Genomic DNA, 90,817 nt, shown 5'->3' on the forward strand with positions numbered 1-90,817 from the left:
GATAAAATGCGCACGCCAAATACGCACCAGGCCGCAACGTGAAAACGACGAAGCGACCCGGCCCGAACCGGGAAGTGGTGTTTCAGAGGATTGGCTGCCCCGGGACCGTCCGCGCTGATGCGTGTCCGGTGCTCCCTGCCAGGCAGCTCGAAGAACACTAGACCTCTGGGGTGCCCGAGTCAAGTGGCGCAAGCCGATTTCCGGCATCCTCCTCGACCGGCAGCTGGAAGGCCAGGACGGCGACGTCGTCGTCGTGCTCGGAGGTCACGCCCATCGCCCGCAGCAGCCGGGCGCAGATCACCTCGGGGGCACCGATCGCACCGGCCAGGGTGCGGGCCAGGAGGTCGAGTCCCTGGTCGATGTCCTCGTCGCGGCGCTCGACCAGTCCGTCGGTGTAGAGGACGCCGGTCGTGCCGGGGAGCAGCCGCAGGATGTGGGAGAGGTGCAGGCCGCCGCCGGTGCCGAGCGGCGGTCCGTTCTGTTCCTCGCTGCGCAGGATGGTGCCGTCCGGGCAGCGCAGCAGGATGGGGAGGTGTCCGGCGGAGGCGTACGAGAGGGTGCGGCGCCGCGGGTCCCAGACGGCGTAGGTGCAGGTGGCGATCTGGTTGGCGTCGATCTCCATGGCGAGGCCGTCGAGCAGGCGCATCACCTCGTGCGGGGGCAGGTCGAGGCGGGCGTAGGCGCGGACGGCGGTGCGCAGCTGGCCCATGACGGCGGCGGCGCGCAGGCCTCGGCCCATGACGTCGCCGATGACGAGGGCCGTGCGCCCGCCGTCGATGGCGATGACGTCGTACCAGTCGCCGCCGACGGCGGCCTCGGCCCCGCCCGGCTGGTAGGTGGCGGCGACCCGCAGACCGGCCGGCTGGTCGAGCTTCTGGGGGAGCAGGCTGCGCTGGAGGGTGACGGCGGCCTCGCGCTGGCGGCGTTCGGCTTCGCGCAGGCGGGCGGCGGCGAGGACCTGGTCGGTGACCTCGGCGGCGAAGATCAGCACGCCGGCGGGTGGCCCCTCGGCGGGGGCGTCGCCGTTCTCCCCGGTGCCGAGCGGGACGCAGGAGACGTTGTAGTAGCGGTTGCCGGTGAGGCCGAGGATGCAGCGGGCCTTGACGCTGCGCGGGCGGCCGCCGCGGATGACCTGGTCCATCAGGGGCAGGACGCCCATGGTGGCGAGTTCGGGGAGCGCCTCGGCCGCCGGCAGGCCGGTGTGGCGTTCGCCGAAGAGCTCGCGGTAGGCGCGGTTGGCGTAGCCGAGCTGGTGGAGCGGTCCGTACGTGACGGCGACCGGGGCGGGGATGCGGTTGAGGACCTCGCGCAGGTTCTGCGGTCTGTGCGGGTCGAGGAGTTCGGCGGTGGCGGCGGGGCTGGTCGGGTCGCGGGGGCTGGGCACGACGACGCCGTCGGGGCAGGGCGCACCGTCCTCGGTGCCGGTCCCGTGGGGTGGGACGGCACGCCAGGGGACTCCGGTGAGCCGGGCGCTCCAGCGCATGAGGTTCAAACGACGGCCGCTTCCTCGTTTACCAGGCATATCATCACTTTTTGTGTGCGCAACAGCACACGGGGTAATGACCAGTCGGGCTGATCCTGTCAGGCGGAGGCCCGGTTCCGGAAGTCGCGCGCCCGGCGTGGCCGTCCGATCCGTCGCCCGGTTCGCCCACCGGTCCGTCGGCCGGTCGGCCGTCGGCCCGGGCCGGCGGGCGCGGTCACCGGGGAGCGTCCGGTCCGGCGTCGGACGGCCGTCCGGCCCTCGGGTCGAACCCTCTCTCGAAGGCCGAACGCGGGTGCTCCATCGCGCCCAGCGAGACCACTTCGCGGGAGAACACCCCGCCGAGCATCCAGTCCACCAGCACCCGCACCCGGCGCTCGGTGCTCGGCAGCCGCCGCAGGTGCCGGGCCCGGTGCAGCCACCACGCGCGGCGGCCGGTGAGCCGGCCGCCGCGCCGGGTGTGCGCGACCGCCCGGCGCGGGCCGAGCGAGGTCGAGCAGGCGGCGGGGCCGGGCCGGTAGTCGGCCAGGCCCGGGGCGTGCGGCCCGCCGTCCAGGGCCACCACGACGTTGCGGGCGAGCAGTTCGGCCTGGGCGAAGGCGTGCTGGGCGTTGGGCGCGCAGGGGGCGCCGTCCGCGTTCGGGTCCGGAACGGCGGCGCAGTCGCCGGCCGCCCAGACGCCGGGCAGGGCACGCCCGTCCGGTCCGACGGCCTGCAGGGTGGCCAGACATCGCACCCGACCGAGGGTGTCCAGCGGCAGGTCGGTCTCGCGCAGCAGCGGGGAGGGCCGGACGCCCGCCGTCCAGACCAGGGTGCGGGCGCCGAAGCGGCTGCCGTCGGAGAGCGCCACGACCCGGTCGGCGGCGGACTCCAGGGTGGTGCCCAGCCGGATGTCGACACCGCGTTCGCGCAGTTCGCCGAGGGTGTGGGCGGCGAGTTCGGGCGACTCCTCGGCGAGGATCCGGCCGGTCGCCTCGACCAGGACCCAGTGCAGGTCCTCGGCGCGGACGTTGTGGTAGCCGCGCACGGCGGCGCGGGCCATGTCCTCCAGTTCGGCGAGCGCGCCGACGCCCGCGTAGCCGGCGCCGACGAAGACGAAGGTGAGCGCGGACTGGCGCAGTGCCGGGTCGCGGGTGGCGGAGGCGAGGTCGAGCTGCTCCAGGACGTGGTTGCGCAGGCCCACCGCCTCGCCGACGGTGGAGAAGCCGAGGCCGTGCTCGGCGAGGCCGGGCACGGGTGCCGTACGGGAGACCGAGCCGGGGGCCACCACGAGGACGTCGTAGGGCAGTTCGACCGGGGCGGGGGGTTCGCCGGGGGCGGCGGCGTCGGCGAGGGCGAGCCGGGCGGCGTGTTCGATCCGGGTGATCCGGGCGGTGAGCACCCGGCAGTCCGGCAGGACCCGGCGCAGCGGGACGACCACGTGTCTCGGGTCGATCGAACCGGCCGCCACCTCGGCCAGCAGCGGGTGGTAGGTGAAGTAGGCCTGGGGCTCGACGACGGTGATCTCCACCTCGCCGCGCCTCAGCCGGTCCCGCAGGGCGCGCTGGAGGTGGAGTGCGGCGGCCGTTCCGGCGCAGCCGCCGCCGGCGATCAGGATCCTGATGGTGCACCTCCTGCCGAAGCGACGTTTCCTCCCGGCCGCCCCGCGGCCGGGGGTGTCCCCCACTCACGCCCCCTATGAAGGACCGGCGGAGGTGGTCTTGTCCACAGTCCGTACGGGGCTGGTTGCGACCCGAGTGACCCGCGTGGCCAGTTGTGCCTACTGGGCGACTTTCTGACGCACTTTCGGCCTCGGAGAGTGGTGAACTATGGTCGGATTGTGTACCGGGGCGGCCGTCGCCATGACAATCGACGACGACGCACCGTGGAGCGGCCACTACGGCCAGTTCCAGCGTTGGCGTGAGAACCCGACTGGGGGACGGTCATCCGGGGAAGGGTAGTTCCCGGACAGGGCCCCGGACGGTGCCGACGCGCCGAGCCGGACGTGGACCCGGCACGGCGGCACGAACCGTGGTCACCGGAACCGGACGGGCGGCACGAGCAATGGGTCATCGGGTCATTTCTGACGGGCCGAGCTGCACCGGGGGGTGCAGGGGCGGGCGACGACAGGGTCCGGATTCGGACGCCTGCGGGGGAGAGTTGGGATGATGGATCAGGAGCAGGTGTTGGGTCGGGCGGGTGCACCGCAGGCCGGAGCGGGCACGGTCCCCGAGCAGCGCGGCCCGGTGGACCTGCCACCGCAGGGCGGGCTGCCACAGGTCGGAACGGTTCATGCCGCGGTCCCGTACCGGGTCGAGCCCGCACCGGTCGCGCCGGCGCCCGGGGCCCGGCTGCGGGTGGACGCCCGGCGGAATCTGGAGAGCGTGCTGCGGGCGGCCCGCGAGGTGTTCGGCGAGTTCGGCTACGGCGCGCCGATGGAGGAGGTCGCGCGCCGGGCCGGGGTCGGGGTCGGCACCGTCTACCGGCGCTTCCCGAGCAAGGAGGTGCTGGTCCAGCGGATCGCCGCCGAGGAGGTGGCGTGGCTGACCGCGCAGGCGCGGGAGTCGCTGTACGGCGGTGACGGCGCCTGGGAGTCGCTGGCCGGCTACCTGGCCCGCGCGGTGAGCAGCGGCGCCGGGCGGCTGCTGCCGCCGGAGGCGTTCCGGTACGCGGAGGAGCTGGGCCGGGTGCCCGAGCAGCGCGCGCCCGAACCGCCCGCGGCGGTCCGCTTCGACCTGCGCGGCGAGGAGGCCCGCTCGGGCGGGGTGGTCGAGCCGTCGGCGGCCGACGCCGATCCGCGGCTGCTGCTGCAGCTGCTGGCCGCCCTGGTGGCGCGGGCCGGTGCGGCGGGCGAACTGCGTCCGGGCGTCACGGTCTCGGACGTGGTGCTTGTGCTGACCGCCTCGGTGCCGGTGCACGCGGCCCGTCCGTCGGTCTCCGTACCGGCGGCCGGCGGTTTCTCGCCGATTTCGCCGCAGCCGGACGGCCAGGCGGTCTCCGGGCCCTCGGACCGGCTGCTGCAGATCCTGCTGGACGGCCTGCGGGCGCGCTGACGTCCGTCGGCCGCCCGGTCCGCCACGCCCGGCGGGCACGGGAGTTGGAGGGAGGACCGGCGCGCGGCCCGAGTGCGCGCGCCGGGTGTGGGAGTCGCACACCCCACCGCCGCACGCTGGGCGAACACCTTCGCGACGGCCCCTCGGAGGGGTGGAAGGCGGCCGGTCCGGCTACCGCCGTTCCCTGCGCTATGCCATCCTTTGCCCGTGGTTGGAGCCAATGTCCCGATGCGCGCCGTTCGCGCGCCATCGGCGCCGTACGCCGGGGAACCGTGCGCCTACGCACTCCCGCGCGCCCTGCCACACTACGGGGGCTGTCGTGGAATCTGGGGTCCGTTGTGAGCGCCGAGGAACAGAACGACTACGGGTACGGCCTCGACTTCGGAGGCTTCTCCGGTGAGGCCTCCGAGGGGTCCGCCGCAGGCCCCCGCAGTCTCGGCAGCACCGGCGGGACGGCCCAAGTGCCGGGCGCCGCAGCGGATTCGGCCGCCGGGCAGGTCCCCGACCAGGCCGGGATGCCCAGCCGCGAGACGCTCTCCGCCTCCGCCGCCGCACTGCCCCCGGGCCGGGTGCCCGGGCAGGCCCCGGCGGGCCGGGGCGGCGTCGCCCCCGAGGCGTTCGTCGGCGACCCGTTCCCCGGTGACGGCCGGACCGCCCGGCCGACCGTCCCCGCCCCCGCCGACCCGGTGGACGGCGAGCGCCCCGCCTCCGACGCCGAGTTGACCGCCCGGGTACGGGCCGGCGACGACACCGCGTACGAGGAGATCTACCGCCGGCACGCCGACTCGGTGCGCCGCTACGCGCGCACCTGCTGCCGGGACAGCTTCACCGCCGAGGACCTCGCGGGCGAGGTGTTCGCCCGCACCCTGCAGGCGCTGCGGGCGGGCAAGGGCCCCGAGTTCGCCGTCCGCGCGTACCTGCTCACCGCCGTGCGCAACGTCGCCGCCGCCTGGCACCGCAGCGAGCGGCGCGAGCAACTCGTGGACGACTTCGCCGTGTTCGCGCAGACCTCGGCCGCCGTCGTCGACTTCGACCTCGCCGACCCGGGCGCCGACGCCTGGGCGATGGCGATGGCCGACCAGCGGATGGTCATGCAGGCCTACGCCGAACTCCCCGAGGACGACCGGGTGGTGCTCTGGCACACCGAGGTCGAGCGGGAGTCCCCGAAGACCGTCGCGGTGATGCTCGGCAAGACCGCCAACGCCACCGCCGTCCAGGCCCACCGGGCCCGCGACCGGCTCGCCGCCGGGTTCCTCCAGGCGCACGTCTCGGGCAGCCAGGACAGCTCGTGCGAGGCGTACGCCAACCGGCTCGGGGCGTACGCGCGCGGCTCGCTGCGCAAGCGGGCCTCGGCGGAGGTCGGCCGGCACCTCCAGGAGTGCGACCGCTGCACGGCCGCCTGCCTGGAACTGACCGAGATCAACACCGGGCTGCGCGCCCTGCTGCCCGGCGGTGTGCTCGTCTGGATCGGCGTCGGCGGGTTCGGCGCCGCCGCGGCCGCCGTGGGCGGTGCCGCCGCCGTCGGCGGTGCGGCAGCGGCCGGGACGGCCGCCGCGACCGCCGGGTCCTCGGGGGCCGCGGCCGGTGCGGCCGCCGCCGGCTCGACCGGTGCAGGCTCCGGCGGGGCCGGCGCCGCCGCGGCCGGCGAGGGCCTGGGCACCGCGGCCAAGGCCGGGATCGCCGCCGCCATCGCGGTGGCCGCGGCCGCCGTCGCCGCGTACGCGCTCACCGGCTCGCCCGAGCCGAAGCCCCCGGCGGCCGCTCCCCCGGCCCCCAGCGCCCCGGCCGCGGCCTCCCCGACCCGGCCGGTGGCCCCGCCCGCCGCGGCACCGGCATCGGCCCCGACGCCGGCCGCCGCCGCTCCGGCCCCCGAGACGCCCGTGGCGACCCCCGACGCCAAGCCGGCCGCCAGGCCCACGCCGACTCCGCCGCCCGCCACCACCCGGGCGCCGGAGCCCGTCACGCCGGCGCCCAGCAGTCCGAAGGTGCCGAAGCCGACCTTCACTCCCCCGGTGGTGACCGTGCCGACCCTGCCGCCGGTGCCCACGCCCGACGTGCCGGTCGTCCCGACGCCGACCCTGCCGCCGGTGCCGACCCCGACCGTCCCCACGCCCTCGCCGCCCGTGCTCAGCGACTTCTGGGGCAACTCGCTGCCCGTGCTCAAGCCCGGCAACAACCGGGTGCCGCCGCCCGGGCCGAGCATCCGGCAGAAGGGCAGCGACAAGTTCCGGCAGCGCGACGGCGGCTGGATCGGCGGCGACTACCACCCGCACGCGATCACCGTGCACGCCCCGGCGACCACCCTGATCGACCTCAACCGCAGCTGCACGTCCTTCGACGCGGTGGCCGGGGTGGACGACGCCACGGTCTCGCCGGGCGGGGTCGTCTTCTCCGTCCAGGGCGGCGACGGCACCACCCTGTGGCGCTCCCGCCCGCTGGCCGCCGGCGACGGCGCGGTGCCGGTGCACGTGCCGCTGGCCGGGCAGAAGTCGGTCAAGCTGGTGGTCACACCGGTGAACGGGATCTGGTCGGCGCTGAACGTCGCGGACTGGGCCCAGGCCCGCTTCCGGTGCTCGTGACCGGCGCGCGCCCCGGGCGGTCGTGACGGAGGCCCGCTCCAGGAGTCCTGGAGCGGGCCTCGTCCGTGGTGCCGCGGGGCCTGCCGGGTGCGCGGCGGACCGTCGGATGGCGCGGTCGGATCGCGCGGTCAGATGGCGCAGGAGCCGTCCGCGCAGGCCTCCCCGGCCGGGGCGACCTGCACCGGGGCGGGGCGGTGCTCGCCGATCTCGGCGGCGACCTGCTCCAGCACCTTGCCGAAGGTCGCGGCGTCCTGGCCGCCCTGGACGGCCCACCTGCCCTCGAAGACGAAGGTCGGCACGGCGGTGATGCCGAGTTCCCGGCCCTCGGCCAGCTGGGCGTCGACCTCGGCGGTGCCCTCGTCGCCCGCCAGGTAGGCGGTCACCCGGTCCCGGTCCAGCCCGGCCGAGACGGCGACGTCGGTCAGCGCGACGCGGTCGCCGACGTCGACGCCGTCGGTGAAGTGCGCCTTCAGCAGGGCCTCCTTCAGCCGCCCCTGGACGGCCGGGCCGTACTCGGCCTCGGCGAGGTGCAGCAGGCGGTGGCCCAGGAAGGTGTTGGCGTGCAGCGCGGCGTCGAAGTCGTACGTGATGCCCTCGGCGAGGCCCAGCTCGGCCACCCGCGCGTCCATCGCCACCGACTGCGGGCCGTAGCGCTCGGCCAGCCAGGCGCGGTGCGGGCTCGCGGTCTCGGGGGCGTCCGGGACCAGCTGGTACGGACGGTAGACGACCTCGACCTGGTCCTTGCCCGGGAAGTCCGCCAGGGCCTCCTCGAAGCGGCGCTTGCCGATGTAGCACCAGGGACAAGCGATGTCGCTCCAGATCTCGACCTTCATGCGGGGCTCCAGGGGCGTGGGGTTCAGACGGTACGAGATAGGTGAACGATGAACCATCTCGGTACATTCCCGGCACTCCGGCCGGCACCCCGAGGGCGGCCGCCCCGCCGGTCAGGTCGCGGGCGGCGCCGGGACCACCAGCACCGGGCAGGCCGCGTGGTGCACCACCGCCGAACTCACCGAGCCCATCAGCAGCCGGGCGAAGCCGCCGTTGCCCCGGGTGCCGATCACCAGCGTGTGCTGCCGGGTCGCCGCCTCCAGCAGCACCTCGATCACGTTGCCCAGCACCACGTGCAGCGACAGCTCCCCCGCGTACGGCGCGGGGCGCTGGCGCTGCACGGCGGCCACCGAGCGGCGCAGCCCGTCCGCCATGCTCTCCACCAGCGTCTCCACGCTCTCCTGCACCAGCTCCGCCATCCCCGGGGGGTAGCCGGCCGGCGCCGGGTTGACCACGGCGAGCACGTACAGCGGCAGTCCGAACAGCTCGGCCTCCGTCATCGCCCGGTCCAGCGCCCAGAGCGACCCGTCCGACCCGTCGCACGCCGCCAGCACCCCCGGCGTCCGCCCCGCCGGCGGACGCCCGAGCACCGACAGCACGACCGGCACCTCCCGCCCCGCGCTGCCACCGGCCACCGCACACCCTCCTCACCCCGGATCCACACCCCCGCCATCATCACCGCCCCGGGGACCCGGGCCCGGCAACCGCGCCGCAGGGCGGGGCGGGGGAGGGAGAGCCGACGGCCAGGAGGTGAGGGGGCAGGCGGGGCAGGCCAGCGGCCGGGTGGGCCGCTGGCCTGCAAGCCGGGGGCCGGCCGGGCCGGGTGAGCCCGGCGGGGCCGAGGGCCGCGCGGGCCCGGGGGATGGGCCAGCGGGGCGGGGAGGGGGCCCAGGGGGCGGCGGTCAGGCGGTCAGGGGGCGAGGGCGGGCTGGCGGGGGCCGGGCAGGCCGGTCCAGCAGGCGCCGTGACGGCGGGCGCGGATGCGGCGGAGCCAGAGTTCGGTGGAGACGAGGTCGGCGAGGCCGGCCAGGGCGGCGGCGGAGAGCGGGGTGACGGGGTCGGCGGCGCGGGCGAGGTCGGCGCGGACGGCGGCGAGGTCGATGAGGCCGGCTTCGGCGAGCAGCGGGGCGTCGAAGAGTTCGGCGAGGCCGTCGGCGGCGAGGCGCAGTCCGGCGCGGGCGGGGGCGGTGCGGTCGGGGCGGGGGCCGCGGCCCCAGTCGGGGGGCAGGTCGGTGCGGCCGGCGCCGGTGAGGACGGCGTGCAGGAGGGCGTGCCGGGCACCGGGCTGGAGGCGGACGTCGTCGGGCAGCAGCCGGGCGGCGCGCACCACCTGGTTGTCGAGGAAGGGTGCGTGCAGCCGCTGTCCGGGCTGTTCGGCGGCGTGCACGAGCGTGCGGAAGGAGCGCGCCTGCCGGTAGAGAGCGTGCCGGGCCCGGTGCGCGCCGGGGTGTTCCTCCGGCGCCGATTTGCGCGCCGCCAGGCGGAGCCGCAGCGCGACCGAGGAGAGCGCCTCGTCGGAGAGCCAGCGGGCGGCCGGGCCGGGCACGCACCAGGCGAGGTCGACGGCGGAGCGGGCCCCCGCCGTGCCGGCGTCGTCCGGGACGTGGCGGGCGGTCAGTCTGGCGGCCGCCTCGTCCAGCGCCTCGGCGTAGCGGACCCGGGAGAGCCGGTGGGCGGCCCGGACCACGGTGAGCGGGGTGCGCAGCGCGCCGGTGAGGACGCCCGCGGCCGCCCGGTCGGCGCCGGCCAGTGCGGCGACGGGGGACAGCAGTTCGCGCGGCCGGCCGGCCCGGATGAGGTCGGCGAGCCGAGCCGGGTGCCCGTCCAGCACCTGGCGGGCGCCGTAGCCGGTGAGGTGGTCGGTGCCGCCCGCGTCGAAGCGCGCCTCGGCCCGGGCGGCGGCGACGAGTTCGGGTCCGGGCTCGTCGGTGAGCCGGCCGGTCTGCGGGTCGGCGCCCGGCCCGGCGTACGGAAGGGTGTCCGGGGCCGGGTCGAGCACGGTGTGCCGCAGCCGCGGGGTGTCGGGGGCGAGCGCGAGGCCGGCCGGGGGCCCGGTCTCGCCGAGCGTGACGGCGGCCAGCCGTTCGGGGGCGGCGGGTTCCCGGACGGCGGCGGCACGGGCCCAGGAGCCCTTGACCGCGCCGCTCCTGGCCCCGGCGGTGGCCGCCCGGGCCGCCGCGGTGGCCGTGGGCACCGGCGGCAGCGGGACGGCGGCGGCGAGCAGCGCGACGGTCGCGGAGGCCGTCCCGTACGAGAGGTCGACGCCGAGCCGGGGCCGCCCGGCCGGGTCGAGCGCCGGGCCGGTGGTGCGGACCCGGGAGCGGACGGACTCCAGCAGGGCGCGGGTGAGTTCGCGGACGGCGGGCGCCTCGCCCCGCGGCTGCTCGGCGCCGCCCGGGTCGTCGTAGCCGGACAGGTACGGGCGGCCGCCGCGGATGCCGAGCACGTGGCCGGGCGGCACCCGTTGGACGCCCAGGTACGGGGTGCCGGTGCCGAGCGCCTCGGGGGACTCGGGGCAGGCGAGCCGGGCGGCGAGGTGGCCGGTGTCCAGCGGGGCGCCGACCAGGTCGGCGAGCGGCAGGGCGGCGGTGGCGTACGCGGTGCCGCCGGCCCACGGGGTGTGGAAGACGGGTTGGGCGCCTGCGAGGTCGGTGAGCAGCAGGGTGGAGCGGGTGCCGGAGCGCAGTACGACGGTGTAGCTGCCGGGCCAGGCGGTCAGGTGGCGGACGGCGCCGCCGCGGGCGGCGGCGAGGCCGGCGGCGAGTTCGGCGTCGGTGGCGCCGCAGTGGCCGAGGACGGCGAGCCGGGAGGTGGCGGGGGTGTCCTCGACCTGGTCGGGGGCGGTGGGGCCGGTGCTGACCACGGCGGGGGCGCCGGGGCGGAGGGTGACCAGGCGGATCTCCCCGGGGCGCCAGTCGCCCACGGCCCAGAGCGGGTCGGGCCCGGTCCACAGGGGGCGCGCGGCGATCGGCTCGACCCTGCCGAGTGCCTCGTGCGCCGGGGTGCCCGCGCTCGGTACGCCCGTGCACCAGCCCGTCAGCCACCGCATCGCGCCTCCACCGGACGAGGACCTGCATCCGTGGGCGCGTCCGCCGCCCGCCGGGCCGCCGGGTGGTCTGCCGTGGCGGCCCGTACGCGTCCCGGCGTGCCCCCGCAGCTCGACGCGCCGTCAGGAGACATCGTGCCACCGCGGGACGTCGCCGTGGCCGGTGTTCCGGGTTCCGCTTCCGTTCGGACCGGCCGTTCGACGGCCGGGTACGGGCGTCCGGGCCGGCACGGGTGCGCCCACGGGCCGGGAGGCCGGGCCCGGGGTCGCTCCGACGCCCGATCGCTCTGGCGGGCAAGTTCCGTACGCCTGAAGGGAGTTCGATCACCCCGCCACTCCGGCGGGGTGGGCGGGCCGGGCCGCCCCCTCCCCGGCCCGGACCACCGGCAAACGCCTTGACATGGGCATCGCGAGATGGCCGAAAGGCGTCGCCCAGCCCGGGAGGGCATCCGCATGCCCTCCCGGACTTCACCGCCGCCCGCGGGGATTGAGGCGGCGGCATCCCCCGGCCTGCCGGGTCCTCGACGGCAGGCCGACCCACGACCACCAGCGAATCGCCGACCAGCCGGTCGGGCCAGGGGGCACGGCCGGGCGCACGTGAACACGGGACCGGAGCACGACGCTCCGGCGCGCGGTGCGGTCGGCCGGATCCGAGCGGTCCGGACCAACTCCGGTGCGGCACCGCCGAGTGCGCGATCCCGCCATCCGGAATGCGACCTCTTAACCGTCGGAACGCGTCCGACTACGCTAGGTACAGCAGCTACGGCCCGGTGCCGCCCGGGCCCCGCGCACAAGGCCGCAGGAGGTGCCGCCGCCACCATGACCGTCAGCCCACGTGGACCGAACGAACGGCTCGGCACGCTCCTGACCCTCGCCCAGATCAGCAACGCCGGACTGGCCCGCCGGGTCAACGACCTCGGTGCCCAGCGCGGGCTGACCCTGCGGTACGACAAGACCTCGGTGGCCCGCTGGGTCAGCAAGGGCATGGTGCCGCAGGGGCCCGTCCCGCACCTGATCGCCACCGCGATCGGCGGCAAGCTCGGCCGACCCGTCCCGCTGGAGGAGATCGGCCTGGGCGACACCGACCCGGCGCCCGAACTCGGCCTGGCCTTCCCGCGCGAGGTCGCCGACGCGGTCCGCTCGGCGACCGACCTGTGGCGGGTCGACCTCGACCTGCGCCGGGGCCCCGGCGGCGGCCGCTGGAGCGACAGCCTGGCGGGAACCTTCTCGGTCGCCGCCTACGCGACCCCGGTCTCCCGCTGGCTGATCACCCCCGCGGACGGCTCGGTGGCCCGCGAGGTGCCCCGCTCGCCCACCGACACCTCCTCCTACCGGGTCGGCCACTCGGACGCCGCCAAGCTCCGCGAGGCCGCCCAGGAGGCCCGCCGCTGGGACTCCAAGTACGGCGGCGGGGACTGGCGTTCGTCGATGGTGCCGGAGTGCCTGCGGGTGGAGGCGGCGCCGCTGCTGCTCGCCTCGTACAGCGACGCGGTCGGCCGGGCGCTGTTCGGCGCGACCGCCGAACTGACCAGGCTGGCCGGCTGGATGGCCTTCGACACCGGGCAGCACGAGGCCGCCCAGCGCTACTACATCCAGGCGCTGCGGCTCGCCCGGGCCGCCGCCGACGTGCCGCTCGGCGGCTACGTCCTGGCCTCGATGAGCCTCCAGGCGGGCTACCGGGGCTTCGCCGAGGAGGCGGTCGACCTCGCCCAGGCCGCGCTGGAGCGCAACCGGGGCCTGGCCACCGCCCGCACCATGAGCTTCTTCCACCTCGTGGAGGCCCGGGCCCAGGCCAAGGCCCGCAACGCCGCGGCGTGTGCGACGGCGCTCGGCGCGGCGGAGAGCGCACTCGAACGGGCGCGCGCCGGGGATCCCGATCCGGCGTGGATGGACTTCTACGCCTACGACCGGCTGGCCGCCGACGCCGCCGAGTGCTTCCGCGACCTCGGAGTGCCCTCCAAGGTCCGGCAGTTCACCCGCGAGGCGCTGGCCACCCCCACCGAGGGCTTCGTCCGCTCGCACGGCCTGCGGCTGGTGGTCTCGGCGATGGCCGAGGCGGAGGCGGGCGACCTGGACGCCGCGGTCGCCGCCGGCGAGCGCGCCGTCGAGGTGGCCGGCCGGATCTCCTCGCAGCGCAGCCGGGAGTACGTGGTGGAGATGCTGCGGCGGCTGGAGCCCTTCCAGGGTGAACGCCGGGTACGGGAGTTGACCGAGCGGGCCCGGGCGGTGATCGTCGCTCCGGCATGAGCGGTGGGTCCGCCGGAGTTGACGGTAAATGAGGTGCACGCGCGAGAGCGGCCTGGCTAAGGTCTCTCTCGTCCAGGTGCGCAGGCAGAGGTTACTTCCACTGTTAATGGGCGTGTCACGGGTTCGAGTCCCGTCACCGGCTCTTCGGGCCGGTGTAGCTCAGTCGGTAGAGCAGCTTCGTCACCTCAGCCGCCTTCGATCTCTGGACACCCATACCTGAATAGTTCTTCCGCACCTCCCGGTGCGACGGCAGCGGTTACTTCTGGTAGACGCCGGTTCTCCGGCGTAGCGGTTCGAGCCCGCGAAACACCGCCGCCATCCTGATCTCGGGAGGCAGTGCGCTTCGGAGTGCCCGGTGCGCAGGCGGGGGTTACTTCGGATCTTGCGGTTCCGGGTTCGAATCCCGGGCGGCCGTGCGCGAGCGCGGCCGGTAGCTCAATCCGGTAGAGCACAAGGCATACACCTCCGCCGACGTCGGCCGTCCCACGGTCGGCACGATCTCGGGCACGCCGTACCGCAGCATGCCTCCCTTCCCACTGACACCACCAAGCCGAGGGGGGCTGTCGCATGTCCAGGTTCAACTTCCGCGGGGCCAAGGCGAGTCCGAGTTCGCCGGTGGCCACCACCGGGCAGCTCACCCGCAACCACAACGGCGGCGTCGGCCACGTCCGGGACGCCAGGTCCGAGCTGTTCCTGCTCGCGATCGCCAACATGGTCGGCCAGGACACCTTCCACGAGCGCGGCGGCGCGCGCGACGACCGCTACACCGCGCTGGTGCGCGAACTCGCCGTCGCCGAGCCGGAGTGGACCCTCGGACTGCTGCGCTGGCTGCGCCACGGCGCCCAGATGCGCACCGCCGCCCTGGTCGGCGCCGCCGAGTTCACCCGCGCCCGGCTGGACGCCGGCGCCCACGGCCACTCCCGGCAGGCCGTCGCGGCGGTGCTGCGGCGCGCCGACGAGCCCGGCGAGCTGCTCGCCTACTGGACCTCGCGCTACGGCCGGGCGCTGCCCAAGCCGCTCAAGCGCGGCGTCGCGGACGCCGTCCAGCGCCTGTACGACGCCCGTTCGCTGCTGAAGTACGACACCGCGGGCAAGGGCTACCGGTTCGGCGACGTGATCGAGCTGACCCACCCCTCGCCGGCCCCGGACCGGCCCTGGCAGGGCGCGCTGTTCGCGTACGCGCTGGACCGCCGGCACCGGCCGGAGGAGGCCGTCCCGCCGGCCGCGGACCGGATGCTGACCGCCAACCGCGAGCTGCTGGCGCTGCCCGCCGAGGAGCGCCGGGCGGCGGTGACCGCCGAGGGCGGCGCCGAGCGGCTGGCCGCCGCCGGGCTGACCTGGGAGGCGCTGGCGGGCTGGCTGCGGGGGCCGCTGGACGCGGCCGTCTGGGAGGCGGTCATCCCGTCGATGGGCCCGATGGCGCTGGTGCGGAACCTGCGCAACTTCGACCGGGCCGGCGTCTCGGACACCGTCGCGGCCGAGGTCGCCCGGCGGATCTCCGACAGGGGCGAGGTACGGCGCTCGCGCCAGTTCCCGTTCCGCTACCTGGCCGCGTACCGCAACGCGCCCTCGCTGCGCTGGGGGCACGCGCTGGAGACGGCGCTCGGCCACTCGCTGGCCAACGTGCCGGAACTCCCCGGTCGGACGCTGGTCCTGGTGGACCGCTCCGGTTCGATGTTCGACCGCTCCGGCGGGCCGACCGAGCTCAACCGGGCGGACTCGGCGGCGATCTTCGGCACGGCGCTGAAGGTCCGGGCCGCGGAGGCGGACCTGGTCGAGTTCGGCACCACCAGCCGGGTGGTCGAGGTCGGCCGGGGTGAGGTGGTGCTACGGGTGCTGGAACGTTTCTCCAACCTCGGCGGCACCAACACCGCCGACGCCGTCCGCGCCCACTACCGCGGCCACGACCGGGTGGTGATCGTCACCGACGAGCAGACCGGCCCGGGCCACCGGGGCGGCGATCCCCTCGCCGCGGTCCCGGCCCACGTGCCCGTCTACACCTGGAACCTGGCCGGGTACGCCCCGGGCCACGGCCCCGGTGGCGGCGCCCACCGGCACACCTTCGGCGGCCTGAGCGACGCGGCCTTCCGGCTGATCCCCCTCCTGGAGTCCGGGGCGAACGCCCACTGGCCCTGGGAGGGGTAGCGGAGCCCGCGTCGGCCGGGCGAGGAAGGGGGAGGAGCCATCACGGGGGTGTGGCTCCTCCCCCTTCCGTTCCCCTGTTCCGCCGGCGGCCGGCGGGCGGACCGGGCGGCGGGCGGGCCGGCGGGACGGGCGGCGATCGGGCGGATGAGCCCGGTCACAGCCCCGGCCGGCGGGCCCGGACAGCCCCGTAGACTCGGTTGATTGTGACTGCCACCGCCCCGATCCCCCAGCCCTCGCCGTCCGCCCGGCTGTCCGCCGCGCCGGCCGCCTACCCCGCGCCGATGTACCCGCACAAGGCCACCGAGGCCCAGCACCGCGAGCGTCGCATCCGCAGCTTCCAGCCGCGCCGGGGCCGGATGACCAACGCCCAGGCGAGCGCCCTGGACCGGAGCTGGGAGACCTACGGCATCCCCATCGACGGCACCCCGCTGGACCTGCCGGAGCTGTTCGGCGGACTGCCGGTGACGCTGGAGATCGGCTTCGGCATGGGCGAGACCACCGCCGCGATGGCCGCCGCCGACCCGGCCATGGGCATCCTCGCCGCCGACGTGCACACCCCCGGCCACGGCAACCTGCTCGGCCTGCTGGAGCGCGACGGCTCCCGGAACGTCCGGACGGCCGCCGGCGACGCGGTGATCCTGCTGCGCGACATGCTCCCGGACGCCTCGCTGGCCGGTCTGCGGGTCTACTTCGCCGACCCGTGGCCCAAGCCGAAGCACCACAAGCGCCGGCTGGTCCAGCCCGCCTTCCTCGACCTGGTGCTGCCCCGGCTCGCCCCCGGCGCCCTGGTGCACTGCGCCACCGACTGGGAGCCGTACGCGGAGCAGATGCTGGACGTGCTGTCCGCCTCGCCGGAGCTGGAGAACCTGCACCCCGAGGGTGACGGGACCGGCTGGCTGGAGCCCGCGGACCACCCGGACGGCAGCATCCCCGGCTACGCCCCGAGGCCGGACTGGCGCCCGGTCACCAAGTTCGAACGGGCCGGGATCGCCAAGGGCCACGTCGTCCACGACCTGCTGTTCCGCCGCCGCTGACCCACCGGCGGCGTTCGAACCGGCGGCCGCGCGGCGGCCGTACGGGCGTGCCCGGGACGGACGGTTCGTCCCGAGTCCTCCCGACCGGCCGCCGCCGTGGCCTACCCTGTGCCGCATGGGCAGCCCGTCCGGCGGCGGGTTCCGGACGAACGGTCGGACGACGGTCCGGGCCGCCGCCGACGCACCGGAGACGGTCCCGAGCACCGGCGGCACCCGGACCATCCCGGGGCCCCGGAGGCACCGGGCCCGGCGCCCGCTGCCCCGGCCGGGTACCGCCCCCGCCGGGCCGGCCCCGGCCGCAGCCCCCGGCGCCCGCCCCGGCCGCAGCCGCTCGGTGGCGATCTCCCCGGGCACCACGACCGCCGTGCTGACCCTGATCGGCTGCGGGGTGCTGATCCTGCACCTGGTCCAGCGTCAGACCGGCACGGCCGGGCTGCTGGTCGGCCTGGGCTTGGCGGTGGTGCCGCTGCCGTTCGTGCTCGGCGGCCTGGCCTGGCTCAACCTCACCGCCCGGGTGCCGCTGCGGCACACCGTGTTCTGCCTCGGCTGGGGCGCCTGCGCGGCCACCACCGTCGCCATCCTGGCCAACAACTGGACGGCGAGCTACCTGACCCGGCACCGGGGCCCGTTCGGGGAACTGCTCGGCGCCGGGATCGCCACCCCGGTGATCGAGGAGACCGCCAAGGCCACCGCCCTGCTGGTGCTCCTGCTCCCGTTCGGCCGGCGGCTGCGCTGCCACGGCCGCCGCACCGGGCGCCCCTGCGCGCCGCTGCTGCGCCGGTCGCCCGTGCCCCGGAGCCCCCGCCCGTACCCGCGCCGCCCGGTCGGGCCGCCCGCCCGTGGCCGGCCCCGGCTGCGCCCGCACCTGCGACCGCTGCCCTACCTGCGCCCGGCCCCGCCGCCGCACCAGCGCTCCCGGCCGCGCACCCTGGCCGCCGGGGTGGTGCTCGGCGGGACGGCCGCCTGCGGCTTCGCGTTCACCGAGAACGCCCTCTACCTGGGCCGGGCCTTCACCAGCGACCAGCGGCAGCGGCTGGACAGCATCGGCCTCGGCGACCCGCCCAGCCTGCGCGACTTCGACAGCACCGTGCAGACCTTCGTGCTGCGCGCCCTGCTCTCCCCCTTCGCCCACCCGCTGTTCACCGCGCTCACCGGGATCGGCCTGGCCGTCGCCCTCACCACCGGCCGCCGCTGGCTGGCCCGACTGGCGCTGCCGGCCGGCCTGCTGCTGGCGATGGCCCTGCACGGCACCTGGAACGCCGCCGCCGACCTCGGCACGGACGGCTTCCTGGTGGTGTACGCGGCGCTGATGGTGCCCTGCTTCGCCGCGCTGGTCTGCTTCGCGGCCTGGGCGAGATGCCGGTCCGCCCGGCACGCGGCGCCCGGCCGAGCGCGGGTCGCCAGGGTGCCCTGAGGAACCGATTTCCCATCCCGGCGACTTCCACGTATCGTTGTGTTCACCGACGCGGGGTGGAGCAGCTCGGTAGCTCGCTGGGCTCATAACCCAGAGGTCGCAGGTTCAAATCCTGTCCCCGCTACTCAGTAGCGGAAAGGCCCGGAGGACATCGTCCTCCGGGCCTTTCGCATGTCCGGGTACGGGCAGAACACGGTCCTGCCACGAAGCCGTAACGGTGGCCGGTCCCGCGATCACCTGTCAGGGGCCTGAACCATACTGAGGAAAAATTCATCCGATTTGGGGTCCTGTTCGGGCACCCCGGACAGGAAGCACCACATGATGTCGAAGCGACTGCTCAGCACCGCCGCACTCTGCCTCGTCCTGGCGGCCGGTACCGCCGCGTGCGGCAGCACCAAGAGCGACGGGACGGGCGGCGACGCCAAGGCGGGCGCCGCCACGCAGAAGCTCGACACCGACAAGCTCAGCGCCCAGGACATCTCGAAGCAGGCCAAGGACGCCCTGGCCTCCGCGACCTCGCTCAAGATGGCCGGCACCATCGGCACCGACGAGGGCGCCATGGAACTCAACCTGTCGCTGGACAACAAGAGCCAGTGCACCGGCACCATGGCGATGCCGGGCATGGGCAAGTTCGAGATCATCAGCGACGGCAAGACCTCGTACGTCAAGCCGGACGCCACCTTCTGGACCACCATGGGCGGCCCGAACGGCGCCAAGGCCGCCGAGCTGTTCAAGGGCCGTTACCTGACCGGCTTCGAGAACGACCCGTCGATGGGCTCCCTCACCAGCGTCTGCAATCTGGCCGACTTCAGCAAGAAGATCACCGAGGACAAGAGCGGCAGCGACAAGATCGAGAAGGGCTCCGCCGGCACCGTCAACGGCGTGAAGACCTTCAGCCTGAAGGTCACCGACGCCGAGGGCGAGGTCACGACCCTCGACGTCGCCACCGAGGGCAAGCCCTACCCGGTGCGGTTCGTGCACTCCGGCGCCAAGGACGGCAACGGCAAGATCGACTTCAGCGAGTTCGACAAGCCGCTGACCATCCAGGCCCCGTCGGCCGACAACACGATCGACTTCACCAAGTTCCAGGACCAGCTCAAGACCGCCTGAGCGGCGGACGCGGGCACCGCGAGAATAATCCGTTGCCTCCGCCCCGGTGCGCTGCCTAGGCTGGCAGCACACTGAAGGGAGGTGATCCTGAGTTGAGTTACATCAGGATGCGTGAGGTGGCTGCTCGCTAGAGCCGCCCCTGCCTGCGCGGGGTGAGGCTTCAGGCCTCCGGCAGGCGAAATCCACAGCAGTCACCCGGCCCGCGGGCTCACCGGTACATCCCCGGTGCCTCGGCGCCTGGCCAGTGCACGGGCCGGCGTCGCAGGAGCAGCCCGCGGGCCGTCTGCGTTCCCGGGGAGCTTCCGGCACGGTCCGGAGGCTCCCCGTGGCGTTTCCGGGACGGTCCGCGGCGCTAGAGTCTGCGCGGGTTCCGGAGCGGAGCGGCGCGGACACAGGGGGTGGGCGATGGCGAGGGCACGGCGGCCGGGCGGCGGGGTCGCGCTGCGGACGGTGCAGTGGGGTGCCGCCGGCGTGTTGGCCGGGACGGGGCTGCTCGGGCTGGTGCTGTTCGCGCTCGGCCGGGAGCACGCCTGGCAGGCGCTCGGCGGCGGGCTGGTGGTGGTCGGCGCCTCGGTGGTGCTGGGCGGCGGACTGGGCTTCCTGTTCGGGGTGCCCCGGGTCCGCGGTGCTGCCGGCGCCGGTGAGCCGCCCGGCTCGTACGCGCCGAACACCAATCTGGAGCAGGTCTCGGACTGGCTGACCAAGGTGCTGCTGGGCGTCGGGCTGACCCAGCTCGGCTCGCTCGGCGAGCGGCTGCACGACCTCGGTGCGGCGCTGGCGCCCGCGCTCGGCGGGGGCGAGGGGGTGGCGCCGTTCGCGGCGGCGCTGGTGCTGTACTTCCTGGTCTCCGGCTTCCTGGCCGGCTGGCTGGTGACCCGGCTGGCGCTGCCGCAGGCGCTGACCGAGACCGACCAGGCGCTGGACCTCTTCCTCGCCGGGCAGGACCACGACCGGCACGGCGACAAGGTGGGCGCGGACGACCTGCGGGTCCGCGCGATGCAGCAGCTCGGACTGCTGGGCGGCAGCGCGGAGCGCCCGGCCGCCCTGGCCGGGCAGCTGCCGCCCTCCTCCGGATCGCCGGCCGGGCCGGAGGGCGTGGTCGCCGAGGTCCGTTCGACCGCGCGGCGTTCGGCGCTGACCGCCGACCAGGTGCGGGACCTCTTCGCGGACGGCTCCGAGGGCCGGCGGATCCAGGCCCTCGCGCTGATGCAGGGCGATCCGGCGCTGGCGGACCTGCCGAGCGTGCTGGACGCGGTCGAGCACCCGCGCTCGGGCTTCGAGCAGTACCACGCGCTGCTGGCCGCCCGGGGGCTGCTCTCCCGGCTGCCCGCCGCCGAAGCGCAGCGGGTGCGGGACGCGGTGGCGACGCAGCTGGCCGACCCGCGGGGGATCCCGTACGGGTCGGACCGCAGCTGGCTGGCGGAGAAGATCCTGTCCCGGATCCAGGTGCCGGTCCTCGTGCCGGCGCGGACCGGGCCGCCCGCCCCGCAGCCCTTCCCGGCGGTGCCGGCCCAGCCGGGACCGCCGTCGGCCGGCGGGAACTCCTAGACGGTGAAGCGCAGTTCGGGCTGCTCCCAGGGCGTCCTGGGCTGCGGGGGCCGGGTGCCGGTGCGTACGGCGCCGACCCGCAGGTAGAAGCGCTCGGCGGGCGGGTGGGACACGACCTTGACCGAGGCGATCCCGGCCGCCCGCGCGCGGTCGAGCATGTCGGCGATCAACCGCCGCCCGACGCCCAGCCCTTGCGTCTCGTCGGCGACGAACATCAGGTCCAGCTCGGCCGGTTCGCGGATCAGGCCGTAGAAGCCGAGCAGGCGGTCGTCGGCGGCGTCCACGGCCATCCGGACCAGGTGCCGGGCGATGTAGTCGGGGGTCACCCGGTAGCCGTCGATCATCGCGAAGTACGCACCGCGGTAGGCGCCGGAGGCCTGGACGAGCGCGGTGAGCCGGTCGGCGTCGGTCTCGTCGGCGTGCCGGATCGTGGTCTCGGTCATGCGGGCGAGTATAGGGGCACTCAGCCGGAGTGACCATTACATTCCCGGGTGCCGGTCCGCCCGTCGGCGGGGGTCGGCGGGAGGCGCCCGGCGGGAGGGGTCAGCGGCCGAGCAGGCCCAGGGCGGCGGCCCGGTTGACGTTGGTCAGGCCGCGGACCAGCTGGGTGGTGAGGAAGACCAGCAGCAGCCCGACGCCCGAGAGCGCGGCGATCTGCCAGGGCGACTGGATCTCGTACAGGTGCCGGATGCCGTCGCTGTCACGGAAGTCGAACACCCGGTACCCCTTCCAGGAGGTGTAGGTCGGGAAGACCCAGTGGTACAGCGGGTAGAGCGCCAGGGCCCAGCCGAGCACCAGGAACACCAGCGTCGTCGCGAAGCTGAACACCGCCCAGGGGAACATCACCACCTGGTACAGCACGGCCTTCCAGCCGGCCCCGTCCCCCAGCCGCGCGGTGATCGCTCCCCAGCCGCCGGGGCGGACCTGGCGCACCGGCTCCGGGCCGGGGACGTCCAGGGCCAGCATGCCGCGCACCCGGGCCCGCTCCAGCCGGCCGAAGCCGCGGGCGAGGCTGGTCAGGGCGCCCAGCACGGGCAGGCCGAGGACGGTGACGAAGGTGCCGAGGCCGAGGCAGAACATGGTGACCGAGACGGCGAACCCGGCGATCGCCACCGGCAGGCCGCTGAGCGCGTAGCCGACCTCGCGGTAGTAGTACGCCGAGAACGGCGCCCGCCACAGGGCCGGCCGCCGCTCGGTCCGGCGGGCCCCGGCGGGGCGCCGGTCGTCACCGTGACCGCCCAGGACGTCCCACTCCCGGTCCTCCGTGCTGCGGCTGCTGCTCATGATCCCGGCCCCCGGCCCCTCGTGCTGTCGGTCGTTCGTCCCGCTGACGGTGTCCAGTCTGGTGGACGCGGTGGTCGGACGGGATCCGGGGGCCTGGCGGATCCGGGGTGGGGTTAACCCCCCTGCGTCCGGACGGCCGGGCCGGGCCACTCGTCGGCGAGCAGCGAGTAGAGGTACGAGTCGGTCCAGGCGCCGTCCTTGAACCCGTCGTGCCGCAGCCTCCCCTCCCGCCGGAAGCCCAGCCGGGTGAGCACCCGGACGGAGGCCTCGTTGGCCACCGAGACCCGCGCGGCCACCCGGTGCAGGTCCAGGGCCCCGAAGGCGAGGTCGCAGAGCAGGCCGACGGTCTCGCCCGCGTAGCCGCGGCCCCAGGCCCCGCGGGCCAGCACGCATCCGAGCTGGGCGGCGCGGTAGCCGTCGAGGGTGAGCGAGGCCTGCCCGATCGGCGTCGCGTCCGCCGGCTCCCCGGCGTCGGCGAGCCTGGTGACGGCGAGCCGGTAGGTGTCCCGTTCCGCGGCCATCGCCTCCTCCAGGTAGAGCTCGACCTGGTCGGCGCACTCCTCCCGGTCGCTCGGCCCGAAGGGCAGGTGGCGGGTGACCTCCGGGTCGCCGAACAGCGCGTGCAGCGCGTCCACGTCGCGCTCGGTGTGGTGGTACTCGCGGACGGCCAGTCGCGGGCCGGCGAGTCGTACGGGGACCATGGCTGCCGACCCTATCCCCGCCCGGCGGCTACCGTTCGGACTATGAACGACGAAGACCTGCGGCTCGCCCCGCGCACCAAGGCCGCCGACCTGCTCGCCTGGGCGGCCGAGCAGGGCCGCGCGCCGGTGGCCGAGGGGCCGCTGCGCGCGGTGCTGGCGCTGCTGGAGCTGGGCGAGGGCAGGATGCACGACGGCTGGCCCGAACTGACCTCCGACGCGGTGGAGCACCTGCTGTACGAGCGGCTCCACCTGTACGTCCAGCCCGCGCCCGAGGAGGACCCGCTGGCCTACGGGGACGCCGTCCGGCTGCTGATCGACCACCAGCGGGCGGCCCGGCGGCTGAACGCCAAGCGCCAGGAGCGGCTGCACGCGGAGGCCGAGTGGCAGGGCGAGGTCGCGGCCGGGCTGCTGCGCCGCGCCGACCTGGTGACCTGGCCCCGGCTGTACGCGCTGCTGCTGCACGCGCACGGGGTGGACGTCACGGACGGAGCGGCGGTGCGGGACTGGCTGGCCGGCTTCGCGGAGCTGTCGGAGGAGGAGCGGCTGGCCGCGTACGAGGCGCTGGTGCCGGCCGGCTGGCTGGACGAGCCGGACGAGCAGGGCTGGGGCCCGGGCCGGGTGCTGGCGGTCGGCATGGCCACGGACGGCGCGCGGCTGCTGCTGGAGCAGGGCCTGATGCGGCGCAGCTACCGCAACCTGGCCGAGCTGACCTCGCTGGGGCGGCCGATGCCGGACGAACTGGCCGGGGACTTCGGGCGGTTCGAGGAGGCGGCGGCCGACGCGGCGCTCGACCTGTTCGGCGGGTGGACGGTGCCGGGGCTGCCGCGGCTGCTGGTGACGGAGTTCCCGGAGCTGGCGCCGGAGCCGGGCCAGGAGGAGATCGAGGCGTACCTGGCGCAGCTGCCCGCCGAGGAGTGAGCCGGCGCGCGAAGGCCCCGGCCCCGGTGCTGCCGTTCCGGGGCCGGGGCCTTCGCGGGTGCGTCAGAGGGTGAGGCCGCGCTGCTCGAGCCAGGGCTCGGGGTCGACCGGGGCGCCGCCGCCGGGGCGGACCTCCATGTGCAGGTGCGGGCCGGTGACGTTGCCGGTCGCGCCGACCTTGCCGATCTGCTGGCCGGAGACGACCTGGCCGGAGCCCTTGGTGATCGAGGAGAGGTGGCAGTACCAGATCTCGGTGCCGTCGGGCAGGGTCTCGACGATCCGGTAGCCGTACGAGCCGGCCCAGCCGGCCGAGGTGATGGTGCCCTGGCCGAGCGCGTAGACCGGGGTGCCGGTGTCGGCGGCGAAGTCCAGGCCGGTGTGCAGGTGGGCCCAGTAGCGGGCGCTCTGGCCGTAGTGGGCGGAGAGCCGGTACTCCTTCACCGGGAGGGTGAGGGCGGCGGCCTTGGCCCGCTCGGCCTCCTCGGCGGCGCGCTTGGCCTCGGCCTCCTTGGCGGCGGCCTTGGCCTCCGCCTCCTGCGCGGCCTGGAGCCGGGCGGTCTCCTCGGCGGCGGTGCGCTGGCTGTCGGCCTGGTGCTGGATGCGGGCGGCGAGCGCGAGGCCGGGGTCGGCGGAGAGGGCGACCGGGGTCTCGTCCGGGGCCTCGACGGCGGGGGCGGCGGCCGGGGTCGCCGAGGCGAAGCCGGTGGCGCCCAGGGTGGCCGCGACGGCGGTGACGCCGAGCAGCGGGGAGGCTCCACGGGTCTGACGCGGCATCCGGTGGCGGTTGGTCTCGGCCTCCGGGCCGAAGGCCTCGGGGCCGTCCGTGCCGGGGTGGTCGAGAAGCTGGGTGCCGGCTGCGGGGCCGGGGTGTGCCGGGGTGTGCGTCGACGCCACGGAGGCGCGCTCCTTTCCTTCCTTCGCGCCTACCGGGTTAGCTGACGGGTTCGGAGCAGGAAGGTCTCCTACGGCCGGGCCGGGGCCCCGCCGATTCACCCCAGGGAACGTGGTTCCCCGGCTCCCTGACCTGCCCGGGGGCCGGTCGGTGGGATTAGGCGACGGCGCACGGTGCCGTCTGGGTACGGCGTTGACAACCGCGCTGCGTTATCAAACGTTAATCCTAGGAGGCTCTGATTCCAAGCCATCCGTTCCGAGCAGCTTACGTCCAGGTGATCGGACGTCAACGAACGGCCCCTCATGCACGGCCCCATCTGAGTACGCCTACTCATGTGCGGCCCGACCGGGCGGCCGCATCCTGACGCCATGAGCGCACCGATGCAGAGCCGCACCACGGCCGCCTACTACATCCAGGCCGTCCTCTCCTTCGCCGTCTCGGGCACCGCCCTCGCGGCCGGGATCGCCTACCTGCCGGTCGGCGGGTGGACCCGGGCCTTCCTGGGGATCGGCCTCCTCTACACCGTCACCTCCGCGTTCACGCTGGCGAAGGTGATCCGGGACCGCCAGGAGTCCAGCGAGATGGTCACCCGGGTGGAACAGGCCCGGCTGGAGAAGCTGCTCAGCGAGCACGACCCGTTCAAGGTGGAGGGCATCTGACCACCCCCTTCCCCGGCTCGGCCGTCGACCGCTTGACGGCTAAGGCTATTAGCCTTAGCTTTATGGCTATCGGCGGCACCGCCGATGCCCCGCACCGGCGGCCCGAGGAGGACCACCATGAACGGCAGCACCACCCCGAGCACCCAGTACCTGACCGTTCCCGGCGGCCGGATCGCCTTCGACGACACCCGGCAGGGCGGCGGCACCCCCGTCGTCCTGCTGCCGGGCATGCTCGACAGCAGGACGACCTACCGGCACCTGCGCCCGCTGCTCGTCGCCGCCGGCCACCGGGTCGTCACCATGGACCTGCGGGGCTTCGGCGAGTCCTCCATCGCCTGGGACGACTACGGCCCGGCCGCCCTCGCCGGCGACGTCCTCGCCCTGCTCGACCACCTCGGCATCGAGCGCGCCGTCCTCGCCGGGAACTCCTACACCGGGGCGACCGTCGTCAGGGCCGCCGGGGACGCGCCCGAGCGGGTCGCCGGGATCGTCCTGCTCGACGCCTTCGTCGAGAGCCCGCCGCCGGGCCTCCTGATGCGCGGCGTCATGGGCCTGATGAGCGCGGCCCTCGTCCACTGGCCGGCCTTCTGGGGCTTCTACCTGCGCAAGATGGCCTTCCCCGGCGCCAAGCCCGCCGACTTCGACGCGTACGTGGACGGGCTGGTCGCCGCGCTGCGCACCCCGGGCCGGAAGGCCGCCACCCGCGGGTACGTCCACGGCGACTCGGCGCCCGCCGGCTGGACGGCCGCGGTGCGCTGCCCGGCGCTGGTGGTCATGGGCAGCAAGGACCCCGACTTCCCGAAGCCGGAGCTCGTCGCCGACCGGCAGGCCGCCGCCCTGGGCGCGCGGAAGGTGATGATCGAGGGGTCCGGGCACTACCCGATGGCCGACAACCCGGCGGCCACCGCGGACGCCCTGCTGCCGTTCCTCGCCGAGCTCGGCTGAGCCCGCCCGCCCCCGACCCGACGCCACCCGTACGGAGAGCCCGAACCCATGCCCCGTGTAGGACTGACCCCCGGCCAGGTCGTCGACCACGCCCTCGCCCTCATCGACGAGCAGGGCGCCGAGGCCCTCACGCTGGCCTCGGTCGCCGCCCGGGCCGGGGTCGCCACCCCCTCGCTGTACAAGCACGTCAGCGGCGGCCTGGCCGAACTGCGGCGGATGATCGCCGTCCGGGTCACCGGCGACCTGGCCGACCGGCTGGCCGAGGCGGCCGTCGGGCGCAGCGGGGACAACGCCGTCGCCGCCGTCCTGCGCGCCTACCACGCGTACGCCACCGAGCACCCGCACCGCTACCAGGCCCTCCCCCAGGCGCCGCAGCCCGACGACGACCTGACCCGGGCGGCCGCCCGGCTGGTCGGCGTGATCATCGCCGTGCTGCGGGAGTACGGCCTCGACGGCGCCGAGGCGATCCACGCCGCCCGCACCGTCCGCTCCCTCGCCCACGGCTTCGCCTCCCTCTCCACCGCCGGCGCCTTCCAGCTCGCCGAGGACCTCACCACCACCCACGACCGCCTCATCAGCACCCTCACCACCGGCCTGCGCGGCTGGCCCGTCTGAGGCCCGCTCCTCCTGCCAGTCGCCAGGGGACGCGGTACCGCCCCTGCACCGGGCGGCGCCACTTCCGCAACACCCTGCACACAGGCCCCACACATCGCAGGGCGCGATCCGGCCGACCGGCTCGATTCCGAGGGCGGCCTCCGGGGCCGGTCAGGCCGATGGGAGGCCCCGTCAGGCGGTGGGATCGGGGTCGAACGACTGGCGATTGACGCCGAATTGACTCGATATTGACGAGATCCGGTCACTTGGCGAGATCCGTTCACACCTTCGTAGGATCATCACCCTAGAATTCGCCGCGTGACGATGACTCAGTGGTCCGTAACGGCAACCGGCGTGCTCGCCGTCCTCGCCCTCGTGGCCGCCGCGCGGTACCGCGCCGTATCCGTCACCCAGCGCCGCCGCGCCGACCGGCTGCACGGGGAACTCCTCGCCCTCCAGGACCAGCTGGCCGTCGAACTCTCCCGCCGCGGCGCCGAACTCGCCGCCGTCCAGCAGGAGCAGGAGCACACCGCCTCCACCCAGCGGGCCTTCCTCAGCGTCGCCCGCCGGATCCTGGTGATGGCCCACGACCAGCAGGCGCTGCTGGACGAGATGGAGCGCACCCACGACGACCCCGCGCTGCTGGAGGGCCTGCTCAAGGCCGACCACGCGGCCGCCCAACAGGCCCGGCTGGCCCAGACCCTGGCCGTGCTGTGCGGCGCGCGGGCCGGCCGGCACTGGCCGGAACCCGTCTCCCTGGAGGACGTCGTCCGCGGCGCCCAGTCCCGCATCCTGCCGTTCCAGCGGGTGGTGGTGCGCAGCCGGACCGAGACCGCGGTGGTCGGCGCCGCCGCCGAGGCGCTGATCCACGCGATCGCCGAGCTGCTGGACAACGCCACCCGCTACTCCCCGCCCAGCACCCAGGTGTTCGTCACCCTGATGCCGGTGCACAACGGCGCCGTCATCGAGATCGACGACGGCGGCGTCGGCATGCCGGAACAGGCCGTCGCCAAGGCCGCCGCCGCACTGGCCGGCGGCAGCACCCTGGAGGTCTCCCGGCTGGGCGAGGTGCCGCAGCTGGGCCTGGCCGCGGTCGGCCGGCTCGCCGAGCAGTACGGCTTCCGGGTCACGCTCAGCTCGGCGCCCTCGCCGTACGGCGGCGTGCGCGTCGTCCTGCTGCTGCCGAACGCGCTGCTCACCGAGCCGCTGCCGCCCACCGTCCCCGGCCTCGGGCCGGACGACCGGGCGTTCACCCCCGGTCCCCGACCGGCCTCTCCCGCCGGTCACCCCATGGTGGAGACCCCGCCCCCCGGCCGGCACGCCGCCACCGGTGACACCCCTCCCCCGCTGCCCCGCCGGAGCCACCGGCGCGGCCGCACGGGCCGCCCCGCCCAGCACGCCGCTCCCCCACCGCCGCCCGCGCCGCCCTACCGCTCGGCCCGGGACGCGCAGGCGTTCATGGCGATGTTCCAGGCCGGGACCGCCAGCGGCCGTTCCGCCGTCCGGGCCCAGGCCCAGTCCGACCGTCCCCAGCCCGCTTCCCCCCGACTTCCCCAGCGCTCCGGAGAGTTCCATGACCACCACCCCTGATCTCGGCTGGCTGCTCGCCGACATCATCGCCGTCCCGCAGGTCCAGCACGCCGTCGTCGTCTCCAACGACGGCCTGGAGATCGGCCGCAGCGCGGGCATCGCGCGCGACGACGCCGAACGGCTCGCCGCCGCCTGCTCCGGACTCCAGTCGCTGGCCCGGGGCGTGGCGACGGGCTTCGGCGGCCCCGGCAGCGCCACCCGCCAGATCATCATCGAGTACGGCGGCGGCTACCTCTTCGTCGTCGCCGCCGGGGCCGGCGCCCACCTGGCCGTGGTGACCAGCGAGGCGGTCGACGCCGGCCTGGTCGCCTACCAGATGCAGGTCCTGGTCGAACGGATCGGCGCCCACCTCACCAGCCCGCCGCGCGTCGACCACGCGGCGGGGGGCCACCGGTGAGCGGCCCGGTCCGGCCGTACGTCATCACCGGCGGGCGCAGCCGCCCCACCCGGACCGAGCTCGCCGTGGAGAGCCTGGTCAGCGCGTTACCGGAGGCGCCGGACCTGCCCGAACACGAACTGCTGAACCGCGAGCACCGGCGCATCCTCGCCCTCTGTCACAGCCTGCTGTCCATCGCCGAGGTGGCGGCCCACCTGGGGCTGCCGCTCGGCGTCGTCAAGGTACTGGTCGGGGACCTGTGGGACCTCGGCGCCGTGCAGGTGCTCCCGCCCGTCCCGCAGGCCGAACGCCTGCCCGCAACCCTTCTGGAAGAGGTGCTCGTTGGCCTCCGCCAACTCCGCTGAAGCCGCCCCCGGGGCCGCCGGGTCCGCCGACGGGCCGCAGTACCTGCCCTCCTCGGTGCAGGGCGCGGTCAAGATCCTGGTCACCGGTCCGTTCGGGGTCGGCAAGACCACCCTGGTCGGCTCGTTGAGCGAGATCACCCCGCTGCGCACCGAGGAGACGATGACCGCCGCCAGCGCCGGCGTCGACGACCTCACCGGGCTCGCCGGGAAGAGCACCACCACCGTGGCGCTGGACTTCGGCCGGATCACGCTCAACTCGCGGCTCGCGCTGTACCTGTTCGGCACGCCCGGGCAGCAGCGGTTCTGGCCGCTCTGGGACGACCTGTCGCGCGGTGCGCTCGGCGCCATCGCCATGGTCGACCTGCGCCGCCCGGACGAGAGCTTCGACGTGCTCGGCCGGCTGGAGGAACAGCGCATCCCGTTCGCGGTCGCCGTCAACACCTTCCCGGACACGCCGAGTTACCCGGAGGAGGAGCTGCGGTCGGCGCTGGACCTGCTGCCGGAGGTGCCGATCCTCTACTGCGACGCGCGCGACCGCCGGCAGTCCTACGACCTGCTGATCGACTTCGTCGACCACCTGCACCGCAGCTCGGTCCTGGAGCTCCAGGGATGACCGCCCCCGAACCGCCCGGGCCCCCCGGGTGCCCCGTCGCCCACGGCGGCGGCCGGCCCGGCGGGCTGCCCGTGGGCGTGCCGCTGACCCCGCTGTACGGCCCGGCCGTCGCGGACGACCCGCACGGCCTGTACGCCCGGCTGCGCGAGCGCTACGGGCCGGTCGCGCCGATCGAGCTGGAGCCCGGGGTCGAGGCCTGGCTCGTCCTCGGCTACCCCGAACTGCTCGAACTCACCCGCAACGAAGCGCTGTTCTCCAAGGACTCGCGTCGCTGGCGGGTGCCCGCCGAGGGCCGGCTGGCCGCCGACTCCCGGCTGCTGCCGATGACCTCCTGGCGGCCCACCCTGCTCAACCTGGACGGCGCCGAGCACCAGCGGCTGCGCTCGGCCGTCTCGGACACCCTGGCCCAGATTGACCACCGCCAGCTGCGCGGGACCACCGAGGCCGCCGCCAACGGGCTGATCGACAGCTGGGGCCCGGACGGCACCGCCGACCTGATCGCCCAGTACGCCCGCATCCTGCCGCTGCTGGTCTTCACCCAGCTGGTCGGGCTGCCGGTGGAGAGCGGGCCCCGGCTGGTCCAGCTGATCAGCCACTTCGTGGACAGCAGCGCGCAGTCGCAGCGCGCCGGTGCGGAGTTCCAGACGCTGCTGGTCGACCTGGTGCGCAGCCGCCGGGCCACCCCGGGCGCGGACCTCACCTCCTGGCTGCTCGCCCACCCGGCCGGGCTGACCGACGAGGAGGCGGTGCACCACCTGGTGGTGCTGCTGGTCGCGGGCAACGAGACCTCGATCAACTGGACCGGGAACACCCTGCGGCTGCTGCTCACCGACCGGCGCTTCCGGGCCACCCTCACCGGCGGGCGGCTGACCGTCTCCGACGCGCTGGAGGAGGTGCTCTGGCGCGACCCGCCGACGCAGAACTTCCCCGGCCGCTGGGCCACCGGCGACACCGTGCTCGGCGGCCAGTACATCAGCGCCGGCGACATGCTCGTCCTCGGCCTCGCCGCGGCCAACGCCGACCCGGCCGCGCAGGGCGTCTCGGCCGCCGCCCAGGGCTCGCTCGGCGGCAACCGGGCGCACCTCGCGTGGGGCGCCGGCCGGCACGTCTGCCCGGCCCAGCACCCGGCCCGGATCATCGTCGAGACCGCCGTCGAGACCCTGCTGCACCGTCTTCCCGATCTCCAACTGGCCGTACCACCGGGAGAGTTGACCTGGCGCCCGTCCCCGTGGTCACGGGCCCTGACCGCCCTGCCGGTGCTCTACAGCGCCTTCACCCCGCCCCGCCCGCCAGCCCCCGAGAGGCCCGCATGGACACCATCGACGCCGGAAACCGCGCCGAGCCCGTCAGACTCGACCCCTTCGGCCGCGACCAGCACGGCGAGAACGCCCGGCTCCGCGCGGCCGGCCCCGCGGTCCTGGTGGAGCTCCCTGGCGGGGTGGTGGTCTGGGCGATAACCCACCACGACACCCTCCAGTCGCTGCTGGCCGACCCCCGGGTCGGCAAGGACGCCCGGCACTGGACGACCTTCCGGGAGGGACGGCTGCCGGAGGGCTGGCCGCTGCTCAACTTCGTGGTCGTCCCCGGCATGGTCACCGCCGACGGCGACGACCACCGGCGGCTGCGCGGGCTGGTCTCGCAGGCCTTCACCCCGCGCCGGATCGCCGACCTGGCGCCCGCGATCGAGGCCCGGACGATCGCGCTGCTGGACGGGGTCGCGAAGCTGGAGGGCGAGTTCGACCTGCGGCGGCACTTCGCCTACCCGCTGCCGATGCAGGTGATCGGCGAACTGCTCGGCCTGGCGCTGGAGCAGCAGGACGAGCTGCACGAGCTGTCCGACACCATGGTCTCCAGCTCGGCCACCCCGGCCGCGGCCCTGGCCGCGCAGCGGGGCCTGAACGCGCTGCTGGCCTCGGTGGTGGCGGCCAAGCGGGCCGAGCCCGGCGACGACCTGACCACCGACCTGATCGCCGCCCACGACGCCGGCCACCACCTCGACCGGCAGCGGCTCAGCGAGGCCGAGCTGGTCGGCACCCTGCTGCTGATGCTGGTCGCCGGGCACGAGACCACGCTCAACCTGATCACCAACGCCGTCCGCGCCCTGCTCGCGCACCCGGACCAGCTGCGGCTCGTCCTGGACGGGGAGCGGCCGTGGTCGGCGGTGGTCGAGGAGACGCTGCGCTACGACTCCCCGGTCGGGCAGTTCCCGCTGCGCTACGCGATCGAGGACATCGAGGTCGGCGACGTGGTGATCCGGCGCGGCGAGGCCATGCTGGCCTCGTACGCGGCGGCCGGGCGGGACTCCGGGCACCACCCGGACGCGGACCGCTTCGACCTCACCCGGCAGCCCGCCAAGCACCTGTCGCTCGGCCACGGGCCGCACTTCTGCCTCGGCTCCGGGCTCGCCCGGCTGGAGGCCGAGACGGCGCTGCGGCACCTGTTCACCCGGTTCCCCGGGCTGGCCCTGGCGGAGGGCCGGACCGACGAGCCGATCGCCTCGTTCGTCAGCAACAGCGTGCGCACCCTGTGGGTGACGGTCTGAGCGATCCGGTGACCTGAGGGCGGTCCGGTCGTTCGGCAGGGCATGAAGAAACTCGCCACCCTGGCCGCCCTCACCATGGCGGGCCTCGCCCTCGCCGTCCCGGCGGCCTCCGCCACCACCCAGACCGCCTCCTCGCCGGACCTCTCCGGCGGGCTCACCGACGGGCTGGAAGTCGCCCCCGCCGACCTCGCCCTGCGGACCGTGGGCAAGCTCCCGGTCGTCGGCAAGGCCGCCGACCAGGTCGAGGCGCTCGGGACCAACCAGATGAGCCACCCGGGGCTCAGCGGGCAGGTCCTGAACTGACCCGCCGGTCCGGCGACCGCCGGGCCGGGTGAGCCTCCCGTGGCCGGCCGGCCGACCCCCGTACGGCCGGCCGGCCACGGCGTCCGGCCGGCGGTACCGAGCCCGCGGGGTTCGATCCGTGGGGTTCGATCCGCAGGGTCCGGTCCGCGGCACTCAGCCCGCGGCGAGCCGGTTGAGCTCCGGGTAGCTCAACCCCTCGGCGAGCGCGGTGAACGTGCCGTGCCCGTACACCTCCTCGGCGGCCCGGCGGACCGCCGCGTACGCCACCTCGGCCAGGCCCGGGCCCAGGCTGATCCGGGCCACGCCGAGCCCCGCCAGCTCGGCGACCGCCGGGGCGCCGGGGCCGGCCAGCACGTTCAGCGGCGCCGGAACGGCCGCGACCAGGGCGGCGATGGTCTCCGGGTCCGACACCCCGGGGACGAACACCCCGTCGGCGCCCGCCGCGACGTACGCCCGCAGCCGCCCCACCGCGTCGTCGAACCGGCCCTCCGGGGCGCCGATCCCGCGCAGGAACACGTCAGTACGGGCGTTGACGAAGAGCGGCACGCCGGCCGCGTCCGCCGCGGCCCGGGCGGCCGCGATCCGCTCGGCGGCCTCCTCCGTCGGTCGGCCCTCGTCCTCCAGGTTCACCCCGACGGCGCCGGTGGCGAGCAGCGCGGCGACCGTCTCGCCGACCCCGGCGGCGGTGTCCGCGTAGCCGGCCTCCAGGTCCGCGGTGACCGGCAGGTCGACCGCGCGGACCACCTGGGCGGTCCGGGCCAGCACCTGCTCGCGGTCGGCGCCGCCGCCGTCCGCGCTGCCGAGCGACCAGGACACGCTCGCGCTGGCCGTCGCGACCGCCCGCGCCCCGGCGGCGGCCACCAGCCGGGCGCTCGGCACGTCCCAGACGTTCGCCAGCACCAGCGGCCCGCCCGGGCGGTGCAGCTCCCGCAGCAGCCGGGCCTTCTCCCGCCGGACGGCGAGGTCGGTGGCGCTCACCTGGCGGCCGGGCTCATGCGGGTGGACACGCCGATCCGGTTCCAGGCGTTGATGGTGGTGATCAGCGCGATCAGCTGGGCCAGCTCGGTCTCGTCGAACCGTGCGGCGGCCTCCGCGTACACGGCGTCCGGCACGTGGCCCTGGGTCAGCAGGGTGACGGACTCGGTGAGGGCCAGGGCGGCGCGCTCGCGGGCGGTGAAGAAGGGGGTCTCGCGCCAGGCCGGCAGGGCGAGCAGCCGGTGGTCCCGCTCACCGTGCCCGCGGGCGTCGGTGGCGTGCATGTCGATGCAGAAGGCGCAGCCGTTGATCATCGAGGCGTGCACCTTGACCAGCTCGGCGAGCACCGGGTCGAGACCCTCCCGGGCGGCCCGGTCCACGGCGACCATCGCCTGGTAGAAGGCGGGGGCGAGCTTGTCCATCCTCAGGCGCTGCTCGGGGGCGGGCACCGGGGCGCCGTCGGTCGCGGTCGTCACGTTCGTCGTCATGGCCGCCAGCCTAGGGGCGCGATGGCCTGCCGCCCTGGTGCGTTCGGCCACCCGTTCCTTGGGCCACTTCCGGCGTGCGAACGCCCGTGCGAGGATCGCTGGCAGGAGATCGCCGACAGGACGAGGTCAGGGGGCAGGCCGTGTGCACGGCGTTCGTCAGCATCGAACCGGGAGCGGCCGTCCCGGTGCTGCTGCTGTCCGTCCGGGACGAGTACCTGGGCCGCGCCTGGCTGCCGCCGGACCACCACTGGCCGGACCGGCCCGAACTGCTCGGCGGACTGGACCTCGCGGCCGGCGGCACCTGGCTGGCCGTCGACCCCGGCCGGCGCACCGCCGCCTGCCTGCTCAACGGCTTCGGCCCGCTCGCCCCCGCCGACACCCGGCTCAGCCGCGGCCGGCTGCCGCTCACCGCCGTCCGGGAGGGCGGGCTCGGCCACCTCGACCTCACCCCGTACGACCCGTTCCACCTCGTCCTGGTCCGGGCCGACGGCGCCCGGGTGTCCAGCTGGGACGGCGGGCGGCTGGAGGAGCGGGAACTGCCGTCCGGCCTGAGCGTGGTGCTCAACGACGGGCTGGAAGGCCTGGCGACAGGGCGGACCGCCTCCGAACGGATCCGCGCGCTGATGGCCGCGCGGGCCGCCCACTTCCGGGCCCGGTTCACCGCCGAGCCCCGGCCCGAGCCGACCGCCGCGGGGCCGGCCGCGGCGGCCTGGGGCGGATGGCTGCCGATCGTCGCCGGGGACGGGCTGGCGCCGGACGCGGACGCCGCGCTGATCCAGCGGCGGGACTTCGGCGACGGGCGGATCTGGGGCTCCTCGTCGATCTCGCTGCTCGCGCTCGGACCGGAGCTGCTGCGCTACGACTTCGCGGCCGCGCCGGTGGCCGCGGACGGGCCGGGGTGGCGCCGGGTGGCCGCGCGCTGAACGACGGCGGCCCGAGGATCTGGCGGCGGCGGAAAAGGACTTGAACCTGACGCTGCGGGAGGCGGCATCGTGGCGCGGGTCGAGCCCGAAGGAGACCCGTCGTGACCCGCCCGGACGCCCCGCCCCGCCCCCGCCGCCTGCTCGCGGTGCTGACCGTCGCCCTGCCGCTGGTGGCCGCCCCGGCCGCGGTGACCGCCGTGGTGCTGCTCTGCGACGCGGCGCACCGGGCCGTCCCGTCCGCCACCGTGCTGGTCGCCGTGGCGGCATCGCTGATCGGGCACCTCGGCCCGGGCGTCCCGCAGCCGTACGGTCGGTGAACCGGCCTACCCGTCGGTCCTGGCCGGCCGCGCCGCCCCGGCCAGGACCCGGGCGAGTTCGGCCGGCCGGGAGAACATCGGCCAGTGCCCGGTGTCCATTTCCACCAGCCGCCAGTGGCCGTCCGCGACCAGCCGGGCGACCACCGGCGGCGGCTCCGGCCAGTCCAGCAGGCACTTCACGTACACCGCCGGGAGCGCGCTCAACGAGCCCTCCAGGACAGCGGGTTCGGTCAGCGAGCGGCCCGGGTGCGGGGTCGCCCCGGTGGCGATCCGGGTGATCTGCTCGACCGTCAGCCCCTGTTCGGCGAACTCGGCCGGCGGCAGCGGCGGCCACCAGCCGTCGTGCGCGGCGAGGTCCGCCCGCAGCGCGGCCGGCTCCGGCATCTGGTCGGCGAACGACTCCCCCGCCACCGGCACGTTGGCGTCCACCAGGACCAGCCCGGCCAGCCGCCCGCCGATCCGTTCGGCGGCCTGGCCCACCGGGATCCCCGAATAGCTGTGCCCGACCAGCACCACGTCGCGCAGGTCCAGCCGCTCCACCTCGGCGACGACGTCCGCCACGTGGGTCTGCTGCCCGGCGGGCGTCCCGCGCCTCTCCGCGAGCCCGGAGAGCGTCACCGGGTACGCTCCGTGCCCGGCCGCGGCCAGCTCCGCCACGACCCCGTCCCATGCCCAGGCACCGAGCCAGGCACCCGCCACCAGTACAAAGTTCGCCATGGGCGGCACGGTAGCGCGTGGCCGCCCGGGCGGCCCGGGAAACAGCGGGAAACAGCACGTGGACGAGACGTGCTGAAGGCACCGAGCGGGCCGGGCCCGCTCACCGGCGGGACGGACGTCGCCACCGGCGGCCCGGCCCGAACGCTCCCCCTGGCCGGCCGGGTCGCCGACCGGCCAGGGGGCCGCGGGACGGTCAGACCGTGAGGCCCAGGGCGGCCAGCCGGGTCGGGTCGGTGAGGATGTCCAGCGCGGTGACACGGCCCCCGTGGATGGTGAACGACATGACCGACAGCGGGCGGCCCCCGGCGAAGGACACCACGCCCGGCGAGCCGTTGACCAGCACCAGCCGTCCGTCGGCGGCGAAGCGGGCGAAGGTGATCGCCTGTGCGGCGACGTCCGCCGCACCGCGGCGCAGCGCGCTCGGCACCAGCGTGCCGCCGTCCGAACGGGCCACCACGTCCGGGTCGAGCACGGTCAGCAGGGCGTCGAAGTCACCGCCCCGGGCGGCGGACAGGAAGGCCTCCACCACCTCGCGCTTGCGGGCGTTGTCGGAGTCCGCGGCCGGGGTGGCGCCCTGGACCCGGCGGCGGGCCCGGCTGGCCAGCTGCCGGGTGGAGGCTGAGGTGCGGCCGAGCACCTCGGCGATCCCGTCGAAGGGCACCTCGAACATGTCGTGCAGCACGAAGGCCACCCGCTCCGCCGGGGAGAGCGTGTCCAGGACCACCATCAGCGCGATCCCGACCGAGTCCGCGACCAGGATCTCGTGCACCGGGTCCAGCGCCGACAGACCGCTGACCACCGGGTCCGGCAGCCGCACCTGGCCGTCCTGCTCGGGCAGCGGCTCCTCCCGGCGGGTGGTGCGCGAGCGCAGCTGGTCCAGGCAGACCCGGCCGACGACGGTGGTGAGCCAGGCCCCGAGGTTGCGCACCCCGCCCACGTCGCTGCGGCTCAGCTTCAGCCAGGCCTCCTGGACGGCGTCCTCGGCCTCGGCGATCGACCCGAGCATCCGGTAGGCCACCGACCGCAGCTGGGGCCGCTCCGCCTCGAAACGCCGGGCCAGTTCGGCCGGTTGGAGCTCGGTCGAACTGGCCGGAGGGATTTGCTCGCTCACCCTGTCACATCCTCGCATCGGGATCCGTCGGTCCGGTGACGGACGCTAGCCGACGAGGAGAACACGATGAGCACCGCCCACACCGCCCGCATGAAGAACCCCGCCACCGTCCTGCCGGACGCCATGAAGGGCATCCAGGCCGTCTACCAGGCCGTGTACCAGGGCGGCGCCGACCCCAAGGTCCTGGAGCTGGTGCACCTGCGGGCCAGTCAGATCAACGGTTGCAGTGCCTGCGTGTTCGCCGGCGTCCAGGGCGCGCGGAAGCACGGCGAGACCGACGAGCGGCTGCACGCGGTGGCCGCCTGGCGCGAGGCGCCGTTCTTCACCGACGAGGAGCGCGCCGCCCTCGCCCTCACCGAGGCCGCCACCCGGATCGCCGACCGCTCGGGCCGGGCCGTCCCGGACGACGTCTGGGACGCCGCCGCCGACCACTTCACCGAGGAACAGCTCTCCGCGATCATCCTGATGATCGGACTGACCAACCTCTTCAACCGCATCAACACCACCATCGAGGAGCCCGCCGGCACCACCTGGTGACCCCCGCCCGAGGGCGAGAATGGGGCCGTGAGCACCTCCTGGACCACCTTCGGCGGCGACCTGCACCTCGACCTCACCGGGCGGCGGGCAGCCGGCGCCGGACTGCGGGCAGCCCTGGAGGACGCGCTGCGCGAGGCCGTCCAGGACGGCCGGCTCGCCCCCGGCACCCGTCTGCCGTCCTCCCGGGCGCTCGGCGAGGACCTCGGCATCGCCCGCAACACCGTGGTCGAGGCGTACGGCCAGCTCACCGCCGAAGGCTGGCTCAGCTCCCGGCAGGGCTCCGGCACCACCGTCGCCCGGCGAGCGGTGCCCGAGCCGGTCCGGACCCGACGGCCCGCCGACCGGCCGGCACCGCGGCGGGAGCCCGCCCGCTACGACCTGATGCCCGGTCGGCCCGACCTCTCGCTCTTCCCCCGCACCGCCTGGCTCGCCGCCGCCCGCCGCGCCCTCGCCACCGCGCCGCACGAGGCCCTCGACTACGGCAGCCCGCTCGGCCGGATCGAACTGCGGCAGGCGCTCACCCACTACCTGGCCCGGGTCCGCGGCGTCCGCACCGATCCCGACCACCTGCTCGTCTGCACCGGCGTCACCCAGGGCCTCGGCCTGCTCTGCGCCGCCCTGCGGGAGCGCGGGGCCCGCGCGCTGGCCGTCGAGGAATACGGGCTGCCGCCGCAGCACGCGGTCGCCCGGGCCGCCGGGCTCACCGTCACCCCGGTGCCGCTGGACTCCGACGGCGCCCTGGTCGACCGGCTCGACGGCCGGGCCGGCGCCGTCCTGCTCACCCCGGCCCACCAGTACCCCACCGGCGCGGCACTGGCCGCCGACCGGCGGGCGGAGGCGGTGCGGTGGGCGCGGGAGCAGGACCGGTACGTCGTCGAGGACGACTACGACGGCGAGTTCCGCTACGACCGGCAGCCGCTGGGCGCGATGCAGGCGCTCGATCCGGAGCGGGTGGTGTACGCCGGGACGGCCGCCAAGAGCCTGGCGCCGGGCCTGCGGCTGGCCTGGCTGGCCCTGCCGGACGCGCTGGTCGAGCCGGTCGCCCGGCTGAAGGCGCTGGCCGACACGATGTCCCCGGTGCTGGACCAGCTGACGCTGGCGGAGCTGATCACCTCCGGCACGTACGACCGGCACGTACGGCGCTGCCGGCTGCACTACCGGCGCCGGCGCGACCACCTGGTGGCGGCGCTCGCCGAACACGCCCCGCGGGTCCGGGTCACCGGCATCGCGGCCGGTCTGCACGCCGTCCTCCAGCTGCCGCCCGGTTCCACCCCCGAAGCCGAACTCCTCGCCCGCGCCCGGCAGGCCGGGCTCGCCCTCGGCGGCCTCGCCTGGAACCGCGCCGCCCCGACCGCCGCCGAAGCCCCGCCCGCCCTGGTGATCGGCTACGGCACCCCGCCGGAGCACGCCTTCCCGGGGGCCGTACGGGCCCTCTGCGAACTGCTGCGCGGGGCTTAGGGCGTGTCTGGCACGCCCTGGGAACAGCGGTCCGCCCGCCTCCTCGGGGGTGGGGGCGGGCGGACGATCGGGGGTGCGGACTACTTGTTGCGGCTGCCGAGGGAGAACAGGAGGATGATGAAGCCCGCGAAGGCGTGGCATCCGACGGTGTAGATCAGCAGGCGGAGGTAGATCCGCTTGTTGGCCCACTTGCCGGCGTCCATGGTCTTCGGGCCCGCGGCGGTGTCGGGGGCGACGGTGGTGGTGGGATCGGCCATGGTGATCTCCTCCGGGGTGTTCTGACGGCAGGTCAGTGGACGGCGGCGGGGCCGCCGCCGAGGCAGAGTTCGCCGCCGGGGCTCTGCAACAGGGTGTGGACGAAGAGCAGTTCGACGCCGCTGTCCGACTCCGCGGCGATGCAGTGCGGGGTCAGCGAGTCGTAGTGGGCGGAGTCGCCCACCCCGAGGTGGTGGACACGGTCGCCGAGGGTGACCCGGAGGGCGCCCCTCAGGACGTACAGCCACTCCTCGCCCGGGTGCACCCGGACCACCGCGTCCTGCACGCCCGGCGGGACGTGCACCCGCAGCGCCTGCATGGCGCGGCCGGGGGCGCCGGCCCGGCGGTAGCCCCAGCCACCGGCCCGGCCGGGCTCGATGGCGCCGCCGCGGACGATCGGGTCCGGCTCGGCCAGGGTCTCGCCGAGCAGCCCGGAGACCGAGGTCCCGTACGCGCGGGCGAGGCCGAGCAGCACGGGCAGCGAGGGCTGCCGGCGGCCGGTCTCCAGCCGGGACAGATAGGCTGGGGAGAGCCCGACCCGCCCGGCGGCCACCTCCAGGGTGAGCCTGCTGCTGAGCCGGTGCTCACGGAGACGGGCGGCGAGGCCGGCGACCTCCTGGTCGTCGGGCTGTTCGCCGCCGGCCGCGGCACCGGTGGAGCTGCTGGTCATGTGTCCAGTGGACACCCGCCGTGCCGTACGGGCAAGGAATTTGCCTCAGAGGCAAGCCCTGGGGGCCCGCTCACGGCCGCGGGATGTTCCGCAGGTTGCTCCGGGCCAGGTCGATCATCCGTCCGACCCCGCCCGAGAGCACCGTCCGGCCCGCCGCCAGCGCGAAGCCCTTCAGCTGCGCGGCGGTGATGTGCGGCGGGATGGACAGCGCGTTGGGGTCGGTGACCACGTCCACCAGGGCCGGGCCCGGCCGCTCCAGCGCCTCCGCCAGCACCTCCCGGACCCGGGCCGGCTCGGTCACCCGCTTGGCCGGGATGCCCATCGCCCGGGCGATCCCGGCGTAGTCCACGTCCCCGTTGTCGATCTCGGACTCCGGGTAGCCGGAGACCAGCATCTCCAGCTTGATCATGCCGAGCGCGCCGTTGTTGAAGACCACCGTCTTCACCGGCAGCCGGTGCCTGACCACCGTGAGCAGCTCGCCGAGCAGCATGCCGATCCCGCCGTCGCCCGCCATCGCGACCACCTGCCGCCCGGGGCAGGCGAGCTGGGCGCCGATCGCGTGCGGGAGGGCGTTGGCCATCGAGCCGTGCAGGAAGGAGCCGATCACCCGGCGGCGGCCGTTGGGCTGGAGGTAGCGGGCGGCCCAGACGTTGTTCATGCCGGTGTCCACGGTGAACACCGCGTCCTCGGCGGCCACCTCGTCCAGCACCGAGGCGACGTACTCGGGGTGGATCGGCAGGTGCTTCTCGATGTCCCGGGTGTACGCGCCGACCACGTCCTCCAGCGCCCGGCAGTGCTTGCGCAGCATGCCGTCCAGGAAGGCGCGGTCGGACTTGGCGTCCAGCAGCGGCAGCACGGCCCGCAGGGTGGCGGCCACGTCGCCGTGGACGGCCAGCTCGAGGGCGGTGCGGCGGCCGAGCCGGGTGGCGTCGTGGTCGACCTGGACGGTGTGCGCCTGCGGCAGGAAGGAGTCGTACGGGAAGTCGGTGCCGAGCAGCAGCACCAGGTCGGCGGAGTGCAGCGCCTCGTGGCAGGCCCCGTAGCCGAGCAGGCCGCTCATGCCGACGTCGTACGGGTTGTCGAACTGGATCCACTCCTTGCCGCGCAGGGAGTGGCCGATCGGCGCGGCAAGGGCCTGCGCGGCCGCCATCACCTCGGCGTGCGCCGCGCGCACCCCGGCACCGCAGAACAGGACCACCTTGCGGGCCGCGTTGAGCAGCCGGGCCAGCTCCTGCACCTGCGACCAGGGCGGCGCGGCGACGGCCTGCTCGGTGAGGAAGTGGCTGGTGCCGGTGGGCGCGGCGGCGGGGAGCGCGGCGACGTCCCCGGGGAAGGCGAGCACCGAGACGCCGTGCGAGCCGAGCGCGTGCTGGACGGCGACCCGCAGCAGCCGGGGCAGCTGGGCGGGGGTGGAGAGCATCTCGCACCAGTTGCTGCAGTCGGTGAACACCCGCTCGGGGTGGGTCTCCTGGAAGAAGCCGGTGCCGATCTGCCCGGACGGGATGTGCGAGGCGAGCGCGAGCACCGGCAGGCCGCTGCGCTGGGCGTCGTAGAGGCCCTGGATGAGGTGGGTGTTGCCGGGGCCGCAGGAGCCGGCGCAGACCGCGAGCCGGCCGGAGAGCTCGGCCTCGGCGGCGGCCGCGAAGGCGCCGGCCTCCTCGTTGCGCACGTGCACCCAGCTGATGCCGTCGGCCCGGCGGATCGCGTCCACGACGGGGTTGAGGCTGTCGCCGACCACGCCGTAGACCCGCTCCACCCCGGCCTGCCGGAGCACCTCCACCATCTGTTCGGCCACGGTCGGCACGGCTGCGCTCCTTCGGTCGCCACGGGACACCTGCACCCTCCGTCGGGGCGGCGCCGGGCGCAGCCGGGGTGGGCCGGACGGGTGGGCGGGGGCGCGGGGCAGGGGGCGGGCGGGTGCGGGCTACTCCGCCGGAAGGTGGTCCTGCTGGCCGAGCTTGCCCGCCGCGAGGCCGGCCTGGGGCTGGCGGCGGGCGGGTTCACGGCCCGGGGGCTGGGAGACCCGCTCCTGGGCGGGCGGGGCGGTGGTCGGCACGGTGACCGGGGCACCGGCCTTGACCTGCACCGCCTCGCCGTCGTGCCACAGGTGGAGGACCTCGCCGCGGCGCAGCGTGTACGTCGTCCGCGCGTGGGCGATGTCGACCTTGAGCAGGTGCCCGCGCACCAGCAGCGAGAAGCTCAGCCGCATCAGCCCGGACGGCAGCCGGGGCCGGAACGAGAGCGTCTCGGTGTGGTCGCGCAGCCCGCCGAAGCCCGCCACCAGGGCGATGCAGGCCCCGGCGAGCGACGCCATGTGCAGGCCGTCACGGGTGTTGCCGCCGAGGTCGTGCAGGTCCATCAGGGCGGCTTCGGCGGTGTAGTCGTAGGCGAGGTCGAGCTGGCCGACCTCGGCGGCGATGACCGCCTGGGTGCATGCGGAGAGCGAGGAGTCCCGGACGGTCAGCCGCTCGTAGTAGGCGAAGTTGCGGGCCTTCTGCTCGTCGGTGAAGGCGTCGCCACGGACCTGCATGGCGAGCACCAGGTCGGCCTGCTTGACCACCTGCTTGCGGTACAGGTCGAAGTACGGGTAGTGCAGCAGCAGCGGGTAGTTCTCCGGCGGGGTGTGCTCGAAGTCCCAGACCTGGTGGTGGGTGAAGTCGTCGGCCTGGGGGTGGATGCCGAGGTCCGCGTCGTACGGGACGTACATCGCGGCGGCGGCGTCGCGCCAGGCGGCGGTCTCCTCGGTGTCCACCCCGAGCAGCGAGGCCTCGTGCGGGTGGCGGACGGCGGCCTCGGCGGCGGCGCGCAGGTTGCTCTGCGCCATCAGGTTGGTGAAGACGTTGTTGTCCGCGATGGCGCTGTACTCGTCGGGGCCGGTGACGCCCTCGATGCGGAACCTCCCGGCCACGTCGTGGTGGCCGAGCGAGCGCCACATCCGGGCGGTCTCGACGAGCAGTTCGAGCCCGTACTCGCGCTCGAAGTCCGCGTCCCCGGTGGCCCGGACGTAGCGGGCGACGGCTGCGGCGATGTCGGCGCCGATGTGGAAGGCCGCGGTGCCGGCCGGCCAGTACCCGGAGCACTCCTCGCCACGGATCGTCCGCCACGGGAACACCGCGCCGGACAGGCCGAGTTGGACCGCCCGCTCGCGGGCCAGCGGCAGGGTGGTGTGCCGCCAGCGCAGGGCCTGGTTGACGGCGTTGGGCAGGCAGTAGGTGAGCACCGGCAGGACGAAGGTCTCGGTGTCCCAGAAGCTGTGCCCGTCGTAGCCGGGCCCGGTCAGCCCCTTGGCGGGGATCGCCCGCTCCTCGCTGCGGGCGCCGGCCTGAAGGACGTGGAAGACGGCGAACCGGACGGCCTGCTGGAGTTCGACGTCGCCCTCGATCTCGATGTCGCTGGTCTCCCAGAACTCCCGGAGGAATTCGGCCTGTTCGGCGACCAGTCCGTCCCAGCCGGTGTACCGGGCGGCGGTCAGCGCGGCCTCCACCTGGTCCCGGACGGCGGGCAGCGAGCGGGTGCCGGACCAGCCGTAGGCCATGAACTTGGTCAGCCGCAGCCGCTGCCCGGCGTGGAGCACGGTGGTGACGCTGATCCGGCAGTGGTCGGCCTCGGACTCGGCGACGGTGTCGGACTCCTCCGGGCCCTCGATGACGTGGTCCATCCCGGCCGCGACCCGGATGCCGCTGTAGCGGGTGCGGTGCACCAGGACGGCCTTGGTGCCGCTGGCATGGTGCGCCTCGGGGTGCAGCGGCGCCTCCAGCACGGCGGCGGCCCGCGGGTCGCCCTCGGGGCCGCCGGGCAGCTGCTCGTTGGCGACCAGCTCGGACTGGAGCACCATCCGCACCGGACCGTCCACCGCCTCGACGCTGTACTCGACGGCGGCGACGGCGCGCTGGGTGAGCGAGACCAGCCGGGAGGAGCGCACCCGGATCGTCCGCCCGGCCGGGGAGGTCCACTCGGCCTCCCGGTGCAGCAGGCCCTCGCGGAAGTCCAACCAGCGCTTGTGGCTGATCAGTTGGCCGTAGCGCAGGTCGAAGGGCTCGTCGTCCACCAGCAGCCGGATGATCTTGCCGTTGGTCACGTTGATGACGCTCTGGCTGGACTCCGGGTAGCCGTAGCCGCCCTCGCCGTACGGCAGCGGGCGCAGCTCGAACACGCCGTTGAGGTAGGTGCCGGGCAGGCCGTGCGGCTCGCCCTCGTCCAGGTTGGCGCGCAGGCCGATGTGGCCGTTGGAGAGCGCGAAGACGGACTCGGCGCGGGCCATCGAGGCCAGGTCCAGGCCCTGTTCGGTGATCTGCCAGGGGTCGATCGCGAAGTTGTCCGCCGGACTCATGCTCCCACCTCGCCGCGCTCGGCAGGGGCATTCGCCCACACGCACCTTCCGATGACGAGCTCGCTGCGCTCACTCATGCGCCCACCTCGCCGCACTCGGCAGGGGCATTCGCCCACACGCACCCTCCGATGACGAGCTCGCTGCGCTCACTCATGCACTTCCCTCCCCAGCAGCTCGGAGAGGTCCTGGACGACCACGGTGGCGCCGTCCCGGCGCAGTTCGGCGGCCTGGCCGGTGCGGTCCACGCCGACCACCGCGCCGAAGCCGCCGGCCCGGCCGGAGGCGACCCCGGCGAGCGCGTCCTCGAAGACCGCGGCGTGGGCGGGTTCGACGCCGAGGGCGCGGGCGGCGTACAGGTAGGTGTCGGGGGCGGGCTTGCCGGGCAGGCCCTCGGCCTTGGCGACGTTGCCGTCCACGATCACCTCGAACAGCTCCTCGATGCCGGCCGCCCGCAGCACGTCACGGCAGTTGGCGCTGGAGGAGACCACGGCGCTGGGCAGCCCGGCCGCCCGCAGCCGGTGCACGTAGTCGACCGATCCCTGGTACGGCTGGACGCCCTGCTCCCGGATCAGCCGCAGCACGGTGTCGTTCTTGGCCCGGCTGATCCCTTGCACGGTACGGGAGTTGGGCGGGTCCTCCGGGGTGCCCTCGGGCAGTTCGACGCCCCGGCTGAGCAGGAAGGCGCGGGTGCCGTCCAGCCGCGGGCGGCCGTCCACGTAGGTGTCGTAGTCGGTGACGGAGTCGAAGGGGACGAACGGGCCGCCGGTGCGGGCGGCTTCGGCGCGCAGGAAGGCGTCGAAGGTGTCCTTCCAGGCCGCGGCGTGCACCTTCGCGGTCTGGGTGAGCACCCCGTCGAGGTCGAAGAGGAAAGCACGGATGTCGTCCGGTAGCCCCAGCATGGGTGCAGTCTTACCCGGGAACGGGGGGAAGCCGCCCATTTCCCGGCGGCGCGTCGCGGGAAGGGCGGCTTCCGGTTACCCGGGCCGGGGCTGGGCCGACCGGCACGGCGATCCGGCCGTTACGGCGAGTCGGGCATCTGCGCCTCGGGCGCCTCGACGACCGCGAAGACCGCTCCCTGCGGGTCCTGGACCACCGCCATCCGGCCGGACTGCATGTCGAAGGCCGGCTGGATCACCGAGCCGCCGGCCTTGACCAGGGCGTCCACCGTGGAATCGGCGCTGTCCACCGAGAAGTAGGTCATCCAGTGCGAGGGCGTGCCGGGCGACAGGTAGTCGGGCATCGCCTGCATGCCGCCCACCGTGCGGTCGCCGACGTTGAGCGAGAAGTAGCCGTCCATGCCCTGGATGGTGGCCGGGCGCAGCCCGAGGGCCGGCTGGTAGAAGCGGCCGGCCGCGCCGGTGTCGGCGGTGTTGAGCTCGTTCCAGACCAGGGCGCCGGGCTCGTTGACCACACCCGCGCCGATGAAGTCCATCGCCTGCCAGACCCCGAACACCGCGCCGGTCGGGTCGGCGGCGACCAGCATCCGGCCGATCGTGCCGACGTCCATCGGGTCGTACAGGACCGTGCCGCCGGCCTCGACGATGGCCGCCCGGGCCGCGTCGGCGTCGTCGGAGGCGAGGTAGGTGGTCCAGGCGACGGGCGGCGCCGGCTGCCCCTCGGGCACCATCTGCGCCATGATCCCGGCGACCGGCCTGTCGTTGAGCGTGCACACGGCGTAGCCGCCGAACTCGGCCGGGCCGACCTCGCCCTGCCAGCCGAACAGGTCGCGGTAGAAGTCGAGCGCGGCCTGCTGGTCGCTCGCCATCAGGTCGACCCAGCACGGGGTGCCGGGCTTGTACGGATCGGTGACTACGGGCATCGCGGGGCCTCCCGGAGGCGGTGGTGGGCGGCTGTGGTGGGCGGGACGGTCGGGCCGTCGGGGCGGTCGCGCCGGGCGGGGGTACGGCCCGGCCGGGACGACGGCGGTACACCGCCACCATCGGCCCGCCGCCGCGATCCCGCCACCGGACGGCGCCCTGGCGGGCGACCGGCCGCCGAATCGTCACGGCGCTCCCACCCGGTGTTCACGGGGCGTCGTGGCGGTGCGCGGTGACGAAGTACGGCTGCACCTTGCCGCTCTGCGCGTAGTCCTTGAGCCGGACCAGCAGTTCGGCCCAGGTGCCGGCCACCGCCGGGACGCCCTCCTCGCTGCCCGGCTGCCAGCCGCCGTGCCGGAACAGCAGCCGGGTGCGCTCGGGGGCGGCGGGCTCGTCGGGACGGGCGGGCTCATCGGGCGTGCCGGCGCGATCCGGCCGGTCCGGCCGGTCGGCCAGCTCCCAGCTGATCCAGGTGCCGGCCCAGTGCGGCGGGAAGGAGCCGGCGTTGGTCCACACCACCCGGTCCCGGTCGGCCCGCTCCACCCGCAGCCGGAACGGCTCGGGGACGTCCGGGAAGTCGAACAGCAGCACGTCGCCGTCACGGTCCACGCCGGTGGTCCACCAGGCGGTCAGCCCGTCGTGCGTGGTGAGCGCGGCGAGCACCACGGCCCGGGGCGCGGCGATGTCGAGCTGGAGGGCGATCTCGGGCATGGGGGTCCGCCTTTCGGTGACCGCGCGGCCCCGCCGGGGGCCACGGGCCCACCATGGCACGACCCCCGGACCCGCGCGCCCCGGAGGGCGCCGGCCCGGGGGTCGTCCCCGCGCTCCCGTGTTCCGGTGGCCGCGGTCAGCCGCCGCTGCCGTACGTGGTGTTGGCGCAGATGTCGTCGTCCGCCGAGCGGGCGTCGTTGGTGACGGTGGTGGGCAGCGGGGCCGGGGGCGCCGGGGTGCCCGGTGCGGTGGTCGGCGCGGCGCCGGCGGGCGCGCCCGTGGTCATCCCCATCGCGGCGGCGAAGTCCTGGCCGGCGATCACCGAGATGCCCCGGGCGCTGCTGGGCTCCAGGCTGGCGCCCGGGAACAGCAGGGCGACCTTCTCGGCGTTCGCCTTCTGCCCGGAGCCGTACTCGATCGTGGTGGTCTTGTACTTGGTGCTCGCCGCCTGGCCCGCCGTGCTGGCGGTGAACTTGGCGCCCTTGAGCTGCTCGGTCGCCTTGCCGGCCAGGCCGTTGACGACCGTTCCGTTGTAGACCGCCACCCTGATCGCGGAGTTGGCGGTGTCCACGACCGGGGCGGGCGGGGTGGTGGGCGCCGCGGGCTGCTGCGGAGCCGGGCCGGTGCCGTCGGCGGGGGCGTCCGGCTGCTGGCCGGTGGCGTTCTGCCCGTCGATGGTCTGGTCGGCCTTGAGGGTCTCCCAGAGCTTGTTGGTGTCCGGCTGGATCAGGTCGATGTCGGCGCCGTGGTAGCGCCAGGGCGTCGTCACGAACTTGAGGTCGTGCATGTCGATGTTCTTCAGCGACAGCCCGAAGGACAGCAGCTTGTCGGCCGAGTCCAGGCCCGGGTCGACGACCAGGGACTTGGTGGCGGCGTCGGCCAGCGGAAAGAGGGTGGTGGGGTTCATCCCGTCCTTCTTGATCTTGCTGGCGAGCGAGCCGAGGAAGGCCTGCTGGCGCTTCATCCGGCCGATGTCCGAGCCGTCGCCGATGCCGTGCCGCAGCCGGACGTAGTCGAGCGCCTTCTGGCCCTCCACCTTCTGCTTGCCCTGCGGGAGGACGAGGTCGCCCCTCTTCTTCAGATTGGGGTTGATGTCGCCCTCGTAGATCGGCTTCGGCAGGCAGATGTCCACGCCGTTCACGGCCTGGGTCATCGAGGAGAAGCCGTTGAAGTCGACCACGAGGGTGTGGTCGACCCGGATGCCGGTCAGCTTCTCCACGGTGTTCTGCGCGCAGGCCGGGTTGCCGTCCTCGGTGCCACCGGTGGCGAAGGCCTCGTTGAAGAGGGCGTTGCTCCGCTCCTTGGTCCACTTGCCGTTGGGGAGCTTGCAGGAGGGGAGCGTGACCAGGGCGTTGCGCGGGATCGAGATGCCCACGGCGTGCTTGTGGTCGGCGTAGACGTGCAGCAGGATCGTGGTGTCCGAGCGGGCGCCGCCGTCCTCGGCGCCGCCGCCGAGGTCGGAGTTGTTCTTGCCGCGGCTGTCCGAACCGATCAGCAGCACGTTGACCGGCTTGTTGCCGTCCGCGTCGGCCTTCGCCTCCGGGGGGCGGTTGCGGGCTATCGCGTCGGCGTCGAAGGACTTGATGTTGGCGTTCAGCTTGAGGTAGATCGCGCCGCCGACACCGGCCACGACCACCAGCACGCCCGCCGTCGACCAGGCGACGATCTTCTTCACGTTCTTCTTGGGCTTGGCGCTCTTGCGCGCCGCCGCCCGGCCGCCGGCCGCCGACGCGGCCTCCGCCTTGCCGCCGCCACCACCGCCACCGCCGCGTCCGCCCTTGCCCTGGGCCGCACGGCGGGCCTCCGCCCGGCCACCGGCACGCGGGGACGGCACGGCGCCGCTGCCCTCCGCGCCCTCGGTCGTGAGCGCGCCGGGCGCGTCCTCGCCGCGAGCCGGGCCCTCGCCCCACTGACCTGACATGCGCGTACCTTTCACCGACGGAAGCGACGCCCCTGACGATCCGGCGCACCGCACACAGAGAGACGGTCCGGACCGTTCCCAGGTTGCACATACGACCGTCATCACTAACCGACGATCGTGGCTTCCGATCATATTTAGGCCCGACACGATCACCGACCCTCGGCCCTCGGACAACCCCGCCGACCGGCGGGCAACACCCCCGCAGAACAGTCGAAAACGCCTGATTCCGACGTGATCCATGCCACTTCACCGGCGCCGCACCGACGCCGAGATCCGGCCACCGGCACGGCTCGTGGGACGCCGTGGACGTCAGGGCCGACGACGGTGCCCGCACCGTCCACGGACGGTCCCGGGACGCTCGACCACCGGACACCACCCCCGACGCCGTTGCGGACACCGGAGTTGAGCACCCGGGCACCGGCAGCCCGCCCCCGACCGGGCGGTGGCGGTGGCGGAGCAGTGGCGGTGGCGATGGCGGTGGCGGTGGCGGTGGCGGTGCGCGGCCCGGGCGGCGGGACGCACCCGCGCCGGGAGACGACGGAGGCCGGATCGGCGATCGCCCGATCCGGCCTCGGTGCGGTGGGCCACCAGGGGCTCGAACCCTGAACCTACGGATTAAAAGTCCGCAGCTCTGCCAATTGAGCTAGTGGCCCCGCGGCCCCCGTGCGCCCGGCGATACCGGATGGAGGGACCACGGCGATCCTACCCGGTGGGGCCCACGGCTCCGCCAGTGGATTGCGCGGGCGTGCCGGGCTCGTTGAGCGGCTCCTGAGGCGGGGCGTAGTGGGCTGCGCGGACGCGGCGGAGCCAGGCCTCGACGGGGCGCGGGTCGGCGGCGGCGGGCAGCACGCCGGGGCCGGCGAGGCGCTCGGCGGCGTCGGCGAGCAGGCCCTCCGCGAGGGCGGGGCGGTCGGCGATGCGTTCGCCCAGTTCGCGGATGCGTTCGGGGTCGGGCAGCCGGATCAGGTTGTGGCCGGTCCCGTGCAGGCGGACGGCCTGCTCGACCAGCCGGACCAGGTGCCGGGCGTGCTTGGCTGCCCGGCGGCGGGTGGCCGGGTCGGTGGTGTCGCGGGTCAGCAGCTTGCGGAACTGCTGGTCGGCGTAGCCGAGGTAGGCCTTGCGCACGGCCGGTGCGCTGAGGAACGCCGCGCGCAGGCCGACCAGTTCGTCGCCGAGCGGAGTGCGGACCTCGTACAGCTCGTCCGGCAGCCAGACCAGTTCGGAGGCGGTCGGGTTGCAGCTCAGCGCCAGCCGGCACCACTTGGCGGCCTCGTGCAGGGTGACGTCGGGCGCGGTGCCGACGTGGGACTCGGCCGGGCGGTGCAGGCCGTGCAACTCCTCGGTGGGGGTGGCGAACAGGCCCAGCCGGTCGAGGTCGGAGCCGGCGTGGGCGAAGCCGTACGCGGTGGAGCCGACGATGCCCGAGAGCAGGACCGCGCCGGGCACGGCGGGCGCGCCGGGCACGGCGGAAAGGGTGGGAACGGCGGACATCGGCGGATTCCTCTCGGACGGACGGGCGGACACCGCATCCTCGTCCGGGCATCCTCGCCGGAGCGGGCCGCGCCGGGCGAGCGAATTCCGGTCCGGGGTCGGCCCGGCCCGGCCCGGCCACCGATACGGGGCCCCCGAAGCACCGCCGTCGCCCCGACGGCCCCCGACGGCCGCCGCGGATGTCCCCGGCCGGGCCGCCGGGTAGCGTACGGGCCATGCCGACCACCCCGACCGACGAGGTCCTGATCGTCACCGGCGCGAGCCGCGGCATCGGTGCCGCCACCGCCCTGCTGGCCGCCCGCCGCGGCCACCGGGTCTGCGTCAACTACCGTACGGACGAGGCCTCGGCGGCCGCCGTCGTGGACGCGATCCGCGCCGAGGGCGGCACCGCCCTCGCGGTCCGCGCCGACGTCACCCGCACCGCCGAGGTGGAACGGCTGTTCGGCACCGTGGACGACGAACTCGGCCCGCTCACCGGGCTGGTGAACAACGCCGGCACGCTGGAGCGGCAGTGCCGGCTGGAGGAGATCGACGAGGACCGGCTGAACCGGATCTGGGCCGCCAACATCACCGGCCCGTTCCTGTGCGCGGCCCAGGCCGTCCGCCGGATGTCCACCCGGTACGGCGGGCGCGGCGGCGCCATCGTCAACGTCGGCTCGGCCGCCTCCCGGATCGGCTCGCCGAACGAGTACGTCGACTACGCGGCCGCCAAGGGCGCGGTGGACTCGATGACCCGCGGCCTGGCCCTGGAGGTCGCCGCCGAGGGCGTCCGGGTCAACGCGGTGCGGCCGGGGCTGATCCACACCGGGATCCACGCGCTCGGCGGCGAGCCCGGCCGGGTCGACCGGGTCGCGCCCGGCCTGCCGATGCGGCGCGGCGGGCGGCCGGAGGAGGTCGCCGAGGCGATCCTCTTCCTGCTCTCCCCGGCCGCCTCGTACACCACCGGGGCGTTCCTGGAGGTCTCCGGCGGGCGCTGAGCGGCCGGTCGGGCACCGGCGGCGGCCGGTTTCGGCCGACGTCGTCCCGCCACCGGGCGGCCCCCTGCGGTTTCCTTCCGCCCGCCCGCCCCCGCCCGTACGGTGGTGGCCATGACCGACGCCTTCATCGACATCCCCGGTGTGCGCAACTTCCGCGACGCGGGCGGGATCGGCGCCCTCCGCCGGGGCGTGCTGTACCGCTCCGGGTCCTTCCACACCCTCACCGAGGACGGCGCCCGGCGGCTCAAGGCCCTCGGCCTGCGGACGGTCTTCGACCTGCGCAGCGCGGTCGAGCTGGAGGTCTGGCCGGACCAGCGGCACGGTCTCGACCACGAGGCGTTCAACCTGCCGGTCCTGCCCGCCGACCGCCAGGGCGCCGGGCGGCCCTGGCCAGAGGACCAGGCCGCCCTCTACCCCTTCATGGCCGAGACGGCGGGCCCCTCGCTCGCCGCCGTGGTGCGCCGGCTCGCCGCCCCGGATTCGCTGGCCGCCGTCGTCCACTGCGCCGTCGGCAAGGACCGCACCGGGCTCACCGTCGCCGTCCTCCAGTCCCTGCTGGGCGCCTCGGAGGACGAGATCACCGCCGACTTCCTGCTCTCCAACATCGGGCTCGGCCTCGACAGGGGCCCCGTCCCGTACTTCGACGAGACCGGTGCCGAACGCCTCTCCCGCCCGGTCGGCGCCGAACTCCTGGCCTCCTCCCTGGCCTGGATCCACGACAACCACGGCACGGTCCCCGGCTACCTCCGGCACCACGGCGCGACGGACGCCGAGCTCGACGCCGTCCGCGCCCACCTCTCGGACTGACCGGGCCTCAGCCCGCCCGGCGCTCGAAGCGCCACCACTGGGCCGGGACGTCGGCGTCCTCGCGCTGGTGGACGTCGGCCTCCGGGGTGTCGCCCGCCGTCAGGGGCTTGCCACTGACGAAGCTGGTCACCGTGTAGGTGCCCGGCACGTCGGTGTGGGCCTCCAGCAGCCACTCCTGGGCGCCGAAGGCGTTGGCGGACCACTGCTGGATCCGGACGCCGTCCTCCGTCGAGGCACCGGTGACGTCCAGGCGCTTGCCGCTGCCGACGTTCTCGATGTGGAACAGCGCGCCGCCCGGGTGGACGGCGGTGAGGCGCCAGAGCCCGGCGTCACCGCCGTCGTCCGGGCCGAGGACGATCCGGGCGCCGAGGCGCCGGGAGGCGTCGGCGACCCGCAGCAGCAGGCCGCTTCCGACGTTGCGGACGAGGTAACTGCCGTCGGTGATCGCGGAGTCTGTCACGGTCGAAGTCTGCCACCGGGCACCGACAGGCCCCGCGCCCGACCGGGGCGGGGCGGGGGGGGCGCGGAGGAGTTTCCGCCGGACCGGCCCCGCCCCTTATGCTGCGGCGAATGTCCACCGAGCAGATACCGCCGCACCGTCAACAGCCCACCTTCGCCGAAGCCGTGGCCGCCCTGGAGGCCGTGGTCGCGGCCGGGGACGAGGAGCAGTTCGGGCCCGCCCTCGGGCTGGTCGGCGGACTGTTCGGCGCGGCCGACCCGGCCGAGCGGGCGGCCGCCGGCCCCCGGCTGGCGGCGCTGCTGCCGGACGCCCCGCCGTTCCCCCGCGCGCACCTGGCCATGGTGGTGGGCGCCTGCGTGGAGCACGGCGCCGACCCGGTCGCCTGCTCCGGCCCGGTGCTGGCCGGCCTGCGCGGGGCGCTGACCGGCGCCCAGCTGCTGGTGCGGCGCTGGGCCGCCACCGGCGGCGGGCCGCTGCCCAGCGCGGAGGAGGACGATCCGGCCGAGGCGCACGACCGGATCGCCGACCCGGCGCACCTGGACGACTGGCACGCCCACCTGGCCGTGGTCGCCTGGTGGACCCTGCACCTGTGGCAGCAGGCCGCCTGGGCGGTGTACACCCACGCGGAGGTCCGGACCGAGGCCCGCTCCTCGGGCGTGACCGAGGTGATCCTGGAGCTCTTCGACCGCTACCAGGGCGAGCAGCACGACTTCAAGGGCCTGGTCCACCTGGCGCTGATGCTGGACGACGAGCCGCTGCTGGTGCTCGACCGCCCCACCGGCACCGGCTACCTGCTGCGGATGAGCGGCCTGAGCGACACCTTCCAGCTGCACACCCTGCTCGCCGACGTGCTGATCGGCGGCGGCCACCTGCCCGGCACCCCGCAGGACCGCGAGGTGGTGGCGCTGGCCCGGACCGCCTACCTGGACGGCCGGCGGGTGATCGCCACCGGCGCCTTCAACCTGGTCGCGCCGGACGGCTCGTGGATCTGGAACGAGGGGACGCCCAGCGACATCCCGGTGGTGGACGGCGTGCGCACCCTGGTCCTGGAGCCGCTGCCGTACGAGCGGAGCTGGTCGGCCGGGCGGTTCATCCAGGAGGTCCCGGGCGACCTGCGGCTGGAGCGGGTGCTCGACCCGGCGGAGGCGGCGCGGCTGCTGGCCGCCACGGTGCCGGGGCAGACGCCCGCCGAGGCGTTCCGGTAGGACGCCCGGAGGCGTTCGTCGGGCTCCGGAGGCGTTCCGCCGGGAGGCCCCGGGGATTCCGCCCGTTCGGCGGGTTAGGGTCGGAGACCGGCACAGCCCAACGCGCCTACGAGTGGAGTCGACGATGGCGAAGGTCCCCAACGTGCTCGCGGCCGCCGCGCCCGCCGCGCTGACCGCGGCGAGCGGTCTGGTCGGCGGTTACGGCGTCGCCCGCTGGAGCGGTCGGCGCGAACTGGGCGGCGCGGTGCTGGCGGTGGCCGGCGCCGGGGCGGCCGCGCAGTGGCGCCGCGGCTCGGGTACGGGCACCGCGGCGGCGCTGACCGGCCTGTACGTGGCGGCCTTCGGCGGCTCGCACCCGTTGGCGAAGCGGATCGGCGCCTGGCCGTCCGTCTTCGCCGTGACCGCCGTGGTCGCGGCGGCCTCCACGGCGGCGACGGCGCTCTCCGCCCGCCGGAGGTAGCCCGCCGCCCGGGGGCGCCCCGCTACCGGACGACCCGCTTCCGGACGATCACCTCGCGCCGAACCGGGCCTCGAAGGCGGCCCGGTTCGCCGAGACCGGCGAGCGGTCCCAGACCGCGAAGACCACCCTGTCGAAGGCCGCCCCGTACCGGGCCAGCGCCCCCTCGAAGGCCTCGGCGACCTGCGCCGGGTCGTTGCGGAACACCCCGCAGCCCCAGGCGCCGAGCACCAGCGTGCGCACCTCGTGCCGGGCGGCCGCCGCGAGCACCCGTACGGCCCGCTCGGCGAGCACGCCCCGGACGTCCGCCCCGGAGGAACGCCGTTCCAGCTGACCGGCGTTGGGCGCGGGCGAGGTCAGGAAGGTGACCGGGTACGGCTGCGCGAGCAGCTCGCCGCGCCCGTCCCGGATCACCGGTACCGCGGGCGAGACGATCACCCGGTGGCTGTACCGGAGGTCGGTGGAGGCCCGGTGCGCCTCGTAGTAGTCCGGCGCCTCCAGCAAGCAGCTGTACAGTAGCGCGCTGCGGCACAGGTCCTCCTCCTGGGCGCGGGCGCCGCGCAGGTAGCCGCCGCCGGGGTTGCGCGCGGAGGCGAAGTTCAGCACCCCGACCGGCCCGGCCCCGGCCTCGACCAGCCGGCGGGCGGCCTGGACGCTCCCCTCGGCCGTCACCTCGATCCGCCCGTCCGCCGGCCCCGGCCCGCGGCCGCCGGCGGCCGGCAGCGCGGCCGGGCCGTCCGGCGCGTACGACACCGTGCCGGCCTTAGCCGCCGCCAACTCCTCCCCCACCAGCACGAGTTCGCCCCCGGCCGTCCGGTAGCTCCCCCGCGCGGCGATCTCCTCGTTCACCCGTGCCATGTCGCGCAGTCTGCTGCTCATGGCCGCGACGCTACGGGACTACCGCGCCCGCGCGCCACAGGTTATTCTCACTCCCAGAACAACACCTCGGGGGGCAACGGCGAGGTGTTCGGGGGAACGCGAAGGGCCCGCTCCGGGGGACGGAGCGGGCCCTTCGTTCGTTCAGCGCGGCCGGCGGTCGACTACCGCCGGTACGGCGTCAGTTCTTCCAGCGCGGCTTGCGGTCGTCGCCGCCGAAGCCACCCGAACGGCGGTCGTCGCGGTCACGGTTGCCACCGAAGCCGCCACGGTCACGGTTGAAGCCACCGCGGTCGGACTGCGGACGGCCGCCGGAGCGGTGGTCGTCGCGGCGCGAGAACGGACGGCTGCTGCCGCCGCGCTCGTCGCGGTCCCGGCCGAAGGACGGGCGGTCGCCGAAGGAACGGGCCGGACGGTCGCCGAAGGAGCGGCCACCGCGGTCGTCGCGGTCACGGTTGAAGCCACCGCGCTCGCCGCCACGGTCGCCGCCGAAGCCGCCCGAGCGACGGTCGTCGCGGTCACGGTTGCCACCGAAGCCGCCACGGTCACGGTTGAAGCCACCGCGCTCGCCGCCACGGTCGCCGCCGAAGCCGCCCGAACGGCGGTCGTCGCGGTCACGGTTGCCACCGAAGCCACCCGAGCGACGGTCGTCGCGGTCACGGTTGAAGCCACCGCGCTCGCCACCGCGGTCACGGTCGAAACCACCCGAGCGGCGGTCGTCGCGGTCACGGTTGCCACCGAAACCACCCGAACGGCGGTCGTCGCGGTCACGGTTGAAGCCACCACGGTCGCCACCGCGGTCACGGTCGAAACCACCCGAGCGACGGTCGTCGCGGTCACGGTTGCCACCGAAGGCCGGACGCTCGTTGCGGGCCTCGCGGTAGGACGGGGCGCGCTCCTCGGTCTGCGGCGCGGCGGCCTCGGCGACGGCCGGAGCGGCCTCGGTCGCGGCCGACTCGTCGGACTCGGCCTCGGCGGCCGGCTCCTCGTCCACGATGCCCAGGTCGGCCCGCTCGCGCGCCGCACGGGCGGCCAGACGGTCGGCCTCCTCGCGCAGCTCGGCGGCGCGGCGCTGCGCGCGCTCCAGCTGGCGGGTCATGTCGGCGAGCTCGCGCTCGGCGGCACCGGCGATGTTGGCGGCGCTCTCCGCCTGGACCTCGGTCAGCGAGCGGGCGCCGGTGATCTTGGCGACCTCGGCGTCGAAGGCGTGGTCCAGGATGTGGCGCGAGGCGTCGACGCCCGCGTCCTCCATCAGGCGGAAGACGCCACGGCGCTGGTGCGGCAGCACCAGGGTGACGACGGCGCCGGAGCGGCCGGCCCGGGCGGTGCGGCCGGAGCGGTGCAGGTAGTCCTTGTGGTCGCCGGCCGGGTCCACGTTCAGGACCAGGTCGATGCCGTCGACGTGGATGCCGCGGGCGGCGACGTCGGTGGCGACGACGACGTTGGTGTAGCCGTCCTTGAAGTCGCCGAGGACGCGGGTACGGGCGCCCTGGGTCATGCCGCCGTGCAGCGCGTCGGCCTTCACACCGGCCTCGATCAGCTGCTCGGCGACGCGGTCGGCGCCCATCTGGGTGCGGACGAAGATGATCGTGCGGCCCTTGCGGGCGGCGATCGCGTTGGTGATCGGCGCCTTGTCCTTGGGCTTCACCACGAGGATGTGGTGGGTCATGGTGGTGACCGCGCCGGCCGACGGGTCGACCTCGTGGGTGACCGGGTTCTTCAGGTAGCGCTTGACCAGGGTGTCGATCTCGTTCTCCAGGGTGGCGGAGAACAGCAGGCGCTGGCCGCCGGCCGGCACCTGGTCGAGGATCTCGGTGACCTCGGGCAGGAAGCCCATGTCGGCCATCTGGTCGGCCTCGTCGAGCACGACGGTCTGGACGTCGGCCAGCTTGGCGGAGCCGCGGTTCAGCAGGTCGCGCAGACGGCCGGGGGTGGCGACCAGGACGTCGACGCCGCGCTCCAGCGCGTAGATCTGGTTCGACATCGAGGTGCCGCCGCAGACCACCTTGAGGCGCAGGCCGAGCACCGAGCCGAACGGCTCCAGGGCGTCGGCCACCTGCATGGCCAGCTCACGGGTCGGGACCAGGATCAGGCCGCGCGGGTGCTTGGGCTTGGTGCGCTCGCCGTCGGCGAGGCGGGTCAGCAGCGGCAGGCCGAAGCTGAGGGTCTTGCCGGAGCCGGTGCGGCCACGGCCCAGCACGTCCTTGCCGGCCAGGGCGTCCGGGATGGTCGCGGCCTGGATCGGGAACGGGGTGGTGACGCCGCGCTTGGCGAGGGCGCGCACGACGTCGTCGTGCAGGCCCAGGTCGCCGAACGTGATGGTGGGCTCGGCGGCCGCCTCCTCGGTGGCCTCCACGGCCTCGGCGATCACCTCGTCCACGGCGGTGTCGTTGGTGTCGATGGTGTCGGTGACATCGGCGGCGGCCTCGTTCGCGGGCATGGCGAAGCGGGCGTCGTCAACGAGAGACATGCAAAACCTTCCGGAAGTGGCACGCGCCAAAGTCCGGGGTTCTGTTTCACAACCGCCTCTATGCGGTCAGCCACGGATCGCCGGAACGCGCCAAGGGCGCCGATGGGAACAGGGCGCCAGTCAAATGGATCAAACGAACGATCTACCACCATAGACGAACCTGAGGATCGGAGGCAAATGCCCTGCTCAATCCGTTATTGCCCGGCCGTGCGGGGAGTGGCGGCCGAGGAACCGGAACTGCCGGCGGACGGATCCGGGGCCGGCGGGACGGTCGCGGCGGGCGAGCTGTGCTCGGGCGCGGGGCTGCTCGACGGGCGGCTGCTCGGGGTGGCCGAGGGCGTCCCGGCCGTACCGCCGGAGCGGCCCTCCCCGGTGCCGCCGGTACCTCCGGAGCCCGTCGTGCCGCCGGACCCGCCGGTGCCTCCGCCCGGGTGCGGAACGGGACTTGTGTTCGCACCGCCCGCCGAACCACCGCCCGGACCGCCGTCCGGCGCGCCCGACCCGGGAACCGGCACCACCCCGGCCACCGCGCCGTTCGCCCCCGGGGCCGCCCCACCGGGCTGCGTGGCGACACCGCCCGACCCGCCGTCGCCCTGGAGGCCCCCCGACCGCTCCGGGCGCCCCGAGGCCCCGCCCGGGTGTCCCGAGCCCGGCGAGGCCGAGGGCCCACCGGTCGCCCCCGGCCGGACCGCCGGGCCGGCCTGCCCGACCGGCGCCACGCCGTGCTTCTCCTCCGCCGCCGGACCGACCGACATGCACCCGGTCAGCCCGAGCCCGGCCACCGTCAGCAGCGCCGCCGCCCGTACCGCGCGCGAGGGCGGGACCGCCGCCGCCCGCCCCGGAGCCGTACGGGCCGCGGCCAGCCGCACCCGCACCGCCCGTACCGCCCGCACCGTCCGTGCCGCCCGTACCGAAGCCACTGAGGTCCCTCTCTACCGCCCCACCCGGGCCGCCCACTCGCGCGCGGCCGCTTTCGGTGCCCAACGCGCGCCCGGCCCGGCGGGACACGGGCAGCGCCCAAGCTCGCCCGGCGGGGGCGGCGGCGGGGGCGGGGGAGGGCGCGCTGGCGCCCGCTCAGCCCCAGAGCGCCGCGGCGAGCTCCGCGCCCGCGTACACCGCGGCCAGCCCGGCCAGCACGCTGCCGGCCGCGTTGGCCAGCGCGTACCGCCCGGCGCCGGTCTCGGCCAGCCGCAGGGTCTCGTACGAGAAGGTCGAGTAGGTGGTCAGCGCCCCGCAGAGCCCCGTCCCCAGCAGCAGCTGGACCTTCGAGGAGGCCGCTCCCGCCGCCACCGCACCGGTCACCAGTCCGAGGACCAGGCAGCCGACCACGTTCACCGTGAAGGTGCCCCACGGGAACACCGAGTCGTGCCGGGACTGCACCGCCCGGTCGGTCAGGTACCGCAGCGGCGCGCCGACCACCGCGCCCGCCGCCACCAGCAGCCAGTTCACTCCGCCGTCTCCCCCCGGCCCGGCCCCTGCCCCTGCCCGTGCTCCTGCTCCCGGCCCGCGTAGGTCACGACCTCGCAGCGGTCCAGCAGCACCAGGCCCCCCGCCACCATCCCGTCCAGCTGCGGCAGGAACGCCCGCACCCGCTCCTCCTCGTCCACGATCACCACCGCCACCGGCAGGTCCTCGCTCAGCGACAGCAGCCGCGTGGTGTGCACCAGCGACGAGGCCCCGAACCCCTCGATCCCCCGGAACACGCTCGCCCCGGCCAGCCCGGCCGCCCGGGCCCGGTGCACGATCTCGCTGTACAGCGGCCGGTGGTGCCACCGGTCGCCCTCCCCGATCAGCACGGTCAGCCGCAGCGCCGGCCCGCCCAGCCGGCTCACCGCGCACCCCCGGCCCGGTGGATCAGACGCCGGGTCAGCCCGGCCGCCGCCCACACCGCGAGCAGCGCGCCCAGCAGCGTCAGCCCGAGGTACGCCACGGCCGGTCCGGGCCGGCCGCCCTCCAGCAGGCGGCGGACGTCCACCGCGTACGTCGAGAAGGTGGTGAACCCGCCCAGCACGCCGGTGCCGAAGAACGGCCGCACCAGCGGATGCGCCTGGCGCCCCTCGGTGAGCACCACCAGGAACACCCCGATCACCGCACAGCCGACCACGTTGACCAGCAGCGTCGTCCACGGGAAGGCCGTCGGCCCGGTCTGCCAGCCGAGCCCGGCCGCGTACCGCGCGGTCGCCCCGATCGCCCCGCCCGCCGCGACCACCGCCACCGCGGGCCCCTGCCCGCGCAGCACCGGCGGCCGGCTCCGGGCCGGCGCCGCGACCGGCGGCGGCGGTGTCCGGGCCGCACCGCCCGCCGCGGTGCCGTCCACCGCGTCCTCCGAGGTCGTCATAGCCCCATCAAACACCGGCCTCCGCCACCTGGCACACCGTCATCCGACACCGGACAATGATCCGGTGGAGATGACCCGGGAAGAGTTCGAGACGCTGGTCGCCGACGCCCTCGACCAGATCCCCCCGCAGCTCGCGGCCATGATGGACAACGTCGCGATCTTCGTCGAGGACGAACCCGATCCGAGCGACCCCGAACTCCTCGGCCTCTACGAGGGCACCCCGCTCACCGAGCGCGGCGAGTGGTACGCGGGCGTCCTGCCCGACCGCATCCTGATCTACCGCGGCCCCACCCTGCGCCACTGCGACACCCGCGAGCAGGTGGTCGAGGAGGTCCGCACCACGGTCATCCACGAGGTCGCCCACCACTTCGGCTTCGACGACCACGAGCTCGACGAGCTCGGCTGGTCCTGACCCCCGGACCCCGCTCCGACCCGCCCCACCCCCACCCGGCCGGAACCCGTTTTGGCGATCCGCCCCGCATCCCATATGCTTCTCGACGTCCCCGAACGCTGGGAAACAGCGGGACAGGCCACAAGCCCTCATCGTCTAGTGGCCCAGGACGCCGCCCTTTCAAGGCGGTAGCACGGGTTCGAATCCCGTTGGGGGCACGCAGTACCGTAGTAAAGTGCAGTACGCAAGACCGCAAGACCCTGAGTGGTTCGCCACTTCTAGGTCCCGTGGAGCAGTTGGTTAGCTCGCCACCCTGTCAAGGTGGAGGTCGCGGGTTCAAGTCCCGTCGGGATCGCTCGTCTCGCAAGAGGCGGTGCAGTACGGCCAGGTAGCTCAGTTGGTACGAGCGTCCGCCTGAAAAGCGGAAGGTCGCCGGTTCGACCCCGGCCCTGGCCACATAGCCTGACCAGGCACGATGCCCTCGAAGCAGCTCGCTTCGGGGGCATTTTCGTGCCGGTTGACGCCAACCGCACAGCGGACGGTCGGCCGCCGGAGCGATCGAGGTCCCGTGAGGGGCCGGAGAACGGGTGCCGCGGCAAGCACCGCGCACGAGCGCTGTCGGCCCAGGCGCCGGACTACTCTGAGGGTGTTGCCCGGCACATTCCAGGAGACACCCCTCATGAACCCGGAGCACTTCGCACTCCTCCAAGAAGCCCGACGGAGCCTGCCCGACGGGTTCAAGGTGGAAATCTCGGGCGACACCATCGTCATGATGGTCAGCCCCTCGGGGATCCACCAGCGAAACCTGCTGCTGGTCCGCCGCCAGTTCGACAGGTACGCCCCGGTCGATCTGCTGCCGAGCGAGAACACCGACCTGGTGTCACCCAACGTCGGCAAGAGCCGTAACCCGGACCTGACGTACCTTCCGAGCGAGGTGCTGGAGACGTCCGACAACCAGGTCCCGTCCGAGTTCGCCGCTGTCGCCGTCGAGCTCGTCTCCCCCTCGAACCCGGAGAACGACTGGGTGGGGAAGGTCCGCGACTACCCGTTGATGGGCATCCCGCTGTACCTGCTGGTCGACGCCAGGCAGAAGACCGTCACCCTGTTCAGCCGGCCCGACGGTACGAAGTACCACCGCCGCGAGGACATCGAGTTCGGTGAGACGCTGCACATCCCCGAGCCGTTCGGCTTCGACCTGATCACGAGCGACCTACTGCCGTACTGACCCACGCCTGCTCGCACTGCCCACCACCGGTTGACGCCAGCACTGACGCCAACCGGCTCGAACGGTGGCGCTCGACAATGGCCGTCCCTGGACAGCAGAAGCGTTCAAGCCGGGGCATCCCGACGCCCCGGCTTGGCCTGAAAAGCGGAAGGTCGCCGGTTCGATCCCCGGCCCTGGCCACAACCGGGAAGCCCCCGTAGCGAATTCGCTACGGGGGCCTCGTCGTGCCCGCCGAGCTGGCCGCGATCGCGGTCGAGCCGGTCTCGCCCTCCGACCCCGAGAACGACTGGGTCGGGAAGCTGCGCGACCATCCGCTGACGGCCATCCCGCTGCACCTCCTGATCGACGCCCGGGAGAAGACCGTCACCCTCTTCAGCAGGCCGGACGCCCCCCGGGTACCACCGGCGTGAGGACGTCGCGTACGGCGAGACGCCGCCGCCACCGGTTCCCGCTGGAGGGGGAGGGGGTTCCGCCCGTGGGACGATCCGGCGGGGTGGAGCGGCGCGGGACCGTGGGCGGTATGGGGACGACACGGGACACGGGCTGGAACCGGGTGGCGCTGGGCGCGGGGTACGCGGCGGCGGGGTGGGCGGTGACCTTCGCGCTGGTGCACTCGTACTGGCTGGCGGACGGGCGGCTGGGGCTGCCGGAAGGGCGGTCGGTCTGGAGCAGCACGCCGCTGCTGGTGATCGACGTGATCGCGATCCCGCTGTGCGCGGTGGCTGCGGCGGTGGCGCCGGCGCCGCTGCGGCGGTGGGGTGCGCGGGTGCCGGCCCGGCTCCTGGGCTTCGCGCTGTGGGGCACCACCGCGCTGCTGTTGCTGCACGCGGCGCCCTCCGTGCCGGACTGGATCGCGCTGGCCGGCGGCGGTCGCTCGGGTGCCGAGTCGGACGCGATGGCCCGGTTCGCGACCTTCGGCTACGAGCCGTTCTTCCTGGTCGGCGGCCTGCTGTTCGCGGTCGCCTCGCTCGGCCACCGGGCGCTCGGCCGGGCAGTCGCGCGGTGAGCCGGTCGGCCGGTCAGCCGGTCAGCTTCTCCGTGAGCCAGTCGGCGGTGGCGGGGAGCCAGTCCGGCACGGCGGTGCCGAGCAGGTGGTTGCCGTGCGGCACGAGCAGCAGTTCGGCGTCCGGGACGCGCTCGGCCAGGGCGGTGGCGGGGGTGACGCCCGGGATGCGGTCCTCGCCGCCCTCGACCACCAGCAGCGGGACGGTGATCCCCGGCGCGAGGGCGGTCAGGTCGACCCGGTCGGCGAAGGCGCGGGCCGCCGCGTACCCGCCGCAGCGCTGGGCCAGGGTCGCGGTGACGAACGGGACCAGGCCGTCCCAGTCCAGCCGGTACGGGCCGCTGACCACGGCGGCGGCGCACAGCCGCGGCTCGCGGGCGGCGGACTCGGCCGCGTAGTAGCCGCCCAGGCTGAGGCCGATCACGGCGGCCCGGGCGAGGTCCAGCCCCGGGCGGCCGGCCAGCGCGTCGAGGGCACGGCCGACCACCCGGTGGTACTCCGGCTCCGGCGCGCCGAAGGCGGCCAGCACGCCCTGTCCGGGCCCGTCGACGGCGAGCACCGCGACGCCCCGGGCGAGCAGCGCCTCGGCCACCGCGTGGAACTCCTCCTTGCCCGAGTCCATCCCCGGCACCACCACGACCACCGGGGCCGCTCCCCCGTCGGCCGCCGGGCGGCGCAGCCAGCCCGCGAAGCCCTCGCCCTCGACCCGCTCCGCTCCCGGGTCGAGCAGCGCCAGCGCCCGCCGCATCGCCTCGTCGGCCTCGGTCGCGGCCTCGGCCGCGGCGGCCCGGTCCGGGTGCGGGAGCAGCCCGGCGAAGTGGTACCAGCGGGCGGCGCTCCGGTACGCCTCACCGGCGGTGACGGCACGGCCCTCGGCGGCGGCCCGCTCCGCCGTCGCGGCGTACCGGCGGCCCGCGGCCCGGCAGGCGGCCGGCCAGTCGCGCGGCGAGGTCAGCGGGGCGGTCACCCGGGCGTACTCGTACGGGTCCAGACCGGCGCCGTGGGCGCGCGGGCGGTTCTCCTCGACGAAGGCGGTCAGCAGACCGGGGGTGTCGAGGAAGGAGAGGTCGGGCACGGCGGGGGTTCCCTTCGGGACAGCGGGACATCGGGACATTGGGTCGTCGGGTCGTCGGGTCGTCGGGTCGTCGGGTCATCGGGTTGTTCGCAGCCGGTGTCAGGCGAGGGTCAGCACGGCCTTGCCACGGATCCGGCGCTCGCGCAGGTCGGTGAGCACGGCGGCGGTCTCCGCCCAGGGCGCGACCCGGCCGAGCTCCGGGGTCAGCCGGCCCTCCCGGGTGAGGCGCACCAAGGTGGCCAGGTCGGCGCCGTCGGAGACGTCCGAGTCCGCGTAGTGGAAGTGCCGGACGACCGCCGACTCCGGGCCCTTGAAGAAGTCGAAGAAGTCGAGCGTGACGGGCGTCCGGGAGGCCTGGCCGAACCAGATCAGGGTGCCGCGCCGGGCCAGCCGGGCCAGCGCGACCGGCAGCGCGGCGCCGCCGGTGGACTCCAGCACCAGGTCGTACGGCCCGCGGGCCGCGCCCGGCTCGTGGACCACCTCGGCCGCCCCCAGCTCGACCAGCCGCCGGCCGCGCTCCGGGGAGGCGGTGACGGCGGTCAGCTCGGCCCCGGCCGCGGCGGCCAGTTCGGTGACGTAGTGCCCGACGCCCCCGGAGGCCCCGGTCAGCAGCACCCGCCGCCCGGCCAGCGGGCCCGCGGCCCGGAGCAGCCGCAGCGCGGTGAGGCCGGCCAGCGGCAGCGCGGCGGCCCGGACGGCGTCCAGGCCGTCGGGCAGTTCGGCGAGGGAGGACGTCGGGACGCACACGTACTCGGCCCATCCCCCGGCCGGCGGGTGCCCCACCACCCGGCGGCACGCCGCCGGCCCCGACCCGTCGGCGGCAGCCTGCACCACCAGCCCGGCCACGTCCTTGCCCGGCCGCCATCCGGCCCGGGGCGCCTCCAGCTGGAAGGTCTCGCCCCGGTTCACCGAGAACGCCTCCACCTTCACCAGCGCCTCCCCCGGCCCCGGCCGCGGCTGCTCCACCTCCGCGAACCGCACCGGCTCCACCGTCCGCCCCGTCGCCACCAGCGCCTTCATCCCCGCTCCTTCGTCGGCCACCCCCACACCTCACCCCGCGCCGCACCGGCCGGTCCAACAACCGGTGGGGGCCGACGACAACCAAGGGTTGTGCTGCGGGGGGGGTGCGGGGTGACGCGGGGAGCGGTACGGCAGCCCGGCGAGGGCGGACGTGCCGGCGGGCACGGCGCCGCGGCGCGAAGCGGCGAGGAGTCGCAGCCCGGGCACGGCTCCGGCGGGGCGGCGCCCCACCGGAGGCCCCCGGCTAGGGTGCCCGGGTGGATCTGGATCTGGCGCAGGTGCGGGCGTTCGTCGTCGCCGCCGAGGAGTCGCACTTCGGGCGGGCGGCCGGGCGGTTGGGGATCAGCCAGCAGGGGCTGTCGAAGCGGGTGGCCCGGCTGGAGGCGGTGCTGGGGGTGCGGCTGCTGGAGCGGGACGCGCGCGGGGTGGGGCTGACCGGGGCCGGGCGGCGGTTCCTGGAGCCGGCCCGGCGGGTGCTGGCGCAGGGGGAGCGGGCGGTGGCCGCCGTGGGGTGCGCCGCGCGACCGCTGCGGATCGACGTGTGGGGGCACCTGTACGCCCCGATGCGTACGCTCGCGCAGGCGGTGGACGCCGCGCCGGGGTTGCAGGTGGAGCCGGCGCCCGGCCGGGACCTGCCGTCCGTCGCGGCGGCCGTGCTGCGCGGGGAGTCGGACGCCGGCTTCGGACGGGTGCACCGACTCTCCTCGGGAGACGGCGAGTTGACGCACCGACTGGTCCGGCTCGAGCCGGTGGACGCGCTGCTGAGCACCGACCATCCGCTGGCCGGCCGGGACGTCCTGCGCCCGGACGACCTGCGGGGCGGTGTGCTGCGCTACCCGGCGGCGGTGGACCGGCTGGACTTCCTCACCCGCTTCGCCGCCCGGTTCGGGATCTCCCGCCGGGTCGGCTCGACCAACCTGGGCCTGGAGCACTTCGTGGACCAGGTCCGCGCCGACCCGGACTGCTTCTCCCTCGTCCCCGCCGACGGCCCGCTCCCCGCCCGCCCGGGCGTCCGCACCGTCCCGCTGGTGGACCCGACCCCGCTCTACGCCTGGTCGCTCCTCTGGCGCACCGGCCCGGACACCGACCCGCACCCCCGGCTCGACGACCTGCTGAGGGCGTTCACCACCGAGGCGGCCCGCAACCGCTGGCTGGAGTACGACCCGGCCCGCGACTGGCTCCCGGACGCCGACCAGGCCGCGCTCAACCCGTGACGGCCGCCCCGGCCCCCCGCCCCGACGGTCCTGCCACCCCCGACGGCCCCGCCGCCCCCGAAGGCCTCCGGCTCAGGAGGTCCGTAGCCACTGGTCGAAGCTGCGCACCACCGACCCGTCGGCCGCGTAGTAGGTGACGGTCCCCGGGTCCGTGCCCGGCTTCGCGATGACGGAGAAGTAGCGGAACGGGGAGTCCCCGACCGCGACCGGCACCGCCTCGGTGGTGCCACCGCTCTTCCAGGCGATCACGACCTTCGCGACCGCGGCCTCGACCCCCTGGATCACCACCGGCGGGACGCCCGACTCGTCGTGGACGCCGAGCGACGCCCCGCCGACGGCGGCCGGGAACCCGCCCGGGGCGGAGGCCGCGTGCAGGGAGTCGTCCTTCTGCCGCTTGCCGTCCACGGTGTAGTAGTAGTTCACCCAGTCGAGGCGCGTGTCCCAGTTGTCGTCGATGTCCTTCTGGCTGACCGGCTTCACCTTCGGGTCGGCCTGGTGGCGCTCCGCCTGGATCAGCCGGGCCTGCCGGGCGTAGTCCCCCTTGTCGGGGGTGGTCGGCCACAGCGCGGCCCAGGCCTGCCAGGCGTGGCCGTTCGCCGTGCCCTCGGCGACCTTGACCCGCACGGGGTTGAACGGGTCCCGGGCGGCAGCGGTCGCGCTCGGTGCGGTGGACGGGCCGGCGGCCGCCACCACCACGGTCGGGTCGGCGGTACGGCCGCGTTCGCCGAGCACCGCCGTCCCGCCGGCGACGCCCGCGACCAGCGCGGCCGCCACCGCGGCGGTCAGCAGCCGCCGGCGCCGCAGCCGCCGCCGGCCCCCGGCGACCAGCCGGTCGTACGGGGCCGCTCCGGCGTCGACGCTCCCGGCCAGTTCGCCCAGGGCCCGTACGGTGGCCGGCTCGTCGCCGTCCACCGCCTCCCCGAACCGGAACTCGTTGCTCATCTTGTCCCTCCGATGCTCGTCAGTCCGATGAGTGAGGAGGCGCCCCGGAGCTTGGCCAGGCCTCTGGCCGCCTGGCTCTTCACCGTCCCGACCGAGCAGCCCATCGCCGCCGCGGTCTGGGTCTCGCTGAGGTCCTCCCAGTACCGCAGCACCACGGCCTGGCGCTGGCGCGGCGGCAGGTCGCCGAGCGCGGCGAGCAGCACGGCCCGGTCGTCCGGGTCGGCGCCGTCCGGCGCGGGGCGGTCCGGGAACGCGGTGACCGGGTACTCGACCAGCCGCCGGCGGAACTTCCTGGCGTGCTCGTTGATCACGATCCGGCGCACGTAGGCGTACGGGTCGTCCGCCGCGCGCACCCGGTTCCAGGCCGCGTACGCCCGTTCCAGCGCCTGCTGGACCAGGTCCTCGGCACCGTGCCGGTCCCCCGCGAGCAGGTACGCCGTCCTGAACAGCCGTGACCACGCACCGCCGACGAACGTCCGGAACTCCTCGTCCCGGGCGGTCTTGTGGGCTCCCATGAGCACCTCCTCACACCCCCGGAGCCCAGGACGGCCGCGGACCGTTGCCCGTCGTTCGCGATTCGCCGCCGACGGCTGTGACACTGGAGGGGCTCGAAAACCGAGGTGCGCTCCGCCGTGCCTCCTTGCGAACCTAGAGGGATGCCCGCAGTGAGTTCTCCCGCAGTCCAGTCCGCCACCGTACCCGCCGAGGGGCCCGGGATCGGGGAGCTGGCCGCCCGTCTGCCCGAGCTGACCCTGCGCGACCAGGTGCGGATCGGTCGCCGGCTGGAGGGGGCCCGTCGGGTCCGCAAGCCGGAGGCCCGGCAGAAGATCGCCGACGAGATCGCCGCCGACATCGCCCGCGCCGAGCTGCTGGTCGAGCGGCGCCGCGGCGCGGTCCCGGCGATCAGCTATCCCGCCGAGCTGCCGGTCAGCCAGAAGAAGGACGAGATCCTGGCGGCGATCCGGGACCACCAGGTGGTGATCGTCGCGGGTGAGACCGGCTCCGGCAAGACCACCCAGATCCCGAAGATCTGCCTGGAGCTCGGCCGCGGCGTGCGCGGTCTGGTCGGCCACACCCAGCCGCGCCGGATCGCCGCCCGCACGGTGGCCGAGCGGGTCGCGGAGGAGCTGGACAGCCCGCTCGGCGAGGCGGTCGGCTGGAAGGTCCGGTTCACCGACCAGGTCGGCCAGGACACCCTGGTCAAGCTGATGACGGACGGCATCCTGCTCGCGGAGATCCAGACCGACCGCGACCTGCACCAGTACGACACCCTGATCATCGACGAGGCGCACGAACGCAGCCTCAACATCGACTTCATCCTCGGCTACGTCAAGCAGCTGCTCCCCCGCCGCCCGGACCTCAAGGTCGTGATCACCTCCGCGACCATCGACCCGGAGCGCTTCGCCCGGCACTTCGGCGACGCCCCGATCGTCGAGGTCTCCGGCCGCACCTACCCCGTGGAGGTCCGGTACCGGCCGATCGTCGAGGACGGCGCCGACGAGGCCGACGAGGCCGACCGCGACCGGGACCAGGTCCAGGCGATCTGCGACGCCGCCGAGGAGCTCCAGGCCGAGGGCCCGGGCGACATCCTGGTCTTCCTCTCCGGCGAGCGCGAGATCCGCGACACCGCGGACGCCCTCGGCCGGCTGAAACTGAAGAACACCGAGGTCCTGCCGCTGTACGCCCGGCTCAGCTCGGCCGAGCAGCACAGGGTCTTCCAGCGCTCCCGCAGCCGCCGGATCGTGCTGGCCACCAACGTGGCCGAGACCTCGCTGACCGTCCCCGGCATCAAGTACGTGATCGACCCGGGCACCGCCCGGATCTCCCGCTACAGCCACCGCACCAAGGTGCAGCGGCTGCCGATCGAGGCGATCAGCCAGGCCAGCGCCAACCAGCGCAAGGGCCGCTGCGGCCGCACGTCGGACGGCATCTGCATCCGGCTCTACTCGGAGGAGGACTTCCTCTCCCGCCCCGAGTTCACCGACGCCGAGATCCTGCGCACCAACCTGGCCTCGGTGATCCTCCAGATGACCGCGGCCGGCCTCGGCGACATCGCCGCCTTCCCGTTCCTGGACCCGCCGGACTCGCGCAACATCAAGGACGGCGTCCACCTGCTGCACGAGCTGGGCGCGCTCGACCCGGACGAGAAGGACCCGCGCAAGCGCCTGACCCAGCTGGGCCGCAAGCTCGCCCAGCTCCCGGTGGACCCGCGGATGGCCCGCATGGTGCTGGAGGCGGACCGCAACGGCTGCGTCCGCGACGTCATGGTGATCGCCGCCGCGCTCTCCATCCAGGACCCGCGCGAGCGCCCGGCCGAGAAGCGCCAGGCCGCCGACGACCGGCACCGCCGGTTCAACTCGGAGACCTCCGACTTCCTCTCCTACCTGGCGATGTGGCGCTACGTCCGCGAGCAGCAGAAGGAGCTCTCCTCCTCGGCCTTCCGCCGGATGTGCAAGGCGGAGTTCCTCAACTACCTGCGGATACGGGAGTGGCAGGACATCTACACCCAGCTGCGCACCGTCGCCAAGCAGTTGGGCGTGACGATCGAGGAGCCGCACCCCGACGCCGAGCCGGACGCCGACCGGATCCACCAGTCCCTGCTGGCCGGTCTGCTCTCCCACATCGGCCTGTTCGACGTGGAGAAGCGCGAGTACGGCGGCGCGCGCGGCGCCCGCTTCGCGGTCTTCCCCGGCTCCGGCCTGTTCAAGAAGCCGCCGCGCTGGGTGATGTCGGCCGAGCTGGTGGAGACCTCCCGGCTCTGGGCCCGGATCAACGCCAAGATCGAGCCGGAGTGGGTCGAGCCGCTGGCCGGCCACCTGATCAAGCGCAGCTACAGCGAGCCGCACTGGGAGAAGAAGGCCGGCGCCGTCATGGCGTACGAGAAGGTGACCCTCTACGGGATGCCGGTCGTCGCCCAGCGCAAGGTCAACTACGGCCGGATCGACCCGGAGCTCTGTCGCGAGCTGTTCATCCGCAACGCCCTGGTCGAGGGCGACTGGGAGACCCACCACCGGTTCTTCGCGGAGAACCGCAGGCTGCTCGGCGAGGTCGAGGAGCTGGAGAACCGGGCCCGTCGCCGGGACATCCTGGTGGACGACCAGACCCTGTTCGAGTTCTACGACGCCCGGCTGCCCGACGACGTCGTCTCCACCCGGCACTTCGACTCCTGGTGGAAGAAGGCCCGGCACGACCAGCCGGACCTGCTGAACTTCGAGAAGTCGATGCTGATCAACGACGCCGCGGACGGCGTCACCGAGGCCGACTACCCGGACCACTGGCAGCAGGGCAAGCTCCGCTTCAAGCTGACCTACCAGTTCGAGCCGGGCAGCGACGCGGACGGCGTGACCGTGCACATCCCGCTGCCGGTGCTCAACCAGGTCACCTCGGAGGGCTTCGACTGGCAGATCCCCGGTCTGCGGGAGGAGCTGGTCACCGCGTACATCAAGTCGCTGCCGAAGGCGATCCGGCGCAACTTCGTCCCGGCGCCGGACTTCGCCAAGGCGGCGCTGCGCGCGGTGAAGGACCGCCAGGAGCCCCTGCTCCCGGCCCTGGAGCACGCCCTGAAGCGCCTGACGGCGGTCACCGTGCCCCCGGAGGCCTGGGACGACGAGCGGGTCCCCGAGCACCTCAAGGTGACCTTCCGGGTGGTGGACGGGCGCCGCCGGCTCGCCGAGTCCAAGGACCTGGAGGAGCTGCGGCTGAAGCTCAAGCCCAAGCTCAACGAGACGCTCTCCTCGGCCGCCTCCGGCCAGGGCATCGAGCAGACCGGGCTGACCGCCTGGCCGGCCTCGCTGCCGGTGCTCCAGCGCACCTTCGAGCAGCGCTCGCGCGGCCACTCGATGCGCGCCTACCCGGCCCTGGTGGACGAGGGCCAGTCGGTCGGCGTCCGGCTGTTCGACACCCCGGAGGCGCAGGCCCAGGCGATGTGGGAGGGCACCCGGCGGCTGCTGATGCTGACCACCACGTCCCCGGCCAAGTCGATCCAGGGCCGGCTGGGCAACCAGGCGAAGCTGGCGCTCTCGCACAGCCCGCACGGCTCGATCGGCGCCCTGTTCGAGGACGTCGTGTCGGCCGCGACGGACCGGCTGATGGCCCTGAACGGCGGCCCGGCCTGGGACGAGGCGGCCTTCGGCAAGCTGCACGACAAGGTGCGCGCGGACCTGTACGACCTGTCCGCGGACACCACGCTGAAGACGGCCACCGCGCTGATCGCCTTCCACAAGGCGTCGACCCGGCTGAAGTCGGTGAGCAGCCCGGTGCTGCTGAACGCGGTGAACGACGTCCGGCTGCACCTGGCCTCGCTGGTGCACCCGGGCTTCGTGACGGCCACCGGCTGGCAGCGGCTGCCGGACCTCAAGCGCTACCTGCTGGCGGTGGACCGCCGCCTGGAGGCGCTGCCCAACCACCCGCAGCGGGACGCCCAGCAGCTGCTGAAGGTGCAGCAGGTGCAGCAGGCGTACGGGGAGCTGCTGGCGGCGGTGCCGGCCGGGCGGCAGCCGTCCGCGGAGGTGCGGGCGATCCGCTGGATGATCGAGGAGCTGCGGGTCAGCTTCTTCGCCCAGTCGCTGGGCACGCCGAGCCCGGTGTCGGAGAAGCGGATCATGAAGGCGATGGAGGCGGCGCGGGCGACGCTCTGACCCGGGTGCGGCCGTGACCGGCCCGGGCGGCGCCGTGAGCTGCGGGTGGGCCTTCAGGAGTCAGTTCGACCTGGGGGCCCACCATGGGCTACAGTCTGTCTTGTTCGCAGCGCGGCAAGCGAGTGAACGAGATCAGGAAACCCTGGTCCCGTGGAGCAGTTGGTTAGCTCGCCACCCTGTCAAGGTGGAGGTCGCGGGTTCAAGTCCCGTCGGGATCGCCGCAGCGCGAGAGGCCCGGAACCGTCAGGTTCCGGGCCTCTCGCTTTTGACCGTTCGGCCCTTTAGCCCGGCCAGGTCTGGACCACAAGTGACAGATCGTGTGACGGGCGTCACGCACCCCCCTCCGGAACCGGCACCGTGAAACCCCCTCCGGAACCCCGCTAATTTAATATGTAAAATTGTACAGCTATTCACTGTAAATCCCCCCCACCCCACGCGCATCAAATCGTTATCCGGAGTTCAACATTCCGACCACTCGGCCGGCCCGGAACACCCTCGGGCGGGCACGACAAAGGGGCCGCTTACCGGACCCGGCGGAGTCCGGTAAGCGGCCCCTTTAAAGAGCCTTTGGCCTATCAGGCCTCAGTGCGCTGGGCGGGAATCCCGGCCAGCAGAGCGCGCACCTCCGCCTCACGGTAACGGCGGTGACCTCCGAGCGTGCGGATCGACGTCAGCTTGCCTGCCTTGGCCCAGCGGGTGACCGTCTTCGGGTCCACGCGGAACATGGTGGCAACCTCTGCCGGCGTCAGCAGCGGCTCAGCATCAGGGGTACGAGCGGTCATGAGCGGCCTCCTCGGGAGAACCGAACCAGGGCGGTTCTATCCTTCAAATTCTGCACCTTGGCCCGCGATGCCCGAAATGGCATAGACGGGCCGAGTCGGTTATAGGACGAACGGCTTGTCCTGGTGTCTACAACTACACCATCCGTCCAGCCCTATCGACCAAACCGCCAAAATTGACCCCTCACGGGTTCAAGGCCGACGGATGGCGATGGACCACCCCATAACGGACAGTCACAAAGCCATGACATCCGGTTACGAGGGGACCAGACCCTCCGTTTCCCCGCAAAGCACGCATCGACTCCAGAACCACCCAAAAGTGGGCACGCTCACGTGAAGTTGGGCTGGTTGTCCCATTTTTGCACATAGGGGTAAGTTCGCGTCAACGGTGAGTAGTGTCACGTTCGACAGCTATTGACCCGAACCAGGACCTTGGTCATCGGACGCGCGGTCCTTAGGACTCTTACAGTCATACACGCGGGGTCGGACGTCAGTTCGCGTGCCGCAGCGCCAGCACCCGGCGCCACCGCAGCGTCAGCTCCCCGTACACCCGCAGCGCCTCGGCGGTGTCCCCCGCCCGCAGCGCGCGCAACCCCTCCTCCAGCTCCCCCGCCGAACGGTCCGCCAACAACCGCTCCGGGCCCAGCAGATGCACCAGGCCCCCGTAGTCCAGTTCCACCAGCGAGCGCGGATGGAACTCCTCCAGCCAGCGCCCGACCCGCTCCGCCCCCCGCACCAGCTCCCCTTCCGGCACCGCCTCGCGCAGCGCCCGGAAGGCCCGCGCCACCCGCCGGCGCGCCTGCGCCATCGGCACCAGGTAGAACAGCGCCGCCGGCCGGTCCCGTTGTTCCTCCCCCTCCTCCCGCGGCTCCCCGCCCGGTACGAAGCAGCGGTCCTCGTCCCCGAACGGCAGGAACCAGCGCACCGGCACCTCCCACCGGCTGGTCACGATCCACGGCCGGGCGTCCGGGTGCTCGGCCCGCCAGCGCTCCCGGTCCGCCTCGGCGGCCGCCCGGGTCACCGGCGGCAGCGCGGTGTCCAGCAGCGCCACCGGCAGCCCGGCCCGCAGCTCCTCCAGCGCCTGCCAGCTGCGCAGCCTGGTCGCCCACGGGCAGACGTACAGTACGCCGTCCACCACCCGCAGGTACGCCCGCCCGCTCTCCCGCTCGGGCAGCGCCCGGGGGGTGCGGGCGGCCAGTCCGGCGAGCGCCTCCCGCTGCTCCTCCAGCACCGCCGCCGCCACCGCCCGGCCCGGCTCCGCGGCGTCCGGCCCGTGCTCCGCCGCGTAGGCCTGCCAGTGCGCCCGCTCGGGCTCCGGGTAGGCGGCCAGCGGCTCGTAGACCCGCAGGTGGGCGGCGTAGGGCGGCTGTACGGACGTACGCACGACGGTCACGTTCTGCATGGTCGCACGGGTCGCGCGGCCCCGGGAGAGCGCGCCCCGGAACGGTTCGCGCCCGTACCCCGCGCCCCGTTCCATCTCACTCCTCGGACGACCGGCCCCAGGTCGGACAAGACGGCCGATCGGCGGCGCGCACGCGGCTACGCTTCGCCTTAGGCGCCCGCACCACAGCAGCGGGCCTTCATTACTGGAGTCACCACAGTGACCGACGTACAGACCCCCGCCACGCACCCCGCACCCGGCGTGCTCAGCAGGATCTTCCGTACCGAACAGGACGGCGCCCCCGGCGACGGTCACGAGCAGGTCGTCCTCTGCCACGACCGCAGCTCGGGTCTGAAGGCGATCATCGCCATCCACTCGACCGCCCTGGGCCCGGCCCTCGGCGGCACCCGCTTCTTCCCGTACGCCTCCGAGGAGGCGGCGCTGGAGGACGCGCTGAACCTGTCCCGCGGAATGTCCTACAAGAACGCGCTGGCCGGACTGGACCTCGGCGGCGGCAAGGCCGTCATCATCGGCGACCCGAACAAGGACAAGAACGAGGCGATGCTCCGGGCCTACGGCCGCTTCGTCGAGTCCCTGCGCGGCCGCTACATCACCGCCTGCGACGTGGGCACCTACGTCCAGGACATGGACGTCGTCGCCCGCGAGACCGAGTTCGTGACCGGCCGCTCGCCCGAGCACGGCGGCGCCGGCGACTCGTCCATCCTGACCGCCTTCGGCGTCTTCCAGGGCATGCGCGCCACCGCCCAGGCCCGCTGGGGCCAGCCGACCCTGCGCGGCAAGCGGGTCGGCGTCGCCGGTGTCGGCAAGGTCGGCCACTACCTGGTCGGCCACCTGGTCGCGGACGGCGCCACCGTCGTCGTCACCGACCCCTTCGAGGCCGCGGTCAACCGCGTCCGCGCGGCCCACCCCGAGGTGGAGGTGGTGGCCGACACCACCGCCCTGCTCCAGGCCGAGCTGGACGTCTACGCCCCCTGCGCCCTCGGCGGCGCGCTGACCGACTCCGTGGTCGCCGCGCTGGGCCAGTTCGGCACCTCGATCGTCTGCGGCGCGGCCAACAACCAGCTGGCCCACGCCGGCGTCGAGAAGGACCTGGCCGACCGCGGCATCCTCTACGCGCCGGACTACCTGGTGAACTCCGGCGGCGTCATCCAGGTCGCCGACGAGATCGAGGGCTTCAACTTCGAGCGGGCCAAGAACAAGGCCACGAAGATCTTCGACACCACCCTGGAGATCTTCACCCGGGCGACCGCCGACGGCGTCCCGCCGGCGGTCGCCGCGGACCGCCTGGCCGAGAAGCGGATGCGCGAGATCAGCGCCCTGCGCACGGTGCTGCTGCCCGGCGCCCGCCGCTCCTGATCGGGCCGGTACCCGACCCCGCGACGCGCGGGGGGCCGTCCCCACGGCCCCTCGCGCATCACGATGTGGAACCGGATTCTCACTTCTGCGCCCGATCGGGTGATCCAAAGCCCCCCTTGGGGGGATAATCGGTCCTGGAACGACGGACCCGAACCACCTCCGGACAGCGTGCAAACCGCCGCAAAACCTCCCCTGACCTGGGAAGACCTGGTCTCGGGTGCAGTCGGTACGCGCCACGTCACACTGACGACGTACCGTCCAGCGGCGGAAACAGGTACCGTTAATGCTCCAAGGGACGGTCCTCCCATTCGGGCAGGCCGCTCCTGATCATGAACACGTGTCAGACTCGGGGCCGTGAGCCCCATCGTTGAGGGGGTCGACCCATGGGGCGCGGCCGGGCCAAGGCCAAGCAGACGAAGGTCGCCCGCGAGCTGAAGTACAACAGCGGCGGGTTCGACGCTAACCGTCTGTCCAACGAGCTGGGCGTATCGCCGTCCACCGCTTCGATCGACCCCGAGCCGATCGAGGAGGAGGACGACGACGACCCGTACGCGGAGTACGCAGCCCGGTACGCCGACCTCGACGACGAGGACGACAACGAGCCGGGCACCGGGACGTCGCAGGCCTCCCGCCGCCGCTCGTAGCACAGCAGTCCCGCCGACCGGCCCGGCGCCCAGGGCGCCGGGCCGGTCTTCGGCGTCCCCTCGCACGGCGGCCCCTCGTAGCGGCGGCCCGCAGTCCGGCCCGTACGGCGTTGCGCCGCACCGGCCTTCGGGGCCTCCAGGCATGCGGAAGGGCCCCTCCGGAGTTCCGGAGGGGCCCTTCCGTCGTCGGGGGCCGGGTCAGCTCGCCCGGAAGCCCTCGTAGGCGTTGTAGAGGGTCGCGCCGCCCTCGTGCTCGTCGGTGCGCTCGACGATGTCGCCGAGCAGCCAGGACTCCACGCCGCGGTCCTCCAGGATCGACAGCACGACGTCCACCGAGTGCGGCGGGACGACCGCGACCATGCCGACGCCCATGTTCAGCGTCTTCTCGATCTCCAGGGTGGCCACCTTGCCGACCTCGGCCACGGTCTGGAAGACCGGCAGCGGGGTCCAGGTGCCGCGGTCCAGGCGGGCGTGCAGGCCGTCCGGGATGACCCGGGCCAGGTTGGCCGCCAGGCCGCCGCCGGTGACGTGCGAGAAGGCGTGCACCTCGGTGGCGCGGGCGAGCGCCAGGCAGTCCAGCGAGTAGATCCGGGTCGGCTCCAGCAGCTCCTCGCCGAGGGTGCGGCCGAACTCCTCGACCTTGCGGTCCAGCTTCCAGCCGGCCTCGTTCAGCAGCACGTGGCGGACCAGCGAGTAGCCGTTGGAGTGCAGGCCGGAGGCGGCCATCGCGATCACCACGTCGCCGGCCCGGACCCGGTCCGCGCCGAGCAGCGCGTCGGCCTCCACCACGCCGGTGCCGGCGCCCGCGACGTCGTACTCGTCCGGGCCCAGCAGGCCCGGGTGCTCGGCGGTCTCGCCGCCGACCAGGGCGCAGCCTGCCAGCGCGCAGCCCTCGGCGATGCCCTTGACGATCGCGGCGACCCGCTCCGGGACGACCTTGCCGACGCAGATGTAGTCGGTCATGAACAGCGGCTCGGCGCCGCACACCACCAGGTCGTCGACGACCATGCCGACCAGGTCGTGGCCGATGGTGTCGTGCTTGTCCATGGCGGCGGCGATGGCCACCTTGGTCCCCACGCCGTCGGTGGCCGAGGCCAGCAGCGGCCGCTCGTAGTTCTTGAAGGCGGACGCGTCGAAGAGGCCGGCGAAGCCGCCGAGACCGCCGACCACCTCGGGGCGGTTGGCCTTCTTCACCCACTGCTTCATGAGCTCGACGGCGCGGTCGCCCGCCTCGATGTCGACACCGGCGGCGGCGTAGGTGGCGCCGTTCTGGTTGCTGGTCACTGCGGTGCGGCCCTTTCGGGTCAGGGGGGTGGTTCGGGAACAGCGTGGGGGGTGGAACAGCGGTGGGGCCCCGGTTCTCGGGACCCCACCGTCGATTCGTTACGGCCGGCGCAGCGCGTCGGCCGCGCCCGCCCCGCCGAGCAGCGACTGGACGCCGTCCAGGTCGCTGCCGCTGGTCGGCTTGCCGCGGACGGCCGGAGGCTGCTGGCCGCCCTTGATCTCGGCCTCCAGCAGGAGCTTGCCGAGCAGCGCCGGGTCCGGCAGCTCCATCGGGTACTCGCCGTCGAAGCAGGCCCGGCAGAGCCGGTCCTTGGGCTGCTTGGTGGCCTCGATCATGCCGTCGATCGAGATGTAGGAGAGCGAGTCCGCACCGAGGGTGCGGCCGATCTCCTCGATGGTCATTCCGTTGGCGATCAGCTCCGCGCGGGTGGCGAAGTCGATGCCGAAGAAGCAGGGCCACTTCACCGGCGGGGAGGAGATCCGGATGTGGACCTCGGCCGCCCCGGCCTCGCGCAGCATCTTCACCAGCGCGCGCTGGGTGTTGCCGCGGACGATCGAGTCGTCCACGACCACCAGGCGCTTGCCCTGGATGACCTCGCGCAGCGGGTTCAGCTTGAGCCGGATGCCGAGCTGGCGGATGGTCTGGCTGGGCTGGATGAAGGTGCGGCCCACGTAGGCGTTCTTCACCAGGCCGGAGCCGTACGGGATGCCGCTGGCCTCGGCGTAGCCGATCGCGGCGGGGGTGCCGGACTCGGGCGTCGCTATCACCAGGTCGGCCTCGACGGGGGCCTCCTTCGCCAGCCGGCGGCCCATCTCCACGCGGGAGAGGTGCACGTTGCGGCCGGCGATGGAGGTGTCGGGGCGGGCCAGGTAGACGTACTCGAACACGCAGCCCTTGGGCTTGGCCTCGGCGAACCGGGAGCTGCGCATGCCGTTCTCGTCGATGGCGATGAGCTCGCCGGGCTCGACCTCGCGGATGAAGGAGGCGCCGCAGATGTCCAGCGCCGCCGTCTCGGAGGCGACCACCCAGCCGCGCTCCAGCCGGCCGAGCACCAGCGGGCGGATGCCCTGCGGGTCGCGGGCGGCGTAGAGGGTGTGCTCGTCCATGAAGACGAGCGAGAAGGCGCCCTTGACCTTGGGCAGCACGACCTTGGCCGTCTCCTCGATGGAGAGGTCCGGGTGGCCGGCGAGCAGGGCCGTCACCAGGTCGGTGTCGTTGGTCGCGGCGGACCGGCCGGAGCGCGAGACGTGCTCCTCGCCGGGCAGTTCGGCGACCATGGCCGCCAGTTCGGCGGTGTTCACCAGGTTTCCGTTGTGCCCGAGGGCCAGCGAACCGTGAACGGTCGCCCGGAAGGTCGGCTGGGCGTTCTCCCAGACCGAGGAACCGGTGGTCGAGTAGCGGGCGTGTCCGACGGCGATATGCCCGTGCAACGACCCCAGCGAGGCCTCGTCGAAGACCTGGGAGACGAGCCCCATGTCCTTGAAGACGAGAATCTGGGAGCCGTTGCTCACTGCGATGCCCGCGGATTCCTGACCGCGGTGCTGCAGGGCGTAAAGGCCGAAGAACGTGAGCTTGGCGACCTCCTCGCCGGGAGCCCAGACACCGAAGACGCCACACGCGTCCTGGGGGCCTTTCTCACCGGGAAGAAGATCGTGGTTGAGTCTTCCGTCACCACGTGGCACGCCTTCGAGTCTAGGGCAGTCGGCTCCGGCTTCCGGACCCCGGGACTGCGGGTTTGTCCGGTGATCACGAGTTAACGCGCGTAGACAAAACCCCTTACCGGCCCGGGATTTCGGGTGGGGGGAATTCCGCCGGGTAGCGGTTGGCCTTGCGGTTCGCGCCTGTTGGGGAGTTCCGGGTGCGGAGCGGCGGCCGTCCCGGCGCGGACGAACGTGAGCCTGCTCACCCGGGGTTCCTCCCCCGGCCACCCGCCGGTCGCTCCCCGGCCGACCGGCCGGTTCCGCCCGGATCGGGCCGTCGGTCGGTCTCCGGTCAGGCGGCCGGCAGCAGCAGGCCCCAGGCCCCCCGGTGCACCGTCCAGGTCCGGGCCCGGACCGGGCCGACCGGGTGGCCGTCCGCCTCGTAGCCGAAGCCGCGCCCGACCACCGAGACGCTCGCCGCCCGGGCCCGCACCAGGGCGCCGGAGGCGGCGACCACCACGTCCATCTCGCCCGTGCCGTCCGAGGCGCCGGACGGGAGCGTCACCTGCACCAGCCGGACCGGCCGGTGGACGTCCGCGAGCAGCCGGCCGTCGGCCTCGACCCGGACCCGGGAACCGTGGTCGACGCCGTCCGGGGTGAGTGCGTTCGCCTGCTCGGCCGCAGCCAGTTTCGCCCATAGCGAACGCCAGCCACCCGTACGGCCCACCGGGCGACGGGTGGCGCCGCCGGTGATCCGCACCCCTCCCAGGGCCACCCCGCCTCCGTCGTCCACCAGCAGGTCGAGTCGTCGCGGCGCGCCCGACAGCACCGCCCGCGCGGCCCGGACCGGCTCGCCCGGCACGCCGAGCGCGCGGGCCGCCAGGAGCTCCTCCGAGCGGCCGACCGGAACCATCCCCACCGGTTCGGTGCCCAGCTCACGCTGGCGATGCAGGGCCTGGAGCACCCGCTGCAGCGCGAGGTCGGAACCGATCACCACCGGTCGCCGCCGACCCCGGTGCGAAAGCACCCGGTCGAGCTCGGAAGGGCTCTCCGGAAAGACCACCTTGACGTCCGCACCCCCGCAGAGCACGTCCTTCGCGATCCGCACCGACTCGCCGTCGGTCTGCCGGGCCACCGGGTCGAGGAGCAGCAGGAGCGGCTCCGGGCCGCCGGAAGCAGGCGTGGACAGGGACGACACGACCGGTCCTTCCTCAGGTAATCTCTCGGTGCAAGAGCCCCTTGCGCCATTGCGCCAGGGGCTTCGTCTATCTCGGGGCAGACTGCGGCCTACGCAGGATGCCCCAACCGGAAGGGGTGTACGCCTGTGCCGGCACTCGTGCTCGTTGGCGCTCAGTGGGGAGACGAGGGCAAGGGGAAGGCCACCGACCTCCTCGGCGGTTCCGTCGACTACGTGGTCCGCTACCAGGGCGGCAACAACGCCGGTCACACGGTGGTCATCGGCGACCAGAAGTACGCCCTGCACCTGCTCCCTTCCGGCATCCTCAGCCCGAACGTGACGCCGGTGATCGGCAACGGCGTCGTGATCGACCCGGCCGTGCTGCTCTCCGAGCTGGCCGGCCTGAACGAGCGCGGCATCGACACCTCCAAGCTGCTGGTCTCGGGCAACGCCCACCTGATCACGCCGTACCACCGCACCCTGGACAAGGTCACCGAGCGCTTCCTCGGCAAGCGCCGGATCGGCACCACCGGCCGCGGCATCGGCCCGACCTACGCGGACAAGATCAACCGCGTCGGCATCCGGGTCCAGGACCTGTTCGACGAGTCGATCCTGCGCCAGAAGATCGAGGCGGCGCTGCACGACAAGAACCAGATCCTGGTCAAGCTGTACAACCGCCGCACCATCCCGGCCGACCTGGTGGTCGAGGAGTACCTGGGCTACGCGGAGAAGATCAAGCCCTTCCTCGCCGACACCACCCTCGTCCTGGACGAGGCGCTGAAGGCGAACAAGGTCGTCCTGCTGGAGGGTGGCCAGGGCACCCTGCTCGACGTCGACCACGGCACGTACCCCTTCGTGACCTCGTCGAACCCGACCGCGGGCGGCGCCTGCACCGGCGCCGGCATCGGCCCGACCAAGATCGACCGGGTCATCGGCATCCTCAAGGCCTACACCACCCGCGTCGGCTCCGGCCCGTTCCCGACCGAGCTGTTCGACGCGGACGGCGAGGCGCTGCGCCGGATCGGCGGCGAGCGCGGTGTCACCACCGGCCGTGACCGCCGCTGCGGCTGGTTCGACGCCGTCATCGCGCGCTACGCGACCCGGGTCAACGGCCTGACCGACTTCTTCCTCACCAAGCTGGACGTGCTGACCGGCTGGGAGCAGATCCCGGTCTGCGTCGCGTACGAGATCGACGGCAAGCGCGTCGAGGAACTCCCCTACAACCAGTCGGACTTCCACCACGCCAAGCCCGTCTACGAGACCCTGCCGGGCTGGACCGAGGACATCAGCAAGGCGAAGACCTTCGCCGAGCTGCCGAAGAACGCCCAGGCGTACGTGAAGGCGCTGGAGGAGATGTCCGGCGCGCCGATCTCGGCCATCGGCGTCGGCCCGGGCCGCGACGAGACGATCGAGATCAACTCGTTCATCTGAGCCTGAACGCCAGAGCCTGATCGCCGGAGCCTGATCACCGGCCGATCGCTTCGAGGGCCCCGTGGGATCCGTCCCGCGGGGCCTTCGCTCTGCACTGGACCCCTGATTTGCACTAGTGCAGAGTCCTATTGCATCTAGTGCAGCGCGCCGCTACGTTCGGATCATGACCGCGAAGCTGCCCACACCCGTCGTCCTCACCGGCCGCCACATCCGCCTGGAGCCGCTGGAGCGCCGCCACCTGACCGACCTCTGGACCGCCGTCGGCTCCGACCCCGAGGTCTGGCGCTGGACCATGTCCCTGCCGCCCGGCTCGGAGGAGGAGTTCGGCGCGATCCTCGACGACCGCGTCGCGGAGGCGGCCGCGGGCGAGTCGGTGAACTTCGCCGCCGTCGACCTCGCGAGCGGCCGGGCCGTCGGCGTCACCGGCTACCACGACTTCAGCGAGCAGGACGAGTCCGTGGAGATCGGCGGCACCTGGTACGCCCGCTCGGTCTGGCGCACGGCGGTCAACACCGAGGCCAAGCTGCTGCTCCTCGCGCACGCCTTCGAGGACCTCGGCATGGGCCGCGTCTTCTGGAAGACCGACGCCCGCAACGAGCGCTCCCGCGCGGCGGTCCTGCGCCTCGGCGCCCGGTACGAGGGGACGCTGCGCCGCCACCGCCTGCGCCCCGACGGCAGTTGGCGGGACAGCGCCTACTTCTCGATGCTCGCCGACGAGTGGCCGGCGGCCAAGTCCCGTCTGACGGAACGGCTTTCACGGGGCTGAGCCACCGGACCGGCGGGGCGCGACGGGCGCGACGGCTATTTCCGCTCGCCGGGGGCGGAACGGCGGGCCGCGAACTCGCGCTTCACCGGGCGGGGTAGACAGGTCTGGATGCTCACCAGCCAGACCAGCCAGCCGACGAACAGGACGGCGAGCAGGAGCGCCGACAGGCCGGCGACGAGAAGCGCATTCACCGGGATACGGAAAAGCGCTGGTGAGGGTGGGGCCGGTGGGGGAGGCCGAGTGGCGAGGGGAGGGGCATGGCTGTCTCCGGTCAGTGATTTCGGGTGCCGCGACCATGCGTCTGGTGTGTCATTACGGCTGATAGACGACTGCTTGATGACTGTTTAGTCGACAACAAGTCAGTGAGTGACACGGACGACCATAGGGTTAGGGTGCCAGAGTTGCTACCGAGCGGGGGGACGTTCACTCCATCGTGGGGTATCCCCCGATTCGGTAGCTAGGGCCGGGTGTGCACGGCACACTTCACCGGAAGCATCGACGCCAGCCGCGACCCGGAGAAGAGAGTCATGCCACCCCGCTTGTCGCCGACCGTGCGCCAGCAGCGCCTCGGGATCGAGTTGCGCAGGATCCGCGAACGCGTGGGCGTCACGCCCAAGAGCCTGGCCGCCACCATCGGTACCGACCTGCCCAAGATCTCCCAGATGGAGAACGGGAAGTCGGGCATCAGCGCCGAGCGGCTCCGGATCTGGGCGCGCACCTGCGGCTGCGAGGACGGACCTTACCTGGACGCGCTGTTGACGATGACTCAGGACCGGCGCAAGTACTGGTGGGACGCCTACCGCGGCCGGCTGCCGAACGCGATCATCGACATCGCGGAGATGGAGCACCACGCGGCCTCCCTCTCCATCCTGAACAGCACCTTCATCCCCGGCCTGCTGCAGACCCCGGAATACGCCGCCGCGGTGTTCGAGCGGCTCCCCCCGCAGTACCGGCAGGAGGCGGACGTCCGGAAGGCGTTCCGGATCCGGCGCCAGCAGATCTTCGTCGACCACCCCAAGCCGTACAGCGCGTTCCTGCACGAGTCCGCCCTGCGCATGCAGTTCGGCGGTCCGGAAGTGCTGCGCGACCAGTTGCGGAACCTGCTGGAGAATTCCGAACGGCCCGGGGTGGAGATCCGGGTGATTCCGTTCAGCGTGCCCACCTACACCGGCTCCGGAGAGAGCCTGTACCTCGCCCGCGGGCCGGTTCCGGAGCTCGACACCGTCCAGATCGATCTCTCCCACGGGCCGAAATTCGTGCACACCCAGGCCGAACTGGCCTCCTACCGGCGGATCAAGGAGGAGACCGCGGCGATCGCGCTCGGGCCGGACGAGTCCCGGGACTTCATCCGGGCCTTGCTGAAAGACTTCGCATGAGTACCTGGCGCAAGGCGTCGGCGAGCGGAGAGAGCACCGACTGCGTCGAGGTCAGATCCACCGGGGACCTGGTGGAGATCCGCGAGTCGGACCGGCCCGAGGTCGTCGTGCGGACCACGCCTCGCAAGTGGGCCGCCTTCGTCCGCGGGGTGAAGTCGGGGGAGTTCGACCGCTACGGCGACTTCACCCGGCCGTGAGCCTCCGGCCCGCCGCGACCGCCGGGGTCTAGGCTTACAGCCCACAGTGGACCCCTGCGCCTGGCACGGCACTCCGGGTGGGGTGCGCGTGCGGGAGAAATCGGAGCATCCGAGGATGGCTCGGCACCTGATCACCAGCGCCCTTCCGTACATCAACGGGATCAAGCACCTGGGCAACATGGTCGGGTCCATGCTCCCGGCGGACGTCTACTCCCGCTACCTGCGCCGACGGGGGCACGAGGTGCTGTTCGTCTGCGCCACCGACGAGCACGGCACTCCCGCCGAACTGGCCGCCCAGGAAGCCGGGTTGCCGGTCGCCGAGTTCTGCGCCCGGGCGCACGGGGCGCAGCGGGCGGTGTACGAGGGCTTCGGGCTCTCCTTCGACCACTTCGGCCGCAGTTCCTCTCCGCAGAACCGGGAGATCACCCAGGAGATCGCCCGCGAGCTCCAGCGCAACGGCTTCATCGAGGAGCGCGCGATCCGCCAGGTGTACTCGGTGGCCGACGAGCGCTTCCTGCCGGACCGCTACATCGTCGGCACCTGCCCGCACTGCGGCTACGACAAGGCCCGCGGCGACCAGTGCGAGAACTGCACCCGGGTGCTGGACCCCACCGACCTGCTGGAGCCGCGCTCGGCCGTCAGCGGCAGCTCCGACCTGGAGGTCCGGGAGACCCGCCACCTGTTCCTGCTCCAGTCCAAGCTCACCGAGGAGGTCGAGGACTGGATCGCCACCCACGCCGACGACTGGCCGGTGCTGGCCTCCTCGATCGCCCGCAAGTGGCTGACCGAGGGCCTCCAGGACCGCTCGATCACCCGCGACCTGGAGTGGGGCGTCCCGGTGCCGTCCGACGTGTGGCCCGAACTGGCCGCCGAGGGAAAGGTGTTCTACGTCTGGTTCGACGCCCCGATCGAGTACATCGGCGCCACCAAGGAGTGGGCGGACGCGGCCCCGGCCGGGCAGCTGCGGGACTGGAGGTCCTGGTGGTACGAGGCCGACGAGAGCGTCCGCTACACCGAGTTCATGGCCAAGGACAACGTCCCCTTCCACACCGTGATGTTCCCGGCCACCCTGCTCGGCTCGCGCCGCCCGTGGAAGAAGGTCGACTACGTCAAGGCCTTCAACTGGCTGACGTACTACGGCGGGAAGTTCTCCACCAGCCAGAAGCGCGGCGTCTTCACCGACGTCGCGCTGGAGCTGCTGCCCGCCGACTACTGGCGCTACTTCCTGATGGCGCACGCGCCCGAGTCGGACGACTCCAGCTTCACCTGGGACCTGTTCGCCGCGGTGGTCAACAAGGACCTCGCCGACACCCTCGGCAACTTCGTCAACCGGGTGCTCTCCTTCAGCCGCAGGCGCTTCGGCGGGGACGTCCCGGGCGGTCACCCGGCAGGCGAGGCCGAGCAGCGCCTCGGCGAACAGGTCGCCGGCCTGCTCACCGAGTACGAGGCCCAGCTGGACGCGCTCAACTTCCGCAAGGCGGCGCAGGCCCTGCGCACGCTGTGGAGCGCGGGCAACACGTACCTGGACGGGAAGGCGCCCTGGCAGCAGGTGAAGACCGACCCGGAGGCGGCGGCGCTGACCCTGCGCACCGCGATGAACCTGATCCACCTGTACGCGGTGGTCTCCGAGCCGTTCATCCCGGCCGCGGCGGCGGCCATGCGCGGGGCCTTCACCCTGCCCGAGGACTCGCCGGCCGCCACCCGCGGCTGGATCTCCCCGGCGGAGGCGCGGGCGCTGGACCTGGTGCCGGCCGGGACGGCGTTCACGGTGCCGCCGGTGCTGTTCGCCAAGATCACGGACGAGGACCTGGCGGCCTGGACGGCGCGCTTCGGCGGCTCGGCGGCCTGACCGGGTGGCCGCCTGGCGGCCTGAACGGCGAGACGCGCGGGGCCCGGAGCGGCCTCCGGGCCCCGTCGCCGTCCCGCTCCGCGCTACTCGGCCTTCCCCGCCGGGTCCGTCGTCTCCTCGGCCACCCAGCCGAGGTAGCCCGGGCTGCCACCCACCACGGGTACGGCGATCAGCTCGGGCGTTTCGTAGGAGTGCCGCCCGGCCACGAACGCGCCCAGCCGGTCCACGAGTTCGGCCCTGGTCTTGAGGTCGATCCGCCACTCCCCGGCGTCCTGCACCTCGCCGTCCCACCGGTACACCGACCGTACGGGGTACACCTGGGCGCAGGCCGCCAGCCGCTCCCGCACCACGGCGGACGCCAGGGCCCGGGCCTGCTCCTCGCTCTCGTGGGTGGTGGTCACCACGACGAAGCGCTGCTCGCTCGCTGTCATGCCCCGACGGTAGCCCGGGGCCGGGGCCGGTCGGCGAATCCCCTTCGGTGGGCCCCGTTTCGGTGACCGCCTTCCTCACCCGCTGACGGACGGGCCGCGGGCGGTGCGCCCCGGGCCCACGGCCGGGTCAGTCCCGGCGGGCCGTGTGGACGGTCATCGCGGAGAGGTAGAAGGCGTCCGGGCGGTGCAGGATGCCGGTGGGGGCGTCCTCGGCGAGCAGGGCGTCCAGGGTGGCCCGGTCCTCGGCGTCGAGCTGCTCGGCGAGCTGGTCGCGCCGCCGGGCCAGCTGGGTGTGCAGGTAGCCGCGGACGGAGTCGGCGAGCGGGGCGGGGTGGTCGACCAGGAAGGTGCGGGTGCCGGTCGGGGTCAGCCCGGCCCGCCCGAGCATGGCCGGCCAGTCCTCGATCTCCGCGGTGCTGCCGGGCAGTTCGGCCCGCATGGTGCTGAAGCCGTCCTCCTGGGCGGCGTCCATCCGGGCCTGGAAGCCGGGCCGGCCCAGGCCGAAGTCGCGCGGCAGGTAGCGCGGCGGCAGGCCGCTCTCGGCGACGGCCAGCAGACCGCCGGGCCGCAGCGCCCCGGCGAGCGAGGTGAGCGCGGCCTGCTGGTCGCCCAGGTGGTGGACGGCGTTGCCGGACCAGATCAGGTCGGCCTCGCCGAGCTTGTCGAACTCGGCGGGCAGCTCGGCCTGTTGGATGCCGAGCCGGCCACCGGAGCGGGTCCGGGCTCGCTCCAGCAGGGCGGTCGACTGGTCGACCGCCACCACCTCGGCCGCCGGGAAGACCTCCGCCAGCAGCCCGGCGATCACTCCGGGCCCGCTGCCCACGTCGAGGACCCGCCGGACCGCGCCGTCCCCGTGCAGGCCGAGCAGCCACCGCCCGGCCTCGGTGACGGCATCGGCCCGCAGGTCGGCCTCCAGCTCCAGGTGCGCGGCGAGCGCGTCCCAGTCGAAGTCGGCGGCGGGGACGTGGCCGTGGGAGTGGGAGTGGCCGTGGCCGTGGGAGGGCCCGTGGGCGTGGTGCTGAGGCTGGGACTGGGACTGGTGCGCTGACATCCGGATTCTCCGATCGTGGGTTGACGAAAGCTTCCTCGCCGGGCGGGCCTCAGACGGGCAGGGCGGCGCCGGACGCGCGGTACCGCTCGACCGCCCGGTCGAGCTCCTCCGCCGCGAGGTCGTGGTCGAGCGCGAAGGCGGCCGCCGCGCCGGCCCCGGCGGCGGTGACCACCTGGGCGCGCGGGTCGGCGACGTTGCCGACCGCCCAGACGCCGGGCAGGCTGGTGCGGCCGGTCCGGTCGGTGGTGACCCAGCCGTCGTCGTCCCGGGCGCAGTCGAGGCCGAGGAGCAGCGCGTCCCGGGGGACCGGCCGCGGGAGGACGAACACCGCCTCGCGCGGCACCACCCGTCCGTCGGCGAGCTCGACGCCGCGCAGCCGCCCGTCGTCGGACACCAGGCGGACGATCCGGCCCTCGACCACCCGGACGTCCCGGGCGGCGAGCCGTTCCCGGTCGGCGTCGGTCGGCACCAGGGTGTGCGCGAGCAGCACCACGTCCGCCGACCACTGCCGCAGCAGCAGCGCCTGGCCGACCGACCCCGGGCCGGTGCCGAGCACCCCGAGCGGGCGGTCGCGGACCTCCCAGCCGTGGCAGTACGGGCAGTGCAGCACGTCGCGGCCCCACCGCTCGGTCAGGCCCGGCAGCTCCGGCAGCCCGTCCCGCAGCCCGGTGGCGACGACCACCCGGCGCGCGTGCAGCACCGGTCCGCCGGCCAGGTGGACCGCGAAGCGGGGCCGGTCGGACCCGTCCGACTCGATGTGCTCGACCCGGGCGTCGATCAGGTCCACCCCGTACCGGGCGACCTCCTCCCGCCCGACCGCCAGCAGCGCGGCCGGGGGCATGCCGTCCCGGCTCAGGTAGCCGTGCAGGTGGGCGGCGGGTGCGTTGCGCGGCTCGCCGGCGTCCACCACCGCGACCCGGCGCCGGGCCCGGCCCAGCACCAGTGCGGCGTTCAGTCCCGCCGCTCCGCCGCCGACCACCACCGCGTCGTAGCGCTCGCTCCGCCTCGTCCCGGCCGTCCCCGTGGTTCCGGTCGTTCCGGTGGTTCCGGTCGTTCCGGTCGTCCCTGTCGTGTCGCCCATGGCGCTCACCTCCACCGCCAGGCTGCGCCCCGCTTCACCGGATCGGCAAGCTTTGTTGCCGCCTCAGCAAACCCCGACCTGGCGGACCTCCATCCGGGCCTCAGCGGGCCCCCGCGGTTCGCGCCCCCGTCCGCCGCCAGTACGACCAGGCGGCCACCACCAGCGCGACCCCGTACCCGGCGAACCCGCACATCCCGACCCAGGCGATCTCCAACGCGCTCTGCTCACTGGCCAACTCGCCCAGCCGGATCCGCGTCACCCCGGCGGTGCACAGCGTCAGGTAGCCGATCCCGACCACCCCGTACGGCGCCAGCGTGGCCGCGCCCAGCAGGGCCGGGGTCAGCGGCAGCCAGCGCGGCACTGGGCGGCCGCGCAGCGGCGCGGTCCAGCGCGGGAAGACCTGCCCCCAGGGGCGGACCAGCCCCCAGAGCAGGAACACCCCGAGCAGTGCCAGCAGCATGGTGCCGTCCAGCCCCCAGCGCTCCAGGGCCAGCCACAGCCCGGAGGAGCCGTTGTGCACGTAGCTCGCGTACATCTGGTCGCCGCTGATCCCGGCGAAGCTGCCGCCGACCGCCCAGACCAGCTTCATCAGCACGTACGGGACGAACGCCAGGCTCCCCGCGCAGGCGGCGAGTTGGACGATCGGCGGCGCCGCGGCGGGAGCCGGCGCGGCCCGCTCCGCCCGGCCACCCGGGTCTCCGGTACCGCCCGGGCCGCCGGTGCCGACTCGGGCAGTGGGCCGCAGGCCCAGGGCGGTCCTCGCGAGCAGCACCGCCCCCACCGCCGCCAGGGCGCGCTCCACCGCGTCGGGGACGCTGTCCACCCGCTGGCCGAACAGCAGCGTGACCAGGTCCATCAGCAGGCTCCAGGCCCCCACCGCGGCCGACCCGCACAACAGCCACAGCAGCCGGCGCACCGGCTTCCGGTACCCAACCGCCACCCCGGCCGCGGCCGCGACCGCCCCCGTTCCGGCGACCGCCCACCCCGGCCAGCCCGCGCCGAACAGCTCCGTCCCGCTCAGCGCGCACCCCAGCCCGAACCCGGCGTACCCGAGGCCCCAGCCGGTCACCGCCCACCCGTTCTCCCTCATGCCCCCAGGCTCGCCCGCCCCGCCCGCACCGCTCCTCCCCCGCCGCGGTGATCCGGCTCCCCCGCCCGAGGGAACCCGTCCAGGCGCGGCGGCCGGGCGGGGCGGTGGTTCAGCCCCTCGGGGCGGCGAAGCAGTGGACGGTGACGGTACGTCCGGAGGCCCAGCGCTGGTCGCCGCTGCCGAGGTGGGTCCAGCCGAGGCGGCGGTAGAGGGTCACGGCGGCCGCGTCGGTGGCGAGGACGTCGAGCACCGGGTGCAGGCCGAGCGCCCGCGCGTGCGCCACGGCGCAGTCCAGCAGCCGGGCGCCGATGAGGTGGCCGCGCGCCCCGGGGGCGACGTAGAGGCGGCCGATCACCGCGGTGAGCTCCGGAGGGCCGCCGGTGCGGTGGCCCCACAGCACGGGGGCGAGGTCGCCCGGGGCACTGCGGGCGAGGCCGACGTGCCCGGCGAGCCGGCCGTCCGCCTCGGCGATCCAGGCGGCGAGCAGGCCGTCCGGGGTCAGCCAGGCGGCGGGGCGGTCGGGCCAGTCGGCAGGGTAGCCGTCGGCGGCGTGGACGTCGCCCAGCACCCGGACGCAGTCGGCGAGGTCGTCGGCGCGGCGCGGTCGGACCACCACCCCAGCCCCGGCCGGTCGTGAGTCGGACGCGACGACGGTGGCGCGTTCTTCGAGGTCAGCCATGCCGGTACGTTACCGGCCGGGACTCACCGTCGCAGCAGGTCGACGACCCCGGTCAGGTCCTCCTCGCCGTCGCCGAGCTCCAGTCGACGCTCCATCAACCGGAAGTACGGCTCCAGCAGTTCGGTGCTCACCCGCTGCTCCTCGGCGGTGCGCAGCAGCGTCCCCTTGCCGGCCACCTGCATGGCCAGGTTGGACACCACGTCCAGCTTGTAGTCCCCGGCCTCCAACTGCTCCGCCGTCCTGGCCACCGACCCGGACATCGCGCCGAGCCAGCCGCCCAGCAGCGGCGCCAGCTCGCTCGGCGCCACGGCCTCGCCCCGGATCAGCGCGAAGGCGTGCGCGATCCCGGCGAACATCCCGTACATCCCGCTGAGCAGCGCCACGTCGTGCAGCGCCGCGAACCCGGCGTCCTCGCCCACGTACCGGGTGCCGGCCGGGGCGGCGAGGGTGTCCCCGTGCTCGGCGAACAACTCGGCGGACCCGCTGTAGAACACGTACGCCCCGGCCGCCGGGACCCCGATCATCGGCGGGACGGCCATGATCCCGCCGTCCAGGTAGCGGGCGCCGCGCCGCTCGGCCCAGGCGGCGCGGGTGCGGGCCTGCCCGGGGGTGCTGGTGACCAGGTTGACCAGGTCCTTGCCGGTCAGGTCGACGCCGTCCAGCGCCTCCGGCACGGAGGCGTCGTCGAGCAGGCAGACGACGACCAGCCGGTTGGCCGCGACGGCCTCCTCGACGGTGGCGGCGACGGCGGCTCCACGGGCGGCGAGCCCGTCGGCGCGGGCGGCGGTGCGGTTCCAGACGGTCAGCGGGTACCCGGCGGCGAGCCAGGCGTCGGCCAGCGCGGTGCCCATCGCACCGAGGCCGAGCAGGGTGAGGGGGGTCTTGGTCACGTTCTCGACGGGGTTGGTTGCCATGGCGTCCAGCCTCGGTTCGGCCCCGGAAACGATCAAGTACGCACTTGGAAGTGGGTGGTTACCCTGGGGTGAGCATCGAGCTCGGAGGGGCCGGAAGGGGTGGGCATGGCGATCGTGCCGAGGCCGGGGGCGTACATCTGCGGGACCGACGCCGCGATGGACGTGATCGGCGGCAAGTGGAAGGTGTCGATCCTCTGGGCCCTCGGCGAGCGCCCGCACTGCCGCTTCGGCGAGCTGCGCCGGCTGCTGCCGGGGATCACCGAGAAAGTGCTGGCCGCGCACCTGCGCGAGATGGAGGCGCACGGCATCGTGCACCGGCGGGCGTACGACGAGGTGCCGCCGCGGGTCGAGTACGCGCTGACCGAGGCGGGCCACCGCCTCAACACGGCGCTGGGGCCGCTGGGGGACTGGGGGCGCGAGCACGTCCTGGGCAAGGCGCCGTACCCGGCGTAGCCCACCCGGACACCGCCGGCCCGTGTCCCGCGCCCGGTACGCCCGGTACGCCCGGCTAGGACTTGTCCGGTCGATCAGGTGTGGAGCCAGATGACGAGGGCTGCTGCGGTGACGGTGCCGAGGTAGACGTAGCCGCGTTTGTCGTATCTG

The 90,817-nt window shown here is 74.3% G+C and carries 83 protein-coding genes, 6 tRNA genes, 2 pseudogenes and 1 riboswitch; of the genes and pseudogenes, 46 read left to right on the forward strand and 45 right to left on the reverse strand.

Annotated elements, in window-relative coordinates:
• Positions 1-217 precede the first annotated feature (217 nt).
• Together ACZ7RU_RS33675 and ACZ7RU_RS33680 are read right to left on the reverse strand one after the other, a co-directional pair.
• Positions 218-1,492 (reverse strand): annotated as a pseudogene (locus ACZ7RU_RS33675) (SpoIIE family protein phosphatase); the annotation flags it as partial.
• A gap of 205 nt (positions 1,493-1,697) precedes the next feature.
• Positions 1,698-3,146, reverse strand: a complete 1,449-nt coding sequence (locus ACZ7RU_RS33680) for an NAD(P)/FAD-dependent oxidoreductase (RefSeq protein WP_470344788.1) — start codon at positions 3,144-3,146, stop codon at positions 1,698-1,700.
• A 478-nt stretch (positions 3,147-3,624) separates the two neighbouring features.
• Between ACZ7RU_RS33680 and ACZ7RU_RS33685 the strand changes: the two genes are divergently transcribed.
• On the forward strand, positions 3,625-4,512 hold the full coding sequence (locus tag ACZ7RU_RS33685; protein WP_470344789.1) for a TetR/AcrR family transcriptional regulator: 888 nt from the start codon (positions 3,625-3,627) through the stop codon (positions 4,510-4,512).
• A gap of 338 nt (positions 4,513-4,850) precedes the next feature.
• Entirely contained in the window at positions 4,851-7,091 is a 2,241-nt protein-coding gene (locus ACZ7RU_RS33690) for a sigma-70 family RNA polymerase sigma factor (protein WP_470344790.1), read from the forward strand.
• A gap of 128 nt (positions 7,092-7,219) precedes the next feature.
• Here ACZ7RU_RS33690 and ACZ7RU_RS33695 read toward each other — a convergent pair whose 3' ends face one another.
• From ACZ7RU_RS33695 to ACZ7RU_RS33705, 3 genes are all read right to left on the reverse strand, one after another.
• Positions 7,220-7,924 (reverse strand): DsbA family oxidoreductase, encoded by a 705-nt coding sequence (locus ACZ7RU_RS33695; RefSeq protein ID WP_470344791.1) that lies wholly within the window; start codon positions 7,922-7,924, stop codon positions 7,220-7,222.
• A gap of 111 nt (positions 7,925-8,035) precedes the next feature.
• The gene (locus ACZ7RU_RS33700) at positions 8,036-8,557 is read right to left on the reverse strand and encodes a universal stress protein (protein WP_470344792.1); all 522 of its coding nucleotides are present in this window, start codon (positions 8,555-8,557) and stop codon (positions 8,036-8,038) included.
• Between the two features lie 275 nt (positions 8,558-8,832).
• Complete coding sequence (locus tag ACZ7RU_RS33705) at positions 8,833-10,971, reverse strand: asparagine synthase-related protein (RefSeq protein WP_470344793.1); 2,139 nt, start codon at positions 10,969-10,971, stop codon at positions 8,833-8,835.
• An 816-nt stretch (positions 10,972-11,787) separates the two neighbouring features.
• On the opposite strand from ACZ7RU_RS33705, the gene ACZ7RU_RS33710 reads away from it, so the two are divergent.
• From ACZ7RU_RS33710 to ACZ7RU_RS33740, 7 genes are all read left to right on the forward strand, one after another.
• Positions 11,788-13,215 (forward strand): MFS transporter, encoded by a 1,428-nt coding sequence (locus ACZ7RU_RS33710; protein ID WP_359913997.1) that lies wholly within the window; start codon positions 11,788-11,790, stop codon positions 13,213-13,215.
• Between the two features lie 567 nt (positions 13,216-13,782).
• Complete coding sequence (locus tag ACZ7RU_RS33715; protein WP_470344794.1) at positions 13,783-15,360, forward strand: TROVE domain-containing protein; 1,578 nt, start codon at positions 13,783-13,785, stop codon at positions 15,358-15,360.
• Positions 15,361-15,563: 203 nt separating this feature from the next.
• Positions 15,564-16,394, forward strand: coding sequence for a tRNA (guanosine(46)-N7)-methyltransferase TrmB (gene trmB, locus ACZ7RU_RS33720; RefSeq protein WP_470344795.1), 831 nt, complete (start codon positions 15,564-15,566; stop codon positions 16,392-16,394).
• Between the two features lie 115 nt (positions 16,395-16,509).
• Positions 16,510-17,808 (forward strand): PrsW family intramembrane metalloprotease, encoded by a 1,299-nt coding sequence (locus tag ACZ7RU_RS33725; RefSeq protein ID WP_470344796.1) that lies wholly within the window; start codon positions 16,510-16,512, stop codon positions 17,806-17,808.
• Positions 17,809-17,858: 50 nt separating this feature from the next.
• Positions 17,859-17,932: transfer RNA gene (locus tag ACZ7RU_RS33730), tRNA-Met, on the forward strand.
• A gap of 194 nt (positions 17,933-18,126) precedes the next feature.
• Complete coding sequence (locus ACZ7RU_RS33735) at positions 18,127-18,918, forward strand: hypothetical protein (RefSeq protein WP_470344797.1); 792 nt, start codon at positions 18,127-18,129, stop codon at positions 18,916-18,918.
• Between the two features lie 405 nt (positions 18,919-19,323).
• Positions 19,324-20,466 (forward strand): hypothetical protein, encoded by a 1,143-nt coding sequence (locus ACZ7RU_RS33740; protein WP_470344798.1) that lies wholly within the window; start codon positions 19,324-19,326, stop codon positions 20,464-20,466.
• On the opposite strand, the gene ACZ7RU_RS33745 is transcribed toward ACZ7RU_RS33740, so the two are convergent.
• The 3 genes from ACZ7RU_RS33745 to ACZ7RU_RS33755 form a co-directional block, all read right to left on the reverse strand.
• Positions 20,463-20,909, reverse strand: a complete 447-nt coding sequence (locus ACZ7RU_RS33745) for a GNAT family N-acetyltransferase (RefSeq protein ID WP_470344799.1) — start codon at positions 20,907-20,909, stop codon at positions 20,463-20,465. The genes ACZ7RU_RS33740 and ACZ7RU_RS33745 overlap by 4 nt on opposite strands.
• A 100-nt stretch (positions 20,910-21,009) precedes the next feature.
• A complete protein-coding gene (locus ACZ7RU_RS33750) occupies positions 21,010-21,750 on the reverse strand; it encodes a sensor domain-containing protein (protein ID WP_470344800.1) in 741 nt (246 codons plus the stop codon).
• 113 nt (positions 21,751-21,863) lie between these two features.
• The gene (locus ACZ7RU_RS33755; RefSeq protein WP_470344801.1) at positions 21,864-22,451 is read right to left on the reverse strand and encodes a GNAT family N-acetyltransferase; all 588 of its coding nucleotides are present in this window, start codon (positions 22,449-22,451) and stop codon (positions 21,864-21,866) included.
• Positions 22,452-22,493: 42 nt separating this feature from the next.
• Between ACZ7RU_RS33755 and ACZ7RU_RS33760 the strand changes: the two genes are divergently transcribed.
• On the forward strand, positions 22,494-23,369 hold the full coding sequence (locus ACZ7RU_RS33760; protein WP_470344802.1) for a hypothetical protein: 876 nt from the start codon (positions 22,494-22,496) through the stop codon (positions 23,367-23,369).
• A 63-nt stretch (positions 23,370-23,432) separates the two neighbouring features.
• On the opposite strand, the gene ACZ7RU_RS33765 is transcribed toward ACZ7RU_RS33760, so the two are convergent.
• Positions 23,433-24,263, reverse strand: coding sequence for a M23 family metallopeptidase (locus ACZ7RU_RS33765; RefSeq protein ID WP_470344803.1), 831 nt, complete (start codon positions 24,261-24,263; stop codon positions 23,433-23,435).
• A gap of 12 nt (positions 24,264-24,275) precedes the next feature.
• Positions 24,276-24,434: riboswitch (cyclic di-AMP (ydaO/yuaA leader) on the reverse strand.
• A 195-nt stretch (positions 24,435-24,629) separates the two neighbouring features.
• Here ACZ7RU_RS33765 and ACZ7RU_RS33770 point away from each other — a divergent pair.
• From ACZ7RU_RS33770 to ACZ7RU_RS33810, 9 genes are all read left to right on the forward strand, one after another.
• A complete protein-coding gene (locus tag ACZ7RU_RS33770; RefSeq protein WP_470344804.1) occupies positions 24,630-24,920 on the forward strand; it encodes a YiaA/YiaB family inner membrane protein in 291 nt (96 codons plus the stop codon).
• Between the two features lie 117 nt (positions 24,921-25,037).
• A complete protein-coding gene (locus tag ACZ7RU_RS33775; RefSeq protein WP_470344805.1) occupies positions 25,038-25,865 on the forward strand; it encodes an alpha/beta fold hydrolase in 828 nt (275 codons plus the stop codon).
• 48 nt (positions 25,866-25,913) lie between these two features.
• Positions 25,914-26,480, forward strand: a complete 567-nt coding sequence (locus tag ACZ7RU_RS33780; protein ID WP_470344806.1) for a TetR/AcrR family transcriptional regulator — start codon at positions 25,914-25,916, stop codon at positions 26,478-26,480.
• A 303-nt stretch (positions 26,481-26,783) separates the two neighbouring features.
• Positions 26,784-28,049 carry an ATP-binding protein gene (locus ACZ7RU_RS33785; protein WP_470344865.1) on the forward strand — a complete coding sequence of 422 codons (1,266 nt, stop codon included), beginning with the start codon at positions 26,784-26,786 and terminating at the stop codon, positions 28,047-28,049.
• Positions 28,033-28,446: a roadblock/LC7 domain-containing protein gene (locus tag ACZ7RU_RS33790; protein ID WP_470344807.1), complete on the forward strand. Its 414-nt coding sequence runs from the start codon at positions 28,033-28,035 to the stop codon at positions 28,444-28,446. Before ACZ7RU_RS33785 ends, ACZ7RU_RS33790 begins: the two co-directional genes overlap by 17 nt.
• Positions 28,443-28,790 carry a DUF742 domain-containing protein gene (locus ACZ7RU_RS33795; RefSeq protein ID WP_470344808.1) on the forward strand — a complete coding sequence of 116 codons (348 nt, stop codon included), beginning with the start codon at positions 28,443-28,445 and terminating at the stop codon, positions 28,788-28,790. Before ACZ7RU_RS33790 ends, ACZ7RU_RS33795 begins: the two co-directional genes overlap by 4 nt.
• Positions 28,768-29,403, forward strand: coding sequence for a GTP-binding protein (locus tag ACZ7RU_RS33800; RefSeq protein WP_470344809.1), 636 nt, complete (start codon positions 28,768-28,770; stop codon positions 29,401-29,403). The genes ACZ7RU_RS33795 and ACZ7RU_RS33800 overlap by 23 nt, the downstream gene beginning before the upstream one ends.
• Positions 29,404-30,712: 1,309 nt before the next feature.
• Positions 30,713-31,945 carry a cytochrome P450 family protein gene (locus ACZ7RU_RS33805; RefSeq protein WP_470344810.1) on the forward strand — a complete coding sequence of 411 codons (1,233 nt, stop codon included), beginning with the start codon at positions 30,713-30,715 and terminating at the stop codon, positions 31,943-31,945.
• 42 nt (positions 31,946-31,987) lie between these two features.
• Positions 31,988-32,248 carry a hypothetical protein gene (locus tag ACZ7RU_RS33810; RefSeq protein ID WP_470344811.1) on the forward strand — a complete coding sequence of 87 codons (261 nt, stop codon included), beginning with the start codon at positions 31,988-31,990 and terminating at the stop codon, positions 32,246-32,248.
• A gap of 153 nt (positions 32,249-32,401) precedes the next feature.
• Here ACZ7RU_RS33810 and ACZ7RU_RS33815 read toward each other — a convergent pair whose 3' ends face one another.
• Both ACZ7RU_RS33815 and ACZ7RU_RS33820 read right to left on the reverse strand, forming a co-directional pair.
• Positions 32,402-33,226, reverse strand: a complete 825-nt coding sequence (locus ACZ7RU_RS33815) for an isocitrate lyase/PEP mutase family protein (RefSeq protein ID WP_470344812.1) — start codon at positions 33,224-33,226, stop codon at positions 32,402-32,404.
• Positions 33,223-33,711, reverse strand: coding sequence for a carboxymuconolactone decarboxylase family protein (locus ACZ7RU_RS33820; protein WP_470344813.1), 489 nt, complete (start codon positions 33,709-33,711; stop codon positions 33,223-33,225). The genes ACZ7RU_RS33815 and ACZ7RU_RS33820 overlap by 4 nt, the downstream gene beginning before the upstream one ends.
• Positions 33,712-33,851: 140 nt before the next feature.
• Between ACZ7RU_RS33820 and ACZ7RU_RS33825 the strand changes: the two genes are divergently transcribed.
• The gene (locus ACZ7RU_RS33825; protein ID WP_470344814.1) at positions 33,852-34,634 is read left to right on the forward strand and encodes an NRDE family protein; all 783 of its coding nucleotides are present in this window, start codon (positions 33,852-33,854) and stop codon (positions 34,632-34,634) included.
• Between the two features lie 101 nt (positions 34,635-34,735).
• Positions 34,736-34,951 (forward strand): hypothetical protein, encoded by a 216-nt coding sequence (locus ACZ7RU_RS33830; protein ID WP_470344815.1) that lies wholly within the window; start codon positions 34,736-34,738, stop codon positions 34,949-34,951.
• Positions 34,952-34,957: 6 nt separating this feature from the next.
• On the opposite strand, the gene ACZ7RU_RS33835 is transcribed toward ACZ7RU_RS33830, so the two are convergent.
• Positions 34,958-35,668, reverse strand: coding sequence for an alpha/beta fold hydrolase (locus ACZ7RU_RS33835; protein ID WP_470344816.1), 711 nt, complete (start codon positions 35,666-35,668; stop codon positions 34,958-34,960).
• A gap of 193 nt (positions 35,669-35,861) precedes the next feature.
• Entirely contained in the window at positions 35,862-36,779 is a 918-nt protein-coding gene (locus ACZ7RU_RS33840; RefSeq protein ID WP_470344817.1) for a sigma-70 family RNA polymerase sigma factor, read from the reverse strand.
• Between the two features lie 66 nt (positions 36,780-36,845).
• Between ACZ7RU_RS33840 and ACZ7RU_RS33845 the strand changes: the two genes are divergently transcribed.
• Entirely contained in the window at positions 36,846-37,316 is a 471-nt protein-coding gene (locus ACZ7RU_RS33845) for a carboxymuconolactone decarboxylase family protein (RefSeq protein WP_470344818.1), read from the forward strand.
• A gap of 27 nt (positions 37,317-37,343) precedes the next feature.
• Positions 37,344-38,774 carry a MocR-like pyridoxine biosynthesis transcription factor PdxR gene (gene pdxR / locus ACZ7RU_RS33850; RefSeq protein WP_470344819.1) on the forward strand — a complete coding sequence of 477 codons (1,431 nt, stop codon included), beginning with the start codon at positions 37,344-37,346 and terminating at the stop codon, positions 38,772-38,774.
• 80 nt (positions 38,775-38,854) lie between these two features.
• Here pdxR and ACZ7RU_RS33855 read toward each other — a convergent pair whose 3' ends face one another.
• The 8 genes from ACZ7RU_RS33855 to ACZ7RU_RS33890 all read right to left on the reverse strand — a co-directional run bounded on the left by ACZ7RU_RS33855 (position 38,855) and on the right by ACZ7RU_RS33890 (position 48,478).
• A complete protein-coding gene (locus ACZ7RU_RS33855; RefSeq protein WP_387759078.1) occupies positions 38,855-39,031 on the reverse strand; it encodes a DUF6126 family protein in 177 nt (58 codons plus the stop codon).
• A 32-nt stretch (positions 39,032-39,063) separates the two neighbouring features.
• Positions 39,064-39,699 (reverse strand): helix-turn-helix domain-containing protein, encoded by a 636-nt coding sequence (locus ACZ7RU_RS33860; RefSeq protein ID WP_470344820.1) that lies wholly within the window; start codon positions 39,697-39,699, stop codon positions 39,064-39,066.
• 70 nt (positions 39,700-39,769) lie between these two features.
• Positions 39,770-41,503 (reverse strand): pyruvate dehydrogenase, encoded by a 1,734-nt coding sequence (locus ACZ7RU_RS33865; RefSeq protein WP_470344821.1) that lies wholly within the window; start codon positions 41,501-41,503, stop codon positions 39,770-39,772.
• 120 nt (positions 41,504-41,623) lie between these two features.
• Positions 41,624-44,029, reverse strand: coding sequence for a glycoside hydrolase family 65 protein (locus ACZ7RU_RS33870; protein ID WP_470344822.1), 2,406 nt, complete (start codon positions 44,027-44,029; stop codon positions 41,624-41,626).
• A 146-nt stretch (positions 44,030-44,175) separates the two neighbouring features.
• Positions 44,176-44,928 carry an HAD family hydrolase gene (locus ACZ7RU_RS33875; RefSeq protein ID WP_470344823.1) on the reverse strand — a complete coding sequence of 251 codons (753 nt, stop codon included), beginning with the start codon at positions 44,926-44,928 and terminating at the stop codon, positions 44,176-44,178.
• 119 nt (positions 44,929-45,047) lie between these two features.
• Positions 45,048-45,848: a VOC family protein gene (locus tag ACZ7RU_RS33880; RefSeq protein ID WP_470344824.1), complete on the reverse strand. Its 801-nt coding sequence runs from the start codon at positions 45,846-45,848 to the stop codon at positions 45,048-45,050.
• Positions 45,849-46,053: 205 nt separating this feature from the next.
• Positions 46,054-46,557, reverse strand: a complete 504-nt coding sequence (locus ACZ7RU_RS33885; protein ID WP_470344825.1) for an SRPBCC family protein — start codon at positions 46,555-46,557, stop codon at positions 46,054-46,056.
• A gap of 136 nt (positions 46,558-46,693) precedes the next feature.
• On the reverse strand, positions 46,694-48,478 hold the full coding sequence (locus ACZ7RU_RS33890) for an LCP family protein (protein ID WP_470344826.1): 1,785 nt from the start codon (positions 48,476-48,478) through the stop codon (positions 46,694-46,696).
• 465 nt (positions 48,479-48,943) lie between these two features.
• Between ACZ7RU_RS33890 and ACZ7RU_RS33895 the strand changes: the two genes are divergently transcribed.
• Positions 48,944-49,084, forward strand: coding sequence for a hypothetical protein (locus ACZ7RU_RS33895; RefSeq protein ID WP_470344827.1), 141 nt, complete (start codon positions 48,944-48,946; stop codon positions 49,082-49,084).
• Here ACZ7RU_RS33895 and ACZ7RU_RS33900 read toward each other — a convergent pair.
• Together ACZ7RU_RS33900 and ACZ7RU_RS33905 are read right to left on the reverse strand one after the other, a co-directional pair.
• Positions 49,059-49,131: transfer RNA gene (locus tag ACZ7RU_RS33900), tRNA-Lys, on the reverse strand. The two genes, ACZ7RU_RS33895 and ACZ7RU_RS33900, sit on opposite strands and share 26 nt — an antisense overlap.
• Before the next feature lie 49 nt (positions 49,132-49,180).
• The gene (locus tag ACZ7RU_RS33905) at positions 49,181-49,969 is read right to left on the reverse strand and encodes a nucleotidyltransferase domain-containing protein (protein ID WP_470344828.1); all 789 of its coding nucleotides are present in this window, start codon (positions 49,967-49,969) and stop codon (positions 49,181-49,183) included.
• Between the two features lie 215 nt (positions 49,970-50,184).
• Between ACZ7RU_RS33905 and ACZ7RU_RS33910 the strand changes: the two genes are divergently transcribed.
• Positions 50,185-50,946, forward strand: coding sequence for an SDR family oxidoreductase (locus ACZ7RU_RS33910; RefSeq protein ID WP_470344829.1), 762 nt, complete (start codon positions 50,185-50,187; stop codon positions 50,944-50,946).
• A 111-nt stretch (positions 50,947-51,057) separates the two neighbouring features.
• Positions 51,058-51,753, forward strand: a complete 696-nt coding sequence (locus ACZ7RU_RS33915; RefSeq protein WP_470344830.1) for a tyrosine-protein phosphatase — start codon at positions 51,058-51,060, stop codon at positions 51,751-51,753.
• A gap of 7 nt (positions 51,754-51,760) precedes the next feature.
• On the opposite strand, the pseudogene ACZ7RU_RS33920 reads toward ACZ7RU_RS33915, so the two are convergent.
• A pseudogene (locus ACZ7RU_RS33920) lies at positions 51,761-52,219 on the reverse strand (RICIN domain-containing protein); the annotation flags it as partial.
• A 104-nt stretch (positions 52,220-52,323) separates the two neighbouring features.
• On the opposite strand from ACZ7RU_RS33920, the gene ACZ7RU_RS33925 reads away from it, so the two are divergent.
• Positions 52,324-53,418 carry a hypothetical protein gene (locus ACZ7RU_RS33925; RefSeq protein WP_470344831.1) on the forward strand — a complete coding sequence of 365 codons (1,095 nt, stop codon included), beginning with the start codon at positions 52,324-52,326 and terminating at the stop codon, positions 53,416-53,418.
• Between the two features lie 124 nt (positions 53,419-53,542).
• Positions 53,543-53,878 (forward strand): hypothetical protein, encoded by a 336-nt coding sequence (locus ACZ7RU_RS33930; protein ID WP_470344832.1) that lies wholly within the window; start codon positions 53,543-53,545, stop codon positions 53,876-53,878.
• A gap of 48 nt (positions 53,879-53,926) precedes the next feature.
• Here ACZ7RU_RS33930 and ACZ7RU_RS33935 read toward each other — a convergent pair whose 3' ends face one another.
• The 5 genes from ACZ7RU_RS33935 to crcB (ACZ7RU_RS33955) all read right to left on the reverse strand — a co-directional run bounded on the left by ACZ7RU_RS33935 (position 53,927) and on the right by crcB (ACZ7RU_RS33955) (position 59,559).
• Positions 53,927-54,754 (reverse strand): TIGR02452 family protein, encoded by an 828-nt coding sequence (locus ACZ7RU_RS33935; protein ID WP_470344833.1) that lies wholly within the window; start codon positions 54,752-54,754, stop codon positions 53,927-53,929.
• A 178-nt stretch (positions 54,755-54,932) separates the two neighbouring features.
• Positions 54,933-57,221, reverse strand: a complete 2,289-nt coding sequence (locus ACZ7RU_RS33940; protein WP_470344834.1) for a DEAD/DEAH box helicase — start codon at positions 57,219-57,221, stop codon at positions 54,933-54,935.
• A 1,074-nt stretch (positions 57,222-58,295) separates the two neighbouring features.
• Positions 58,296-58,670, reverse strand: a complete 375-nt coding sequence (gene crcB, locus ACZ7RU_RS33945; protein ID WP_470344835.1) for a fluoride efflux transporter CrcB — start codon at positions 58,668-58,670, stop codon at positions 58,296-58,298.
• Positions 58,667-59,053 (reverse strand): DUF190 domain-containing protein, encoded by a 387-nt coding sequence (locus tag ACZ7RU_RS33950; protein ID WP_470344836.1) that lies wholly within the window; start codon positions 59,051-59,053, stop codon positions 58,667-58,669. Before ACZ7RU_RS33950 ends, crcB (ACZ7RU_RS33945) begins: the two co-directional genes overlap by 4 nt.
• The gene (gene crcB, locus ACZ7RU_RS33955) at positions 59,050-59,559 is read right to left on the reverse strand and encodes a fluoride efflux transporter CrcB (RefSeq protein WP_470344837.1); all 510 of its coding nucleotides are present in this window, start codon (positions 59,557-59,559) and stop codon (positions 59,050-59,052) included. Before crcB (ACZ7RU_RS33955) ends, ACZ7RU_RS33950 begins: the two co-directional genes overlap by 4 nt.
• A gap of 70 nt (positions 59,560-59,629) precedes the next feature.
• On the opposite strand from crcB (ACZ7RU_RS33955), the gene ACZ7RU_RS33960 reads away from it, so the two are divergent.
• The 7 genes from ACZ7RU_RS33960 to ACZ7RU_RS33990 all read left to right on the forward strand — a co-directional run bounded on the left by ACZ7RU_RS33960 (position 59,630) and on the right by ACZ7RU_RS33990 (position 62,181).
• On the forward strand, positions 59,630-59,971 hold the full coding sequence (locus ACZ7RU_RS33960) for a metallopeptidase family protein (protein ID WP_387759050.1): 342 nt from the start codon (positions 59,630-59,632) through the stop codon (positions 59,969-59,971).
• Positions 59,972-60,095: 124 nt separating this feature from the next.
• Positions 60,096-60,168: transfer RNA gene (locus ACZ7RU_RS33965), tRNA-Glu, on the forward strand.
• Between the two features lie 63 nt (positions 60,169-60,231).
• Positions 60,232-60,305, forward strand: a tRNA-Asp gene (locus ACZ7RU_RS33970).
• Positions 60,306-60,332: 27 nt separating this feature from the next.
• Positions 60,333-60,406: transfer RNA gene (locus ACZ7RU_RS33975), tRNA-Phe, on the forward strand.
• Between the two features lie 223 nt (positions 60,407-60,629).
• A complete protein-coding gene (locus ACZ7RU_RS33980; RefSeq protein ID WP_470344838.1) occupies positions 60,630-61,175 on the forward strand; it encodes a Uma2 family endonuclease in 546 nt (181 codons plus the stop codon).
• A gap of 224 nt (positions 61,176-61,399) precedes the next feature.
• A complete protein-coding gene (locus tag ACZ7RU_RS33985) occupies positions 61,400-61,585 on the forward strand; it encodes a hypothetical protein (RefSeq protein WP_470344839.1) in 186 nt (61 codons plus the stop codon).
• A 110-nt stretch (positions 61,586-61,695) separates the two neighbouring features.
• A complete protein-coding gene (locus tag ACZ7RU_RS33990) occupies positions 61,696-62,181 on the forward strand; it encodes a DUF3995 domain-containing protein (protein ID WP_470344840.1) in 486 nt (161 codons plus the stop codon).
• 13 nt (positions 62,182-62,194) lie between these two features.
• Here ACZ7RU_RS33990 and ACZ7RU_RS33995 read toward each other — a convergent pair whose 3' ends face one another.
• Together ACZ7RU_RS33995 and ACZ7RU_RS34000 are read right to left on the reverse strand one after the other, a co-directional pair.
• Entirely contained in the window at positions 62,195-63,253 is a 1,059-nt protein-coding gene (locus tag ACZ7RU_RS33995; protein WP_470344841.1) for an alpha/beta hydrolase family protein, read from the reverse strand.
• Between the two features lie 99 nt (positions 63,254-63,352).
• Positions 63,353-64,273, reverse strand: coding sequence for a zinc-binding dehydrogenase (locus tag ACZ7RU_RS34000; RefSeq protein ID WP_470344842.1), 921 nt, complete (start codon positions 64,271-64,273; stop codon positions 63,353-63,355).
• 257 nt (positions 64,274-64,530) lie between these two features.
• On the opposite strand from ACZ7RU_RS34000, the gene ACZ7RU_RS34005 reads away from it, so the two are divergent.
• Complete coding sequence (locus ACZ7RU_RS34005; RefSeq protein WP_470344843.1) at positions 64,531-65,487, forward strand: LysR family transcriptional regulator; 957 nt, start codon at positions 64,531-64,533, stop codon at positions 65,485-65,487.
• A 72-nt stretch (positions 65,488-65,559) separates the two neighbouring features.
• On the opposite strand, the gene ACZ7RU_RS34010 is transcribed toward ACZ7RU_RS34005, so the two are convergent.
• Complete coding sequence (locus ACZ7RU_RS34010; protein ID WP_470344844.1) at positions 65,560-66,429, reverse strand: hypothetical protein; 870 nt, start codon at positions 66,427-66,429, stop codon at positions 65,560-65,562.
• The gene (locus ACZ7RU_RS34015) at positions 66,426-66,944 is read right to left on the reverse strand and encodes a SigE family RNA polymerase sigma factor (RefSeq protein ID WP_470344845.1); all 519 of its coding nucleotides are present in this window, start codon (positions 66,942-66,944) and stop codon (positions 66,426-66,428) included. Before ACZ7RU_RS34015 ends, ACZ7RU_RS34010 begins: the two co-directional genes overlap by 4 nt.
• A gap of 141 nt (positions 66,945-67,085) precedes the next feature.
• On the opposite strand from ACZ7RU_RS34015, the gene hrpA reads away from it, so the two are divergent.
• Together hrpA and ACZ7RU_RS34025 are read left to right on the forward strand one after the other, a co-directional pair.
• Positions 67,086-71,066 carry an ATP-dependent RNA helicase HrpA gene (hrpA, locus tag ACZ7RU_RS34020; RefSeq protein WP_470344846.1) on the forward strand — a complete coding sequence of 1,327 codons (3,981 nt, stop codon included), beginning with the start codon at positions 67,086-67,088 and terminating at the stop codon, positions 71,064-71,066.
• Between the two features lie 144 nt (positions 71,067-71,210).
• Positions 71,211-71,284: transfer RNA gene (locus ACZ7RU_RS34025), tRNA-Asp, on the forward strand.
• Positions 71,285-71,641: 357 nt separating this feature from the next.
• Here the strand turns inward: ACZ7RU_RS34025 and bldC are convergent.
• Together bldC and ACZ7RU_RS34035 are read right to left on the reverse strand one after the other, a co-directional pair.
• Entirely contained in the window at positions 71,642-71,848 is a 207-nt protein-coding gene (gene bldC, locus ACZ7RU_RS34030) for a developmental transcriptional regulator BldC (protein WP_014137253.1), read from the reverse strand.
• Positions 71,849-72,335: 487 nt separating this feature from the next.
• A complete protein-coding gene (locus ACZ7RU_RS34035; protein ID WP_470344847.1) occupies positions 72,336-73,322 on the reverse strand; it encodes a DUF8083 family protein in 987 nt (328 codons plus the stop codon).
• Between the two features lie 123 nt (positions 73,323-73,445).
• On the opposite strand from ACZ7RU_RS34035, the gene ACZ7RU_RS34040 reads away from it, so the two are divergent.
• On the forward strand, positions 73,446-74,603 hold the full coding sequence (locus ACZ7RU_RS34040; protein ID WP_470344848.1) for a Glu/Leu/Phe/Val dehydrogenase dimerization domain-containing protein: 1,158 nt from the start codon (positions 73,446-73,448) through the stop codon (positions 74,601-74,603).
• A gap of 383 nt (positions 74,604-74,986) precedes the next feature.
• Positions 74,987-75,247 carry a DUF3073 domain-containing protein gene (locus ACZ7RU_RS34045; RefSeq protein ID WP_387759032.1) on the forward strand — a complete coding sequence of 87 codons (261 nt, stop codon included), beginning with the start codon at positions 74,987-74,989 and terminating at the stop codon, positions 75,245-75,247.
• 198 nt (positions 75,248-75,445) lie between these two features.
• Here ACZ7RU_RS34045 and purM read toward each other — a convergent pair whose 3' ends face one another.
• The 3 genes from purM to ACZ7RU_RS34060 form a co-directional block, all read right to left on the reverse strand.
• Positions 75,446-76,531 (reverse strand): phosphoribosylformylglycinamidine cyclo-ligase, encoded by a 1,086-nt coding sequence (gene purM / locus ACZ7RU_RS34050; RefSeq protein WP_470344849.1) that lies wholly within the window; start codon positions 76,529-76,531, stop codon positions 75,446-75,448.
• A gap of 99 nt (positions 76,532-76,630) precedes the next feature.
• Positions 76,631-78,214: an amidophosphoribosyltransferase gene (purF, locus tag ACZ7RU_RS34055; protein WP_470344850.1), complete on the reverse strand. Its 1,584-nt coding sequence runs from the start codon at positions 78,212-78,214 to the stop codon at positions 76,631-76,633.
• A 310-nt stretch (positions 78,215-78,524) separates the two neighbouring features.
• A complete protein-coding gene (locus ACZ7RU_RS34060; RefSeq protein ID WP_470344851.1) occupies positions 78,525-79,370 on the reverse strand; it encodes a diacylglycerol kinase family protein in 846 nt (281 codons plus the stop codon).
• A gap of 126 nt (positions 79,371-79,496) precedes the next feature.
• Here ACZ7RU_RS34060 and ACZ7RU_RS34065 point away from each other — a divergent pair, with 126 nt between their 5' ends.
• Complete coding sequence (locus tag ACZ7RU_RS34065; protein ID WP_470344852.1) at positions 79,497-80,780, forward strand: adenylosuccinate synthase; 1,284 nt, start codon at positions 79,497-79,499, stop codon at positions 80,778-80,780.
• 163 nt (positions 80,781-80,943) lie between these two features.
• Entirely contained in the window at positions 80,944-81,546 is a 603-nt protein-coding gene (locus ACZ7RU_RS34070; RefSeq protein ID WP_470344853.1) for a GNAT family N-acetyltransferase, read from the forward strand.
• A 35-nt stretch (positions 81,547-81,581) separates the two neighbouring features.
• Here the strand turns inward: ACZ7RU_RS34070 and ACZ7RU_RS34075 are convergent, their stop codons facing one another.
• Positions 81,582-81,737: a hypothetical protein gene (locus tag ACZ7RU_RS34075; RefSeq protein WP_470344854.1), complete on the reverse strand. Its 156-nt coding sequence runs from the start codon at positions 81,735-81,737 to the stop codon at positions 81,582-81,584.
• A 336-nt stretch (positions 81,738-82,073) separates the two neighbouring features.
• Here ACZ7RU_RS34075 and ACZ7RU_RS34080 point away from each other — a divergent pair, with 336 nt between their 5' ends.
• From ACZ7RU_RS34080 to metG, 3 genes are all read left to right on the forward strand, one after another.
• A complete protein-coding gene (locus ACZ7RU_RS34080) occupies positions 82,074-82,922 on the forward strand; it encodes a helix-turn-helix domain-containing protein (RefSeq protein ID WP_470344855.1) in 849 nt (282 codons plus the stop codon).
• A complete protein-coding gene (locus ACZ7RU_RS34085) occupies positions 82,919-83,119 on the forward strand; it encodes a DUF397 domain-containing protein (RefSeq protein ID WP_470344856.1) in 201 nt (66 codons plus the stop codon). Before ACZ7RU_RS34080 ends, ACZ7RU_RS34085 begins: the two co-directional genes overlap by 4 nt.
• Before the next feature lie 115 nt (positions 83,120-83,234).
• Positions 83,235-84,968 (forward strand): methionine--tRNA ligase, encoded by a 1,734-nt coding sequence (gene metG, locus ACZ7RU_RS34090; RefSeq protein WP_470344857.1) that lies wholly within the window; start codon positions 83,235-83,237, stop codon positions 84,966-84,968.
• A gap of 83 nt (positions 84,969-85,051) precedes the next feature.
• Here metG and cutA read toward each other — a convergent pair whose 3' ends face one another.
• The 6 genes from cutA to ACZ7RU_RS34120 all read right to left on the reverse strand — a co-directional run bounded on the left by cutA (position 85,052) and on the right by ACZ7RU_RS34120 (position 90,214).
• A complete protein-coding gene (gene cutA / locus ACZ7RU_RS34095) occupies positions 85,052-85,399 on the reverse strand; it encodes a divalent-cation tolerance protein CutA (RefSeq protein WP_470344858.1) in 348 nt (115 codons plus the stop codon).
• A 127-nt stretch (positions 85,400-85,526) separates the two neighbouring features.
• On the reverse strand, positions 85,527-86,450 hold the full coding sequence (locus ACZ7RU_RS34100) for a class I SAM-dependent methyltransferase (protein ID WP_470344859.1): 924 nt from the start codon (positions 86,448-86,450) through the stop codon (positions 85,527-85,529).
• A gap of 49 nt (positions 86,451-86,499) precedes the next feature.
• Complete coding sequence (locus ACZ7RU_RS34105) at positions 86,500-87,531, reverse strand: NAD(P)/FAD-dependent oxidoreductase (RefSeq protein WP_470344860.1); 1,032 nt, start codon at positions 87,529-87,531, stop codon at positions 86,500-86,502.
• A gap of 100 nt (positions 87,532-87,631) precedes the next feature.
• The gene (locus ACZ7RU_RS34110; RefSeq protein ID WP_470344861.1) at positions 87,632-88,621 is read right to left on the reverse strand and encodes a hypothetical protein; all 990 of its coding nucleotides are present in this window, start codon (positions 88,619-88,621) and stop codon (positions 87,632-87,634) included.
• A gap of 109 nt (positions 88,622-88,730) precedes the next feature.
• Complete coding sequence (locus ACZ7RU_RS34115) at positions 88,731-89,300, reverse strand: GNAT family N-acetyltransferase (RefSeq protein ID WP_470344862.1); 570 nt, start codon at positions 89,298-89,300, stop codon at positions 88,731-88,733.
• A 23-nt stretch (positions 89,301-89,323) separates the two neighbouring features.
• Positions 89,324-90,214 carry an NAD(P)-dependent oxidoreductase gene (locus ACZ7RU_RS34120; RefSeq protein ID WP_470344863.1) on the reverse strand — a complete coding sequence of 297 codons (891 nt, stop codon included), beginning with the start codon at positions 90,212-90,214 and terminating at the stop codon, positions 89,324-89,326.
• Positions 90,215-90,319: 105 nt separating this feature from the next.
• Between ACZ7RU_RS34120 and ACZ7RU_RS34125 the strand changes: the two genes are divergently transcribed.
• Positions 90,320-90,667, forward strand: a complete 348-nt coding sequence (locus ACZ7RU_RS34125) for a winged helix-turn-helix transcriptional regulator (RefSeq protein WP_470344864.1) — start codon at positions 90,320-90,322, stop codon at positions 90,665-90,667.
• Positions 90,668-90,817: the final 150 nt, after the last annotated feature.

This window comes from Kitasatospora sp. NPDC114501, from assembly GCF_055633695.1.

Excerpts from the sequence above, each read along its gene's own strand:
- ACZ7RU_RS33685 (WP_470344789.1), top strand. The coding sequence starts at position 3,625 with ATGATGGATCAGGAGCAGGTGTTGGGTCGGGCGGGTGCACCGCAGGCC.
- ACZ7RU_RS33695 (WP_470344791.1), bottom strand. The coding sequence starts at position 7,924 with ATGAAGGTCGAGATCTGGAGCGACATCGCTTGTCCCTGGTGCTACATC.
- ACZ7RU_RS33705 (WP_470344793.1), bottom strand. The coding sequence starts at position 10,971 with ATGCGGTGGCTGACGGGCTGGTGCACGGGCGTACCGAGCGCGGGCACC.
- ACZ7RU_RS33710 (WP_359913997.1), top strand. The coding sequence starts at position 11,788 with ATGACCGTCAGCCCACGTGGACCGAACGAACGGCTCGGCACGCTCCTG.
- ACZ7RU_RS33715 (WP_470344794.1), top strand. The coding sequence starts at position 13,783 with ATGTCCAGGTTCAACTTCCGCGGGGCCAAGGCGAGTCCGAGTTCGCCG.
- ACZ7RU_RS33725 (WP_470344796.1), top strand. The coding sequence starts at position 16,510 with ATGGGCAGCCCGTCCGGCGGCGGGTTCCGGACGAACGGTCGGACGACG.
- ACZ7RU_RS33735 (WP_470344797.1), top strand. The coding sequence starts at position 18,127 with ATGATGTCGAAGCGACTGCTCAGCACCGCCGCACTCTGCCTCGTCCTG.
- ACZ7RU_RS33740 (WP_470344798.1), top strand. The coding sequence starts at position 19,324 with ATGGCGAGGGCACGGCGGCCGGGCGGCGGGGTCGCGCTGCGGACGGTG.
- ACZ7RU_RS33745 (WP_470344799.1), bottom strand. The coding sequence starts at position 20,909 with ATGACCGAGACCACGATCCGGCACGCCGACGAGACCGACGCCGACCGG.
- ACZ7RU_RS33750 (WP_470344800.1), bottom strand. The coding sequence starts at position 21,750 with ATGAGCAGCAGCCGCAGCACGGAGGACCGGGAGTGGGACGTCCTGGGC.
- ACZ7RU_RS33755 (WP_470344801.1), bottom strand. The coding sequence starts at position 22,451 with ATGGTCCCCGTACGACTCGCCGGCCCGCGACTGGCCGTCCGCGAGTAC.
- ACZ7RU_RS33760 (WP_470344802.1), top strand. The coding sequence starts at position 22,494 with ATGAACGACGAAGACCTGCGGCTCGCCCCGCGCACCAAGGCCGCCGAC.
- ACZ7RU_RS33770 (WP_470344804.1), top strand. The coding sequence starts at position 24,630 with ATGAGCGCACCGATGCAGAGCCGCACCACGGCCGCCTACTACATCCAG.
- ACZ7RU_RS33775 (WP_470344805.1), top strand. The coding sequence starts at position 25,038 with ATGAACGGCAGCACCACCCCGAGCACCCAGTACCTGACCGTTCCCGGC.
- ACZ7RU_RS33780 (WP_470344806.1), top strand. The coding sequence starts at position 25,914 with ATGCCCCGTGTAGGACTGACCCCCGGCCAGGTCGTCGACCACGCCCTC.
- ACZ7RU_RS33785 (WP_470344865.1), top strand. The coding sequence starts at position 26,784 with ATGACTCAGTGGTCCGTAACGGCAACCGGCGTGCTCGCCGTCCTCGCC.
- ACZ7RU_RS33790 (WP_470344807.1), top strand. The coding sequence starts at position 28,033 with ATGACCACCACCCCTGATCTCGGCTGGCTGCTCGCCGACATCATCGCC.
- ACZ7RU_RS33805 (WP_470344810.1), top strand. The coding sequence starts at position 30,713 with ATGGACACCATCGACGCCGGAAACCGCGCCGAGCCCGTCAGACTCGAC.
- ACZ7RU_RS33810 (WP_470344811.1), top strand. The coding sequence starts at position 31,988 with ATGAAGAAACTCGCCACCCTGGCCGCCCTCACCATGGCGGGCCTCGCC.
- ACZ7RU_RS33820 (WP_470344813.1), bottom strand. The coding sequence starts at position 33,711 with ATGACGACGAACGTGACGACCGCGACCGACGGCGCCCCGGTGCCCGCC.
- ACZ7RU_RS33835 (WP_470344816.1), bottom strand. The coding sequence starts at position 35,668 with ATGGCGAACTTTGTACTGGTGGCGGGTGCCTGGCTCGGTGCCTGGGCA.
- ACZ7RU_RS33845 (WP_470344818.1), top strand. The coding sequence starts at position 36,846 with ATGAGCACCGCCCACACCGCCCGCATGAAGAACCCCGCCACCGTCCTG.
- ACZ7RU_RS33855 (WP_387759078.1), bottom strand. The coding sequence starts at position 39,031 with ATGGCCGATCCCACCACCACCGTCGCCCCCGACACCGCCGCGGGCCCG.
- ACZ7RU_RS33860 (WP_470344820.1), bottom strand. The coding sequence starts at position 39,699 with ATGACCAGCAGCTCCACCGGTGCCGCGGCCGGCGGCGAACAGCCCGAC.
- ACZ7RU_RS33870 (WP_470344822.1), bottom strand. The coding sequence starts at position 44,029 with ATGAGTCCGGCGGACAACTTCGCGATCGACCCCTGGCAGATCACCGAA.
- ACZ7RU_RS33875 (WP_470344823.1), bottom strand. The coding sequence starts at position 44,928 with ATGCTGGGGCTACCGGACGACATCCGTGCTTTCCTCTTCGACCTCGAC.
- ACZ7RU_RS33880 (WP_470344824.1), bottom strand. The coding sequence starts at position 45,848 with ATGCCCGTAGTCACCGATCCGTACAAGCCCGGCACCCCGTGCTGGGTC.
- ACZ7RU_RS33885 (WP_470344825.1), bottom strand. The coding sequence starts at position 46,557 with ATGCCCGAGATCGCCCTCCAGCTCGACATCGCCGCGCCCCGGGCCGTG.
- ACZ7RU_RS33890 (WP_470344826.1), bottom strand. The coding sequence starts at position 48,478 with ATGTCAGGTCAGTGGGGCGAGGGCCCGGCTCGCGGCGAGGACGCGCCC.
- ACZ7RU_RS33905 (WP_470344828.1), bottom strand. The coding sequence starts at position 49,969 with ATGTCCGCCGTTCCCACCCTTTCCGCCGTGCCCGGCGCGCCCGCCGTG.
- ACZ7RU_RS33910 (WP_470344829.1), top strand. The coding sequence starts at position 50,185 with ATGCCGACCACCCCGACCGACGAGGTCCTGATCGTCACCGGCGCGAGC.
- ACZ7RU_RS33915 (WP_470344830.1), top strand. The coding sequence starts at position 51,058 with ATGACCGACGCCTTCATCGACATCCCCGGTGTGCGCAACTTCCGCGAC.
- ACZ7RU_RS33925 (WP_470344831.1), top strand. The coding sequence starts at position 52,324 with ATGTCCACCGAGCAGATACCGCCGCACCGTCAACAGCCCACCTTCGCC.
- ACZ7RU_RS33930 (WP_470344832.1), top strand. The coding sequence starts at position 53,543 with ATGGCGAAGGTCCCCAACGTGCTCGCGGCCGCCGCGCCCGCCGCGCTG.
- ACZ7RU_RS33935 (WP_470344833.1), bottom strand. The coding sequence starts at position 54,754 with ATGAGCAGCAGACTGCGCGACATGGCACGGGTGAACGAGGAGATCGCC.
- ACZ7RU_RS33940 (WP_470344834.1), bottom strand. The coding sequence starts at position 57,221 with ATGTCTCTCGTTGACGACGCCCGCTTCGCCATGCCCGCGAACGAGGCC.
- crcB (WP_470344837.1), bottom strand. The coding sequence starts at position 59,559 with ATGACGACCTCGGAGGACGCGGTGGACGGCACCGCGGCGGGCGGTGCG.
- ACZ7RU_RS33960 (WP_387759050.1), top strand. The coding sequence starts at position 59,630 with ATGACCCGGGAAGAGTTCGAGACGCTGGTCGCCGACGCCCTCGACCAG.
- ACZ7RU_RS33980 (WP_470344838.1), top strand. The coding sequence starts at position 60,630 with ATGAACCCGGAGCACTTCGCACTCCTCCAAGAAGCCCGACGGAGCCTG.
- ACZ7RU_RS33990 (WP_470344840.1), top strand. The coding sequence starts at position 61,696 with ATGGGGACGACACGGGACACGGGCTGGAACCGGGTGGCGCTGGGCGCG.
- ACZ7RU_RS34000 (WP_470344842.1), bottom strand. The coding sequence starts at position 64,273 with ATGAAGGCGCTGGTGGCGACGGGGCGGACGGTGGAGCCGGTGCGGTTC.
- ACZ7RU_RS34010 (WP_470344844.1), bottom strand. The coding sequence starts at position 66,429 with ATGAGCAACGAGTTCCGGTTCGGGGAGGCGGTGGACGGCGACGAGCCG.
- ACZ7RU_RS34015 (WP_470344845.1), bottom strand. The coding sequence starts at position 66,944 with ATGGGAGCCCACAAGACCGCCCGGGACGAGGAGTTCCGGACGTTCGTC.
- hrpA (WP_470344846.1), top strand. The coding sequence starts at position 67,086 with ATGCCCGCAGTGAGTTCTCCCGCAGTCCAGTCCGCCACCGTACCCGCC.
- bldC (WP_014137253.1), bottom strand. The coding sequence starts at position 71,848 with ATGACCGCTCGTACCCCTGATGCTGAGCCGCTGCTGACGCCGGCAGAG.
- ACZ7RU_RS34035 (WP_470344847.1), bottom strand. The coding sequence starts at position 73,322 with ATGGAACGGGGCGCGGGGTACGGGCGCGAACCGTTCCGGGGCGCGCTC.
- ACZ7RU_RS34045 (WP_387759032.1), top strand. The coding sequence starts at position 74,987 with ATGGGGCGCGGCCGGGCCAAGGCCAAGCAGACGAAGGTCGCCCGCGAG.
- ACZ7RU_RS34070 (WP_470344853.1), top strand. The coding sequence starts at position 80,944 with ATGACCGCGAAGCTGCCCACACCCGTCGTCCTCACCGGCCGCCACATC.
- ACZ7RU_RS34080 (WP_470344855.1), top strand. The coding sequence starts at position 82,074 with ATGCCACCCCGCTTGTCGCCGACCGTGCGCCAGCAGCGCCTCGGGATC.
- ACZ7RU_RS34085 (WP_470344856.1), top strand. The coding sequence starts at position 82,919 with ATGAGTACCTGGCGCAAGGCGTCGGCGAGCGGAGAGAGCACCGACTGC.
- metG (WP_470344857.1), top strand. The coding sequence starts at position 83,235 with ATGGCTCGGCACCTGATCACCAGCGCCCTTCCGTACATCAACGGGATC.
- cutA (WP_470344858.1), bottom strand. The coding sequence starts at position 85,399 with ATGACAGCGAGCGAGCAGCGCTTCGTCGTGGTGACCACCACCCACGAG.
- ACZ7RU_RS34100 (WP_470344859.1), bottom strand. The coding sequence starts at position 86,450 with ATGTCAGCGCACCAGTCCCAGTCCCAGCCTCAGCACCACGCCCACGGG.
- ACZ7RU_RS34105 (WP_470344860.1), bottom strand. The coding sequence starts at position 87,531 with ATGGGCGACACGACAGGGACGACCGGAACGACCGGAACCACCGGAACG.
- ACZ7RU_RS34110 (WP_470344861.1), bottom strand. The coding sequence starts at position 88,621 with ATGAGGGAGAACGGGTGGGCGGTGACCGGCTGGGGCCTCGGGTACGCC.
- ACZ7RU_RS34115 (WP_470344862.1), bottom strand. The coding sequence starts at position 89,300 with ATGGCTGACCTCGAAGAACGCGCCACCGTCGTCGCGTCCGACTCACGA.
- ACZ7RU_RS34120 (WP_470344863.1), bottom strand. The coding sequence starts at position 90,214 with ATGGCAACCAACCCCGTCGAGAACGTGACCAAGACCCCCCTCACCCTG.
- ACZ7RU_RS34125 (WP_470344864.1), top strand. The coding sequence starts at position 90,320 with ATGGCGATCGTGCCGAGGCCGGGGGCGTACATCTGCGGGACCGACGCC.